This window comes from Roseovarius autotrophicus (genome assembly GCF_018069895.1).
GTDB lineage: Bacteria > Pseudomonadota > Alphaproteobacteria > Rhodobacterales > Rhodobacteraceae > Roseovarius > Roseovarius autotrophicus.
Genome location: NZ_JAGQDH010000008.1, coordinates 56,160 through 147,593, shown reverse-complemented (window position 1 = coordinate 147,593; position 91,434 = coordinate 56,160). Strand labels below are relative to the sequence as shown.

The window sequence follows — 91,434 nt, the reverse complement described above, 5'->3', positions numbered from 1 at the left end:
CATAGGCCCGGAACTCGCCGAAATACTTCGTGATCGCCGCCGTCAGCGTCGTCTTGCCGTGGTCAACGTGACCAATCGTGCCGATGTTCACATGCGGTTTCGAACGGTCAAACTTTTCCTTTGCCATCTCTCAGGGCACCTTGTCAGTTGGGGGGCCGCCGGGCCCGGTTCTTGCTCCGCGCGCCGTTTAGTGCCTTATCCGGGGAAAATCAAGCGCGTCTTGGCGCGCCTGCCTACTCGGCGGGGACCAGAGCGGGCGCGGCCTCGGGGGGCTCCGGCCTGGTCTCGGGGCGCCCGGAAATCAGCCCGATCTTCTCGTTGGCAGGACGCCCGTCATCCTCGAACCAGCCAAATTCGTCATTCTGACGATTGAGCCAGTTCTCGATCAGCCTCGCGGCATTGCGGCTGAGGTTCGCCATCTGCACCTCCTTGCTCTGGGTCAGCCCCGAGCCAAGGATCGTGTTGCCGGAAATCGACTCCATCACCGTGATCATATGCGGCTTGTCATTCAGTTTCCTGCCCGCCGCATCGTCCCAAGCCGTGACATTGAGAATGAGCGCCGATTTGGGCGAGATCAACAATGGCACGCCGGGAATGGCCAGCACATAGCCCTCCACGCTCACCCCCAGATGGTAAAGCCTGGTGCCTTCGTGCCGCCCCAGCCGATCGGAGATGGCCTGCGTCATCGCCTCGACCCATTCTTCCTTCGTGGCCTCGCGCGAGGCGGGACCCTTGGTCAGGTTGGGCGCGACCACCACATTGTGACCAAGATGGAAATTGCCCAGGTAGGGCACGTCCCTGTTGAGGTCATTCGCCCCGGCGCAGGCGGCCAGAACGAAAATTCCCAGAAGGGCAAAGAGGCGGATCATGCGGCGCGTCCCATCACAAACTCGGGCCGCCTTAGCCCAGCCACTCCGCAAGCGCAATGATTTGCCCCCTGCCCCCGCCGGACCTATATTCCGGTCATCCACAGGGAACGCCATGACCGCGACAGAGACAGCCCCGACACCCGTGCGTGTGCCGCTCGTGACCGAACCCCTCGGCATCCTCGGCTCATTGCGCGCGGCGCGCGAGAACGTGCTCTCGATCATCCCCGAGATCGCCACGCGGCAACCCATGGTCTCTGGCCGGACGGGCAAGCGCTGGCATATGGTGATGGACCCCGGCGCGATCCGGCGGATGCTTCTGGAAGAGCTGGACAATTACCCGAAATCGCTGGTGACCAAGAACCTTTTACGCCCCGCTATCGGCGAATCGCTCTTTATCGCCGAGGGCGCGCATTGGCGCTGGCAGCGGCGCGCGGCCGCGCCCGTCTTCTCGCATCGCAACGTGATGAACCTCGCCCCGGTGATGACGGCGGCGGCCGAACGCAGCGCGGAGCGCATAGCTTCTGCGGGGCCGCGCGCCGTCGATATGGCCGCAGAGATGGTGCGCACCACCTTCGACGTCATCGCCGATGTGACATTCTCGGGCGACGGCACCTTTGACGCCGAGGGCGTGCATCGCGGCATCGACGCCTATATCGCCGAGGCGGGTCGCATATCCCTTTTCGACATTCTGGGCCTACCCGACTGGGTGCCGCGTCCGGGGCGGATCATGTCGGGCGGCGCGGTCGCCGGGATGAAGCGTGTGGCCGATGAGGCGGTCGAGGCGCGCCGCGCGCGCGGCGCCGAGGGCGTGCCCGACCTGCTCGATCTGCTGCTTGACGGCGAGGACCCCGAGACCAAACGCCGGATGAGCACGCCCGAATTGCGCGACAACCTGCTGACCTTCATCGTCGCGGGGCATGAGACCACCGCGCTTGCGCTTGGCTGGTCGCTCTACCTTTGCGCCTATGACCAAAGCGTGCAGGACCGCGCCCGCGCCGAGGCCGTGGCCGTGTTGCAGGGCCGTGCCGCCACCGGCGCGGATGTGGCCCGCTTGCCCTATATCCGCCAGATCATCGACGAGGCGCTGCGACTCTACCCGCCTGCGGGGATCGTCTCGCGCACGGCGCTCAGGCCCGATACGCTTTGCGGCCGAGAGATCCGGCCCGGCGATACCGTGATCATCCCGATCTACGCGCTGCACCGCCACCACATGCTCTGGCCAGAACCCGACCGCTTCGACCCCGACCGCTTTGCCGACCGCAAGGCAATCGAGCGTTACGCCTACCTGCCCTTTGGTGACGGGCCGCGCATCTGCATCGGGGCAAGCTTTGCACTTCAGGAGGCGGTGATCATCCTCGCCACGCTTCTGTCACGCTTCCGCTTCACCCCCGTTCCGGGCCGCGATCCCGACCCGGTGATGATCCTCACGCTGCGTCCCAATGGCGGCGTGTGGTTGATGGCCGAGCCGGTCACCCAAAGGCAGGAGATCTCCGAATGACCCCGCACCTCTCGCGCCGCGCCTTCCTTGCCGCGAGCGCTGCCACCGCCCTGCCCCTGCCTGCGCTGGCGCTCTCCGGTCACCGCCTGCGCGCCGCCCCTGCCCGCGTGCGGCTCGTGCCAGAGCCCTGGGGCGAGACCGATGTCTGGTCCTATGGTGGCACCGTTCCCGGCCCGGTCCTGCGCGCGCGGCAGGGCGAACGGCTCAGCGTGACGGTCGAGAACGCGCTTTCGGCCCCCACCACCGTGCACTGGCACGGGCTACGCCTGCCCAATGCCATGGACGGCGTTCCGCACCTGACCCAGGCCCCGATCGCCCCCGGCGCCTCCTTCACCTACGCCTTTGATCTGCCCGACGCCGGCACCTTCTGGTATCATCCGCATATGCAGAGCGCCGAACAGGTGGGACGCGGTCTCTATGGCGCGCTCATCGTCGAGGAAGACACCGCTCCGCGCGTGGATCACGACACCATCTGGGTGCTCGACGATTGGCGGCTGACACCCGAAGCGGCGATTTCCGATGATTTCGGTCAGCGCCATGACCAGAGCCATGCCGGACGGCTCGGCAATACCGTGACGATCAACGGCACCGTGCCCGAGGGTGTGGCCCTCCGCCCCGGCGCACGCATCCGCCTGCGGCTGGTGAACGCCGCCAATGCGCGGATTTTCGGCCTCGATTTCGGGCCGCTCATCCCCCGGATCATCGCGCTTGATGGCCAACCGGTGACGCCCCACGCGCCCGAAGGCGGCATGGTCACGCTCGCGCCCGCACAGCGCGCCGACCTGATCCTCGACATGCCCGCAACCTCCGGCGCGCGGGTAAGCATCACCGACCGGTTCTATCCGCAGGCCGCCTATGCGCTTGTCGATCTTGTCGCGGAAGGTGCCCCCCTGCGCGACAGCCCCCCGAACTGGCCCGTCGCACTTGCCCCAAACCCTCTGCCCGAGCCGGACCTGTCAGGCGCGATCCGCCACGAGGTCACCTTCACCGGAGGGGCCATGGGCGGCATGGTCACGCGGGACATGGGCATAAAGACCGCCCATCACGGCAACGGTTTCTGGTTCCTCAACGGACAGGCTGGCGAAGGCCACGACCACCCGCCGCTCCTTCTGCTGGAGGAGGGCCGCAGCCATGTCATCTCCATGACCAACGCCACCGCCTTTCCCCACCCCATCCACCTTCACGGCCATTCCTTCCGTGTCCTCGGCCGCAATGGCCGGCCAACACAGCACCTCGAATGGCGCGACACGGTGCTGATGGCCCCTCGGGAACGGGTCGAGATCTGCTTTGTCGCCGACAATCCCGGCGACTGGATGTTTCATTGCCACATCCTCGAACACCAGGCGGCCGGGATGATGGCGGTGCTGCGGGTAGGCTGACCGCCTCAGCGCGTCGGCACCGGCTCCTCGCCGCGATAATCGTAGAATCCCCGCCCGGTCTTGCGCCCGAGCCAGCCCGCCTCGACATATTTCGTCAGCAGCGGACAGGGCCGGTATTTGGTATCCGCCAGCCCGTCATGCAGCACGTTCATGATCGCAAGGCAGGTATCCAGCCCGATGAAATCCGCCAGTTCCAACGGGCCCATCGGGTGATTGGCCCCCAGCTTCAAAGACTGGTCGATAGAGCGCACATTCCCTACCCCCTCATAAAGCGTATAGACCGCCTCATTGATCATCGGCATGAGGATGCGATTGACGATGAAGGCGGGAAAATCCTCGGCGCTCGCCGCCGTCTTGCCAAGGCGCTCCACCACGCCGAGGCAGGTATCGAAGGTCGGCTTGTCGGTGGCGATGCCCCGGATCAGTTCGACAAGCTGCATCACCGGCACCGGGTTCATGAAGTGAAACCCCATGAATTTCTCGGGCCGGTCGGTGCGGCTGGCAAGACGGGTGATCGAAATGGACGAGGTGTTCGAGGTCAGGATCGTGTGCGGCCCCAGATGCGGCAAAAGCACATCAAATATCTTCTGCTTGATATCCTCACGCTCGGTGGCCGATTCAATGATCAGATCGGCCTTGCCGAGCGAGGGCAGATCGTCGGTGGTCGTGATCCGCGCCAGCGCCGCCTCCATCTCGTCGGCGGTGATCTTCTGGCGGCCCACCTGCCGGTCAAGGTTCTTGCGGATCGTGGCCATGGCCTTTTCCAGCGCCGGGGCGCTGAGGTCGTTGAGCAGCACGTCATAGCCCGCCAGCGCCATCACATGGGCGATGCCATTGCCCATCTGCCCCGCGCCGACAACCCCGACCTTCCGGATTTCCATGGCCTGCCCTTTCGTCGTGTTTCTCCCGCAGCATAGGCCCCGGCGGGGGCGGGCCGCAAGGGCCGGGTTTCGCGAAAATACATCTCAAATGCGCACTTTAGCGGTTTGGCAAGGCGAATCGCTCAGGCTCTCTTCCGGGTGACTGAAAAAGGGTGGGAACCATGGCATTTGAACGCTTGGGGCGGTGGCCCCTCGACTATCGGCCTGTGCGCTATCCGGGTGTGCGGCTCTCGTTTCGCGGCCCGGCGCTCGATCTGAAACGGGGTTATGTGGCCTGCATGGGAGGGACCGAGACCTATGGCATTTTCGTCGAACGGCCCTGGCCTGCGCTCATTGATGCGGGGGACGGGCTTGCCTGCCTCAATCTCGGCGTGCCCAATGCCGGACCGGATCTCTGGCTTGCTCCCGGCGGGCCGCTGCCACTTGCGCAGAATGCCCGCGCCGTCGTGCTGCAAATCCCCTGCGGGATGAACCTGACCAATCCTTTCTACGCGGTGCATCCGCGCCGTAATGACCGCTTCCTGCGCGCTGCCCCGCCGCTCGCGCGCCTCTACCCCGAGGTGGATTTCACCGAATTCCACTTCACCCGCCACATGATGCATCATCTTCTCGCGCTCTCGCCCGAGCGGTTCGCACACATGCGCGCGGCGGTTCAGAAGGCTTGGATTGCCCGCATGGCGCAGCTTCTGAACCAGATCAAACCGCCGGTCATCCTCCTGTGGCTATCGAACCGCACTCCGGGGGCGGGCACGCAGGGCGGCGGCATAGACACCGACCCGGCCTTTGTCAGCCGCGCCATGCTCCACGCCATCGCGCCGCTGGCACAGGCCACGGTGATCGCAGTCATCTCTGACACCGCCCGCGCGCAGGGAACCTGCGGGATGCGCTTTGATCTGACGGAGAAAGAGGTGGCTGCTGCCCTGCCGGGCCCGCTTGCCCATCGGGAGGTGGCCGAGGCAGTTCGCCCGGCGCTTGTCACGCTCATCAAGCAAAAAGGGCCCGCGCCGCGCGCAGGCCCACCCGATAATCCCTGAGAAATCAGAGTTTTTCGACCAGTTCCGGAACGGCGGTGAACAGGTCCGCCACCAGACCGTAATCGGCCACCTGAAAGATGGGGGCCTCCTCGTCCTTGTTGATCGCGACGATGACCTTGGAATCCTTCATCCCCGCAAGGTGCTGGATCGCGCCCGAGATGCCCACGGCGACATAAAGGGCGGGCGCCACCACCTTTCCGGTCTGCCCCACCTGCCAGTCATTCGGCGCATAGCCCGAATCGACCGCCGCGCGCGAGGCGCCGACCGCCGCGCCCAATTTGTCGGCCAGCTTCTCGATCAGCGCGAAATCGTCTTTGGACCCCACGCCGCGCCCACCCGAGACGACCACGCCCGCCGAGGTCAGCTCTGGTCGGTCCGACGCCGCCACCTTGTCCTCGATCCATTCCGAGAGGCCCGGATTTGCCACTGCCCCGATAGTCTCGATGGGCGCCGCCGCCTGCTCGCCCGCCGCGTCAAAGGTCGATGTGCGGAAGCTGACAACCTTTTTGACGTCACGCGATTTCACCGTCTGAATGGCGTTGCCGGCATAGATCGGGCGCTCGAACGTGTCGGCATCAACCACGCCAGAGACATCCGAAATCACCATCGCATCAAGCAGCGCCGCCACCCGCGGCAGCACGTTCTTGGCATCGGTCGTGGCCGGGGCGACGATGTGGCTGAAATCGCCCGCAAGGCTCACGATCAGTGCCGCCGTGGGTTCCGCCAGACGGTGCCCGAGCGAGACATCCTCGGCCACCAGAACCTTGCTCACCCCGGCGATCTTCGCCGCCGCTTCAGCCGCCGCAGAAGCCGAAGCTCCGGCACAAAGCGCCGTCACATCGCCCAGTTTCGCCGCCGCCGTCACCGCCTTGGCGGTTGCGTCCACGTTCAGTTGACCATCGGTCACTTCGGCCAGAAGAAGAACCGCCATCACACCACCCCCGCTTCCTTGAGTTTCGCCACCAGCTCATCAACCGAACCGACGATCACACCCGCCTTGCGCGCCTCAGGCTCTGAGGTTTGCACGATCTCCAGCCTGGGGCTTACATCGACGCCATAATCCTGGGCCGTCTTTTCATCGAGCGGCTTCTTCTTGGCCTTCATGATATTGGGCAGGCTCGCATAGCGCGGCTCGTTCAATCGCAGATCGACCGTCACGATGGCGGGCATCGCCACCTTGATGGTCTGAAGGCCACCATCGACCTCGCGCGTCACCAGCGCGCTCTCGCCCTCGACATCGAGCTTGGAGGCGAATGTCGCCTGCGACCAGCCCAGAAGCGCCGACAGCATCTGCCCCGTCGCGTTCATGTCGTTGTCGATCGCCTGCTTGCCGCAGAGCACGAGGCCGGGGGCCTCCTCCTCGACGATCTTCGCAAGGATCTTGGCCACGGCCAGCGGCTCGATATCCTGATGCACGTCATCCGCCGCGATCACCAGAATCGCCCGATCCGCCCCCATCGCCAGCGCCGTGCGCAGCGTCTCCTGCGCCTGTTTCACGCCAATCGACACGGCGATGATCTCATCGGCCTTGCCCGCCTCTTTCAGGCGAATCGCCTCTTCAACGGCAATCTCGTCAAAGGGGTTCATCGACATCTTCACATTCGCCAGATCGACCCCGCTGCCGTCCGCCTTCACACGGACTTTCACGTTGTAGTCGATCACGCGCTTGACAGGCACGAGCACCTTCATCGGCACGGTCTCCCTTACAGTGATGAGGGGCAGAAACACCCCCCGGCTTGGCTCTCCCGCGCGTTGATAGCGGCTCGGGCGCGGGGAAAACAGGGCAAAATCGTCACGTCATGATCGGGGGACGCCACGTTTTCGCGTTTTCTGCCCCCGCATCGTTACAAGAATGTGTCAGCGATTGGCACCGGGGATCCAGAGCACATCCGCCTTGCCGTCGTCATTGGCCATGCGCGCGGCCACGAACATCCAGTCGCTCAGCCGGTTCAGATAGCGGATCGCCGCCTCGTTGACCTGCTCCTGCGCCGCAAGCTCCACCACCAGCCGTTCGGCGCGCCGCGCCACGGTGCGGCAAAGATGCAGATGCGCCGCAAGCGGGCTGCCGCCCGGCAGGACAAAGCTGCGCAACGGCTCGAGATGCGCGTTCATCGCGTCGATCTCGGCCTCAAGCCGCTCGACCTGCGCCGCCACCATGCGCAGCGGCGTATAGCCCGCCTCGGTGTCCTTCTCCATATCCGGGCGGCACAGATCCGCCCCCAGATCGAAAAGGTCGTTCTGAATCCGCGCCAGTGCCGCGTCGGTCTCGCCCTCGGCATGAAGCCGCGCCAGCCCCAGCGTCGCGTTCACCTCGTCCACCGTGCCATAGGCGGTGACGCGCGCGGAATGTTTCGCCACCCGCGCGCCATTGCCAAGCGCGGTCTCGCCCGCGTCGCCTGTGCGCGTGTAAATCTTGTTGAGCACCACCATGGCCTCAGCCTCCCTGCCTGCGGACAAATACGAACATCAGGATCAACAGCACCGCCACGAACTGCGCGGCGATCCGCCACCACATCAATCTGTTGGCGCGTTTGGCATTCTCGACCCCCTCCTTGCCAAAGGTCGAGATGCCCCGGATCAGGATGAGCGCGGTGACAATGCACCCCGCCGCCACAAGAAGAAACAATGGATCACTGAGCATGTGGCCTCCTGGTCATCTTCGCGCCCGGACGCCACATCTAGGCCAGTGCGCGGCAAAAGCGAAATGGAAAATCCGCAACCGGCGCGCAGGAACCGGGCGAGGATCACCCCTTGGAAATCACCCAGTCCAGCGCCCGCGTGGGCAAAACCCGCCGCAGCGCGCCCATGAGATATGTGGGCGTCGTGACATAATAGCGCGCCTTGGGGTGCTGCGCCTCAAGCGCGTGGATCAGCCTTGCCGTCACCGCCGCGGGCGGCAATTCGAACCGGTCCTGGCTGTAGTCGCCATAAAGCCGGGGCCGCAGTTTCGTGCGATACTCCTCGGACCGCGCCGCCCGCTCCCAGTCGATCCACCGCTCGAAGGGCGCGCGCGCGTTCTCGCGGATCTTCGTCGTGACCGGTCCCGGCTCGATCAGGCTGACCGAAATGCCGGTGCCGCGCATCTCGATCCGCAGCGCGTCCGAGAGCCCCTCAAGCGCGAATTTCGTGCTCACATAGGCCCCGCGCCAGCCGATCGCCACCAGCCCCAGAACCGAGGAGCACTGCACGATCCTTCCCTGCCCCCGCGCGCGCATCAGCGGGATCACCTGCCGCGTCAGGTCATGCCAGCCAAACACATTGGCCTCGAAGATCTCGCGCAGCGCGCCGCGCGGCAAGTCCTCGACCAGCCCCGGACAGGCAAAGGCCCCGTTGTTGAACAGCGCGTCGATGCGCCCGCCCGTGGCCTCGGCCACCTCTGCCACCGCCTGCGCGATGCTTGCCTCGTCAGCGTAATCGAGACGCGGCGCCTCGAACCCCTCGGCGCGCAGCCGATCACAATCCTCCTCCTTGCGGCAGGTGGCAAAGATCCGCCATCCACGGTCGCGCAAGGTTCGCGCCGCATCATGCCCGATACCCGACGAGCAGCCGGTGATGAGAAGAACCCGTTTGTCCATGCCCACCTTCTGACCCGCCGCGCGGCGCGATGCAAGCGCGCCCGGCTCTCTCGGCGCTTTACGCCCGCTCGCCGCGCCGCTATCACAACATCCATGAGTGATTTGCTGGACGACCCCAACATGCGGCCCGAGGCGCTGGCCGAACCGCTTCGCCGCGCCATCGGCGAGCGTTACCTCACCTATGCGCTTTCGACGATCATGCACCGCGCCCTGCCCGATGCGCGCGACGGGCTCAAGCCCGTGCATCGGCGTATCCTTTACGCCATGCGCGAACTGCGCCTGACCAGCACCGGGGGTTTCCGCAAATCGGCCAAGATCTCGGGCGATGTGATGGGCAACTATCATCCCCATGGCGATGCCGCGATCTATGACGCCATGGCGCGCCTCGCGCAGGATTTCGCGGTGCGCTATCCGCTCGTGGACGGTCAGGGCAATTTCGGCAATATCGACGGCGACAACCCCGCCGCCGCACGCTATACCGAGGCCCGCCTGACCGCCTTTGCCGAGGCGCTGCTTGACGGGCTGGCCGAGGATGCCGTCGATTACCGCGACAATTACGACGGCACGCTGCGCGAACCCGTGGTGCTTCCCGCCGCCTTTCCCAATCTGCTCGCCAATGGCTCTTCGGGGATCGCCGTCGGCATGGCCACCAATATCCCGCCGCACAATATCGCCGAGCTGGTGGATGCCTGCCTGCATCTCATCAAATCCCCAGACGCCCGCGACGAGACCCTGCTCACCCACATCCCCGGCCCCGATTTCCCCACCGGCGGCGTCATCGTCGAGCCGCGCGAGAGCATCAATGAGGCGTATCGCACCGGGCGCGGCAGCTTCCGGCTGCGCGCGCGCTGGCAGGTCGAGGATCTGGGGCGCGGCAGCTGGCAGATCGTGATCACGGAAATCCCATATCAGGTCCAGAAATCACGCCTGATCGAGCGCATCGCCGAACTGATCCAGACCCGCAAGGTGCCGATCCTCGCCGATGTGCGCGACGAAAGCGCCGAGGATATCCGCCTCATCCTCGAACCGCGCACCCGCAATGTCGATCCCGAGATGCTCATGGGGATGATGTTCCGCAATTCCGATCTGGAGGTGCGGTTCTCGCTCAACATGAACGTGCTGATCGACGGGGTGACGCCGCGGGTCTGCTCGCTCAAGGAGGTGCTGCGCGCCTTCCTCGACTTCCGGCAGGAGGTGCTTTTGCGCCGCTCAAGGCACCGGATGGAAAAGATCGACCACCGGCTTGAGGTGCTCGAGGGGCTGATCGTGGCCTTCCTCAATCTCGACCGCGTGATCGACATCATCCGCTACGATGACGAACCCAAGGCCGCGCTCATGCGCGAGGATTGGGGGCGCACCATCGCGCGCGCCACCTCCGAGGCCGATTACGTCTCGCCTCCACCGGGCGAGGCGGGGCTTTCGGAGGTGCAGGCCGAGGCCATCCTCAACATGCGCCTGCGCAGCCTTCGCCGCCTTGAGGAGATGGAGTTGCGCGCCGAGCGTGATGCGCTGATGGCAGAGCGCGCGGGGCTTGAGGATTTGCTCGACGATGCCGCCCTGCAATGGGCCGCCATTGCCGATCAGTTGCGCGAGGTGAAAAAGACCTTCGGCAAGAGCCACCCAATCGGCACTCGCCGCACCACTTTCGCCGAGGCGGGCAGTGTCGAGGAGGTGCCGATCGAGGCGATGATCGAGCGCGAACCGATCACCGTCGTGTGCTCGCGCATGGGTTGGGTCCGCGCCATGACCGGCCATATCGACCTTACCCGCGAGCTGAAATTCAAGGATGGCGACGGGCCGCGCTTCCTTTTCCACGCCGAGACCACGGACCGACTGCTGATCTTCGGCACGAACGGACGGTTCTACACGCTGTCGGCGGCCAACCTGCCCGGCGGGCGCGGCATGGGCGAACCCTTGCGCCTGATGGTCGATCTGCCCAACGAGGCCGAGATCGTGACGCTGTTCATCCACCGTCCGGGCGGCAAGCTTCTGGTGGCCTCCTCCGCCGGCGACGGGTTTGTCGTCCCCGAGGAAGAGGTGCTGGCCCAGACCCGCGCGGGCAAGCAGGTGCTCAACCTGCGCGCCCCTGCCCGCGCACAGGTCTGCTGCGCGGTTACCGGCGATCACGTCGCCTGCGTGGGTGAAAACCGCAAGGTTCTGGTCTTTGCCCTCGACGAATTGCCCGAGCTTGGCCGAGGCAAGGGCGTGCGGCTCCAGAAATTCAAGGATGGGGGCCTGTCGGACGCCACCACCTTCACCCTGGCCCAAGGGCTGAGCTGGCGCGACCCGGCCGGCCGCACCCGCACCGAGACCGACCTCACCGAATGGCTGGCCAAACGCGCGAGCGCGGGCCGCATGGCCCCGCGCGGCTTTCCCCGCGACAACCGGTTTACCTGAGAGCCTGTCACATTGAACCGGACATACCCGTCCCGCGCTTACCCCGGGCGCTTTGCGCGCAATGGACAGGACACAATCTGGCGGGGCATGTCGGCGCCGGGCGTTGACCCACCGCCCCGAGCGCCATCTTCGCGACAGCAGCGACCGCTCAAAGTCCGAGTTTCGCCATCACGATATCGTTGACCGCCTTGGGATTGGCCTTGCCGCCCGTGGCCTTCATCACCTGGCCAACAAACCAGCCTGCCAGCTTGGGATTGGCTTGCGCCTTTTCCACCTGTGCGGGGTTCGCGGCGATGATCCCGTCTACCGCCGCTTCGATCGCGCCGGTATCCGTGACCTGTTTCATGCCGCGCTCTTCGACGATCTTCTCGGGGTCGCCGCCTTCGCTATAGACGATCTCGAACAGGTCCTTGGCGATCTTGCCGGAAATGGCATCGGATTTGATCAGCCGCACGATCGCCCCCAGCTGCGCGGGGCTGACCGGGCTTTCCTCGATGCCGTGATCCTCTTTCTTGAGGCGTCCGAACAACTCGTTGATGACCCAGTTCGCGGCCAGCTTGCCGTCGCCCGCCTCCGCCGCCACGGCCTCGAAATAATCGGCGCTCACCACCTCGGCGGTCAGCACCGAGGCGTCATATTCCGACAGGCCGAATTCCAGCACAAACCGCGCCTTCTTCGCGTCGGGCAGTTCGGGCAAGCTCGCCTTGATGCTGTCCACCCACGCCTGCTCGATCTCCAGCGGCAGAAGGTCGGGATCGGGGAAATAGCGGTAATCATGCGCTTCTTCCTTGGAGCGCATGGAGCGCGTCTCGCCCTTGTCCGGATCATAGAGGCGGGTTTCCTGCACCACCGCGCCGCCCGCCTCGACAATGGCGATCTGTCGGCGGGCCTCGTACTCGATGGCCTGCTGGATAAAGCGCATGGAGTTCATGTTCTTGATCTCGCAGCGCGTGCCGAGATGGGCGAAATCCTGGGTTTCCTGATAGCGCTCATAGGCGCCCGGCAGGCAGATCGAGACGTTCACGTCGGCGCGCAGGTTGCCGTTCTGCATGTTGCCGTCGCAGGTGCCAAGATAGCGCAGGATCTGGCGCAGCTTGGCGATATAGGCGGCGGCCTCTTCGGGGCCGCGAATGTCGGGGCGGCTGACGATCTCCATCAGGCAGACGCCCGTGCGGTTGAGATCGACAAAGGAGAGGGCCGGATCCATGTCGTGAATGGATTTGCCCGCGTCCTGCTCCATGTGGATACGCTCGACACGCACGCGCCGCGCCACGCCCGGCCCCATATCCACAAGGATTTCGCCCTCGCCCACCAGCGGATGATAAAGCTGGCTGATCTGATAGCCTTGCGGCAGGTCGGGGTAGAAATAGTTCTTGCGGTCGAAGGCCGACCAGAGGTTGATCTGTGCGTTCAGACCCAGCCCGGTGCGCACCGCCTGTTCCACGCAGAATTCGTTGATGACCGGCAACATTCCCGGCATCGCCGCATCGACGAAGGCGACGTTGGAATTGGGTTCCGCGCCGAACTCGGTAGAGGCCCCGGAAAAGAGCTTGGCTTTCGAGGCCACCTGCGCGTGCACCTCCATTCCGATCACCAACTCCCAATCATGCCTGGCCCCGGCGATCACCTTGGGTTTGGGGGCTTGATAGGTGAGATCCAGCATGGTGCGGCTCCATTGATTGGCTTGGGGCGCGTTCTACGCGGCAGGCCCTGCGGGGGCAAGAGGGCGCACGCCCAGCCCCATGTCCCAGAACCCCACCTCAAGCCGCGTCGCGGTGGTGAAGCGGTGGACAAGGCGCGCCCATCCGGGGGTGGATTGCGGATCGGGGCCAAGGCGGCGGGTCATGGCCGCGTCGAGAAGCGCGCCCGCCTCCCGGCAAACACCTTGATAATCGGCCCCGCCATAGGTGGCGATCCAGTCGGCATAGGGATGATCCGGGGTCACATCGGGCAAAAGCCGTGCGCCGATCTCGCCATAGCCCATGACGCAGGGGGCAAGTGCTGCGAGCAGGTCAAGGAAATCGCCCGAATGCCCCGCATCCATCACATAGCGCGTATAGGCCAGATTGGCCGGGTGCTCCTCGGCGGCAAAAAGGGCCGCCTCCGACAGCCCCGCCTCGGCGCAGATGCGCACATGCAGCGCGATCTCGCCATTGACCAGCGCATTCACCGTGGCGGCGCAGGCGCGCATCTCCTCGACCGTTTCGGCCTTGGTCACGGCAAGCGCCCAAGCCCGCGAGAAATGGATCAGAAAGATGTAATCCTGCACAAGGTAGCCAAGGAAGGCCGCGCGCGGCAGGGTGCCCGTTCGCAGCCCCTCGACAAAGGCATGGCGGGTATAGTCCCGCCAGACCGCCCCTGCCGCATCGCGCAGGGCGGAAAAGGTCACACCGTAATCGCCGCTCATTGTGCGTTCACATCGAGCGCAAGGCCCGCGACGGGGGTTTCGATCTCGATCAGGCCGGTATCGAGGAGGAACCGCTCGAACCGGGCATAGCGCCCGTGATCGAGCGCGGCAGGCCGCGTGGCAAAGCGGGGATAGGTGTCGGCCCAGGCCATCTCGTTCAGCTGGTCCTGCAATTCGGTCGAGGTGGCGGAGAAAATCTCCCATGATGTCCGGGGATGGTTCATGATGTATTGCGTCGCCCGCTCGGTGGCGTGCAGGAAACGGCGAATCATGTCCATGTCCATCCGCTCGGGATTGGCCACATAGATCAGCTCGTCATAGGCCGGGATGCCTTCATCCTCGACAAAAAAACAGCGCCCCGGCACGCCCTCGATTTCCATCTGGTTCAGTTCGAAATTGCGATAGGCCCCGATCACCGCATCCACCTGCCGCGACATGAGCGCGGGCGAGAGCGACCAGTTGACATTGACCAGCTCCACCTCGGAAAGCGCGATGCCGTGCCGCCCGAGAATCGTGGTCAACAGCGCCTCCTCGACACCCGCCACGGAGAACCCGATCTTGCGCCCACGCAGATCGGCGGTGGATTTGATCGGCCCGTCCTCAAGCACAAGCAGGCAGTTGAGCGGCGTGGCGATGAGCGTTCCGACGCGGACAAGCGGCAGGCCCCCCTCAACCTGAAGGTGCAACTGGGGCTGATAGGACACCGCCAGATCGGCGCGCCCGGCGGCGGCCATCTTGGGCGGATCCGAGGGATCGGCAGGGGCAATCACCTCGACCTGAAGCCCGGCCTCCTTGAAATAACCCAACTCCTCGGCAAGGATGATCGGCCCGTGATCGGGGTTCACGAACCAGTCGAGCATCACTGTCATCTTGTCCTGCGCAAGGGCGGGGCTGGCCATTAGGGCAAGGATAAAGGCGAGATATTTCATTGTGGTGTCTCCTGTTGGTCGTCGCCAAGGGCGATGAGGGCAATCTCTCCGTGCCAGTGCGCGACTAGCCGGGTCGCGGCTTGCCACGACCGCAGGCCCGAACGGCAGGCAAGCACAGCGCGCCGCGCCTCGGGGCACAGCGTGTCGAACTCCGGCACGGCATGGCGGGTGGCGCGCGGCAGGGCGGGGCCGGACTCGCCCGCCGCGCGCAGATCGGCAAGCCAGTCGCCGGGTGCGATCTGCTCGGGTGCGATAAAGCGAAAACCGCCTGCGGGTTCGGGCGCGGTGTCAAAGCGAAAGCCGCCGAACCGGTGCCCCTCGGCGTCGAAACTGACAAGCTGCCCAAGCGGCGAGGGGTCCAGTCCCGCAACCACAGCCATCGCCATTTGCGCCTGAAGCGCGCCGAGGATGCCCACCGACGGCCCCAGAACGCCATCGGCCTCGCAACTGCCCAGCCGGTCGGGCAGGTCCGGGAAGACCGCGCGCAAGGACGGCGCCCCGCCGCAGAACCCGCCGCAATATCCCGAAAGCCCCACGACAGAGGCGCTGATGAGCGGCGTGTTCGCCGCAAGGCAGGTGTCCGACAGCACATAGCTTGCCGCGAAACTGTCGGCGCAGTCGAGCACCAGATCGGCGGTGGTGACCTGTGCCGGGGCATTGAGCGGCGAGAGTGGCGCGCTCACAGGCGCGATGCGGCAGTCGGGGTTGAGCGCGGCCATATGCGCGGCGGCCGCTTCGGCCTTGGGGCGGCCCAGATCGTCCATGCGAAACAGCGTTTGCCGGTGCAGGTTGCTGAGCGACACCCGGTCGCCATCCATCAGCGTGATCCGCCCCACGCCCGCACCGACAAGGTATTGCAGCACAGGTGCTGCCAGCCCGCCCGCACCGACGACCAGCACATGCGCCTGCCCAAGCCGCACCTGCCCTTGCGCACCAAGGAGCGCGGCCTGACGGGCGTAGCGGGTCATCCCGTCACCTCCAGCCAGCGCCGCACCCGTGCCTCGGGGTCGGGGTTGAGGGTGATGTCGGTGACGGCAGAGACCACATCGGCCCCGGCCTCAAACGCGCCGCCCGCCCGCTCGACTGTCATGCCGCCGATGGCGACAAGCGGCGTGTCGCCGATGAGCCGCTTCCATTCGCCAAGCCGCTCCAGCCCCTGTTCATGCCATTTCATCTTCTTGAGAATGGTCGGATAAATCGGCCCGAGCGCCACATAATCCGGGTCGAGTTCCTGCGCGCGGTCAAGTTCCGCGTGATCGTGGGTGCTGAGGCCCAGCTTGATGCCGGCGCGGCGGATCGCGGGGATATCGGCGCTTTCCAGATCCTCTTGCCCCAGATGCACCCAGTCGCAGCCCAGATCCACCGCCAGCCGCCAGTGGTCGTTGACCACCAGCGCCGCACCATGCGCGCGGCAGAGCCCTTGCGCCGCCGCGATCTCGGCGCGCAGGGCGTCGCCTTCCAGATCCTTGATGCGCATTTGCACCAGCCGCACGCCCAGAGGCAGCATCCGGCGCAGCCAGTCCGCGCGCTCGAAAATCGGGTAGAAGCGTGGCAGGCTCACAGCTTCGCCCTTCCGAACACGGGCGTGGAGGGCGCGGCCATGTCGCGCGGCTCCATCGGGTCAGCCTCGAACGCCAGCCGTCCGGCTTCCAGCGCGCGCGCGAACCCCTCGGCCATCGCCGCCGGATCGCCCGCACGCGCCACCGCCGTGTTCAAGAGCACCGCGTCATAGCCAAGCTCCATCGCGTGCGCCGCCTGCGATGGCAGGCCAAGGCCGGCGTCGATCACCAGCGGCAGATCGGGGAAATGCGCGCGCAAAGACCGCAGCCCATAGATGTTGTTGAGCCCCAGCCCGGTGCCGATCGGCGCGCCCCAGGGCATCAGCACGCGACAGCCCGCCGCGACCAGCCGCTCGCAGAGCACCAGATCCTCGGTGCAATAGGGGAACACCTCGAAGCCCTCGTCGGTCAGGATGCGCGCGGCCTCGACCAGCCCGAAGGGATCGGGTTGCAGCGTGTCGGCATGGCCGATCACCTCCAGCTTGATCCAGTTCGTCTCGAACAACTCGCGCGCCATCTGCGCCGTGGTCACCGCCTCGCGCACCGAATGGCACCCGGCGGTGTTGGGCAGGACATGGACGCCAAGCGCGCGGATCATCTCCCAGAACGCCTGCCCCGCGCGCTCTCCCCCCGCCTCGCGGCGCACGGATACCGTGGCGATGCCTGCGCCGGAGCGGCGGAAGGCATCCGCGAGGATCGCGGGCGAGGGGTATTGCGCGGTGCCCAGCATCAGGCGCGATGTCACCTCGGTCTCGTAGAAAACCGGCATCTCAGCCTCCTTGCCGTGGCGCGACGATCTCGACCCGGTCGCCATCGGCAAGCGGGGTTGCGGCGCGTTGCGGGGCGGGCACAAAACCCTCGTTCAGCGCGGTGGCGACCTTGGCCATGCCGAGATCCATCTCGATGAGCAGCGCGGCGAGGGTCGGGGCCGCAGTCTCCCGCGCAGTGCCGTTAACCGTGATCTTCATGCCAGAACTCCGGGGTTTCGTTGCGGCCCGTCACCACATCGGCGGCCATCCCCGCCAGCACGGGCGAAAGCAGAAAGCCATGGCGGAAAAGGCCGTTGACGTAGAGCGCATCGCCCTTGCGGATGACGCGCGGCAGGTTATCGGGAAAGGCGGGGCGGGCATCAACACCGATCTCCATCAGTTCCGCCTCGGCAAAGGCCGGGTGGAGCGCATAGGCCGCCGACAGAAGCTCCATTACCGAGCGCGCGGTGGCGCGGTGGCGCTCGGCGCTCTCGATCTGCGTGGCACCCAGCATGAAAATGCCATCGCCGCGCGGCACGATATAGAGCGGAAAGCGCGGGTGCAGCAGGCGGACGGGGCGGCGGAGCGTCACGTCGCGGGTATGGAGCACCACCATCTCGCCCTTGACGCCGCGCAGATCGGGCAGGCTGTCCTGCGCGGCAAGGCCGCGACAGTCGATGACGGGGCCATCGGGGGCGTCTGAGCCCTCGACAAAGCGCGCGCCGCCCTCACGCAAGCGGCGGTGCAGATGGGCAAGCGCCGCACGCGGGTCGATATGCGCCTCAGCGTCGAAGAAAAGCGCGCGATCGTGGCGTTCGGCAAGGTCCGGCTCCAGCGCCGCGAGCTCCGCTCCGCTCACCATCCGGTGCCCTTTGGTGCGGCGGGCAAAGACATCGAGTTCGCGCCGGTCGCGGTCGAGCGTGACCACGAGCGAGCCGCGCCGCTGCACCGCCACCCCCTGCGCCGCCCACCAGTCGGCGGCCTCCTGCCCGAGGCGGACCACCGGTTCCTCGGCGGTGAACCCTTCGCAGAATGGCGCGAGCATCCCGCCCGCCCACCACGAACAGGCCCCCTCGCCCGGTTCCGGCCACGGGTCGATCAGCGTGACGGCCACGCCGCGTGCCATCAACTCGGAGGCTACGCAAAGCCCGACGACGCCCGCGCCCCGGATGGTGACGGCACGGGTCATGTCCAGACCTCGTGGAAATGATGCACCGGCCCGTGCCCGTGGCCAATGCCAAGACCATCGGCGGCGCGGATCGCCTTGTGGAGCCAGCCATGGGCGCGGGTGACGGCCTCGGTCAGGGTCATCCCCTGCGCCAGCCCCGCCGCAATGGCCGAGGAATAGCTGCACCCGGTGCCATGGGTGTTGCGCGTGGCGATGCGGGGGGCGTCAAGGCGCCGCGCCGCCGCGCTCAGGAGCCAATCGGTGCAGGTCTCGCCCGCACCATGCCCGCCCTTCATCAGCACCGCGCGCGCGCCCATGTCGCGCAGCCGTGCGCCGTGGTCCTGCATGTCGGCATCGCTCACGGCCTCGGGCAGGCCAAGCAGCGCCGCCGCCTCGGGCAGGTTGGGCGTCAGCAGGTCGGCACGCGGCAGCAGATGCGCGACAAGCGCCGCGCGCGCCGCTTCGGGTAGAAGCCGCGCGCCGGATTTGGCGACCATGACAGGATCGAGCACGACCGAGCCTTGATACCCTTTCAGCGCCTCCGCCACCGTCTCGATAACCCGCGCATCGCCCAGCATCCCGATCTTGACGGCATCTACGCGGATATCGTCCAGAACGGCGGCGATCTGTGCCGCCACCACCTCGGGGGGGATCGCGTGCACCGCCGCCACCGCGACGGTGTTCTGCGCCGTTACGGCGGTGATCACACTCGCGCCGTAGACGCCAAGCGCCGAGAAGGTCTTGAGATCGGCCTGAATACCCGCGCCGCCGCCGCTGTCGGAGCCCGCGATCGTCAATGCACACGCCACCATGCCAGCCTCCTCTCTTTCGGGAAAACGGATGCACGGCACCAACTTGGGCTGAGATCCGTTCCCTACGCCGGCATCACCCGGATCAGGTTCGATGGGTTGGCGCATGGCCTCTCAGCCCCCGGACGGGGCACCCCAACGGAACGCACAAAAACCTAGCATCGGGGGCGGGCAGCTGCAAGGGGGGTCAGCCGCGCAGGCGCAGGCCCTCGGGATCAAACGGCGGACGCTCAAGCACCCGCGCATCATGGGGACGACCCAGAAGCGAGACGTGAAGCGCGGTGCCGGGGGCGGCGTGCTCGACCTTGAGATAGGCCAGCGCGAGGGATTTGCCGACAAAGTGGCCATAGCCGCCCGAACTCACCTGACCAGCGGCTGTGCCATCGGGCAGAAAGATCGGCTCTCCGCCAGAGGCGTCGGCCTCGGTCGCGGCGATCTCGAGCAGGACCATGCGGTCACGCGCGGGGCGCTCTGCGATGGCGCGCCAGCCCTCTTTGTTGAGGAAGGATTTGTCGGCCCGGATCAGGTTTGCGAACCCGCATTCCTGCGGCCAGTATTCCGGCGAATAGTCGCGCCCCCAACTGCCATAGCCCTTTTCGAGACGCAGCGACATGAGCGCGCGGCTGCCCACGGGGCCTGCACCGATGGGTTTGCCCGCTTCGATCAGGGCAGAATAAAGCCGCGTCTGATCGGCCTCGGCGATGTGCAATTCCCAGCCCAGATCGCCGGTGAAGCTGACGCGCAGCGCCACCGCCTCGACCCCCGCCACCGTCATGCGTTGCGAGCGGAAGAAGGGGAAGGCGGCGTTGGACAGGTCTGCCCCGGTCAGCCCTTGCAGCAGCGCGCGCGCCTGTGGCCCAGCGACGTTGACCCCGCAGACAGCCCCGGTCAGGCTCTCGAATTGCGTGCCCTCGGGCAGCGGCACCTGCGCGAAGAAGCGTCGGTGATAGCGTTCCGCCGCGCCGCCGCCGAAGATCCAGAATTCCTGCTCGCCCAGCCGCGTGACGGTGAAATCCCCCGCGATTCCGCCGCGCTTGCCGATCAGCGGGGTCAGGCAGGCGCGCCCCGTCTCGCGTGGCATCCGGTTGGCGAAAAGCGCGTTGAGCCAATCCTCGGCCCCCGGCCCGGTGACGCGGTATTTGGCGAAGTTGGAGATGTCGATGATCCCGGCACAATCCCGCAGCATCCGCGCCTCGCGGCCCACGGCATCCCACCACGGTTGACGGATGAAGCCCGCGCTGTCGGGGATGTCGGCGTCGAAATAGAGCGGATGCTCCCACCCGAAGTTGAGGCCGAAGCGCGCGCCCATCTCGGCCTGCATGGCATGGGCGGGGCGGGTGCGCACGGGGCGGCCGGCCTCGCGTTCCTCGCCGGGGAAATGGATCTTGAAGCGGTGCGCATACTGGTCGGCCACGCGCGCGCGGGTGAAATCGCGCCCGGCCCAGTCACCGAAACGTGCCAGATCCCATCCGAACATGTCGAGCGACGGCTCTCCCTCGACCATCCATTCAGCGGCGAGCTTGCCCAGACCGCCCGATTGCGAAAACCCCGGAATGACGCCGCAGCAGCAGAAATAGCCCCGCAGTTCCGGCACCGGGCCAAACAGCGCCGCCGCGTCGGGCGACCAGATCATCGGCCCGTTGATCACCCGCTTGATACCCGCGCGCCCCACCGCCGGGACACGGTCGATGGCGCGCAGCATGTTCTCCTCGATCCGCTCCAGATCGTCGGGGAAAAGTTCGTGGCCAAAGCCCTGCGGCGTGCCGTCCTCGGCCCAGAAGCGCATGTCGCGCTCATAGGCCCCGACAAGCAGGCCCTTGCCCTCCTGCCGCAGGTAATATTCGCCGTCGCGGTCGGCGACCGAGGGCAGGCGGCGGTCAAGCGCGGCAATCTCGGGGATGGTTTCGGTCACGAAATACTGGTGCTCGGTCGGCATGAGCGGCAGCGTGACCCCCGCCATCGCCGCCACCTCGCGCGCCCAGAGACCGGCGGCGTTGACCACCCAATGTGTACGTATCTCGGCGGATTCGGTACGCACGATCCAGCTTCCGTCGGGCTGCGGCTCGGTGGCGATCACCGGCGTGTGGCGGTGGATCTCGGCCCCGCCCGCGCGCGCGCCTGCGGCATAGGCCATGGTCACGCCCGAGGGATCGACATTGCCGCCGTCCGGCTCGAACATGATGCAGCTTATGCCGGTGAAATCGACCAGCGGATGCAGCCGCTCGGCCTCGTCGCGGCTCACCTCGTGGAAATCCATGCCGTAGCGGCGCGCCTTGGCCTCTTGCAGGCGCAGTTGCTGCACCCGCTCCCCGGTCTGCGCGAGATACAGCGAACCGGGCTGAAAGATCCCGCAGCCCTGACCGGTCTCGGCCTCGAGCTGGCGGTAGAGCTGCATCGTGTAATGCTGCATCCGGCTGATATTGGTGCTGTCATGCAGCCCGTGGATATTGGCCGCGGCGTGCCAGGTCGAGCCGGAGGTCAGCTCGGAGCGCTCCAGGAGCACCACATCCGACCAGCCGGCGCGCGCGAGATGGTAGAGGATCGAACAGCCGACAAGGCCGCCACCGATCACAACCGCCTGGGCATGGGTGCGCATGGGAATACCTTTCGCAAGGGGACGCGTGTCACGCGATCCCCATGATGCTAGGGCCGCCCATGCCTACCTTCGCGTATGTTCGCGACAGCCGATAGCCAGGATGCGGCGCGGGCCATGGGGCTATGTTGTCGCGGCAAAAAGCCAGGGCCCGCCGCGATCAACGCGGCGGGCCCTATGCTCTGTGAGCAGACCGTGGGGCCTTAACCGATCACGGCGGCCTTCACGTCTTCGTCGATGAAATCGACATACTGCGCGAAATTCTCGGCAAACATCTGCACCAGTTTCGCCGCCTGCCGGTCATAGGCGTCGGGATCCGACCAGGTGCGACGCGGATCGAGCAGCACCTCGGCCACGCCGGGAACCGACACCGGCACCTCGAAGCCGAAATTCGGATCCTTGCGGAACTTCACCGCGCCCAGAGAGCCGTCAAGCGCGGCGGTCAGCAGCGCGCGAGTGGCCTTGATCGGCATCCGCGCGCCTGTGCCATAGGCCCCGCCCGTCCAGCCGGTATTCACCAACCAGCAGGATGCGCCGTGCCTGGCGATCTTTTCCTTGAGCAGATTGCCATAGACCTCGGGGCGGCGTGGCATGAAGGGGGAGCCAAAGCAGGTCGAAAATACCGGCTGCGGCTCGGTCACGCCACGCTCGGTGCCCGCCATCTTGGCGGTGAAACCCGACAGGAAGTGATACATCGCCTGCGCAGGCGTCAGCCGCGAGATCGGCGGCAGCACGCCAAAGGCATCGCAGGTCAGCATGATGACATTCTTGGGATGCCCGCCAATGGCGGTTTCAGAGGCGTTCGGGATGTAATGCAGCGGGTAGGCGCAGCGCATGTTGGGCGTCAGGCTGTCATCCTCGAAATCAAGCTCCAGTGTTTCGGGGTCGAACACCATGTTCTCGATCACCGTGCCGAACATCGAACAGGTGGCATAGATTTCCGGCTCTGCCTCGGCGCTGAGGTTCACGGTCTTGGCATAGCAGCCGCCCTCGAAATTGAACGTGCCCTTGTCGGACCAGCCATGCTCGTCATCGCCCAGAAGCGTGCGCGCGGGATCGGCCGAAAGCGTGGTCTTGCCGGTGCCCGAGAGGCCAAAGAAGATGGCGGCATCGACCGGATTGCCCGTCGCATGGTTGGCCGAGCAATGCATCGGCATCACGCCCTTTTCCGGCAGCAGGTAGTTGAGCAGGGTGAAGATGGATTTCTTGTTCTCGCCGGCATATTCCGTGTTGCCCACGAGGATCAGCTTGCGGTCGAAATTCATCGCGATCACCGTCTCGGAGCGGCAATCGTGTTTCTCGGGGTCAGCCTTGAAGCCGGGGCAGTTGATCACGGTGAAATCGGCAACAAAGCTGTCGAGCGTGTCACGCTCGGGGCGGCGCAGCATGGTCCGGTTGAACAGGCTGTGCCAGGCCAGTTCCGAAACCATGCGCACATTGATCGACAGCGCAGGATCGGCCCCGCCGACAAGATCCTGCACGAAGACCTCGCCATCCTTCATGTAGGCCAGCATGTCGTCATAGAGCGCGTCGAACCCCTGCGCCGACATGGCGGCATTGTTTTCCCACCAGATCGTATCCTCGACCGAGGGCGTGCGCACGATGTGCTTGTCCTTGGGCGAGCGCCCCGTGAACTTGCCGGTCGACACCAGAAGCGCGCCGCCTCGGCCCAGAGTGCCCTCGCCGCGCTTGAGCGCGGCCTCGACGAGCGCCGGCTCGAGCAGGTTGTAATGCACCTTGCCCAGACCGGTGATGCCCTGATCCTCCAGCCGGAAATCCGGATTGACCCGTCCGATTGTCATCCTGTCATGCTCCTTGCGATCACACCGCGACACGGCGCGGTTGTAAAAGAGGGTGCCACCACGGGCACCGGTCGGGCACTCTGTCCCGGCTGCCGCGGTCTTAACATGATGGTTTCATGAAATAACAGAGCGGCGACACACAGTTAGCGCAACCAGCCTGAACGTTAGCGCAACCACCCCGTGCCGGGCTTTGAGCGGACGGGCCCGAAAGCGGAAAACTGAGTCAATTTAGTCATCAGCAAGAAATTTCTGCCTTACTGGAGGCGGATCACCCCGGCTGATTCGCAGAATTGGATTGCTAAAAGAGACTGAAACTGAGCATAATGATGGCAAAAAACGGATAACACGAGCAGCATAAGGATCACCAAATGTCCAAAATCGCCCTGGTGGACGATGACAGGAATATTCTGACATCTGTCTCGATGACGCTCGAGGCTGAAGGCTTCGAGGTTGAAACCTATAACGATGGCCAGCAGGCGTTTGACGCCTTTTCCAAGAACTTGCCGGACATGGCGGTGCTTGACATCAAGATGCCGCGCATGGACGGGATGGACCTGTTGCAGCGCCTGCGGCAGAAATCGCAGATCCCGGTGATTTTCCTGACCTCGAAGGATGATGAGATCGACGAGGTTCTCGGCCTGCGCATGGGTGCCGATGACTATGTGAAAAAGCCGTTTTCCCAACGGCTTCTGGTCGAGCGCATCCGCGCTCTTCTGCGTCGGCAGGAGGCCGTGGCTGGTAGCATCGTGGCCGAGACCGAAGATCAGAAGGTGATCGAGCGGGGCGAGTTGCGGATGGATCCGCTGCGCCATTCCGTGACATGGAAAGGGCAGGACGTATCCCTGACGGTGACCGAATTCCTTCTGCTTCAGGCCCTCGCGCAGCGGCCCGGCTTCGTCAAGAGCCGCGATCAGCTGATGGATGTGGCCTATGACGATCAGGTCTATGTGGACGATCGCACCATCGACAGCCACATCAAGCGACTGCGCAAGAAACTGCGGATGGTCGATCCCGAATTCTCGGCCATCGAGACGCTTTACGGGATCGGGTATCGTTACAACGAGGAATAATGGCCCTTGCCGAGGGGATGAAGGTGCGCGACATGCCACCGCGAAATGAAGGCGATCTGGTCCTTGGCGACGATTTCGTCGCGCCTGATCGCGTGGAGGACAGCGAAATCACCGCGCGGCGGGCGCGGCGTGGCTGGCTGTCGCTGCGCGGCTCGCCGCTGACGCGCAAGATCGTCACCTTCAACCTGATCGCGCTCAACATTCTCGTGATCGGCATCCTCCATCTCAACGGCACCCAGAGCTCGCTGGTCGATCAGACGATCGACGGGCTGCGTGAACGCGCCTCTCTTACCGCCGATGTGGTGGCCGCGCGCCTGCCGCAGAGCGCGCCGGTCAACCTTGTCACCGGCGACGGGATCGACGTATCGGATACGCTTGAGCGGCTGTCTGTACGCGCGGGGACGGAACTTTTTCTTTTCGATGCCGAGGGCAACCTGGTGGGACGGAAGTCAGGCAACCTGCCGCGCCCCCGCCATGTTGAATCGCTGCCGGACACGCCGCTGACGGACCTGATATCGCGTATCTGGGCGGTGATTTCGCGGCCCTTCGCGACCGAAGCAGCCAAGTCGCCGGAACAGGCCATGACCGACCGCCTGCGCGACATGGCGGCGACGGCGCTCGACGGGGGGGCACAGGCCCGCATCGAGCGGGGCACGTCCGAGGTGATCGTTGCGGCAAGCGCCCCGGTCATGCGGGCAGGCACCCCGGTCGGCGTGATCGCGCTGGCCGATACCTCGGGCGAGATCGCGCGGCTGTCCGCCGTCGAGCGAGAGCGCGTCCTGGAGATGTTCCTCATCGCCACGCTGATATCGGTGGGGCTGAGCCTTGTTCTGGCCTCCACCATCTCGAACCCGCTGGCCGACCTGGCGGCGGCGGCCGAAATCGGGCGCGATCGCAACCGCGCCAAGGGGGCAGGCGGGCGCATCCGCATTCCCGACCTTACCGCGCGCCCCGACGAGATCGGTCGGCTTTCGGCCGCCCTGCGCGGCATGGTGGGCGCGCTTTACAGCCGGATCGAAAGCAACGAGCAGTTCGCCGCCGACGTGGCGCACGAGATCAAGAACCCGCTCGCGAGCCTGCGCTCGGCCGTCGGCACGATGCGCATTGCCAAGCGCGAGGACCAGCGCGAGCGCCTGCTTGAGGTGATCGAGCACGACGTGCGCCGTCTCGACCGGCTGGTCAGTGACATTTCCAACGCCTCGCGGCTTGACAGCGAACTTGTGCGGGAAACCCAGGAGGTTTTCGATCTCGTCACGCTCTTGCGCAATCTCGGCTCGTATCTGGGCGAGGAGGCCGCGAAGAAGGGCATCGAATTCATCACCGATTTCCCCAAGGAGCCGGTCCTTATCACCGGGCTGGAGGCGCGGCTGGCACAGGTCTTTGTCAACCTGATCACCAATGCGATCAGCTTTTGCGACGAGGGCGATGCCATCCGGATCTGGGCGCGCCACCGCGCCAATCGTGTGCTGGTGGTGGTCGAGGATACCGGGCCGGGCATCCCGCCCGAGGCGCTGGAGAAGATATTCCTGCGCTTTTACTCGGAACGGCCAGAGGGTGATTTCGGAAACAATTCCGGTCTGGGCCTGGCGATATCCAAACAGATCGTCGAGGCGCATGAGGGCGTGATCTGGGCAGAGAACATCCGCCCGACCCATGCCGATGCCACATCCGAACCGCTTGGAGCACGGTTTGTCGTGGGCCTGCCGGTCTGATCACGATGAGGGGCACCGATACTGTCGGGTCCGGTGTCGTGCTTCACGCAAGCTGCGTCGCCATCGACGGGCGCGCGGTGCTGATAAGGGGTGCGTCGGGGCGGGGAAAGTCGGGCCTCGCACTGCAACTTCTGGCCCTTGGCGCAGACTTGGTGGCCGATGACCGGACCCGACTCTGGCGAGAGGGAGCACGCGTGATGGCGCAGGCACCCGAAACGATCCATGGCAAGATCGAGGCGCGCGGCATGGGCATTCTGCAGATGCCCGCCACCGGGCCAGTGCAGGTCGCGCTTGTGGTCGATCTCGACACCGAGGCCACAACGCGGCTGCCACCGCCTGAGACCGCGGAACTGGTCGGGATTCGGCTGCCCCTGATCAAAAACGCGCCATTTCCTTATTTTCCGGCCGCGATCCTGCTCTATCTGAGACATGATGGCTATCTGTCGGAAGAAATGTGACCACCAAGATGACCCCTGCCCCGCCCCCCAAGCCCCCCTGCCCGCTGGTTCTGGTCACCGGCCCATCGGGCGCAGGACGCAGCACGGCGATCAACGTGCTTGAGGATCTGGGCTTCGAGGCGATCGACAACCTGCCGATGTCGTTCCTGCCGCGTCTGCTTGACGGGCATGGAGCGGAACGGCCGCTGGCGCTTGGCATCGACGTGCGCAACCGCGATTTCTCGACCCGGGCGCTGATCGAGGTGATCGACAGCGGTGCCTTCGCTCCACCCGGCGTGATGCAGGTTCTTTACCTTGATTGCCAGCCCGAGATCCTGCTTCGCCGCTTCTCCGAGACCCGCAGGCGCCATCCGCTGTCCCCGGCCGACAGCCCCGAAGTCGGCATTGCGCAGGAGATGGACCTGCTCGGCCCGATCCGGGCCCGCTCGGATATCATGGTGGACACCTCGACCATGTCCCCCAACGACCTGCGTGCGGAACTCGCGCGCTGGTTTGCGCCCGAGGGCGCAGGGCGGCTCGCGATCTCTGTGCAGTCGTTTTCATACAAGCGCGGCCTGCCACGCGGCATGGACATGGTGTTCGACTGCCGCTTTCTGAGCAACCCCCACTGGATCGACGCGCTGCGCGGGCTGGACGGGCGCGCACCCGAAGTGCGCGCGCATGTCGAGGCCGATCCGCGCCTTGCCGCGTTCCTTGGGCGGCTTGGCGCGCTGCTCGATCTGGTGCTGCCCGCGCATGAGACCGAGGGCAAGGCCTATCTCGCGATCGGTCTGGGCTGCACCGGCGGGCAACACCGAAGTGTCGCGGTTGCGGAAATGCTGACGGCAAGGCTTGCAGAACAGGGCTGGCCGGTGTCAATAAGGCATCGGGAAATCGAGCGGCGCGAGCCGGGGAGTGACCGGTCATGATCGGCATCGTGATCGTGGCGCATGGCGGGCTGGCCCGCGAGTATCTGAGAGCGGTCGAGCATGTGGTCGGCGCGCAGGGTGGAATCGTGGCCGTAACCGTGGAGGGCGACCACGACCGCGCCGACAAGCAGGCCGAAATCTGCGCCGCCGCCGATGCCGTTGACACGGGCGACGGGGTGGTGGTGGTGACCGATATCTTCGGCGGCTCGCCATCGAACCTGTCGCTGCGCGCCTGCCAACCTGACAACCGGCGAATCCTTTATGGGGCCAACCTGCCGATGCTGATCAAGCTGGCCAAAAGCCGCCACCGCCCGGTGCCCGACGCGGTTAGGGCTGCGCTCGAGGCGGGGCGCAAGTATATCGACAGTCACAATGTGTCAGCGCAGTAAGGGATCGCACCATGACGGAAACGACGCGGCGGCAGCTCGAAATCGTCAACGAAAAAGGGCTGCATGCCCGCGCTGCGGCCAAGTTCGTCGAGGTGGTCGAGGGCTTTGACGCCCAGGCAGAGGTGCTTCACGGCGGACAATCGGCCTCGGGTGACAGCATCATGGGGCTTTTGATGTTGGCAGCGGCGCGGGGAAGCACTATTGACGTCGAGATTACTGGGGCCGATGCCGAACCGCTTGCCGACGCTCTGGCCGCGCTTGTCGCCGACCGGTTTGGCGAGGAGATGTAGGCCGCACGCCCCTGACAGAACGAAACGGAACGGACCGAGTGAGCACCAAGGCGCAGCCACAAACCGGCGACGAGGGGGGGGATGAGGTTCTCTTCACCAAGTATGACCGCCGCAGCCTGACCTATGCCAACAGTTTCGACGATCCGTCGACCGCCAGAATCATCCGCACGATGGAGTGGATGACGGGCAAGCTGACGATCCTGCGCATGATCCGCGCCTTCGAGAAGAGCGGTGCGCCGACGGGACAGGCGTTTTGGCGCGCGGCGCTCGATACGATGGGCATTCCGTTGCTGACGCCTGACGACGAGGTGGCGAACATTCCGCCGGAGGGGCCGGTGGTGGTGGTGGCGAACCATCCCCATGGCCTTGTGGACGGGATGATCCTGGCCGATCTGATCGGAAAGCGGCGCACGGATTACAAGATCCTGACGCGCGCGCTTCTGACTGGCATCGACGAGGTGGCGGCCTCCTACATGATCCCGGTGCCCTTTCCGCATGACCCCGAGGCGCAGCGCAAATCGGTGGAAATGCGGGCCAAGGCGATGGCGCATTTGCGCGACGGCGGCGTGATCAGCGTCTTTCCCTCTGGGGTGGTGGCGTCATCCGATACGCTGTTCGGACCGGTGATCGAGCGCGAATGGGCCGTGTTCACGGCGCAGATGATCCGCCGGTCGGGCGCGCAGGTGGTGCCGATCTACTTTCCCGGTGCGAATTCGCGCTGGTATCAGATGGCCAACCGGATCTCGGCGACGATGCGGCAGGGCCTCCTGCTGCACGAGGTGGTGCGCAGTTGCAAGCGCCCGCAAAAGCCGGTGGTGGGCGCCCCTATTCCCGCCGAACGCATGACGATGCTCGAAAGCGATCCGCGCGGCTTCATGCAGTGGCTGCGCGCGCATACGCTGTCGCTTGGCGAGCGTCAGGCAGCGTCTTAACCGGGCAGCGAGCCCGCCAGCACATAGCGCAGGATCGCCACCACCTGCGCGGGCTCTCGCGCCACGGCGAGGGCGGCGGCATCGACCTCCTTGAGCGCATGGTCGTGCTCGGGCTGTTGCAGGATGATCAACGATTTGCCGAGTGCGGCGGCGTAACCGGCATCAAAGGCCGCGTTCCACTGCTTGTATTTCTCGCCAAAGCGCACCACCACCACATCGGCCTCGGTGATCCCCTTGCGGGTGCGGATCGCGTTGACCATCGCGCCCTTGTGGTCGTGCCAATACTTGTCCGCCTCCGCGCCGAGGATCGCCACCCCGCAATCGTCGCTTGCGGCATGATCGGTGACGGGGCTTGCAAACATCACGTCGAGCCCCTCGGCCCCGGCGATGATCTGCTCGCGCCAATCGGTATGGATTTCGCCCGAGAGATAGACCTTGAGCATCATTGTCTCCTTTCGTCAGCTGCGCAGCGTGCCACCGGTGGCACGGGTCACCTTGTCGATGATCCTGGCAGACACCGCCTCGATATCGGCCTCCTTGAGCGTCGTCTCGCGCGGTTGCAGGCGCACGGTGATGGCCAGAGATTTCTTGCCCTCGCCAAGGTTGCCGCCGATAAACTCGTCAAAGACGCGCACCTCCTCGATGAGGGTCTTGTCGGCCCCGGCGGCGGCGTTGACGAGGCTGAGCGCCTCGACACCCGCATCGACGACAAAAGCGAAATCGCGCTCCACCGCTTGCAGGTCGCTGATGTCAAGTGCGCCGCGCGATGCGCCGGCCTTGCGCGGCAGCGGGATCTCGGCCGGATAGAGCGTGAAGGCCACGGCGGGCCCCTTCACGTCAAGCGCCCGCAGGATGCGCGGGTGCACCTCGCCAAAGACGCCAAGCACCTTTTTCGGACCCAGACAGATGCGCCCGTGCCGCCCCGGATGAAACCATGTCGGCCCGTCGCGCAGGATCTGCACCTTGGTGGGGGCACCGATGGCGGCCAGCACCGCCTCGGCATCGGCCTTGGCGTCAAAGAGATCCACCGCGCGGGTGCCGCCATGCAGGTCGCGCGGCCCGTTGCGCCCGATGAGCACGCCCGCCACCTGCATATGCTGCTCTTCCGGCTCGCCGCCATGAAAGGCGTGCCCCACCTCGAAAAGCGCCAGATCCATGATGCCGCGCGCCTGATTGCGCGCCGCCGCGCGCAAGAGGCCCGGAAGCAGGTCGGGGCGCATGTGGCTCAGGTCGCTGCTGATCGGGTTGGCGAGCATGGTGGCGTCATCGCCGCCGCCAAAAAGCGTAGCGGCTTCGTGGTCGATGAAGCTGTAGGTGACGCATTCGTTATAGCCAAGGCTCGCCATGGTGCGGCGCGCGATCTGCTCGCGCTTCTGCGCGGGGCTGAGGATCGGCTTGGGCACGCCCGGCAGGGAACGCGCCATCGGGCGGCCCATGAGCTTGGTGAGTGACGCAATGCGCGCCACCTCCTCGACAAGATCGGCCTCACCCAGAATGTCGGGTCGCCAGCTTGGCACATGGGCCATGTTGCCCTCAAGCCGGAAGCCGAGCGCCGTCAACGTCTGGCGCTGCTCGCTTTCGGGGATGTCCATGCCGACGAGCGACTGCACCCGCGCCGGATCGAGCCGGTAGGCACGGGTCACATCCGGCACCTTGCCCGCGATGACGCGATTGGACGGCTCGCCGCCGCAGAGATCGAGGATCATCTGCGTGGCCAGATCGAGCGCCTCCATATTGAAGGCCGGGTCGATCCCGCGCTCGTTGCGATAGCGCGCGTCCGAGTTGATCCTGAGTGCGCGCCCCGTTGTCGCGATCTGCACCCGGTCCCACACGGCGGCCTCAAGAAAGACGTTGACCGTCTCTGACGTGCAGCCGGTGGCCAGCCCGCCCATGATGCCGCCGATGCTCTCGATTCCCGCCTCGTCCGAGATCACCACCTGACCGGGGCCAAAGGTGTATTCCTTCTCGTCAAGGCCAAGGAGGGTTTCGCCGCCCGCCGTGCGATGCACCCGCAGATTGCCCGTCACCTTGTCGGCGTCGAAGACATGCAGCGGGCGGTTGCGGTCATAGGTAAAGAAATTGGTGATATCGACCAGCGCCGAGATGGGCCGCAGCCCGATGGCGCGCAGGCGGTCCTGAAGCCAGTCGGGCGAGGGGCCGTTCTGCACCCCGGAAATGAGCCGCCCGGCAAAGACCTCACAACCCTCGGTCGCCGCGTCCTCATCGATGGTCACGGTGATGGGACAGGGAAATTGCCCCTCGATATGGGCCGGGCTATCGGGGCGCAGCGTGCCGAGGCCGCGCGCCGCCAGGTCGCGCGCGATGCCGCGCACGCCAAGCGCATCGGGCCGGTTCGGCGTGATCGCGATCTCGATCACCGGATCGACCTTGGCCGGATGATGGACCGCCAGCCAGTCGGTAAAGCGTTCGCCAACCTCACCCGAGGGCAACTCGATGATACCATCATGCGCGTCGCCAAGCTCCATCTCGCGTTCCGAGCACATCATGCCCGCGCTCTCGATACCCCGGATCTTGCCCACGCCGATGGTCGTGTCGATCCCCGGCACATAGGTGCCGGGTTGCGCGATCACCACGGTGATGCCCGCACGGGCATTGGGCGCGCCACAGACGATCTGCACCTCGCCCGCATCCGTCGCCACCCGGCAGACGCGCAACCGGTCGGCATCGGGATGCTGTTCGGCGCTCAGCACCTTGCCGATGGTAAAGGCCGAGAGCCGCGCCGCCGGGTTGGTGACGCCTTCGACCTCAAGGCCCAGATCGGTCAGCGCCTCGGCGATTTCATCGACCGAGGCCGTGGTGTCGAGATGCTCTTTCAGCCAGGAGAGGGTGAATTTCATGGGTCGTTTCCGCCTGCAATGCCGGGTATCTCCGCGCTTTAGCGGATATGCGCGCAAGGGAAAACCCCGCTTTGCGGCGGGGCTTTCCGGATCAGGGCTGTCGCGGCCGTCTCAGCCCGTCCAGCGGCCCGAGAAATCGAACGCACTGTCATACCCGAACAGGGCGACCGCGCCGCCGGTATGGAGAAACACCACCCGCTCGCCCTTCCGGAAATGGCCCTTGCGGATGAGATCGATGAAGCCTGCCGCGCCCTTGGCCGAATAGACCGGGTCGAGCAGGATCGCCTCAAGCTCGGCGAACATGCGGATCGCTTCCAGCCCGGCTTCGGTAGGGATGCCGTAACCTTCGCCGACGTAATCGGTATTGGCGACCACATCCTCGCGCGCGACCACGCCCGCGCAGCCCAGTTTTTCGGCGGTGGCACACGCGAGGTTGTAGACGTTCTCTTCCTGCTTGGCCTTGGGCGCGCGCACGCCGATGCCCAGAAGCGGGATCTGCGCGTTCATCGCCTTCAGCCCCGTGATGAGACCCGCCTGCGTGCCCGCGCTGCCGGTGGCGTGGACGATATGATCCACTTTCAGCCCCCGGTCGTTGAACTGCCCGAGCATCTCGAAGGCGCAATTGACATAGCCAAGCGCGCCGGTGGGATTCGAGCCGCCGCCGGGAATGGTATAGACGCGGCGGCCCTCTGCGCGCAGACGGTCCGCCACCTTCTCCATCTCGGCGTTCATGTCACCGCCGCCCGGGCGCTTTTCGGTGGTGGCGCCGTGCAGGTGATCCAGCAGCACGTTGCCGTTGTTGTTGTAATTCGCGTTGTTCGAGCCGGTCCGGTCCTCGAGCAGGATGTGGCAATCCATCCCAATCTTGGCGGCGAAGGCGGCGGTCTGGCGCGCGTGGTTCGATTGCGTGGCGCCTTGCGTCATTACCATATCGGCGCCCTGCGCCTCGGCCTCGGCCATCAGGAACTCAAGCTTGCGGGTCTTGTTGCCCCCGGTCGAGAGCCCGGTGCAATCGTCGCGCTTGATCCAGATTTCCGGGCCACCCAACTCGGCGCTGAGCCGGTCGAGACGTTCCAGCGGGGTCGGCAGATGGGCAAGAAAATGGCGGGGAAAGCGGGCGAGATGCATGGGGATCACTCCATCAATATGCGATTTCCGCACGTTAAGGCGCGACAAACACCCTGTCTAATACTAATATCGTTGAAAATCATGCACGGATTGCAAGATGCGACTCGAATGGCTTGACGATATCCTGGCCGTGGCCGATGCCGGATCGCTGGCGCGCGCCGCCGCCTTGCGCCATGTCAGCCAGTCGGCCTTTACCCGGCGGCTGCGGGCGATCGAGGCGGCGCTTGGCGTGGCCCTGTTCGAGAGGCGGCGAAAGCCGCTGACACTTCTGCCCGAACTGGCGCAGCATCTGCCCGCCATGCGCAGCCTTGCCGCGCAACTGCGCCAATTGCGCGAAGGGCTTGCACAGGGCGGCGGGCTGCGCGGCCTCACGCTTGCCTGTCAGCACGCCATCACCACCACCCATTCTCCGGCCATCGTCGCAGCCCTGACCGAAGGCCAGAGCCGCCCGGTGCGCGTGCGCTCGGAGAACCGCGAGGAATGTCTGTTGCGGCTGCTGGCGGGCGAGGCCGATCTGGCGGTGGTCTATGACGTGCCCGGCATCGCACCGCTCTCTATCAGCGGCGCGTTCGAGCGCGTGCCGCTTGGCCCCGAACGCCTCTTGCCGGTGGCCGCGCCGACGCTGGCGGGGCTTCCGGACGAGCTGCCCTATGTTGGCTATCCCGGCGACGTGTTTCTGGGGCAGGTGATGGATCGCGCCCTCCTGCCGCGCATCGCCCCCGGCCTGCGGTTGCGCCGCTGCGCCGAAACGGCGCTGACGCTTGCCGCACATGAATACGCACGCCGTGGTATCGGCGTGGCCTGGCTGCCTCAGGCGATGGCGCGCGCCGATCTGGACGCAGGCCGTCTGGTAAGCCTCGCCCCACGCCTTCCCGCGCTCGACATGGAATTGTGGATGCTGCGCCTCGCAGGCCCCGGCGCGGGCTGGGAGGAGGATTGGCGGCGTCTTGCGGACATGCCCGGCCTTGCGCAGGGCACGGGGCTTTGATTTAACCGCCGCATTGCCCTGCCCGGAGGCCGTGCCATGGTCGATATCGCCACCCGCGTCTACAATCACCGCTGGAAGATGGACCCGATCGTGCGGTCGCTGATCGACACGGATTTCTACAAGTTGCTGATGTGCCAGTCGGTGCTGCGCAACAAGCCAGACACGCAGGTGAGATTCTCGCTGATCAACCGGACCTCGGCGGTGAGGCTTGCCGATCTGGTGGACGAGGGCGAGTTGCGCGAGCAGCTTGACCATATCCGCAAGCTGTCGCTGTCGCGGGGGGAAAGCACCTGGATGCGCGGCAACACGTTTTACGGCAAGCGGCAGATGTTCACGCCCGAATTCATGGACTGGTTCGAGGCGTTGCGCCTGCCGCCTTATCACCTGGAGCGGCGCGACGGGCAATACGAGCTGACCTTCGAGGGCTCATGGCCCGAGGTGATGCTGTGGGAAATCCCCGCGCTTGCCGTGTTGATGGAATTGCGTGCGCGCGCGGTTCTGGGGAGGATGAAGAAATTCGAGCTTCAGGTGCTTTACGCCCGCGCAATGACCAAGCTTTGGGAAAAGGTCGAGCGTCTTCGCCCCTTGCAGGGCCTGCGCATCGCAGATTTCGGCACAAGGCGGCGGCACTCGTTTCTCTGGCAGGACTGGTGTGTGCAGGCCATGCACGAGGGGCTGGGCGACCGGTTCGTCGGCACGTCGAACTGCCTGATCGCCAAGAACCGTGATCTCGAGGCGATCGGCACCAATGCCCATGAACTGCCCATGGTCTATGCCGCCCTCGCCGACAGCGACGAGGATCTGGCCCGCGCGCCCTACAAGGTGCTGGCCGACTGGCACGAAGAACATGACGGCAACCTGCGCATCATCCTGCCCGATACATTCGGCACCAGCGGATTTCTTGAACGGGCACCCGACTGGCTTGCCGGCTGGACTGGGATCCGGATCGATTCCGGCAAGCCCGAGGATGGCGCCGAGACGGCGATCCGCTGGTGGCAATCGCGCGGCGAGGATCCGCGCACCAAGATGGTGATCTTTTCCGACGGGCTGGACGTGGACCGCATCATCGATCTGCATGCCCGCTTTTCCGGGCGGGTGCGCACATCCTTCGGCTGGGGCACCTTGCTGACGAACGATTTTCGCGGCCTCACCCCCGAGGACGCGCTCGCCCCGTTCTCGCTGGTCTGCAAGGCCGTCGCGGCCAACGGGCGCCCCACCGTCAAGCTTTCGGACAACCCGCGCAAGGCGATGGGTCCGGCCGGGGAAATCGCACGCTATCGCCGTGTCTTTGGCGTCGGGGAACAGGCCGAGATCGACGTGCTGGTCTGACGCGCTCATCGCACCACGAATTCGGCATGAAGCGCACCTGCCGCCTTGATGCTCTTGAGAATGTCGATCATGTCGCGCGGGGCCACGCCAAGCGCATTGAGCCCCGCGATCACCTCTGCAAGCGAGGTGCCGTCCGGCACTTCGGCAAGGCCGATCCCTGGCTCCTGATCGAGTTCGGCCCGGGTGCGGGGCACCACCACCGTCTCGCCGCGGGCAAACGGGTTGGGCTGCACCACCAGCGGCGCCTCTTGTATCCGCAGGGTCAGGTTGCCCTGTGACACCGCCACCCGCGAGATTCGCACATCCTGCCCCATCACGATGGTGCCCGATCTCTGATCAACCACGACGCGCGCCTTGCGCTGCGGCTCGACCAGCAGGTTCTCCACCCGGCCAAGCGCATGGGCGGAAGAGCGCGCGCGCATCCCCGCAACGTCGAGCCGCACCGTGCCGGCATCAAGCATGAGCGCCACCGACTGCCCGACCGCCCCGTTGATCGCCTGTTCGATCCGGGCTGCGGTGGTGAAATCGGGCTCGCGCAGCGCCAGGCGGACGACATCGAGCCCGGCGAAGTCGAAATCCACCTCGCGCTCGATCCGCGCGCCCGAAGGAATCGTGCCAGAGGTCGGCACCCCCTGGATGACGCCCCCGGCCTCGCCCTGGGCCGCAGCCCCGCCGGCGATGATCATACCCTGCGCCACCGCGTAGATCTGCCCGTCGGCGGCATTGAGCGGCGTCATGATCAGCGTGCCGCCCAGAAGGCTCTTGGCGTCGCCGATGGCCGAAATGGTCACGTCGATCTGGCTGCCGACGCGCGCGAAGGCCGGCAATTCCGCCGTCACCATCACGGCGGCAACGTTGCGGGGGCGAAACTGCTCTCCGGTGACATTGATCCCGAGCCGTTCCAGAATGTTCGACATAAGCTCTTCGGTGAAGGGGGAATTGCGCAGCCCGTCACCGGTACCGTTCAGGCCGACGACAAGGCCATATCCGAGAAGATCGTTTCCGCGCACCCCGTCAAATTCGACAAGATCCTTGATTCGGATCGGACTTGCCATCGGGGGCGAACCCGTCGCGAATGTGACAGCCCCGAGCGCCAGGATACCGAAGAGAATCCGGACCACCCTGCTCATGACAGGAACGCCGCAAGGTTCAGCCGAGAGGCCCTTACAGTCAGCGTATAGAGTGCCTCGAGCTGGAACTGCACCCCTTCCAGTGCCGTTGCCGAGGCGAAAATGTCCACGGATACAAGGTCGTTACGGGCGATGGAGAGGCTCGTCCGCTCTGCCGCGATGCGGCTTTCAGCCTGGGCGATGCGGGCTTCGGCATCGCCCAGGCGCGCGCGCAGGCCCACCATCCTGCCCTGCCCGGAAAGCAGCCGGCCGCCAAGATCCCGCCCGAGCGCCAGCCGCTCGCCCATGTCGAGCGCGAGAACCCCGTCGTCAAGCAGGGCGACCATGGCCGCATTCCTGATCTGCCCGCGCAGCGCGTCGTCTTCGGCGCGGATGTCGAGCGTGACCGTTTCACCCGCGCCGAGAGCCACGCCCGAGGCCGCATCCGCACCGCCCCTGTAGATGATCGTCTCGAACGGGCCGCCCGGCACGTCGAAAAACGCATCGAGGGCGGCCTCTATCCCGGCGCGGTCGCCCTGCCCGGAAAGCACCAGACGCAACTCCGACAGAAGCGTCCCGGCCGAGGCCAGCGGCACGCTGTCCGAGCGGTCCCCGGCAAACAGGGCCCGCCCGGCGGATGAGACGTTGAGGGCGCCGATCATCGCCTCCAGCGCCATGCGCGCCTCGGCGGCCAGCGGCGCCAGACCGGATGCCCCCGCGACGGTGCTGACTGTCAACGCGGCCTCGGCCAGACCCTGCGCCTCGGACTGGACCCGTTCAAGCGCCGCCTGCATGAGCCCGCCATCCACCGCCGCAAGCCGGGCGGCATCGCCCTGGGCGGTGGCCAGCACCAGCGCGCGCTCGATATCCGCCAGCGGCTGAAGATGCCCCGAGAGGTGCCGTGCCGTGTCGGCGGCCTGCCCGGTTGACACTTCCTGGGTGAGGCGGTTCATCTCGCGCGTCAGCGAGACCACCTGGCGGCGCAGCGCGAATTCCTGCGCCAGATCGCCTATGGATTGTATGGCCATGGTCAGATCCTCAATAGGGTTTGCATCATGTCGTCGATGGTCTGGATCATCCGGGCATTGGCCGCGAATGCCTGTTCGACCAGCAAAAGCCGTTGCAGTTCCGCGTCACTGTCGACGCCGCCCTGCATCTCGAGGGCGCGCAACTCGTTGACCTGGCCGGCGGCGAAACCCACCGCGCGCTCGGCGGCCAGCCGGGTCTGCGCCACCCGACTTTCGAGATCGGCGAGCCCCCCCGCCAACGAGCGGGCCGGAGCAGAGGCATCAAGGGCGCGCGGCGCATTCAGGGCCTCGGCAAGGGCGGCAAGATAGGGAGCATGGGCGGGGGCCGATGGTGTGGCGGCATCCGGCCCGGTCCGAAACCGAAAGAATGCGCCGCCGCGCCCGGGGTCCACGACCGGGTTGAGCGTCACGCGCCCGGCAAGGCCCGTTCCGGACAGCGGATCGAGGCGCGCGCCGGCATCGGTGAACAGCGCGGGCACGGGCGGCGGAGTCAACGTCTCGACCCGCTCGATCAAATCTCGCGCCAGCGCATCCAGCGCCCTTTGTGCCTCTGGCCCGAGCCGGTCGCGGTTGTCGAAGAGCGCCCCCAGCCGCCCGCCGCCGAGAGGCCCCCCACCGGAGACCGGTATCGCGTGACCGTCGATGCTAAGGCCCGAGAGTTGCCCGCCCTCAAGGCTCATGTCGGCAGTCACCAGCCGGGTTGCGTCGAAGGCGACCGTTACCGCGCGGCCGTCAAGCAACAGCGCCCCGCCCGTGGTCACGAGCGCCACGCTCCCGTTCGCGCGCTCGAGCTGGCGCAGTGGCACGAGCGCGGCCAGCGCATCGACCTCCTGCTGGCGCAGATCCTCGAGCGTCGCGGTCTCCTGGCCCGTGCTGCGCGCGGCAATGATCCGCGCGTTGATCTGCCCGACCCGCTCGAGCCCGGAATTGAGGTCGGCCACCGCCCGAGCGATCCCGGCATCCGCCTGCTGGCGCAGGGTATCGATCCGGGCCGAGGCTGTGTTGAGCGCGGAGGCTAGACCGCGCGCCTCGGTCAGCACTGCGGCAAGACGCAGTTCGTCCTCGGGGCGCGCGGAGGCGGCGACAAGCGTCGCCTCGAAACTGCTCAGCCGGTCCGAGAGACTGCCCGGCATGGTCGCGCCCGGAATGATACGCTCCAGCGCGGCGGCAAAGGCCGCGCTTGCATCGGCGCCGGCCATCGCGCCGTCCGCAAGACGCCGGTCCGCCAGCAGCACCGGATCGAGGTTGCGCGTGATCCCGATCACGCGAACACCGGAATCGAGCCGCGCCTGAAGCACGACCTCGCGCGGGGCATAGCCATGCGTCAGCATGTTGGCGAGGTTGCCCGCGATCACATCGGTCATGCGCGCATTGGCCACAAGCCCGGTCAGCGCGTTGCCAAGGGCGGCGGTAAGTGTCATGGCACGCCTCCTTCAAGCTGGTTCGGCCCGCGATCAACGGACCATATTGGTGGTTTCCTGAAGCATTTCATTAACGGTCTGGATCACCCGCGCATTCGAGGAGTAGGCGCGCTGTGTCTGGATCATGTCGGTCAACTCGCGCGCCACGTCGGTCGCCGATTCCTGTAGTGCAAAGGAAATCACGTCGCCGGTCGGCCCGTCGCCCGCATCCCAGAGAAAGAAGGTGCCGCTGTCGATCGAGGGCCGGAAGGTCTGGCTGTCGAGCGAGATCATGCCGTTGGGATTCGGCAGATCCACCAGCGGCACCTGGAAGATGATCCGTGTCACACCGGTGTCGAAGGTCGCGTGGACAAAGCCGTTCGCGTCCACATTGACCGTGGTCATGTTGCCCACGGGCGAGCCGTCCTTCGAGACCGAGAGCGGCGCGAAACTGTTGGACAGCTGGGTCAGCCCCTCGGATGTGTTGGGACGCCCGATGGTGATCTCCATCGGGCCGCCGCCGACCTGCACGATGAGGCGTCCGGTGGCCGGATCGTAGGGCCCGCCGCTAAGCGTGTTCACGTTCAGCAGCGTGCCGCCGGTGCCACGCGCATCGTCGAATGTCAGATCGTATTCACCAATGACGGCACCGCCAAGCGCCGAGTCGGTCACCGTCATCGTCCACTGGTTCGAGGAACCGGAGGCCGGAATCAGCGGGCTGAAGATCACGCCAATCGTTTCGGATCGCCCGAGATTGTCGAAATATTCCACCGAGAGCTGTTGCGGGACGCCCGAAGCGGTCGATTCGGTATCGGTCGCGGGCAGGTTTATCCCGAAATTGACCGAGGTCGTCGGTTCTCCGATCAGGCGGTTGACGTTGAGGCGGACTGGCTCCAGCCCGTCACTGGTGTCGCGCGGAAAAGGCGGGATCGTACCGTCCGGATTGGCCGGCCAGCCCATGAGCACAAGACCGGAGGTCGTCACCAGCCTGCCGTCTGAATCGGTTCGGAAGGAGCCCGTTGAGGTGAGCAGCATCTGCGGCGAACCATTGCCACCATCAACCTCGCTGGCCAGTGCCACCGGGATGAACCCGCGTCCGCGCACCGCGAGGTCGGTCGGGTTCGACGTGGGCGAGAGCGAGCCGCCCTGATCGACCAGACGCTCGGAATCGGCTCGCACGCCACCCGCAACATACTTGCCGCCATTGCCCGATATCACGAGCGATTCGAAGCTGGTTTCGACCCGGCGATAGCCAAAGGTCGAGGAGTTCGCGACATTGTCGGAAATCGCGGCCAGCCGCGAGGCGTTGGCATTGAGCCCCGCGACACTTGCGTTCAGGGAAGAAGAGATCGTCATGGACACGCCTTTCAACTGGTTCGAACATCGTCGACTCTCAGTCATAAGCGCGTTGGCTTAACAGGCCGCTAATGTCTAAACTTGCGCCGATCTGTCGTCTCAGCCCGACCGCAGCAGGATCACCCCGACCCGATTGTTGCGTGCATCCATTGGGTTGGGCACGCTTGGGTTGCGGTCCGCATGGCCCGTCACCCGGCGCATCCGCGCAGGCCGCAGACCCGCCTCTTCCAGAAGGGCGCGCATCCGGTTGGCGCGCGCGGCGGACAGGTCCCAGACCGGATTTCTGGCGAGAACCACCGGACGCGCGTGGGTATGCGCGGCAATCGCCAGCTCATTGCGCGCAAGTTCCACCACCGAGGCGACGAGGGTCACGATTTCGTGCAAGAGGCGTGTCGGCTCGGCCCCCTCGGCCTGAAAGAGCGGCGCGCCGTCGAGGTCTGAAATCTCGATGATCAGCCCCTCGTCGGTCACGCGCGTCACGATATGGCGCAGGATGTCCTCCGAGGCGAGGCTCTCGCCGCTGCGCGCGCGCAGCGCCTCCGAGACCTCGGCGAAGGTTGCCTCGTCTTCTTCGGCCCCCGGATTCGCCACGCCGAGATCACCCCGCGCCTGCCTGCTCTCGGTGCCTTGGAGGCCTGAGGCGCCGGTGCCGCTTTGCGCAAGAGCCTGTTCGGAAAACACCGAATCCCCGCCAAAGGCACCGCTGCCGCCGCCCGACACACGGTTTACCGGCACGGTCGGGTTGAAGTAATCGGCAATGCCCTTGCGTTGTTTCTCGGTCGTCGCGCCCAGAAGCCACATCAGCAGGAAAAACGCCATCATCGCGGTGACAAAATCGGCATAGGCGACCTTCCACGCCCCGCCGTGATGCCCGCCGCCAGCGACGATCTTCTTCCGTTTGATGATGACCGGCGCGGCATTGCTGCGCGCATCCATTCTCACCACCTCTCTCGCCCGGAGAGAGGCTTAGCACGCAGGCCATTAAGGGGGCGTTAACACCTCAAGTTTTCACGATCTCACGCCAGCCCCGGCAACCAGAGCACGATCATCGGAAAGGCCACCAGAAGCGCGATGGTCACCGCATCGGCGACGAAGAAGGGCATCACGCCACGGAACACGTCCTGAACGCTGATATCGGGGCGCACGCCTGCCACCACGAAACAGTTGAGACCGATGGGCGGGGTTATCAGGCAGAACTCGGCCATCTTGACCACCAGGATTCCGAACCAGATCGCGCACATCGGGCCGGACATGCCGAAAGTGCTGTCCGCCGCGCTGACATAGACCCCGCCATTAAGCGCCATCACCGCCGGATAGACCACCGGAAGCGTCAGAAGCAGCATCCCGATCGCGTCCATGAACATCCCCAGAACCGCATAGGCCAGCAGGATGCAGACGAGAATCAGCATGGGCGAGAGCGTGAGCGAGGTGATCCAGTCGGAAAACGCGCTTGGCAGGTCCGCGAAGCCCAGGAAGCGCACATAGACCAGCACCCCCCAAATGATGGTGAAGATCATCACCGAGAGCTTGGCCGTCTCCAGCAGCGCGTCCTTGAGTTCCGGCCAGCGCATCCCCCGGTAGAGCGCCATGAGAAACACGACGAAGGCGCCGATCGCGCCGCCCTCGGTGGGCGTGCCCCAGGCATCGCCGCCAAACGGGTTGTAGACGAAGAAGATGATCGTCACGACGACGAACACGATGGGCAGGGCGGGCGGCAGCGACACGAACCGCTCGCGCCAGGTGAACCCGCCCACCGGCGGGCCGAAGCCCTTGATCGTGAGCGCCATCCCGATGATGAGAAATGCATAGATGAAGGCCGAAAAGACGCCGGGGATGAAGCCCGCGAGCAGGAGTTTCCCCACGTCCTGCTCGACGATGATCGCGTAGATCACCAGAAGTGCCGAGGGTGGAATGAGGCTTGCCAATGTGCCGCCTGCCGCGACCACGCCCGCCGCGAACCGCTTGTCATAGCCGATCTTAAGCATCTCGGGGATGGCGATGCGGGCAAACACCGCCGCCGTCGCCACGCTTGCCCCCGACACCGCCGCAAAGCCCGCCGTGGCGAAGATCGTCGAGACCGCAAGCCCCCCCGGCACCCAGGCGATCCAGCGTTTCGCCGCCTCGAAGAGCGCGCGCGTGAGCCCCGCGTAATAGGCGAGATAGCCGATCAGAATGAAGGTGGGAATGAGGCTGAGCGCCTGAGAGCTTACCTTGGAATGGGGCACCTGCCCGGCCGTCTTGACCGCGACGGTGAGCGCCCAGAGGAACTGATCGCCCGCATAGCCCTTGCGCGCCCAGAATATCCAGATGAGGCCGATCATGCCCGCCAGCGCCGCCGCATAGGCCACGCGCATTCCCAGCACCACCACGACCAGCATGAGGCCGGTTACGACCAGCCCGATTTCAATCGGATCCATGCATCCGCCCCCTCATTCTTCGCGCCCGCTGACATGCGCGGCCTCGCGCGCCGCCTGGGTCGCAACGTCCTCGATCAGCGGCACAGCCACGGGCCGCTCTGCCCCGGTGACAAAGGCGCGCCCGAACCCCCAGGCCTGCAACGCGAGCCGCAGAGACAGGACGGCAAAGGCCACCGGGGCCAGCAGTTTCGCAGGCCAGATCGGCAGGCCGATATCAATGCTGCTGTCACGGCTCCAGAGTGGCGCGTTCCAGTCGAAACTCCGGTCGAAATGCGCCCAACTTCCCCAGACCATCAGCACCATCAGAACCAGCACCGCCAAGGTCGTGATCAGTTCCACAAGCCACAGCACCCGCCCGCGCAACATGCCCACGACGATATCCATGCGGATATGCCCGCCGTCACGCTGCGCATAAGCCACGCCCATGAAGGCGATGAGCGGCATGATCTGCTCGATCCAGTCCACATAACCGCGCAGCGGCTGGCCGAAGAAATTGCGCCCGCCGACAGAGACCACGGCCAGCACCATGAGTGAGAACACCGCAATACCGCTCAGAAGCGCAAGAAACCGTTCAGCACGGTAAAGCGCGCGATCGGCGCGGCTGAGCAGGCTGTTATCGGCAAAGACAGTCGCGGCACCGGCCATGCGCTGCCTCCTTCATATCCGGGGAACGGGAAAGGCCCGCCGCGTCGTGACGGCGGGCCGGGACGGTCTCAGGAGCCTGCCTTGAGATCCGCAAGCGTCGTGGTCACGAAATCATAGATATCCTGCGACGGCAGGCCGCGCGCGGCATTGTCCTTGATCCAGGCCTCGGCCGCAGGTCCGGCCACCGTGCCGGAAAAGCTGTCGAGCGTCGCCTGATCATAGGCGATCACCTCGATCCCCCGCTCCGAGAGCGCCGGGCCCCAGGCCGCCATGGTCTGGTTCTGATAGTAGTCGATATAGTGATCGAGCGCCTCGCCGACCGAGCCAAGCAGCGCCTCGCGATGCGCGTCCGAGAGCGCGTCAAGTGCGTCGGTATTGACCACCACCGGGCAGTTCACCGTGCCGGGGTTGAGGTTCGAGGTCCACCATTTCGCGGTTTCGATGGTGGCAAAGGACATGTGCGCGTGGGGTGCGAAACTGACCGCCTTGACCACGCCGCTATCCATCGCCTGGCGCACCTCGGTCGCCGACATCGAGGTGGGCACAGCGCCCACGGCCTCCATCGCCTTGCCGATGCCGCCAAGCGCGCGCACGGTCAGGCCCTTGTAATCGTCGAGCGTGCGCGGCGCGTCGCCGGTGCCGACAAAATTGTATTGCGGCATGGGCGAGGGCATGATCGCCAGCGCGTTCCAGCGCCCGAGATCGGCCTTGACCGCCGGATGCGCATAGAGCGCCTCGGAAAGCGCGCGCTCCTGCTCCAGCGTCTCGACCCCGAGGAAGGGCAGTTCCAGCACGGTCAGCGAGGGGTTCTTGTCGGGGTGATAGCCCGCGCAGAATTGCGCCATCTCGAAAGCGCCGATGGAAATGCCGTCAAGGTTCTCGCGCTCGTTCGAGAGGCCCCCGTAGCTCAGGTTGAGGGTGAACTCGCCATTCGTCTTTTCGCTCACCAACTCGGCCAGCTTTTCCACATGTTCGGTAAAGGCCCGCCGCTTGCCCCAGACCGAGACATTCCATTCGGTGGCCATCGCTTCGCCGGCAAAGGCCAGACTGATCGCCGCGACGGCGGTATAGCCGAGATATTTCTTCATGGTGTATCCTCCCAGATGTCATCCATTCTTGTGGGCGCTATCTTGGGGCATGTCGGCCATCCTGACTAGGAAGAAAACCGCACGCCCCCCCGGCAGCCGCCCTGCGGATATCCGCAAGGTGACTACAGCAGAGCCTCCTTGTCCAGCCCCAGCTTGACGATCTTCTCGTTGAGCGTGCGGCGCCCTATGCCCAGCGCCTCGGCCACCGCCTCCATCCGGCCCTCATGCGCGGTGATTGCCTTGGCGATCAGCTCGCGCTCGAAGGTCGCCACGGCGGCGCGCAGCGTGTCGGGCACGTCATCGGCCAGCGCGTCGCGGCGCAGCGCCTGCACCATCGAGCCGCCCCCGCGCCGCGCCATGAGCACCCGACGTTCGCAGACGCTGCGCAATTCGCGCACATTGCCGGGCCAGTCATGCGCCAGAAGCGCGGCGCTGTCCTCGGGCATGAGATCCGGCGCGCGGGTCTCGTAGACGCGGGCGAACTCATCCAGAAACCGCGCCGCCAGAAGCATCACGTCATCGCGTCGCTGCCGCAGCGTGGGCAGCGCGATCACCGTGGTATTGAGCCGGTAGAGCAGATCAGCGCGCAGCCGCCCCTCGCGCACCGCCTGCGCGGGGTCTTCGTTGGTGGCGGATATTACCCGAAAGCGCAGCGGCACCGGCGCCTCGGCGCCGAGTGGCAGCACCTGCTTGTCCTCGATCACCCGCAACAGCTTGGCCTGCACCGGGATCGGGCAGGAACAGAATTCATCAAGAAAGAGCGTGCCGCCATCCGCGCCCTGCAACCGTCCCCTGGCCCCGCCCGCCATGCCGAACATCCCGGCCTCGAAACCCTCGACCGCGAGCACGGCGCAATTGAGCGCGAGAAACGGCCCCTCGGGCTGAGCCCCCAGATCGTGCAGGGCGCGCGCCACCAGTTCCTTGCCAGTGCCGGTTTCGCCCTGCAACATCACCGCCGCGCCGCTTTGCGCCAGGTTCAGCACCTCCTCGCGCAGGGCGGCTGACTCGAGCGTCCGCCCAGCGAGCACCCGATCCAGCCCCGAAAGCTGCAACAGCCGCGATTTCAGCCGCTCGGTCGTGCGCCGCATCGCGTGCTGATCGGCGGCATGGCGCAGGATGTTGAGCAGGCGGCGCGGCTCGTAGGGCTTCTCGACGAAACTGTAGGCGCCGCGCTGCATCGCATCCACCGCCATGGCGATATCACCATGCGCCGAAATCAGCACCAGCGGCGGCGACAGATCCCGGTCGAGACTGTCGAGCAGGTCCAGCCCCGACATGCCCGGCATCCGTACATCCGAAAGGATCACATCGGGCTGAAACTCTGCCAGCCGCCCGGCCAGCCGCTCGGCGCGCGGCAGCGCCTCGACCTGCCATCCCGATACCTCCAGCAGGTCGATCAGCGACAGGCGCATGGCCTTGTCATCCTCGACGATCAGGATACGGGGGGTCGTGGGCGGTGTCATGCGGCGCTCAGATCATCTTCCATGTCTTCTTGCGGGATCTCGATCCGAAACAGCGCGCCGCCCCTGGCGGTATTGCGGGCGCTCAACCGACCCTGATGCGCCTTGACGATATTGGCCGAGATCGCAAGGCCCAGCCCCATGCCGCGCCCACTCTCTCGGGTGGTCACGAACGGCTCCTGCAACTCGTCAAGGCTCGCCTGTCCCAGCCCGTGCCCGGTATCGCGCACCTCGATCCAGCCCGCGCCAGCCCCCAGCCCGAGGCGTAGGTCGATCCGCCGCTCGGCGCACTCCTCCACCGCGTCCACGGCGTTGCGCAGCACATTGGTCAGCACCTGTTCAAGCCGCAACTGATTGCCGCGCACGAGCACCGGACGATCCGGCGCATCGAGCGATATCTCGGCCCCGACACGCGCGATATTCGGCTCCACCAGGGCCAGCGCCGCCTGCACCGCCGCGCGCAGATCGACCGGGCCGAACTCCTCGCGGGTGTCGCGGGCAAAGAACTTGAGCTGCCGCGTGATCGCCTCCATCCGGTCAACGATGCCGGTGATCTTCGGCATGATCCGCTCTGGCGGCTGGCCACCGATCTCGGCCGCCGCCAGATGATTGCGCATGGCCGCGATCGGCTGGCCCAATTCATGCGTGACCGAGGCCGCCAGTTGGCCAAGCGCCGCCAGGCGGCTTGCGCGTTCCAGTTCGTCCTGCGTGCGCTCAAGCCGGCGCTCTGCCGCGCGGCGCTCTTCGATTTCGACTGCCAGCCGCTCGTTGGCTTCGCGCAACTGCGCCTCTTCCGCCTCAGACCGGCGCAGCGCCGCCCCGATCCGCCGCGTCCGGCGCACCTGCGCCACAAGGAACCCGGCCCCGGTGAGGATCATGACGAGCCCGGTCGAAAGCAGGCTCCGGGTCACCGCCGCGCTGTCATCGGCGAAATAGTGCAGCACCCAGTCATGCGGCGCGACAAGGGCCGAGAGATGAATGCGCTCGGCCCCGTCGACCACGGCGCGCGCGCCTGCCTTGGGTCGCCAGTCAAGCGGGGTGAGATCCTGCCCCGGAAACTGCCGGTCCTGCGCGATCCGGGCGCGCTGTTCCGGGAGCAGGGCGCGCAAGCTGCGATAGCGCCAGTCCGGGTCCGAGGACAGCATCACCACCCCGTCGCGATTGGCCAGAAACACCTGTTCCCCCGCCCTGCGCCAGGTCTCTTCCAGCCCAGTGAGATCGAGCTTGATGGCGATCACCCCCAACAAGCCGCCATCGTTCGCACGCACCGGATCGGCGATGAAATAACCAGGCAGGCCGGTTGTCGCCCCGATGCCGTAGAACCGCCCCTGTGCACCCGCGAGCGCCGTCTGAAAATAGGGACGAAAGCCGTAATCATGACCGACAAAGCTCTCGGGCGTGCCGGCGTTGGAGGCGGAAATGGTTACGCCGTCGGGCCGCATGAGATAGATCGCGTCAAGCCCGGCGCGCGCGGCAAAGGTGGCAAGCCGGGCATCAAGCACCGAGACCGCCCCGCCCGCCGCCGTTTCGATCACCCGGCTGTCACGGGCCAGAACATAGGTAAGATGCGAGAACCGCTCGACCTCGGAAATCACCGTGCTGCGGTAAAGCGAGAGCCGACCCGCCGCCTTGGCCTCTTCCTCCGAGCGGAAAAAGCCGAGTGAGACGAGAAAAACGGCCAAGGCGACGCCAAGCGCCGCCATCAGCGCCAGAGACCGAAGCGTCAGGCCCATCCCGCCCGGATCATCCGATCACGCCCGGTCACGGGCGCGGCGCGTCTTCGGCGCGTGCCGGCGGGGCGTCGTCGCCGGTTGCGGGCCCGTCCTCGATCACCTCGGCGTCAGGGATTTCCCTGTCTTCCTCGTCTTCCCCGGTCTCCTGCTCCTCCACCGGCCCGATCAGGAGCGGCAGCATCTCGAGCCCCGTCGACGTGCTGAGCACGCCGTCGGCGGGGGCGCGCCAGCTTAGCGTATCAAAGGAATGGCAGCTTTCGCAGACAGGCCGCCATTCGGCATGGACATGCTGGCAATTGTCGCAGCACCATTGCGGGCCGCGCGGCGCGCCGAGCGCGCGCGCCAGCCACCCCCTGACCACCGCATCGGACGATCCCTCTCCGCGCTCGACGGCCGCCATGATCGCCAGCGCGCGCGCATCCGGCGCCACCTCGGCCAGATCGCCGAGCGCGCGCCGCGCCGCCGGGAAATCCTCGGCCGCAAGGTTCAACTCGGCCTCCAGCAGACGCGTTTCGCGGTTGTCAGGATGCACCTTCAGAAGCTTGGAGAACCGCTTGAGCCGCGCCTGCGGTGTCTCGTCAGGCTCGATGGCGGCAAAGGCCGCGGCCAGATCGGGATGGGGGCGCATCAGCCACGCCTTGTTGATCACCCGGACCGCCTTGGCCGGTTTGCCCGCCTCGACATAGCCGCGCGCCGCCAGCACCGCCGCCGGGATCAGATCGGGCGAGAGCCGGTTGGCCTCGATCGCCGCCTCGCGCGCCTCGATGCTCTTGCCCTCGTCGAGCACGTCGCGCGCCTCCGAGAGCGCCAGCACCGCGTCACGCCGCTTGTGCACGTCGCGCGGCAGCGCGCCGTATTTGAGCTTGGCCCCAAGCGTGGCGCGCGCGCCCTTCCAGTCGCCCTTGTCGGCCTGTAGCTGCAACAGTGTGTCTTGCACCTCGGCATGGCGGGGCTTCAGCGTGAAGGCGGTCTTGGCCAGCTTGAGCGCGGTGTCGATATCGCCGGCCTCAAGCTTTTGCCGCAACAGGCCGCGCACGCCGACAAAACGGGTTTTCTCATTGGTAAGCAGACGCTTGAACGCGGCTTCGGCCTCGGCCTTGTCGCCCGCAAGCTCTGCCGCCTGCGCCCTGATGAGATCGGTAAGCGCGGGCTTGCGCAGGTATTTCTCGGCCTTGGCCGCCTGCGCCATCGCCTTGTCGCCCTCACCCGCAGCCAGCGCCAGAACCCCCTCGCCCAGCGCGCGATAGCCCTTTTCCTGACGGTTACGGTCGAAATAGCGCGAAAGCGCGGTTTCGTCACCGTTGATAAAGCGCAGCACCGCGACCAGCATGCCCGCCAGCCTCATCAGCAGCCAGATCACGAGAACAAGGACCGCGAGCGCCAGCACCGCCTTGATCGGGGTGAGGTTGATCTCCACCCCCGCCATGACGATGCGCACCCCGCCATCCAGTTCCAGCAGGTAGGCGGCGCCAAAACTCGCAGCCCCGACGAGGGTGATGAAAACAGCTACCTTAATAATCAACCAAAGCATGGCAAATGCCCTTTCAAGCTCAATTCATCGCCGCCGAAAGCGCCTCGGCCGCGGCCAGGGCATCGCGCCGCATGCTTGCCTGCGCGCCCCAGTCATCCAGCGCGGCGCGTGCACCCTCGGGCAAGGTCTCGATCTCGGCGAGCGCATCGCCAAGCCGCCCTTGCGCCAGCGCCGCCTCGGCGCGCGACAGGATCGCGTCAGGATCGTTGCCCTCGCGTGGGCTGAGCGAACGCACGCCAAGCTGCGCGCGCAGAAAGCCGGTCATCGAAGCGCCCTCGCCCGCCTCGCGGCGGGCGGTGGCCAGTGCCGCGCGGGCCGCCTCGGGGAAACTGTCAACGAGGTCGGCACGGGTCGGCACGCCTGCACCGGCTGCCGCCGTCAGCGCCTCGGGCACCTCGGTGCCGGTGGCGCGCAGATCGGCCAGCGCGGGCGCAAAACCCTCTCCGGTGTCAAGCGCGGTCCGCACCCGCACCAGCGCCGCGCGCCGCAGGGTCGCGCGGGCGCTCTCGCGCGCGGCGGCCTCCTGCGCCTCGGCCTCGGCGGTCAGCGCATCGATGCGGACACGCAGCGCGTCAATCTGATCCGCGCCCTCGGCAAGCTGTGCCTCGAGCTGTGCGCGCAGGGCCGCAACCGCTTCGTCGGGCGACCCGCCCGATTGTGCCTGCGGCACGGGCCGGGCCGCCAGTTCGCTTACGCGCGCCTCCAGATCGGCGACCTGCCCGGTGAGATCGGTGATCGCCAGGCTCAGCCCGTCGATCTCGCCGCCCTGGTCGGCGGGGCCCTCCAGCTTTGCCAGGTCGCCTTCCAGCTTCGCGATGCGCTCGATCAGGTGCGCCTCGTCGGCCCCCTGCGGCCTGAACCAGTCGGGCGGCAGGACATAGGGCGCGGCAAGAAGGCCGATCCCGGCGGCGGCGATCCCGCCGAAAAGCATCGACCAGAACCCGCCCTGGCGCACCGTCACCTGTTCGGTGCGCATAACGGGGGCGGGCACGGTATCGGCCGTCTCGGCTGGCTGAGCGTCATCCGTCCCTTCCGGCGCAGTCCCGTCCGGCGCGGCACCCGGCCCTGTCCCTGTCGTATCGCTTGTGGATGGCGCGCCGTCGTCCTGCGTTCCGGCGTCATTGCCGGCAAGGTCTTCTTGCGGGGCCGGAGGGCTGTCCTCGTGCGTCTCTTTCGCGATGGTCTCGAGGCGGCTGTCCTGCGGTGCATCGTTCGCTGACGGCTCTGTCAGGCGCGCATCCTCGGCGTCGGAGTCGTCGGTCTTTTTCGTCCGGGTCGTCTTTTCTCGTGCCACGGCGCGCCAGCCTTTCGAATCTTGTCACTCCAACCTGTTAGGCAGACCTTACTGCGGGCCTTCCCGCCCCTCAACCCGCTTGGCATGGCTCACCAGATCGTGCAGTCCCGCACAAAGCGACGCCATATCAGGGGTTTTTGCCACGATAAGTCGGGTTGCGGCCCCCGGCAGCACGGTTTCGGCCACATTGCGGCTCATTGCCGCGATGAAGAGTGGCGCGCGGATATCACCCGCTTCGGCGAAGAACAGCCGCCCGCTGCGGGGCGACATCAGTGGCAGGATCACGGGATCATCCCCGTCAAGCGCGGCGCGCGCCGCCTCGGAGAGGGGCACCGCCTCCTGCGCATAGACCACCACATCGACCGCCTCAAAGCCGCGTGCGCGCAGTGCCCCGGCGATATCGGCGGCGACATGCGCACCGCGCGGATGCAGGAACGGGCCTTGCACACCGTCACGCGCGATCAGCGCCAGAAGCGAGGCCGCATCGCCGCCTGCCGGACGCGCGTCGATGCCATGTGCGCGCGCCGCCTTTGCCGTGGCCGCCCCCACGGCAATCGCGCGCAGGTCGCGACGGGGGGACAGGCGGCAGAAGCCCTCGACCCCGTGGCGCGAGCTGAAGATCAGCACTTCCTTGCCGGCAAGGGCAGGCAAAGCTCCGCAATACCCGATGCGCATCAGCGGCGCGACGATCACGCTCACACCCGGCCACGCGGCGCGCATGGCGCGCGCCATGCGGCTGGCCTCGGGTTCGGGCCGGGTGATGAGAAGCGTGGGCATCGGCGCTCGGCGGTTGTTGGGCGGCTCACAAGGTGTTACCTGCCTTGCACCGTTCAGGCAATGCCGGGCCATGATGCACCAGACGCTGACCATCCTTGGGATCGAGAGCAGTTGCGACGACACCGCCGCGGCGGTGCTGCGCATCGGGGTGAACGGCCCGGAGATCCTGTCCTCGGTGGTGATGGGGCAGAGCGCGCTTCATGCGGCCTTTGGCGGGGTCGTGCCCGAGATCGCGGCGCGCGCCCATGCGGAAAAGATCGACTTGGCCGTGCGCGCAGCGCTGAAGCAGGCCGACACCCCCCTTGCGCAGGTGGATGCGGTGGCGGTGACAGCGGGGCCGGGCCTCATCGGCGGCGTGCTGGCGGGTGTCATGTGCGCCAAGGGCATTGCGGCGGGCGCGGGGCTGCCGCTGATCGGGGTCAACCACCTTGCGGGGCACGCGCTGACGCCGCGCCTGACCGATGGCGTGGCTTATCCCTATCTGATGCTTCTGGTTTCGGGCGGGCATTGCCAGTTCCTGACCGTCGCGGGACCGCAGACATTCACCCGCCTTGGCGGCACCATCGACGACGCGCCGGGCGAGGCGTTCGACAAGGTGGCGCGGCTTTTGGGCCTGCCGCAGCCCGGCGGGCCGGAGGTGGAGCGCGCGGCCAGCACGGGTGACGCGGACCGCTTTCGCCTGCCACGCCCGCTGTTGGACCGGCCCGGTTGCGATCTGTCCTTCTCGGGGCTGAAAACGGCAGTGCTGCGGGCGCGCGATGCGCTGGTGACGGAAAAGGGCGGGATCACCCGGCAGGACCGGGCCGACCTTTGCGCGGGATTTCAGGCGGCGGTCTGCGAGGTGCTGGCGGAAAAGACCCGCCGCGCGCTGGCCGCGACCGGCGCGCCGGTGCTTGCCGTGGCCGGGGGCGTGGCGGCCAACGGGGCAATCCGCGCGGCGCTGATGGCGGTGGCCGAGGCGCAGGGCGCGCGCCTTGTCGCGCCGCCTCTGGCGCTCTGCACCGATAACGCCGCGATGATCGCCTATGCGGGGGCGGAGCTTTACCTGTCGGGCCACCGCGATGACATGGGCCTTGCCGCGCGCCCGCGCTGGCCGCTCGATGCGGCAAGCCCGGCGATGCTGGGCCACGGCAAGCGGGGGGCCAAGGCATGACACTGATTTGCGGTGCGGGGGCGTTCGGCACGGCGCTGGCGGTGACGCTGGCACAAAACGGGCCGGTGACGCTCTGGGCGCGGGACGCGGGCCACGCCGCCGCGATGAGGGCGGCGCGCGAGAATGCACGGCGCCTGCCCGGCATCGCCCTGCCCGATGGCGTGACGATCATTTCGGGCGCCCTGCCCGAGGGGGATGGCCCCTGTCTGCTTGCCATGCCGATGCAGACCTTGAACGGGTTTCTGGAGGCACATCGCGCCGCCCTTGCCCGCCCGCTTGTCGCCTGTTGCAAGGGGATGGACCTGACCACGGGGCTTGGCCCCACCGCGCTCATCGCGCGCGCCGTTGCCGAGGCCGTGCCCGCCATTCTCACCGGCCCTAGCTTTGCCGCCGACATCGCGCGCGGCCTGCCGACGGCGCTGACGCTCGCGTGCGCCGACGCGCAGACGGGCCGCGCGCTGCAAGCTGCGCTGACCACGCCCACGCTGAGGCTCTATCGCAGCACCGACACCATCGGCGCGGAACTGGGTGGCGCGCTCAAGAACGTCATCGCCATCGCCTGTGGCGCGGTAATGGGCGCGGGGCTGGGAGAAAGCGCGCGCGCGGCGCTGATGACGCGCGGCTTTGCCGAGATGAACCGGCTGGCGCACGCGCTTGGCGCGCAGCCCGAAACGCTGGCGGGGCTGTCGGGGCTGGGCGATCTGGCGCTGACCTGCACCTCGGCTCTCTCGCGCAACTACCGCTATGGCGAAAGCCTCGGACGCGGCGCGGCCTTCGATCCCGCGATCACCGTCGAAGGTGCTGCCACCGCGCGCGCCGCCCTCGCCCGCGCCTGCGCACTTGACCTCGATCTGCCGGTGACGGCGGCGGTGGCGGCGCTGGTGGCGGGTGAATTGCGCGTGGCGGAGGCGATGGATATGCTGCTTTCAAGACCACTCAAGGAGGAATGATGCTGATTGCCCTTATCGCCCGCGACAAGCCCGGCGCGCTGCAAACCCGTCTCGACAACCGCGAGGCGCATCTGGCCTATCTCAAAGAGACCGGCGTCGTCTCTCAGGCTGGCCCCCTGCTGGACGAGGAAGGCGGCATGACCGGCTCGCTCATCGTGCTCGACGTGGCCGACATGGCCGCCGCGCGCGACTGGGCGGCCAATGACCCCTATGCGAAGGCGGGACTCTTCGCCTCGGTCGATCTCATCGCGTGGAAAAAGGTCATCTGATGCGCTACTGGCTGTTCAAGTCCGAACCCTCCACATGGTCCTGGGCCGATCAGGTGGCAAAGGGGGCGGCGGGCGAGGAATGGGACGGCGTGCGCAATTATCAGGCGCGCAACTTCATGCGCGAGATGGCGGTGGGGGATCGCGGGTTCTTCTACCATTCCCAAAGCGAAAAGGCCGTGGTTGGCACGGTCGAAGTGATCGCCCCGGCCCACCCCGACAGCAAGGCGGATGACCCGCGTTGGGAATGCGTGGATATCAAGGCACTGGAGGCGACGCAACGCCCGGTGACGCTGGAGGAGATCAAGGCCGATCCGCGTCTGGCCGAGATGGTGCTGGTGCGCAGTTCGCGCCTGTCGGTGCAGCCGGTGACGCCCGAGGAGTGGCGAATTGTCTGCGATCTGGCGGGGCTGAGACCGTAACGGAAACGGGGGGCATCCGCGCCATCGCCGACACCCCCCGCCACCCCACGTGCTCCCTACGCACCACACGTGTTCTCTCTGGAAGGCCCCGGCCATACTGACCCGAACACATCATGCATAGCTGAAACCGCGGCCATGGCCAACTCTGCAATGCCTTGAATTCAGTTCAAGGTTTACCGATCCGCGCTCAGGTCTGGAGGAACGATACGTCGTCGGGACGCACGATCGCGGCGGTGAGGCGCGCGGTGGCATAGGCCCCGGTGTCGATGGCAATGCGCCCGCCCGCGACATGCGGTGCCTCGACGATGGTGTGGCCGTGGATCACCCATTGCCCATCCGCGCGTGGCCTTTTGCGAAATCCGGGGTGACCCCAGAGAAGCGTGTCCTCGGCTTGCGCCGCCATCGGCTGCGCGGGATCAGCCCCGGCATGGATTGCCCAGACATTGCCGCTCTGCCAGATCAGCGGGCGCGCACGCAGCCAGCCGATCATCGCCGCGCCCATGGCTTCGGCCAGAGCGTCGCGCATGTCAAGGAGCGCATCAACCTCGTTCTGCCCACCCTGCGGCAGCCTGACGCCAAAGCTGGCAAGCGTCTGCAAACCGCCATTGCGCAGCCAGCGGGCGGTGTATTTCCCCGGCTCGTCCAGAACATCGAGCATCATCCGCTCGTGATTTCCCATGAGGCAGGTCACGCGCCCCGGCCCGCTTTCGGCGGCCTCCATGAGCATCTGAATCACCTCGCGGCTCTGTTCGCCGCGGTCCACATAATCGCCCAGGAACACCACCGGATATCCGCTGGCCTGCGCCTGGATCAAGGAATCGAGTGTCTGGAGAAGGTCGGCACGCCCGTGCACATCGCCAATCGCGACAAAGGGCTGATCGGGGCGGATCGGTATATTGGCCCGGCGGGTGCCAGACAGCCGTCGGCGGGCCAGGAGACTGGACAGGAGCTGTTTCATCGACTCACATGTTACATTGCCGCGCGCGGATATGACATGACTGCATTCAGACAGCGCCACTGGCCGGGTTTGTCAAGCCATGGGCCACGGACCACGCCCGCTCAGCGGCGCGCCTCCCAGGACAGCGAGGCACGGCGCCGGGTGTAGAACTCTCCGATCAGCCCGAGCATGATCAGGGCAATTCCGACATAAACCGGATACATGAGCGAGGTCTTGTGCGGGAAATAGTTTATGAAAACAAAGCCACGCGCCTGGTCGATATTGTGAAATAGCGGGTTCCAGGAAAACAGGTTGTACATGAACGGTGGCAGCACGTTGACCACGAACATCTTGCCCGAAGCGATCATGTTGGCGCGCTGATAGATCGTCGTGAACAACTTGACGAAGGTGGGAAACCACGGGCGGATCGCCAGAAGCACAAGCCCCACACCGCAACCCGTGAACCAGGCCAACAGCACCATGCCGAAGGCGTAGATGGGCTGGTAGATCGAGATCGGCACGAAGATCACATGATAGACGAAGAGCACGATCAGGAGTGACAGCACCTGGATGTAGAGCGCCCCGAGCGCGGCCGAGGCAATCGAGATCGCCGTGTTCATCGGCGCGTGCTGCATCATCGGCGAGGCCGGGCCCTCGGCACCCGCAACCGCGCCCACGGCCTTGATATGGGTGATGTAGAGGAAGATCCCCGACATCATGAACAGCAGGAAATCGCCGCGCAGCTTGGCCGCCTTGAGGCCGAGAACGGTGAACAGCAGGTAGAACGCCAGGACCATGATCACCACAGTAAGAATGTTCATGCCGAGCGCGACAAAGGCGTTGCCATGGCCCTGGCGGATGCTGCGCACGGTCGCGTGATAGATGAGTTCGAGGATGGAGATCGCGGATTGGAGCGAAGATCTGGGACGAGCGGTCTTGAACATGGTCTGGCGCCTCACGCCTCCGGGCTGCGTCCAATGGTTTCTTGCCGTCGCGCCGCTGTCGTATCATAAGGGCGCCCGGATGAGTCATGCAATAGCGCCGCAAGATGGCGGCAAACGGGCGAAGGAGCGGCGATTTGGAGTATCAACGGCTTTCACAGGTGATGCGGCAACTGGCGCTTGAGGCGGGCGAGCGCATCATGGAAATCTATGACGCAAACGATTTCGACGTTAAGGTGAAATCCGACGCAAGCCCCGTGACCGAGGCCGACGAGGCCGCCGACGCCCTGATTTCCGCCGGTCTGCGCGCGGCCTTTCCCGATCTGGCGCTGGTGACCGAGGAACAGGCCGCCTCTCATGGGCAGAGCGTGCGCACCTTCCTGATCGTCGATCCGCTGGACGGAACCAAGGAATTCATCAACCGGCGCGGTGATTTCACCGTCAATATCGCCCTGGTCGAGGATGGACAGCCCACCCGTGGCATCGTCTATGCCCCCGCCAAGGGGCGGATGTTCTACACGCTGCCCGATGGTGGCGCGGTCGAGGAAACTGGCCCGTTCGACGCCGGGACGCCGGGCGCAACCCGCCCGATCCGGGTGGCCGAGCCGGACAATGCCGCGCTTATGGTGGTGGCCTCGAAATCACACCGCGATCAGGCGACAGACGACTATATCGGTAAATACGCCGTCAAGGACATGACGAGCGCGGGATCTTCGCTCAAGTTCTGCCTCGTGGCGACCGGCGAGGCCGATCTCTATCCGCGCCTTGGCCGGACGATGGAATGGGACACCGCCGCGGGCCATGCGGTCCTGCTGGGGGCCGGCGGACGTGTTCTGCGCTTTGATGACCTGACACCGCTTGGCTATGGCAAGCCAGGGTTCGAGAATCCGTTCTTCATCGCCTGCGCGCCGGGTGTCGATCTCAAGGAAGGCTGAGTTCCATGTCCGTCCTCATCGCCATCCCCGCGCGCTATGCCTCGACCCGCTATCCGGGCAAGCCGCTGGTGCCGCTCACCGGCGCGAGCGGGCAGGCGCGCTCACTTGTGGAACGGTCCTGGCGCGCGGCGATGGCGGTGAAAGGCGTGGATCGCGTGGTGATTGCGACCGATGACGCGCGCATCCGCGACGCGGCCGAGGCATTCGGCGCCGAGGTGGTGATGACCTCCGAGACCTGTGCCAACGGCACCGAACGCTGCGCCGAGGCCCATGCCGCGTTTGGCGCTGGCCATGAGATCGTGGTCAACCTTCAGGGCGACGCGCCGCTGACCCCGCCCTGGTTCATCGAGGATCTCATCGCCGGGCTTCGCGCCGATCCCGCCGCCGAGGTGGCCACACCCGTGCTGCGCTGCGAGGGGCGCGCGCTCAATGGCTTTCTTCAGGACCGCACCGAGGGGCGCGTCGGCGGCACCACCGCCGTGTTTGATCGGCGCGGTCACGCGCTCTATTTCTCCAAGGAAGTGATCCCCTATACCGGGCGGCGTTACGATGACGACGCGCCCACGCCGGTTTTTCATCATGTCGGAGTCTATGCCTATCGCCCCGACGCGCTGGCCGCCTATCCGACCTGGACGCCGGGGCCGCTCGAAGGGCTCGAGGGGCTGGAGCAGTTGCGGTTTCTGGAAAACGGGCGCTCGGTTCTCTGCGTCGAGGTCGAGGCACGCGGGCGGCAATTCTGGGAGTTGAACAACCCCGAGGACGTGCCCCGCATCGAGTCGATGATGCGCGAGATGGGACTGGACTGAAAAGCCCGGACAGGAACGGGGCGCGCCTTGCGACCTCTAGCCGCTAGCCGCGTGCCGGGCCTTGATTGAACATAAAGATTACAAGATTTCCCCTTATACGGGTGCAAAGCTTGGCGATGTTGTATATCGTGCGAGCAAACTGATGCGGTCGGAGGCAAAGTATGCGTAAACGAGTGACCAAGGCGATTTTTCCTGTGGCGGGTCTGGGAACACGCTTCTTGCCGGCAACCAAGTCGGTTCCAAAAGAGATCATGACGCTCGTGGACCGGCCCCTGGTGCAATACGCCATCGACGAGGCGCGCGCGGCGGGCATCAAGGAATTCATCTTCATCACCTCGCGCGGCAAAAGCGCGCTTGAGGATTATTTCGACAACGCGCCGCAGCTTGAGGCAGAATTGCGCCGCAAGGGCAAGGATGACCTGCTCGACATCCTCAGGACCACCAACATGGACTCTGGCGAAATCGCCTATATGCGCCAGCACAAGCCGCTCGGCCTTGGGCATGCGGTCTGGTGCGCGCGACGCTTCATCGCCAATGAACCCTTCGCCGTGATCCTGCCCGATGACGTGATCGCCGCCGAAAAACCCTGCCTGCAACAGATGGTCGAGGCGTTCGAGGAAACCGGCGGCAACATGGTTGCGGCGATGGAAGTGCCTGACGCGATGACCAAATCCTACGGCATTCTCGACGTCAAGGACGATATGGGCAGTCTCGTCTCGACCAAGGGGATGGTGGAAAAGCCCGAACCGGGCACGGCGCCGTCGAACCTTGCGGTGATCGGGCGCTACATCCTGACGCCCACGGTGTTGCAGAAACTGAACCGGAAACAGACCGGCGCGGGCGGTGAGATCCAGTTGACCGACGCCATCGACGCGGCGCGCGAGGATGGCGAGGAGGTCTATGGCTACCGCTTTCAGGGCCAGCGTTTCGACTGCGGCTCCAAGGCGGGCTTTCTTCAGGCGACGGTGGCCTTTGCGCTGGCGCGCGACGACCTGCGTGACGACCTGTGGAACTACATCACCGACATGGTGCATGCGGACAAGGCCGCGCAATAAGGCGCGGCACGGGGGCGGGTGTGGGCAATATTCTGGTCACTGGCGGGGCAGGCTATATCGGCAGCCACGCCTGCAAGGCCTTGGCGCGCGCGGGCCATACACCTGTCAGCTATGACAATCTCTGCACCGGTTGGCGCGACGCGGTGAAATTCGGCCCCTTCGAGGAGGGCTGTCTGACCGACCGTGCGCGGCTCGATCAGGTCTTTGCCGCCTACCAGCCACAGGCGGTCATGCATTTCGCCGCGCTGAGCCAGGTGGGCGAGAGCATGAGCGCGCCGGGGCTTTACTGGCATAACAACGTGGCGGGATCGCTGAACCTGATCGAGGCGGCGGTGGCGGCGGGGTGCCTTGATTTCGTGTTCTCATCGACCTGTGCCACCTATGGCGATCAGGACAACGTGCTTCTTGATGAGGGCTGCGCGCAGAACCCGATCAACGCCTATGGCAAGTCGAAACGCGCGATCGAGGACATGCTGCGCGATTTCGGGGCCGCGCACGGGCTGCGCCATGTGATCTTTCGCTATTTCAACGTGGCGGGCGCGGACCCCGAGGCCGAGGTGGGCGAGTTTCACCAACCCGAGACGCATCTCATTCCGCTGGTGCTTGACGCCATCGCCGGGCGGCGCGACGCGGTCACGATCTTCGGCACCGATTACGACACCCCTGACGGCACCTGCATCCGCGACTATGTGCATGTGATGGATCTGGTGGAGGCGCATATCCTTGGCCTGCGCTGGCTGGAAGACGGGCACGGCGTCCGCGTGTTCAACCTCGGCACCGGGCACGGATTCTCCGTGCGCAAGGTGATCGAGACGGCCGAGACGGTGACCGGCACGCCCGTGCCGGTGATCGAGGGGATGCGCCGTCCGGGCGACTGCGCCCGCCTTGTTTCCGGCTCGACGCGAGCGCGGGCAGAGCTTGGCTGGGTGCCCGTGCGCTCGACGCTTCAGGCAATGATCGAGGATGCATGGCGCTGGCACGAGGCTGGACATTACGAAAAATAGCCCCGACGCTGCACCCTGGGGTATGGAGACCGGCAGGGGCGGTATGGAGCGGCTGAACGATCTGGCCATGGCCTATCGTCTTCGCCTGCGGCGACGGCGACTGCTGGCGCGCGCGGTGGCGATGCGGCGGCAGTTGACGGCTGTCAACAACCGCACCGGGCAGATCGCATGCGGCGACATCCTATGTTTCGCCACGATGCGCAACGAGGCGCATCGCCTGCCGCATTTCCTCGAGCATCACCGCCGTCTTGGCGTGGCGCAGTTCCTGATCGTGGAGAATGACAGCAGCGATGGCACGCGCGACTACCTTGCCGCGCAAGGCGATGTGTCGCTCTGGACCACGGCGCACAGTTATAAACGCGCACGCTTCGGCATGGACTGGCTCACCTGGCTGATGATGCGGCACGGGCACGGCCATTGGTGCCTGACGCTCGACGCCGATGAATGCCTGATCTACCCCTATCACGCCACCCGCCCGCTGCCCGCGCTCTGCGGCTGGCTCGAGGCGCAGGGGCGGGCCTCCATGGGGGCGCTGATGCTTGACATGTATCCGCGCGGCCCGCTCTCGACCCATCCCTACCGGGCCGGGGATAACCCGTTCGAGACGCTGTGCTGGTTCGATGCCGGGAATTATTCGATGCGCCCCAAGCCGGACTTGCAGACGCTCTGGATTCAGGGCGGCCCGCGCGCGCGCATGTTCTTTGCCGCCGATCCCCGCCGCGCCCCCACGATGGGCAAGGTGCCGCTGGTCAAATGGCACTGGCGCTATGCCTATGTCAGTTCCACCCATTCGGTCCTGCCGCGACGGCTCAACCATGTCCATGACCGCGACGGGGGGGAGCTTACCTCAGGCGTGCTGTTGCACTCCAAGTTTCTCAATACGGTGGTGGACCGCTCGACCGAGGAGAAACGCCGGCAGGAGCATTTCGCCAACAGCGCGCTTTACGAGGGCTATTACGACGCGCTCGCCGCCGACCCGGACCTGTGGTGCGACCGCTCCACGAGGCTCCGGGGCTGGCGGCAACTGGAGGCTCGGGGGCTGATGTCGCGGGGGGGATGGGTCTGAGTCCCGCGCCAACAAGCCCGAAGGCGGTGCCAAGCGACAAGGCAGGTGCCATGGTGCGGCCTCGGACCTCATGGAGTGGATGAGGCCCCGCGACCTGGACCATCAGGCCGGGCCTTTCGCAAGAGATAGATGTCCATGATCCAGCCATGGCGCGCACGCAGACTTGCGCGTTCAGAGATGATCTGCGCTCCGACACGGGCCAGCGGCCCGGCGATCAGGTGTTCCTGCGGCATGCCCAGATAGGCCCCCCACCAGATTTGCACACCCTCGGGGTCGATCGCCTGAAAGGCGCCACCTGCATCCAGCATCACCGCCACGCTGTCCGCCCCCTCGGGCCAGCCGCCATCACGCAGCCGCCGCCCCGTGGTAATGACAACCGGCGCGCCCGGCGTGTTCAGCGGGATCGCATGGGCGGCGGTCAGCGCCGACAGGCTGGTGATGCCGGGCACGACGCGGACCCTCAGCACCATGCCGCCCGCCCGCACCCGCTCCGCGATGCGCAGGGTGCTGTCGTAAAGCGACGGATCACCCCACACCAGCAGCACCGCCTTGCCGCCCTTCGGAAAATGGCCGGCGAGGGTCTCGGCCCAGATCCGCGCGATGGCGTCGTGCCAGTCGGCGACCGCGGGCAGATAATCGCCATCGGCGGCACGGCGCGGCAGATCGAAGGTGGCGACGGGCGTATCCGGCGCAAGGGACGCGCATAGCTGAAGGCGCAGATCCGCCAGATCGGCCTTGTCTGCGCCTTTCAGCGGCACCATCACCAGATCCGCGGCGCGCATTTCCGCGATGGCCTGCCCGGTCAGATGGTCGGGATTGCCGGTGCCGATCCCGACAAGTGACAGCTGGATCATGCGCCATCCCCCTCGGCCAGCGGACCATAGAGCACCACCGCCGGGTTTGCCCCCGCCGCCAGCGCGCGCGCCAGCGCCCCCAAGGTGCTGCGGCTGAGGCTTTGATCGGGGTGACTGACATTCTCGGCCAGCAATGCGGGGGTGTCCGGCGACAATCCGGCGGCGATAAGCCGGGCGGCAAGCGCGGCAAAGGTGCGGCGCGGCATGAACACCACCGTCGTCGCGCCCGGATCGGCAAGCGCGGCCATATCCAACCCCTCGGGCAGCGCCCCGGTCTGGTCGTGGCCGGTGACGAACTGCACCCGCCGGGCGCTGACGCGGCGCGTGAGCGGGATGCCCGCCGCCGCCGCCGCCGCGCTGGCGACGGTGATGCCAGGCACGATCTCGTAGCCGATGCCGGCGGCGGCAAGGGCGGTGATTTCCTCTTCCAAACGCCCGAAAATCCCCGGATCGCCCGATTTCAGTCGCACCACCCGCGCGCCGGTCGCGGCGTGATCAACCAGCAGGCGGCTGACATGGTCCTGTCTGGGCGAGGCGCGGCCCGCGCGCTTGCCGACCGCCACCATCTCGGCCCCGGACCGGACGCGGGCAAGGACCGGACCGGCGGACAGATCATCGAACAGCACGACATCGGCCGTCTGCAACCGGTCGAGCGCGCGCAGCGTCAGCAGATCGACGGCGCCGGGACCAGAGCCCACAAAGGAGACAAAACCACTCATGTGTCCTCGCTTATCAGATGAAAGAACGTGCCGGTGACAAGACCCCGGCGTGATCCGGTCTCGGGCACGTTCGCGCCCTCGGCATCGGTGACGCGGGCCAGCGGAGGGTCGGGTTGGTCCAGAATGGTGGAATAATGAAACTCGTGCCCGCGCAGCGCAGCGCCCGGACCATGCCCCGGCATCGGCGCCAGAAGATGCGCCCGGCGGTAACCCAGATGCAGCTTGCGGGCGGAAAAGCTGGTCACAAGCCCCAGAAGCCCGGCCATGGGATGGCGCAGCCCGGCCTTGTCGATCAACGCCGCGCCAAGGGCCATGTAGCCGCCGCATTCGCCATGCACGGGCCGGGTTTCGGCATGGCGGCGCAGACCCGCATGAAACCGCCCCGCCCCCGCCAGCGTGGCGGCATGCAACTCGGGATAGCCGCCGGGCAGCCAGACCAGATCGGCGGCCGGGTCAGGGGCCTCATCGGCCAGCGGCGAGAAAGGCAGGATCTGCGCACCCGCCTTACGCCAGCCTTGCAGAAGATGCGGATAGGAAAAGGAAAACGCCGCATCCTGCGCCAGCGCGATGCGTTGCGCGGGCGGGCGCGGCAAGGCGGCGGGCGGCACATCAAAGGGGGTGGCGCGGGCGGCGGCGCGGATCGCCGACAGATCGACATGATCGCGCAGAAAGGCCGCGTAACCGGCTATCGCGCACGCCAGATCGGGGTGTTCGCTGGCCTGCACCAGCCCGAGATGGCGCTCTGGCAGGGCCAGGTCGCCGCGACGGGGCAGCGCACCGAGAACGGGAATCCCGGCTTCTGCCATGCCCAGCCGGACAAGCCGCTCGTGCCGGGGGCTGGCCACGCGGTTCAGGATCACGCCGGCAAAGGGCAGCCCGGCGCGCAAACGGGCAAATCCGAGCGCCGTGGCCGCCGCCGATTGCGCCTGCCCGGACACATCCAGAACCAGCACCACGGGCCAGCCAGTGAGCATCGCCAGCGATGAACTGGCGCCGTTACCGCTCGCACCGTTCCGCGCCACGCCGTCGAAAAGCCCCATCGAGCCTTCGGCCAGCGCCAGGTCCGCGCCCGCCGCCTGCCCGAGGATCGCAGCCAGCATCCCCGGCCCCATCGCCCAACTGTCAAGGTTGACCGACTCCCGTCCGCTGGCGGCGCGGTGAAAGGCGGGGTCGATATAATCCGGGCCGCTCTTGAACGGCTGCACGGCCAGCCCGTCCTCGGACAGGGCGCGCAACAGGCCCAGCATCACGGTTGTCTTGCCGCAGCCCGAGGCCGGGGCAGAGATCAGCAGACCGGGTGTCATGCGTCGCCATCCGCGCGGGCGGGACGAAAGCGGCGGTCGTAATCCGGGGCGTAAAGGCAGCTTTCGGCAAAGCCTTCGGCAGCGAGGGCACGACCCACCAGGATCAGCGCCGTGCGCTCCATGCTCTCGGCCACCTCGGATTCGATCGTGGCAAGCGTGGCGCGCAGGATGCGCTGGTCGGGCCAGCTTGCGCGCCAGACAACCGCGACGGGGCAATCAGGGCCATAGGCCGGGGTCAGGTCCGCCACCACGCGCGGAAGGTTATGGATCGACAGGTGAATCGCCAGCGTCGCACCCGTGGCCCCGAAAGCCGTCAGCGTCTCGCCCGCTGGCATGGCGCTGGCGCGACCCGGTGTGCGCGTCAGCACCACCGATTGCGCCAGCCCCGGCAAGGTCAGTTCCGCGCCCAAGGCGGCGGCGGCGGCGGCAAAGGCGGGCACCCCCGGCGTGACGCTACAGGGAATGTCCAGCGCGCGCAGGCGGCGCAACTGCTCGCCCATGGCCGACCACACCGAAACATCGCCCGAATGCAGCCGTGCGACATCCTGGCCGGCGGCGTGGGCATCAGCGATTTCCGCGATGATCCGATCCAGCGACAAAGGCGCGGTGTTCACGATCCGCGCACCCGGCGGGCAATGGGCCAGCACCGCCTCGGGCACCAGCGACCCGGCAAAAAGACAGACGGGACAGGCCGCGATCAGGTCGCGCCCGCGCAAGGTAAGCAGGTCGGGCGCGCCGGGGCCTGCGCCTATGAAATGAACGGTCATGGGCGGATCCTTTCGGCAATGGCGCAGGTGGCCAGACGGTCAGTGGACAGAACGCGCGTCGCCATCAACCGCGCCGGAGGCCCAAGAGCGGCAAGGGCGCTGGCCTCTGCCACGCTGCCGGTGCCTCGCGTGGCAAGACTGCGGGGCGATCGGGAGGCAGTATCCTGCGAGGTCAGGGCGGCGGCGGAAACAGCGATCAGCGGCAACGCACGGGCCTCGGCCAGAAGGGCCAGCTGCGCGACCTTGTCATCCGGACCGGCCAGGGCGTCCACCGGGCCGGTCAGTGCCTCGGCCCGCGCGAGGGCGTCCTGCAACGAGCGGATCGTCGCGCGGCTGGCATATCCGAACCCCGCAATCTTCATATCTCCACCGACCATTGCATGACCGGCCAGGCCGCGCGCCAGCCCATATGGCGGCCAATCGGGGCGGCGTGAGATATCTCGGCCCGCATCAGCGTACCGCCCCGTCGCGCCTGCGCGTCGCCCAGCAGCGCCTCGGATCCGAGCGTGACCGCATTGGCCACAACCCGCGTGCCGGGGCACAGCACCGACCAGAGATGATCGAGCAGCGCCGCCGACAGCCCGCCGCCGATGAACACCACATCGGGCAGAGGGTGGCCCGCCAGAGCCTCGGGCACGCGGCCAAGGGCAATCTGCAAGCGATCCACACCGAGCGCCAGCGCATTGTCGCGGGCGCGGGCGGCGCGGGTCGGGTCGGCCTCGAACCCGATGGCGCGGTTTGCCGGATGCGCCAGCAGCCATTCGATCCCGATCGAACCCGCCCCGGCGCCAATATCCCACAGCAACTCGCCCGCGCGCGGTGCCAGCGCCGACATCGTCAGCGCCCGGATCGGACGTTTGGTGATCTGCCCGTCATGCGCGAACAGGTCATCGGGCAGACCAGCGGCACAGGGCAGCACAGGCCCAGGGCCCGCGACCTCCAGCCCGACGGCGACGGGATGGGCCACATCGGACAGGCCAAAGCCCTGCGCAGTGGTGCTGCGGTGGCGCTCGTTCGGACCGCCGAGGCGTTCCAGCACATGCAGCACGGTGTTGCCAAAGCCCAGCCCCTCCAGCCAGCCCGCCAGCGCCGCCAGCGCCGCGCCGTCGCGCAGCAGCACCAGCGCACGTGCGCGCGGCGCCAGATGCGGGCGCAACCGTTCAAGGGGCGCCGCGTGCAGGCCAAGGCAAGCGACCGCCTCCAGCGCCCAGCCAAGCCGGGATGCCGCTAACGAGAATGTGCCCGCCACCGGCAGCGCCACCCATTCGCCCCGCTCAAGATGCCGAACCACGGTGCTGCCCGCGCCAAACCAGAACGGATCACCAGAGGCCAGCATCACCACCCGCCGCCCCCGATACGCCAGAAGCTGCGCGATGCCATCGGCGAAGGGCACCGGCCAGACCAGCCGTTCCGCCCCGACATCGGGCAAAAGCGCAAGATGCCGTGGTGCCCCGGCGATGATCTCTGCCCGATCCAGCGCGGCGCGGCTTGCGGATGGCAGGCCATCCGGGCCATCCTCGCCCAGTCCCACGATGGTCAACCAAGGAGTGTCAGCCATGCCGCATATCCTTGTCCTTGGCGGCACGACCGAGGCCAGCCTTCTTGCGCAGCGGTTGGCCGAGGCGCGCCTTCCCGCGACGCTCAGCTATGCGGGCCGGGTGGCACGCCTCCGGTCGCAGCCGGTGCCGGTGCGGGTGGGCGGCTTTGGCGGGGTCGCGGGGCTGACCGATCATCTGCGGCGCGAAAGGGTCACGCATCTGGTCGATGCCACCCATCCCTTTGCCGCGACCATGAGCGGCAATGCCATCGCCGCCTGTGCCGCGACCGGCGTGCCGCTTCTGGCACTGACCCGACCGGCATGGCAACCGGAACAGGGCGACGACTGGCGGCACATGCCGGATATCCCTGCCGCCGTCGCCGCGCTGGCGGGACCGCCGCGCCGGGTGATGCTGGCGATTGGCCGGATGCATCTCGATGCTTTCGCCGCGCAGCCACAGCACAGCTATCTGCTGCGCCTTGTCGATCCGCCCGAAGTGGCGCCGCCCCTGCCCGACTGCCACGTGATCGTGGATCGCGGGCCGTTCACGGTGGCGGGCGATACGGCGCTGATGCGCGCCCACGGGATCGACCTGATCGTGTCGAAGAACGCCGGCGGCAGCGGCGCCGAGGCCAAACTTGCAGCCGCCCGCGCCCTTGGCCTGCCGGTCATGATGATCGGCCGCCCGCCCCTGCCCGACCGGGCCGAGGTGCACAGCGTGGACGAGGTGTTGCGATGGCTTCATGGGGCCGACCTCGGTGTATAGACCCATGGGCCGCGCCCTCGCCCCCGCGCCAGCACCCGCGTCTGGCTGGAACCGACGATGACCATGGTGCGCATGTCGGCCATCTCGGGGCGCGCCTCGGGCAGGGGGACAACGCGCAGCGTCTCGTCGGGGGTAGAGACAGCGCGCGCAAAGATCACCGGGCGGGTATCGGCGCAGACCGCGCGCAACACGTCAAGCGCGCGGGCAAAGCCCTCGGGGCGTGCACGAGAGCGCGGGTTGTAGAACGCCATGGCGAAATCGGCCTGCACCGCGAGCCGCAGCCGGGTTTCGATCAGCGCCCAGGGCTTGAGATTGTCGCTGAGATTGATCGCACAGAAATCATGCCCCAGCGGCGCGCCCGCCCGCGCCGCTGCGGCCAGCATGGCGGTGATGCCGGGCAGCACGCGAATATCAAGATTGCGCCAGCCGCGCGGGCCGGTCTCGACCGCCTCGAACACCGCCGCAGCCATGGCAAAAACGCCGGGATCGCCCGACGAGACAACCACCACCCGCCGCCCCGCCTGCGCGAGGCCGAGCGCATGGGCCGCGCGCTCACGCTCTACCCGGTTGTCGGAGGCGTGCAGATGCAGCCCCTCGCGCGGGGCGATGCGGGCGACATAGGGGATATAGCCCACGACATCCGTCGCATCAGCCAGCGCCAACGAAACTTCGGGCGTCACCAGCGCATCCGCCCCCGGCCCCAGCCCGGCAATGATCAGCCAGCCGCCGCTCATGGCCGTCGCCCCTGACCGTGGATCAGCAGGATCGAGAAATAGGGCGTCACGCTATCCGCCTCGGCCAGTGGTGTCAGGCGTTGTCCCGGCATCTGCGCATGTTCTACCAGCCAGGCCTGATCGTCGCGTCCGGCAGCGTGAACCGCGCGGCGCAGTTTGGGCAGGTTGCGCCCGATCTTCATCACCACCAGCGCATCGGTATCGCGGATACGGCGGGTCAGTTCCTCTTCGGGCAGCGTGGCCATTGCCACCGTCAGCACGTCATCGCCCCAGGTGATCGGCTGGCCCGTCGCCGTCCAGGCCCCCGACATGCCGGTGATGCCCGGCACCACCTCGACCGGCACCTGACCGCAGAGCCGCGCGTGCAGATGCATGAACGAGCCATAGAAGAACGGATCGCCCTCGCAGAGCACCACCACATCGCGCCCCAGCCCGACCAGCGCGGCCAGACGCCCGGTCCAGTCGGCATAGAACCCCGACAAGAGTGCATTGTAGCGTGGGTTCGCAACGGAAATTTCTGTAGTGACCGGATATTCCATCGGGTATTCCACCGCCTGCGGGTGCAGCATTCCCTCAACGATGCGACGTGCCTGGCCGGGCTTGCCAGCCTTGCGGAAATAGGCGACGTGGCGCGCCGCCCGGATCAGCCGGTCGGCGCGCACGCTCATCAGATCCTGCGCCCCGGGGCCAAGCCCGACGCCGATTATACGCCCCACGGTCATTCCTTTCGGCTGGCAAGCGCATTGAGCGCGGCAACGGTGATGGCGCTGCCCCCCAACCGCCCCTCGACGATGCAGCAGGGCGCAGGCGTGGCCTGCCAGAGCGCGGCCTTGGATTCCACCGCGCCGACAAAACCGACGGGACAGCCAATGATTGCCGCCGGGCGCGGGCAATCGGGTGCCTCCATCATGTCGAGCAGATGAAAAAGTGCGGTCGGCGCATTGCCGATGGCAACCACCGCACCCCTCAGATGCGGGCGCCACAATTCCAGCGCGGCGGCCGAGCGGGTATTGCCCATGGCGCGCGCCAGATCGGGCACGGCCGGGTCGTGAAGGGTGCAGATCACCGGATTGTCGGCAGGCAGGCGCGCGCGGGTGATCCCTTCGGACACCATGCGCGCATCGCACAGGATCGGCGCGCCACCCTCCAGCGCCGCGCGGGCGATGGTGGCGAAACCGGGCGAAAAGCGGATATGGCGAGCAAGATCGACCATCCCGGCGGCATGGATCATGCGCACGGCGACGGGTTCCTCCTCGGGGGCGAAACGCCCGAGCGCGGCCTCGGCGCGGATCGTGGCAAAGGACTGGCGATAGATCGCCGCGCCGTCGGTTTCGTAGACATGAGGCATCAGGATGCTCCGAAATGCGCAAGCAGTTGCGCCGGGCTTTGCGCCGGCAGATCAGGGGGCGCACCGGCGCGCGCCCTGCGCGCCAGGTCAAAGCGGTGCGGCGCCGTGGCGGTCAGGGTGACATCGGCGGGGCCGGCACGGGCGCAGCCCTTGGCGCAGCCCGACACATGCAGCCGCCCCGGCACATGGCCCGCAAGACGCAGCGCCAGCGCACGCGTCTCGGCCTGGGCCTGCGGGCAGTAGGGTGCGCCCGCACAGGCATCGACACGCAGGGCCGGGGCCTCTGGGTCGGCCAGAACGCCCGCGGGCAAGGCGGCGGGCAGCCAACGCACCCCTTCCAGAACCGCAATCCGCCACGGAGTGATCCGCACGCCCTGCGCGCCGCTGCGCGCGACCAGGGTGGCCAGCGCAGGCGCTGCGATCTGGCCAAAGGCAAAGCCGACGGCAAGACCTGCGGAGCACGGCCCCGGTTCCAGCGCCGGACGCGGCGGCGCGGGGGCGTCTGGTTCCGGCAAGGGCGCCGCGTGGCGCGCCATGCGCCCCGCCTGCGCGCCGCCCGTGGCCACGAACCAATGCGCAAGTGCTATCAGCGCGTCGATCTCGCCACCCGGCGGCAGCGCCCTGCCCCACGCACGGCCCTCGGCACGCAGGATCAGCCCGCCAGCAGCGCCGCGCTCGATGCGGAAATCGGCCGGGGTGTCGCGCAGAACCGGCGCGGCGCCCGCGTCGATGGCAAAGCCCACCTTTGCAGGCAGGGGCGGCAGGTCTGCCAGCCGCGCCGTCAGTGCAAGAGCAAGCCGGTGCGTATCGTCCCCCGCGCGCCAGTCGGGTGCGACAAGGACGTTGCGGCGCGCCTCGGTGCTCTCGTCGCGATCGAGCAGCCCCAGACCGGCCAGCGCCGTCTGAAGCGCGGGCAACGATGCCTCGGCCACACCGCGCAGTTGCAGGTTGGCGCGGCTGGTCAGGTCGATCAGCCCGGCCCCGTAACGCGTGGCGGCCTGGCACAGGCCCAGCATCTGCGCGCGCGTGAGCCGCGCCAGCATCGGGCGCACCCTCACCACCAGCCCGTCCCCCGACATCATCGGGCGCAACGCACCGGGGCACCAGCCCTTGACCTCGGGCGCGCTCATTTCGTCGCCTCATCGGCCAGGATCGAGTTGCGCCGCGTTATCCAGAGCCCCGCCGCGCGCAGCGCCGAAAAACGCGCGCGCAGCGCCTCGAACGCCTGGGGATTGTGCTCGGCCATGAAGGCGCGCAGATCGTCGCGCCCCAGCGTGGCATCGTAGTAAAGATCGAACAGATGCGACGGCACCGCATCGGCCAGATGCGCGAACCCCGCCAGATGATCGAGCGTCGCCGCGATCTCGGCCGCACCGCGAAAGCCGTGGCGCATCATGCCGCTGGCCCAGTCGGGATTTGCCGCACGGGCGCGGATAACGCGGGCAATTTCCTCGGTCAGGGCGCGGGCACGGGGGGCTTCGGGGCGGGTGCTGTCCAGATGATAGAGCGCGGCCTTGCCCCCTGTCAGCGCCTGAGCAGCGGCAAAGCCTGCCTCATGCGTGGCGTGATCGGCGGCCAGCAGCAGATCGGTTTCGGGCAGATCCTGCGTCTGGACGAATCCTTCGGCCTCAACCAGCCGCGCGCGCAGGCCATCGGGGTCGGCGCGGTGCAGATCCAGCGCGTGATCCGAGGCCGCGAGCCAGGCCGCGCCCGCAGCCGCACGGGCCGCGTGGGAAAAATCGGTTTCGGTCAGCGTGATCCCGGCCCCGTAGCGCCCCGGTGCCGGGCCATAGACCCGCGCGCCGGGATCGCGGCCTGCGAACGGGTTGAAATCCGGGGCCTCGTCGCGCGCCGCCAGCGCCTGCACGGCCTGCGCAAATAACTGCGGCAGGGTCGCGAAGGCATCGCGGAACAGGCCCGAGACGCGCAGCGTCACGTCGATGCGGGGGCGGTCGAGTTCCGCCAGCGGCAGGATCTCGACCCCCGAGACACGCGCCGACCCGTCATCCCACAGGGGTCGTGCGCCGATCAGGTGCAACGCCATGGCAAACTCCTCGCCCGCCGTGCGCATGGTCGCGCTGGCCCAGAGGTTCACCACCAGCGCGCGCGGCCAGTCGCCATGATCCTGCAAATGGCGGCGCAGCACTTCGTCTGCCAGCCGCACGCCCTGCGCGTACGCCACGCGCGAGGGCACGGCGCGCGGGTCGGTGGCAAAGAGGTTCCGCCCCGTCGGCAGCACATCGCCGCGCCCCCGCCAGGGCGAACCGGCAGGCCCCGGCGGCACGAATCCACCCGACAGCGCCTGCAACAACCCCTGCCGTTCGGCCGCGCCATGATCGCCCCGGCCAAAGACATGCAGCCCGTCGCTGAAGCGGCTTTCCTTGACGTCACAGACGAAACGGTCGATGCGGGTGATCGCCTCGGTCGCGCAGGTGGTGACGTCAAGGCCCAGTTCCGCGCCAAGACCAAGCGCACCCGCCTCGTCGCGGATATCGGCCGAAAGACGGTCGCGACGCGCCGGGTCCAGCCCGTCAGCGTTGGAGAACTCGTCCAGCAGCGCCTCGAGCCGGTCGAGACCCGCGCCTGTGCGTGTCTGCACCAGCGGCGGCGGCACATGGCCGAGCGTGATCGCCGACAGCCGCCGCTTGGCCTGTGCCGCCTCGCCCGGATCGTTGACGATGAAGGGATAGATCACCGGCAGATCACCCAGAAGCGCCTCGGGCCAGCAGTCATCCGAAAGCGCCACCGCCTTGCCCGGCAGCCATTCCAGCGTGCCATGCGCGCCGACATGGATCAGAGCATCGGTGCCCCGCGCCCGCAACCAGAGGTAAAAGGCCACATAGGCATGGCGCGGACACAGGGTGATGTCGTGATAGGCGTCCTTGCGCCGATCCGGGTGGCCGCGTTCTGGTTGCAGCGCCAGAAGCGCCTGCCCTGCCTCAAACGCAGCAAAGACAAAGGCGCCGTCCCGCACCGCCGGATCATCCTCGGGCGCGCCCCAGCTTGCCGCGAGATCGTCGCGCAGCGCCTGCGGCAGACGCGCGAACGCCGTGCGATACGCCGCCAACGGCCAGCGCAACCGCGCGCGCCCAAGGCGCCCCGCCAGATCGTCAACCGGCGTCACCCCATAGCCCGCCTGCCCCAGATCGTGCAGCATCGCTTCGGTCGAGGCGGGCGCATCGAGACCAACCGCGTGGGCCATGTTCCACGGCTTGCCCGGATAGGTCGAGAGCACAATCGCCAGCCGCCGGTCGCGGACGGGCCGGCGGCAAAGCCCGACATGGGCGGAAATACGATCAGCGATGGCGGCGATGCGGTCAGGGTCGGCGCGATGTTCGGCGCGCGAGAATTGCAGGTCAGGATCGGGCGGGGCGGTTTCCTTGAAACTCGCCACGCCCAGAAAGACGCGACCATCGACCTCGGGCAGCACGACATGCATCGCCAGATCGGCGGGCGACAGGCCACGCGCAGCCCCCTGCCAGCGGGCGCGGTCATTGGTGGCCAGCGCGATCTGGAACACGGGCACGCCCGCGATATCGAGCACCGCGCAGCCCTGATCGTCACGCGCCGAAAAGGCGGTGGCGTTGACCACCGCCTGCGGTGCCAGCGCGACGATCCAGCGACGGGTCCAGGCGCGCGCCTGCGGCTCTTTCAGCGAGGGCACGGCAAGGCCCAGAACATCGAAGCCCAGGGCGTCAAGCCGTGTCGCCAGCGCCTCGATCGGGTGCAGGTCGGCGGCGGCGAGCCAGCTTCGGTAGAACGCCAGCAGCACGCGCGGGCGGGTGGCGGCAAGGTGCCAGGCGGCGGGGCAGCACAGCCCCGCGCCGACAGTCCAGCCATTGACTGCGGACAGCGCGCGCACCCCGCGAACCGGTGACGCATACAGCCCCGAGGCCAGCGCCAGTTGCTGCAACGCCGCCTGGGCCGCCACCACCCCGCCCTGCGCGCACAGATGTGCCAGTTGGCGCAGGGTGCTGCGCGGCAGCGTCGATATCTCGTCAAGCTGGGGATCGGGGCGGCCATCGCCGGGCAGAACCGCCAGTGCGATGCCGCGTTCCTGCGCCAGGGCCGCGACCGCCTGCAACCCGTACGGCCAGTAAGCCCGCCCCCCGATCAACCGGATCAGGATGCCCTTCGCTCCCGAAAGGGTGGTATCGACATAGGTATCCACCGACAGCGGATGCCGCAGCGCCGCCAGGTTGAGCAGCCGCAGCGACGGCAAGGCCCCGCCCGCCCGATGCCAGCCAGCCGCGAAAGCGCCAAGATCGCTGTCAGAAAAGGACAGCACCACCAGATCGGCGGGGCCTTGTCCCGGATCGATGGGCGTGGCCGTTTCCTCCAGCCCGTGACTTTCGCGAAAGACGACATGCATGGGTAGTCAGCCTTCCAGTGCCGCCCGGATCGTCGCCGGATCGAGCCGCCCATGCTCGGCGATGATCACCAGCCGGGTCAGCCGCGTCTCGCCCGCCTGCCAGGGCCGGTCGAACTGATGGCGCACCCGCGCGCCGACCGCCTGCACCAGCGCGCGCAAGGGCTTGCCCGCCACCGCGACATGGCCCTTGACGCGCAGGATGTCCTCTGTTTGCGCCAGCGCCTCGATCCGCCCGGCCAGTGCAGGCAGGTCCGCCACTTCGCCCAGATCCAGAACGAGCGTTTCGAAATCGTCGTGCTCATGGTCATCGGCGCCATCGTGATGCGAGGGGCGGGCGGCCAGATCGCTCTCGGCCGCCGCGTTCAAACCCAGCAGCAGCGCCGGATCCACCCGGCCTTCGATGGCCTCGATCACCGGTAGTCTGCGCGGCGCTTCAGCGGCGATCACGGCGCGGGCCTTCGCGACACCGCCCGCGCCGGCCAGATCGGGCTTGGTCAGCACCACCAGATCGGCGCAGGCGATCTGATCCTCGAACACCTCGGCCAGCGGCGTGTCGTGGTCAAGACTGTCATCAGCGGCGCGCTGCGCCTCGATCGCCGCCGGATCAGCGGCAAACCGGCCCGCCGCCACCGCTTCGGCATCGGCGAGGGCAATCACCCCATCCACCGTCACGCGCGACCGGATTTCGGGCCAGTCGAAGGCGCGCAGCAGCGGCTTGGGCAGCGCAAGGCCAGATGTCTCGATCAGGATATGGTCGGGGCGCGGCTCGAGCGCCAGCAACCCCGAGATCGTCGGAATGAAATCATCAGCCACGGTGCAGCAGATGCAGCCGTTCGCCAGTTCAACGACATTCTCCGCCGGGCAATCGGGAATGGCGCAGGATTTCAGGATTTCGCCATCCACCCCCAGCGTGCCGAATTCATTGACCACGACCGCCAGCCGCCGACCGGTGCCGGCACGGATCAGATGGGAGATCAGCGTCGTCTTGCCCGCCCCCAGAAAGCCGGTGACGACGGTGACGGGAACCTTGGACAGATCAGTCATGCGGGGCCTCCTGCGGGGGAATGCGGGCAATGCAGTTCTTGCGGAAATGTTCAGGCCGCTCGCGCCAGGGCACCAGCCCGTCAAGGGTGTCGCGATAGCGCGCGACCCCCTTGAGCAGTGCGGACAGATCGGTGCTGTCGGGGGCGATATTGCCATAAACATAGGTCCATCGCCCCGGTCCGCGCAGCGCGATCGTGCAACCGCGCGAACAGTTCGAAAGACACTCCACCCCGCGCAGGCGCACACCATCGGGCATGTCCCGCGCTAACTGGTCCAGCAGCGTGGCGCCCGCGCGCGGGGCGTCATCGGTCGCAGGCACATTGCCCGCCCTGCACGTCGTGCAGACGAGAAGGTCAACGATTGTCATGGGTTTCTCCGGTTAAAAGCGCAGCCCGGCCACTCAGGCCATGATCATCGCCTCAAGCGTTTCCAGCGCGAAGGCGATACCGATCCCACAGCACAGCGCCGCCGCGATCCGCGTCTGCCCCTGCCCACGTTCGGTCGCCAGTGCGCGCGCGGCCAGATGCGCCACGCCCGAGGCAATGGCGAACTGCACCGCCGCGAAACCCGCCAGATAGGCTAGCACCGGCATCGGTTCGGATCCGATTACCGCCTCGCCATAGGCCCAGCCGTGGAACAGGCCGATCGCCGCGAACCCGACAAGCGCCGCTGTCCCGTCCAGCTTGCGCCCCGCGAGAAGAAGCGCGCCGAGGGCGACAACCGATCCCGCGATCACCGGTTCTGCCAGCGGCAGGACGACCCCGCCCAGTTGCAGCAGCGTCCCCGCTACCGTCGCCACGATGAAAGCTGTCGGCGCCGCCAGCATCCGCCCCGACAGGGCCGCCGCCAGACCGACAAGAATGACGAAGGCAAAATGGTCAATGCCGATCACCGGATGCGCCAGCCCGCTCAGCAGACCATGCATCAGCGTCTGTGGTGCCGCGCCCCCCATCGGGTGATGCGCCAGCGCCGGTGTCGCGCCCAGCAGCGCCAGCAAAAGAATGGTTTTCTTCATGTGTCCCTCAATCATTAGGGGACAAGGGTTTGATGGCGGGAAGGCGCAAACGCATCGACCCGTCACCGGAACACCCCGTCCGGTTCACGTCGTTCGCGCTGGCAGGTCTCCCGGCTTGCGGATTTTCGGGGCTGAAGGGCCCCGAGTGCTCACCCTGCCTTCCCGGTGCGGATACACCAGTGGCCTTGGGTGACCTCTCCGGTCACGGTCGCGGGGGCGGCTGTGCTTGGGGGCGCGATGGCCCTTGTCACATTCCCTTTTCACCTGTCATGGACAGGCACCAGCCCTTACTGGATGAATGCTGCCGACGGCCAAGTCAAGCGTGGAGTGCGGCGTATGAAAAACCTTGCTTGCCGCCACGCGACAGCGGAACGGATCAAGCGGGCGGCCATACCAATGACGGCTGCGGATCGTGAAGCAGACCCCAGAGAAGCGCGCCTGCCTTTTGGCGGGGCGCGGCCCCTCGGCCTTCTCGATCCTGGAATGGCGGTGGTCGGCACATTGCGGCCAGAGGACATGCCGCTCATGGTGATCGTGGACATCCCCGGCAATCCGATCCACAAATCCGGTCCGGTAGCCTGGCGCAGCACATGACACAAGAGAGGCACAGCAGATGAGCACACCCGCACTTTTCACCCCCACCCGAATCGGCCCACTTGAGTTGGAGAACCGCATCGTCATCGCGCCCATGTGCCAGTATTCCGCGCAAGACGGCTGCATGACCGACTGGCACCTGATGCATTACGGCCAACTGGCGATGTCGGGGGCGGGGCTCCTGATCTTCGAAGCCTCCGCCGTCGCCCCCGAGGGGCGGATCTCATGGGCCGATGCAGGGCTTTACGATGACGCGACCGAGGCGGCGATGGCCCGCGTCATGCAGGGGGTGCGGCAATGGTCCGCCATGCCGCTGGGGCTGCAACTTGCCCATGCGGGACGCAAGGGCAGTTGCGCGCAGCCCTGGAAGGGCGGCCAGCAACTGCCTTCGGACGATGACCGCAGCTGGCAGACCGTCGCACCCTCGGCGTTGCCCTTCGCCGAAACCGACCGGCCGCCGCTGGCGCTGGATGCGGCGGGCTTGCAAGCCGTGGTTGCCGCATTCGCCGAAGCGGCCCGGCGCGCCGCCCGTCTGGGTTTTGACGCGGTCGAGTTGCACGGCGCGCATGGCTATCTGATGCATCAGTTCCTGTCGCCCCTCTCGAACACCCGCACCGATGGCTATGGCGGTAGCCTTGACAACCGTATGCGCCTGCCGCTCGAGGTGTTTGAGGCGGTGCGTGCCGCGTTTCCGGCCGACCGGCCGGTCACGATGCGGGTTTCCGCGACGGATTGGGTCGAGGGGGGCTGGGATGTCGAACAGACAGCCATACTGGCGCGGGAACTCGCGCGTCTGGGCTGCGCCGCGCTCCATGTCTCGAGTGGCGGGCTGGACCCGAGACAGGCGATTCCCGTCGGTCCGAACTATCAGGTCCCGCTCGCGCGTGCGCTGCGCGCGGCGGTGTCGATGCCCGTCATCGCCGTGGGGCTGATCACCGAGCCGCAGCAGGCCGAGGCGATCATCGGCACAGGCGATGCCGACATGATCGCCCTGGCCCGCGGGATACTCTACAATCCGCGCTGGCCCTGGCACGCCGCCGCGGAACTCGGGGCCGAGATCACCGCGCCGCCGCAATACTGGCGCAGCCAGCCCCATACCCTGAAATCGCTGTTCAGAACCTGAGGGCAGCCATCCGGCGCCGTGTCACGGCAGGGGGCATGTGGTTTGGCAAGATCGCGTCCTGGCGAGGCATATGGCGCGAACACGCGCGCATCAGGCAGCAGCATGGCCCCCCATGCCGGAGCGGGACCCGGGCGCCGCAGCTTGCTGGCAGCGCCGTGGCTGCGACGATATCTTGCCTTGTGTTTGGGGCAGGTTTGCGCGATCATATTCCATAATACGAATATGGAGATGCCATCATGATCCTCACCCGGCGCAGATTGCTTGAACTTGCCGCGGCCACACCTCTTGCCCTTGCCGCGGCACGCGGTCATGCCGGGGCGCTTGACCTCGGTTCGGGGCGCCTTGACACGCTCAGTGACGGGCACCTGCTTTTGCCGCGCGACTTTGTTCTCGGGTCGCTGTCCGAGGCCGAGGCGGGGCCGGTCCTTGCCGCCCACGGGGTGACGGGAGACACGGTGGCGCCGCCCTGCAACCTGACGCTCTGGCAGGACGGGCCGCGCAAGGTGCTGTTCGATGCCGGCTCGGGTGCCGGGTTCATGCCCAGTGCGGGCAAGCTGGCCGAGTCGCTCGACGAGATCGGGGTTGGCGCGGACGAGATCACCCATGTGATCTTTACCCACGCCCATCCCGATCACCTCTGGGGGGTTCTGGACGAGTTCGACGATCCGGTTTTTGTCAATGCCAGCTACATGATCGGGCAGGCAGAGTGGGATTACTGGACCGATCCCGACACCGTCGAGAGCATCGGCGCGGCGCGCGCGGCCTTTGCCGTGGGGGCAGCGCGCAGGCTCTCGGAGATCGAGGACCGAATCGAGTTCATTCGCGGCGGGCAAGAGGTTCTGCCCGGGATCCTCGCCCACGACACGCCCGGCCACACGCCAGGCCACATCGCCTTCGAGATCCGGCAGGGATCAGAGGCGGTGCTGGTGGTGGGCGACGCCATCGGCAACGGCCATCTGGCGCTGGTGCGTCCCGACTGGCCTGCGGGTGCGGATCACGATGCCGACACCGGCATCGCCACGCGCACGCGCCTGCTGGACATGCTGGCGACGGATCGTATGGCGATGGTGGGCTTTCACCTGCCCGAGGGCGGGCTGGGCCGGGTGGAGCGTCATGACGGCGCCTATCGCTTCGTGGCAGAGGTCTGAACCATGCGCGCGCTTCTCACGATCCTCTTTCTCGCCTCCCCTGCCCTTGCCAGTGAGGGGATCGCCGACAAATATCCCGGCTCACCCCTCTACAACAAGCCGGTCGAGGTCATTCCGAACGTCTGGTCCGCCATCGGCGCGACTGCCCCGCCAACCTACGAGAATGCGGGCCATAACAACAACCTGAGCTTCATCGTCACCGGCGAGGGGATCGTGGTGGTTAATTCCGGAGCCTCTTACGCCCTGGCCGAGGCGCTGCACGCGGAGATCCGCGAGGTGACCGATGAGCCGGTGAGGATGGTCCTTGCCGAGAACGGGCAAGGACACGCCATGCTGGGCAATGCCTACTGGGTGGATCAGGGCGTGCCGGTCATCGCGCATGTGGACGCGGCGGCGGAGTTCGCCCATGATGGCGGAAGTTCTCTTGCAACCGCACAACGGATCACCGGCGAGAAGGCCGAGGGCACGCGGGTGGTGCCGCCCACCGAGACCTTCGAGGACGAATATATCGTGGAGCTGGGCGATTTCCGTATCGAGGCGCGCCATCTCGGGCCCGCGCACAGCCCCGGCGATATCGTCGTCTGGCTACCCCGGCAAAGCCTTGTCATCTCGGGCGACATGGCCTTTCACGAGCGCATGTTGCCGATCTTCGAGAACACGATCACCGCCGACTGGCTGGAAACCTGGGACAATGAGTTCGAGCCGCTGAATGCCACCTATGTGATCCCCGGCCACGGCCACCCAACAAACATGGATCAGGTGCGGCGGTATACAAAGGGCTATCTGGAATATCTGCGTGCGCGCATCGCCGAACATATCGATGCGGGCGGCGATCTGGCCGGGGCCTATTACGTCGATCAGTCGCCCTTTGTGCGGCTCGACACGTTCGAGGAACTGGCGACCAAGAACGCGGGCCGCGTCTTCGAGCAGATGGAGTGGGAATAGCCGGGCGCCAGTTCCCCGAACATTTCCCGCCGGAAGACACCGACGGCGGTTCTTCAGCCGAGAGCGGCGTGAGGGCTGCGCGCGGAAAGCGCCAGATGGGTCGCCATCGCGCCCAGCCACATCGCGCCGACCGCAATCCAGGCGGTAAGCGCGAAGATCGCGCCGCCCGACATGCCCGCGCCGACCGCGCAGCCACCCGCGAGCATCGAGCCGAAGCCCATGAGGGCCGCGCCGATCAGATAGCGCTCCATCGGCGTGCCGGAGCCAAAACGCTCGATCTTCCAGTCCCCCGTGACCAGCGCCATGCCGCCCGCCCCCACAAACACCCCCGGCACCAGCCCGACGCCGAAACCGAGCGGCAGCGCGGTTTCGTTGACAAGCCCCATGAGCGTGTCCGTGGACGGGCCGGTGAAAGTGACCGAAGAGATCGGCACAACCTCGAACGAGCTTTGCGCGATGGCATAGGTCGCAAGCCAGCCCAGCCCAACGGCCAGTCCCACCAGCGCGGCGGCAAGCGCATGGGTGGGGCGCACCTTTCGGACATGAGCGAGAGCAAAGGAGCCGAGCAGGATCAGCACGGCGATACCTGCTGCCGCCTCTGACGAGAGGCTGACCGTGTTGAGCAGGTTGCGCGCCGCCCCGCCCGGCACCGTCCAGAGCGTCGCCAGCCCCTCGCGCGCGGGCGAGAGGAACCCGCGCAACGATGCCTGCGCCACCAGCGTCAACACCAGTCCCGCCACCAGCGCGCGCAGGTTGCCCGAGGCCGAAAGCACCAGAAGGCGGCTTGCGCAACCACGCGCGAGGATCATGCCCGCGCCGAACATCAGTCCACCGATGATCGCGCCCGACAGGCTGCCCGTGGCGGCCAGCGGACGGGCGGCACTCACGTCGAGCCAGCCAAGCGCGATGGCGCCCTGCACCGAGAGCACACCGGCAGAAAACGCGATGAGCCAGACGGCAACGCGCGCACCGATCCGGCGTTCGGCCAGCTCCACCGTCGCCGCGCGCAGGCAGAAGCGCGAATGCTGCGCCGCCGCGCCGAAAAGCAGGCCAACAAGCGCGCCCGCCATGGCCAGAACGGCGCCATCGCCATAGGTGTCGAGGAGGATTTCCAGCATTGCGGGTGTCCATCGTGAAGATATGCGGCGAGCATACACATTCACCCACACGAATGTCTTGACCTGTGTCAATCGGGCCGCAGGATCTGCGGCCCGGTCGAGGGCGTTACTTCAGCGCCTCTTGCACGATCTCGTCGAGGAAAGCCTGCACCTTCTGCATCTCGCCCTCGGGCATGTTGCGATAACCGACCATTACCCCGCCCTCGCGCTCGGCCACGAATATGCCGTAGGGGCAATGGGCGATGTTCATGGGATCGGCCTCCATCACCTCTCGCGAGAGGGTGGCGGAACAGAACAGGAAGATGTCTGCCGCCTCGAAGATCTTCACATCGCTGCCCACGTCGGCGCCGGTGCGGTTGAGCATCTCGCCCACATGGCTGCGCAGATCAATGACAAGGCCGCGCCCGACGATGGCGCTTTCGACCGCAAAGGTGGCATCGTCGAACGTGCCCTCGAAGGGATAGGTGGTGGCCTCGCCCGCCAGCGCGGGAAGGGCCACAAGGCCGAACAGCCCTGCCAGAATAGTCTTTCTCATGGGTATTTCTCCTTTGTCTAAATTGCGGGCATCTTCAACTGAACATGTCCGCGGTGATCCCGGCATACCAGCCGACCGATTCCTCATAGGTCGCCCGCCGCGTTACCGCATCCTCGCCGGTGTCGGAGATGAAGCCATCTACCTTGGCGATCCGGTCTTCGGTGGCCTCGTAGGTCGCACCGACCTTGACCCCATCCTCGGGCGCGATCAGCGACCAGCAGGTGTTGGTGAATTTTGCGGGAAAGACCTTGGAACCGGTGAGCGCGCCGCGCACCGCCATGGCGCAGACCTTGGCCTGGGAATTGGCGGCAAAGCCGGATTTGGGCATGTCGCCCTGCGCCGCCGCATCGCCCAGAACATGCACATCCGGGTCCGCCTTGGATGACATGTCAGCGGCGTTGACGGGCGCCCAACGGCCATCGGTCACGCCGGCCAGATGGGCGATGCGGCCCGCCTGCTGCGCCGGAATGACGTTGCAGACATCGACCTTTTCAACCGTGCCGTCGATATCGACGGTCATCGCCGCAGGATCCACGCTGACGGTTTCGCCGCCGAAATCGGGACCGAGTCGCTCGATCATGCCGGGATAGTGGCGGTCCCAGCCTTCCTCGAACAGCGCCTGCTTGGAATATTTCTCTTTGGGGTCGATGAGCAGGATCTTGGCGGTAGGGTTGATCTGTTTCAGCACATGCGCGACCATCGAGATCCGCTCATATGGCCCAGGCGGGCAGCGGAACGGGTTGGGCGGCGCCACCATGGCAAAGCGCCCGCCCTGCGGCATCGCCATGATCTGCGCCTTGAGAAGTTCGCTTTGCGAGCCGGCCTTGTAAGCGTGGGGCATGGCGTTCTGCGCCGCGAGCGACCAACCGGGCACGGCGTCTTCGACGAAATCGATTCCGGGGCTGAGGATCAGTTTGTCATAGGGCAGCACCGCGCCGCCTGCGAGGCTGACGGTCCGGGCCGACCGGTCCACATCGACAGCCCAGTCATGCACGACGTTGATTGCGTATTTCGCGGCCAGTGTGCCGTAGGTATGGCCGATATCGTCAAGCTCGGTAAAACCGCCGATATAGAGATTGGAGAAGAAGCAGGTGAAATAGCTGCGCGTGGGTTCGACCAGCGTGACGTCGATCGCGCCCTTGCTGTCGCGGGCGATATAGCGCGCCGCCGTCGCGCCCCCTGCCCCGCCGCCGATCACGACGACGCGCGGCTTGCCATGGCCATCGGCCAGCACGGCCGGGGCTGACAGGCTCGCCGCCGTTGCGACCGTTGCGGCGAGAAATCCGCGTCTGTCCAATGTCATTGTCTTCTCCTCCCTCGCTTGGCCACGGATCATTCCAGGGCCTTGAAATAAGCGGCCAGGGCTGCAATCTCCTCGTCCGCGAGGCGCCCGGCCATCATCTGCATCACCGGATGCGGGCGCAGCCTGTTCTTGTAGGCGTGCATGGCCACGACGAAATCCTCTTCGGGCCATTGCGTGATCGAGGGGATGCCGTTGGCGCTGCCATCGACCTGATGGCAACTGACGCATTCGCTGCTGAGATATTCGCCATAGTCCGGGTCGCCCTGAATGGCCAGGATCTCGGGCGCGACCGCATGATCGGTGCCGCGCGCCGTAGGCGCGGCCTCGGGTATGTTGGAGGGGTTGTCGGAGAAGCGGCGCAGAAAGGCAATGAGGTCGGCGCGCGCCTGCGCGTCCTTCATGCCGCGATAACTCATACGGGTTTTCGACACGAGCGCGCGGGGATTCTCGATATAGGCATCGAGCGTCCGGAAATCCCAGGTCAGCCCGTCCACGCCCGCACGCGTCATCGACGCGGAATAGGGAAAGCCCTCATGCGCGCCCGCTCGCCGCCCGAAAATGCCGTTAAGATGGGGGCCGATGCCGTCGGCGGCACCGCTCCCGATCTGGTGACAGCCGGAGCAGTCCCGGAAGGCGGTATCGCCGCGCGCGGCGTCGCCGACAGGCTCGGCTTGGGCAAGCCCCGCCGCGAGGATCGCGGCAAGGCCAAGGGTCAATGGCGACCGGCGCGCCATCCGCTACTCGCTGAAACTGGCGAGATAGGCGGCGATCGCCGCGCGTTCGTCGGCGGATTTGAGACCTGCAAAGCCCATCTTCGTGCCCTTCATAAAGCCTTTTGGGCTTTCCAGGAAAGCCGAGAGCGTCTCTTCGGTCCAGACCAGCCCACCCTCGGCCATGGCCTGAAGCGCGCCGGAATACTTGAATCCATCGACGCTGCCCGCCGGATGCCACATGATGCCGTTGAGCGCGGGGCCGGCGCGATTGCTGGCACCCTCGCCCACCTGGTGGCACGCGCTGCATTTCCTGAATGCCTTTTCACCCGCCTCGATCAGCGCCGGATCGACGGCGGCGACGGCGACGGGGGCGGGTTCTGCCGACGCTTCGGCCTTCTGTTCGGGCTCGGCCGCCGGCTCCGGTGTGGCCGTGGAATCTGCATCGTCGGGGGTCACATCGAGCACGCGGGCGCGCATGGTGATCTCGACCGTATCCTTGCAATTCTCCATGCAGGGCTCGCCGTGCCAGATCGCGTATTCGGTCTCGGCCCGGTCATCGACGATGAAGCCACCCGCATTGGGCAGTTCAACATCCATAAAGTTCTCGTGGCTCAGTTCGAAATCATCCTCTACCAGGTTGTTGGAATAGAGGATGTAAGCGACGATGGCATAGACCTCGTCCGGGCTCAGGGTCTGGGCATTGCCGAAGGGCATGGAGCGGTTGACGTAATCCCAAAGCGTCGAAAGATAGGGCCAATAGGAGCCGACGGTCTTGAGCGGGTCGTCATGGTCAAGCGTGCCCCAGCCGCCGGCCAGCTTGGGCCAGTTCCCGACACCTTCGGCGAAATCGCCGTGGCAGACGGCGCACTGGTCGCCAAACACCTCGTCGCCGGTTTCCACGTCGCCGCGCCCCTCGGGCAGGCCGCGCCCGTCGGGCATGACCTTGACATCCCAGGCGGCGATTTCCTCGAGCAGGGCCGGGCGACCGAGGCCAAAGGGAGCAGCCCAGACAGCTGTGGCCGTGGCGCTGATTGCCAGCCCCGTCACAAGGGTGAATTTAAGAAATTTCGACATTCTCGGCCTCCCCGTTCGGACGAACCCACCAGGTCTGGATGCAGTTGTTGTGATAGATCGAGTTCTCGCCCCGCACCTCGCGCAGCTGTGCCTTGGTCGGCTGGATATAGCCGGTCTCGTCCATGGCGCGGCTTTGCAGCAGCATCTCCTCACCGTCCCAGGTGGTATCGAGATAGAACCGCGTCAGCGCCTTGGCCTCGCCCGGTTTGGCCAGACGGGCGGTTTCCCATGTCTTGCCACCGTCCTTGGACACATCCACGCGCGTAATTGCGCCATGGCCGGACCAGGCGAGACCCGTGATCACAAGCGGCCCCGTTCCGTGAGTGATGGGCGCTTGCGGACTGGGCGAGGTGATGATCGATTTGGCATCCATCACCCAGGTCCATTTACGGCTGGTGCCATCGGCCAGCGTATCGGTGTATTTGCTGGTTTCTTCACGGCTTTCGACGGCGGCATCGGTCACTTCGATGCGGCGTAGCCACTTGACCCACATGTTACCTTCCCAGCCCGGCACGACGAGGCGCACGGGATAGCCGTGCTCCTTGCGCAGCGCCTCGCCATTGGCCTTGAACGCGACAAGGCAATCGCCAAGCGCCTTGGCCATCGGGATCGAGCGGCCATTGGACGAGGCGTCAGCCCCCTCGACATAGACCCACTTGTCCTTGAGATCGCCCGCCACGTCCAGCCCGGCCTCTTCCAGCAGGGTGCGCAGCGGCACGCCGGTATATTCCATGTTGTGAATCATGCCATGGGTGAACTGTGCGCCATTGAGTTGCGCGCCAGCCCATTCCATGCCGGTATTGGCGGCACATTCGCAGAAATAAACGTGGTTCTCGCGTGGGAAGCGTTCGAGATCGGCATAGGTAAAGACCAGCGGCGTATCGACAAGGCCGTTGATCATCAGGCGGTAATCTTCCTTGCGCAGGTCGATCGCGCCGGAATGGTGACGTTCAAAGGCGCAACCCTGCGGCGTGATCGTGCCGTCGAGCGCATGAATCGGGGTAAAGTTGATCGAAGATGTCGTGTCGGCGGTCAGCCATTCCACATTGCGGCGGATCACGTCGGATTCATACTGAATCGGCAGGCCGTAGGGGGTGGCATCGACGCCATCGCCAAAACCATTTGCCCAGGGCTGCACCTCTGTGATCAGTGGATCGGGCGTGCCCGCCTGCGCCGTGCCTGCGGCCACGGCGCCCGCTGCCGCTGCCACGCTGCCGCGCAGGAAGGCGCGGCGCGAGGTGGGTTTACCCTTGATGAGTTCAGACATCTCGAATGCCTCCTTTCAACATGCTCTTACGCGCCGATGACCTTGACGCTGTCATTGGGGGCAAGGCGGATGGTGCCCTGCTTGCGGATGTGGTTTTCCACCACGTCCCAGATCTGCGGGCCCTCGGTGCCCTCGTTGACGCTGGCCCAGCCGGCGACGACGTAATTTTTTGACGGAACAATCGCCTCGCCAGTCCGGAGCAGGGTCATCTCGCTGATCCGGCTGCCCTGCGGCTGGTTGATGTCGATCCGGTAGCCAAGCCCGCCGGTGCGCACCATGTCGCCGCCCTGCTGGTAATAGGGGTCGGGGTTGAAGATGTTGTCGGCCACGTCCTCGAGGATCACCTTGATGAACTCGCCGGTCATCTCGGAGCGATAGGCCTGACCATAGGTCATCGAGGTGACGTTGAAGATGTCTTCGCGGGTGATGTCCTGACCGGGGATCAGCGACGGCCCCCAGCGGACGCCGGGCGACATGGCGATGTCAGCATCGCGCTCGGCGATCAGCGCGTCACAGATCAGATCGTCCCAGGTTCCGTTGAAATTGCCGCGCCGGTAAAGCAGGCTGTCGGTTTGGCCGATCACCTCGGTCAACTGGTCGAGATAGGGCGCGCGCTGCTCGTCGATGAGCGCGGCAACCGCCTTGTCCGGCTCGATCACATCCGAGAAGATCGGGATGAGCTTGTGGCGGAAACCCATCATGCGACCGTCGCGCACATCGAGATCGACGCGGCTGACGAATTTGCCGTTGGAGCCGGAGGCGATGATGAGTGTCTCGCCGACAAGCACCGGCTCGGGCAGGGCATCATGGGTGTGCCCCGACAGGAGCACGTCGATGCCCTTGACGCGGCTTGCCATCTTCTTGTCCACGTCAAAGCCGTTGTGGCTGAGGCAGACAACCAGTTCGGCCCCCTGCGCGCGCACCTCGTCCACCATGGCCTGCATGTTCTCGTCCCGGATACCGAACGAGTATTCGGGGAACATCCAGCCGGGGTTGGCGATCGGCATGTAGGGGAAGGCCTGACCGATGACCGCGATCTTGACGCCGCCGCGCTCGAAGAAGGTGTAGGGGGGGAAAACATCGGTCGGCTCGTTCCACTCGGCGTCAAAGATGTTCTGTCCCAGAGCGGCGAAGGGCAGCCCCTCAACAATCTCATGCACGCGGTCAGAACCGAGGGTGAATTCCCAGTGAAAGGTCATCGCGTCGGGCTTGAGCGCGTTCATCACGTTGACCATGTCCTGCCCTGCCGTGTGATAGCAGGTATAGGAGCCGTGCCAGGTGTCGCCGCCATCGAGCAGGATCGCGTCAGGGCGATCGGCGCGGATGGCGTTGATCACGGTGGCCACACGATCAAGCCCGCCGACCCGGCCATAGGCCTGCGCCAGCGCACTGAAATCGCCCGAGGACAGCGCGTAATGCGACGGGCTGCCATCATCAATGCCATAAAGGCGGCGGAAATCGGCGCCGGTGACATGAGGGACTGCGCCCCGGTTGCCGCCCACGCCGAGGTTGATCGACGGTTCACGGAAATAGATCGGCTTGAGCTGCCCGTGAATATCGGTGATGTGAATCAGGCTCACATTGCCGAACGTGTCAAATTGCAGAAGCTGATCCTGCGTCAGCGCCTGCTGTGCTGCAAGTCGCGCCCAGTTGCCAAAGGAGGACGCCCCAAGAATGGCCGAGGCGGCCATGCTCGTCTGAAGAAAATCACGCCGCGAGATCATGTCGGACCCTTCCATGCCCCGCATGGAACCCATGCGGTTTTTTGAATATTTAAGATTGAGGAAAACCCCGCACGGGCGCTGCCCGGCGGGGTAATCCGATCAGTTGCGGACGGACGGCCCCTCGACCGACAGACCATTGCCACGGCTGGCCACATAAAGCTCGAGTGCGATGAACTCGGGGCTTCCGACGGCGAAGGTCTCGGCACGGGTGTCACGGATGCAGCCGCGGAAACGGTGCTGCGCTGCCACCAGCTTGGCGTCCTTGAGACGGTAGGTCGGGAAGCCGTTGATCTGGCCCTGGCTCAGGTGGTCGGCCCGGATCATCCGCCCGTAATTGTCCTCGTGACAATTGGCGCAGCTCAGCTCTAGCTGGCCGAAACGGGTGTAATAGATATCCTTGCCCTTTTCCCAGGTCTCGCGGGCGGGACCGTCAATCGCCACGTTCATCGGCATACCGCGCGAGACCGCGGAAATCAGCGCCGTCATGTTGATCATGTCTTCGCCGGTGTATTTCCAGGGCTCGGCCTGCATCTGCTCGGTGCGGCAGGCGTTGACCTGCATTTCGAGCGTGCGCACCTCGCCCGCCGTCTCGTTCCACTTCGGGTAGACGGCGCGGACGCCCTTCATCGACTCGTCCACGTCGCCGTGACAGCTTGCGCAGGACTTGCCCGCCGCGCCGTCGACCATGTCCCAGGTCTCTCGCGCCTGATCGGCGAACATCATGCCCGGATTGTCGAAATCGTCGGCCTGCATGGCGCGCGTCTCGTCGCCGCGGAAATGCCAGCCCGAAATCACCTCGGTCAGCGCCCCGTCAAGCGCCTCGGAAGGTTCGGTCCATGTGACAAGTTCAATCTCGTCGTTGAGGTTGAGCGTGTCCTCGGCAGGCTCCGCGAGGGCGGGGCCTGTCATCATCGCCGTGGCGCCGAAAAGCGCGGCAAGCATCTTGGTTCGTGTCATTCTCGTCCCTCCCTCGACGATTCCGGCTCAGGCGAGCGCGATCGACTTCACATCCTCGTAGATCGAGCCATCGTCGTCATACCAGGTGAACTTGAACTCCCCCGCCTCGGGCACGATCGCCTCGAATTCGAAATAGGGGTTGGTCGAGATCGCCGGTTCCATCGTCACGTCCACGACCGTCTGGCCGTTGAATTCGGCGGTGAAGCGGTTGATGATCGAGCGGGGGATGGTATTGCCGTCGGCATCCTTGCGCTGGCCGGATTCCATCGTGTGGTTCACGAGGGTCTTGATCGAGATTGTTTCGCCCGCCGCTGCCGATTTCGGAAGCTTGATGCGTGGTTTGACATCTTGTGCCATGGGTGTATCTCCTTGAATTTCCTCAGCCGCCGCAGCCGCCGATGGTGACCTTGACGTTGCGCGAGGCACGCGCGAACGTTCCGTCCTTCATCTTCGCGACCGCGACCACGTCCTGCGTGCCGGCAAGGCGGATCCGGGTCGAAGCGAATTGCGACCCGGCCAGCGGACCGAAGTTGAACTGGGCCACGCCCGGCGTCGGGTTACCCATGGCAAGCACGAGGATCGCCTCGGCCCCGGGCGCAGAGACCTCGATCGGCACGGTGTTGCCGTTCTCGGCGATCTCGGGCGCAGTCAGGGTGATCCCGGTATCGGCCATCGCGGCCCCGCCGGTGAATTCCGCGATCTTATCCTCGGCGGCAGCGCTGGCACGCATCGGCAGACCGAAGGCCACAAAGGCCCCCGCGCCCATGATCATCACGTTGCGTCGTGAAAGTTGCATTTGTCTTTTCTCCTGTATCTTTGGCCCGCCTGCGCGGGACAGGGTCAGTCCTTGAGGGTCACCAGATAGGCGACCACATCTTCGATTTGCTGCGCGGTCAGAAGCGGGCCGAAGGTTTCGTCCGCCGCCTTGCCGGTAAAGGCGTTGCCGGGCCGGGTGTAGCCATCCACACGGTAGAAGCTGGGCATCATCGAGCCGGGGAACATTTCCTTGGCATTGGCGACGATGCCGCGCAGTTCGGCCTCGGTCCAGCGGTCGCCGGTCCCGTCCAGCATCGGGCCAATCTCGCCATGGAATGGGATGTCGGCCATTTCGGAATTGGCGTGGCAGGCCACGCAGTTGCCGAGCGACCGGCTGCCCAGAACCTCGCGGCCGCGCGCCGGATCACCGGGTTGGCCAGTGAGCGAAACCGTGATGGCCCCATCCTCGAACGCGACATCGCCAGGGGCGATCTCAGCCGCCGTGACGCTTGTCGCCATTCCCGCAAGCGACAGGGCAATAATCGTGCGTTTCATGCGTCCTCCCTAACACATTCAGAATTCAGTATATCATAGGACACAATCGCGGGATCACACAACATTAAATTCTTATTCTTGAATTTAATGTATTCGGCGCCTCACCAATGCTGTGGTCAATCGGACTTGCGCGTGGCGCGTTCGGCGATCATGCGCGCATGGTAGCGCTGAAAATCTTCATCCCCGTCAAGCGCATACCGCTTTTCCCGCACCCAGGTCAGCAGGTCCAGCGTGGTGCCCGCCTCGAACGCGCCGGGCATCATCGCAACCGCCGCCTGCGCCGCTGTCTGCCCCTCGTCCACCTCCTCGGGCAGGAACAGAATGGACGGGGTGAACAGCAAGCCCCATTTCCGTGCCGCCTGTTTCTCGGTCAGCGATTCGCCGTCGAAATCGGTCACCTCGGTATCGCCGTGCAGGTTGATCCGCACCACGAAATAGTTGTCCCGGATGTAGTCGGCGATCTCGGGGCGGGGGAATACCTTCTCATGCATCCGCGTGCAGTAGATGCAGCCGCGCTGCTCGACAATCAGCATCAGGCGCTTGCCCTCGGCATTGGCATCGTCCAGATCCTCGCGCAGATCCTTGAACGTGTCGCGGATCCAGTCGACCTTGTGCAGCCCGTCATCGCCAAGCTCCGCCGCGGCGACCGGCAGGGCCAGAACCAGCGCGGCCAGAAGGCGCAGGACCAGCAATCTCAGGAATCGTGTCATGGCATGTCCTCCCTAAATGTTCTGGAATACCGGAAAGGTCTCCAGCATCCATTGTGCGATGTAGTTGACGCTGTCGGTCGCGATGAGCGCAGCAAAGACGATCAGCAGGACACCCATCGCCTTTTCAACTTTGGGCAGATGCCGCCGGAACCGCGCGACAAAGCGCAGGAACGGCCCGATGAAGAGCGCGGCCACCATGAAGGGAATGGTCATGGCAAGGCCAAAGACCAGCATCAGGCCAAGCCCGCGCATCGCCGTCGCCTCGGTGCTGGCGGTAAAGACCACCGCCGTGAGCACACCGCCGACACAAGGCGTCCACCCGGCGGCAAAGGCAAAGCCCACCACATAGGCACCGAGAACCGACATGCCCCTGGTCTCGCCCGCCTCGATCTGGAACACGCGGTTGAGAAAGCCGATGCGCAGAACGCCAAGGAAATGCAGGCCCAGAACCAGCACGATCAGCGCTGCGACAAGACGAAATTCGGTCTGATATGCGCGGAATGCCTGACTAAGGCCAAAGGCCGCCGCGCCAAGAAGCACAAAGACGGTGATGATCCCTGCCGAGAACATGACCGAGGCGGCAAAGGCGCGCGCGCGCACTCCCGGCGCAAGCTGACCCCCTGCCCCCACCGCCGAGACCGAGGCCCCGGCCATGTAGCTGAGGTAGAAGGGCACGATCGGAAGAACACAGGGCGAGAAGAATACGATCAGCCCCCCCAGAAAGGCGCTTAACAGCGAGACATCGAACATGGGCGCCCTCGGGGTTGATTCATTCAAACATTCAAACTATCATATGTTTTTGCACCTCCGTCAATCGGAGCGCCCGATGCGCTTTCTTGCCCTTCTCTGCCTTCTGGTCCTTCCGGTCCCGTTGCACGCGGCCGAACTCCTGATGGTCGAGCGGCATGGCTGCGCCTGGTGTGACCGCTGGAACGCCGAGATCGCCCCGATCTATCCCAAGACCGAGCAAGGCGCGCGCGCGCCGCTGCGCCGCGCACAGATCAACGCCCTGCCCGATGATGTGATCCTTGGCTCGCGGCCGATCTTCACACCCACCTTCATCCTGATCGACAACGGCCGCGAACTGGGCCGGATCGAGGGGTATGGGGGGGATGAATTCTTCTGGTTTCTGCTGACAAATCTGCTTGACGCGCACCCAGACGCGACGGCATTGCCCTGACAATCCGCCAAGGAGCGTGGTCCAAGCCCATGGAAGTTACCCAACAGAGCCTCAACGCCATGCACAGCCACGCCTGTGACGCGGCGGAGTTCCTCAAGGCGATCAGCCACGAGGGTCGGCTCATGATCCTGTGCCACCTCACGACCGGCGAGAAATCGGTGTCGGAACTGGAGGAATTGCTCTCGGCC

93 protein-coding genes and 2 riboswitches (1 of these 95 cut by a window edge) are annotated in these 91,434 nt (G+C 66.2%); of the genes, 29 read left to right on the top strand and 64 right to left on the bottom strand.

The window, feature by feature from the left end:
- Both KAK09_RS10970 and KAK09_RS10965 read right to left on the bottom strand, forming a co-directional pair.
- On the bottom strand, positions 1 to 127 hold a 127-nt coding region (locus KAK09_RS10970; protein ID WP_247651178.1), incomplete at its 3' end, for a GTP-binding protein.
- A 106-nt stretch (positions 128 to 233) separates the two neighbouring features.
- A complete protein-coding gene (locus KAK09_RS10965; RefSeq protein ID WP_210878980.1) occupies positions 234 to 869 on the bottom strand; it encodes a hypothetical protein in 636 nt (211 codons plus the stop codon).
- Between the two features lie 112 nt (positions 870 to 981).
- Here KAK09_RS10965 and KAK09_RS10960 point away from each other — a divergent pair, with 112 nt between their 5' ends.
- Together KAK09_RS10960 and KAK09_RS10955 are read left to right on the top strand one after the other, a co-directional pair.
- Positions 982 to 2,367, top strand: a complete 1,386-nt coding sequence (locus KAK09_RS10960) for a cytochrome P450 (RefSeq protein ID WP_210878979.1) — start codon at positions 982 to 984, stop codon at positions 2,365 to 2,367.
- A complete protein-coding gene (locus KAK09_RS10955) occupies positions 2,364 to 3,746 on the top strand; it encodes a multicopper oxidase family protein (RefSeq protein WP_210878978.1) in 1,383 nt (460 codons plus the stop codon). The genes KAK09_RS10960 and KAK09_RS10955 overlap by 4 nt, the downstream gene beginning before the upstream one ends.
- A gap of 5 nt (positions 3,747 to 3,751) precedes the next feature.
- Here KAK09_RS10955 and KAK09_RS10950 read toward each other — a convergent pair whose 3' ends face one another.
- Complete coding sequence (locus tag KAK09_RS10950) at positions 3,752 to 4,627, bottom strand: 3-hydroxybutyryl-CoA dehydrogenase (RefSeq protein WP_210878977.1); 876 nt, start codon at positions 4,625 to 4,627, stop codon at positions 3,752 to 3,754.
- Positions 4,628 to 4,788: 161 nt separating this feature from the next.
- Here KAK09_RS10950 and KAK09_RS10945 point away from each other — a divergent pair, with 161 nt between their 5' ends.
- On the top strand, positions 4,789 to 5,661 hold the full coding sequence (locus KAK09_RS10945; RefSeq protein WP_210878976.1) for a DUF6473 family protein: 873 nt from the start codon (positions 4,789 to 4,791) through the stop codon (positions 5,659 to 5,661).
- Between the two features lie 4 nt (positions 5,662 to 5,665).
- Here KAK09_RS10945 and KAK09_RS10940 read toward each other — a convergent pair whose 3' ends face one another.
- The 5 genes from KAK09_RS10940 to KAK09_RS10920 all read right to left on the bottom strand — a co-directional run bounded on the left by KAK09_RS10940 (position 5,666) and on the right by KAK09_RS10920 (position 9,236).
- Positions 5,666 to 6,592, bottom strand: a complete 927-nt coding sequence (locus KAK09_RS10940; protein ID WP_210878975.1) for an FAD-binding protein — start codon at positions 6,590 to 6,592, stop codon at positions 5,666 to 5,668.
- Positions 6,592 to 7,350 (bottom strand): electron transfer flavoprotein subunit beta/FixA family protein, encoded by a 759-nt coding sequence (locus tag KAK09_RS10935; RefSeq protein ID WP_210878974.1) that lies wholly within the window; start codon positions 7,348 to 7,350, stop codon positions 6,592 to 6,594. The genes KAK09_RS10940 and KAK09_RS10935 overlap by 1 nt, the downstream gene beginning before the upstream one ends.
- Positions 7,351 to 7,518: 168 nt before the next feature.
- Positions 7,519 to 8,091 carry a cob(I)yrinic acid a,c-diamide adenosyltransferase gene (locus tag KAK09_RS10930; RefSeq protein ID WP_210878973.1) on the bottom strand — a complete coding sequence of 191 codons (573 nt, stop codon included), beginning with the start codon at positions 8,089 to 8,091 and terminating at the stop codon, positions 7,519 to 7,521.
- 4 nt (positions 8,092 to 8,095) lie between these two features.
- Complete coding sequence (locus KAK09_RS10925; RefSeq protein ID WP_210878972.1) at positions 8,096 to 8,302, bottom strand: twin transmembrane helix small protein; 207 nt, start codon at positions 8,300 to 8,302, stop codon at positions 8,096 to 8,098.
- Positions 8,303 to 8,405: 103 nt separating this feature from the next.
- Entirely contained in the window at positions 8,406 to 9,236 is an 831-nt protein-coding gene (locus tag KAK09_RS10920; protein ID WP_210878971.1) for an SDR family NAD(P)-dependent oxidoreductase, read from the bottom strand.
- Between the two features lie 93 nt (positions 9,237 to 9,329).
- On the opposite strand from KAK09_RS10920, the gene KAK09_RS10915 reads away from it, so the two are divergent.
- Positions 9,330 to 11,633 (top strand): DNA topoisomerase IV subunit A, encoded by a 2,304-nt coding sequence (locus KAK09_RS10915; protein ID WP_210878970.1) that lies wholly within the window; start codon positions 9,330 to 9,332, stop codon positions 11,631 to 11,633.
- Positions 11,634 to 11,781: 148 nt separating this feature from the next.
- Here the strand turns inward: KAK09_RS10915 and gatB are convergent, their stop codons facing one another.
- The 11 genes from gatB to KAK09_RS10860 form a co-directional block, all read right to left on the bottom strand.
- On the bottom strand, positions 11,782 to 13,296 hold the full coding sequence (gene gatB, locus KAK09_RS10910; RefSeq protein WP_210878969.1) for an Asp-tRNA(Asn)/Glu-tRNA(Gln) amidotransferase subunit GatB: 1,515 nt from the start codon (positions 13,294 to 13,296) through the stop codon (positions 11,782 to 11,784).
- A gap of 33 nt (positions 13,297 to 13,329) precedes the next feature.
- Entirely contained in the window at positions 13,330 to 14,040 is a 711-nt protein-coding gene (gene tenA / locus KAK09_RS10905; RefSeq protein ID WP_210878968.1) for a thiaminase II, read from the bottom strand.
- Positions 14,037 to 14,969: an ABC transporter substrate-binding protein gene (locus tag KAK09_RS10900; protein ID WP_210878967.1), complete on the bottom strand. Its 933-nt coding sequence runs from the start codon at positions 14,967 to 14,969 to the stop codon at positions 14,037 to 14,039. Before KAK09_RS10900 ends, tenA begins: the two co-directional genes overlap by 4 nt.
- A complete protein-coding gene (locus KAK09_RS10895) occupies positions 14,966 to 15,937 on the bottom strand; it encodes a HesA/MoeB/ThiF family protein (protein ID WP_210878966.1) in 972 nt (323 codons plus the stop codon). Before KAK09_RS10895 ends, KAK09_RS10900 begins: the two co-directional genes overlap by 4 nt.
- Complete coding sequence (locus KAK09_RS10890; protein ID WP_210878965.1) at positions 15,934 to 16,530, bottom strand: thiamine phosphate synthase; 597 nt, start codon at positions 16,528 to 16,530, stop codon at positions 15,934 to 15,936. The genes KAK09_RS10895 and KAK09_RS10890 overlap by 4 nt, the downstream gene beginning before the upstream one ends.
- Complete coding sequence (locus KAK09_RS10885; RefSeq protein WP_210878964.1) at positions 16,527 to 17,297, bottom strand: thiazole synthase; 771 nt, start codon at positions 17,295 to 17,297, stop codon at positions 16,527 to 16,529. Before KAK09_RS10885 ends, KAK09_RS10890 begins: the two co-directional genes overlap by 4 nt.
- Before the next feature lies 1 nt (position 17,298).
- Complete coding sequence (gene thiS / locus KAK09_RS10880; RefSeq protein WP_210878963.1) at positions 17,299 to 17,496, bottom strand: sulfur carrier protein ThiS; 198 nt, start codon at positions 17,494 to 17,496, stop codon at positions 17,299 to 17,301.
- Complete coding sequence (locus tag KAK09_RS10875) at positions 17,480 to 18,466, bottom strand: FAD-dependent oxidoreductase (RefSeq protein WP_210878962.1); 987 nt, start codon at positions 18,464 to 18,466, stop codon at positions 17,480 to 17,482. The genes thiS and KAK09_RS10875 overlap by 17 nt, the downstream gene beginning before the upstream one ends.
- A complete protein-coding gene (thiD, locus tag KAK09_RS10870; RefSeq protein WP_210878961.1) occupies positions 18,463 to 19,257 on the bottom strand; it encodes a bifunctional hydroxymethylpyrimidine kinase/phosphomethylpyrimidine kinase in 795 nt (264 codons plus the stop codon). Before thiD ends, KAK09_RS10875 begins: the two co-directional genes overlap by 4 nt.
- Before the next feature lie 42 nt (positions 19,258 to 19,299).
- Positions 19,300 to 19,402: riboswitch (TPP riboswitch) on the bottom strand.
- A gap of 39 nt (positions 19,403 to 19,441) precedes the next feature.
- Complete coding sequence (locus KAK09_RS10865; protein WP_210878960.1) at positions 19,442 to 21,850, bottom strand: GcvT family protein; 2,409 nt, start codon at positions 21,848 to 21,850, stop codon at positions 19,442 to 19,444.
- A gap of 200 nt (positions 21,851 to 22,050) precedes the next feature.
- On the bottom strand, positions 22,051 to 23,649 hold the full coding sequence (locus KAK09_RS10860) for a phosphoenolpyruvate carboxykinase (protein ID WP_210878959.1): 1,599 nt from the start codon (positions 23,647 to 23,649) through the stop codon (positions 22,051 to 22,053).
- Positions 23,650 to 24,017: 368 nt separating this feature from the next.
- Here KAK09_RS10860 and KAK09_RS10855 point away from each other — a divergent pair, with 368 nt between their 5' ends.
- From KAK09_RS10855 to KAK09_RS10825, 7 genes are read left to right on the top strand one after another with little or no spacing between them, the layout of a single operon-like run.
- Complete coding sequence (locus KAK09_RS10855) at positions 24,018 to 24,719, top strand: response regulator transcription factor (protein ID WP_210878958.1); 702 nt, start codon at positions 24,018 to 24,020, stop codon at positions 24,717 to 24,719.
- Complete coding sequence (locus KAK09_RS10850) at positions 24,719 to 26,431, top strand: ATP-binding protein (protein WP_210878957.1); 1,713 nt, start codon at positions 24,719 to 24,721, stop codon at positions 26,429 to 26,431. Before KAK09_RS10855 ends, KAK09_RS10850 begins: the two co-directional genes overlap by 1 nt.
- A gap of 5 nt (positions 26,432 to 26,436) precedes the next feature.
- On the top strand, positions 26,437 to 26,889 hold the full coding sequence (locus KAK09_RS10845) for an HPr kinase/phosphorylase (protein WP_210878956.1): 453 nt from the start codon (positions 26,437 to 26,439) through the stop codon (positions 26,887 to 26,889).
- An 8-nt stretch (positions 26,890 to 26,897) separates the two neighbouring features.
- Positions 26,898 to 27,797, top strand: a complete 900-nt coding sequence (gene rapZ / locus KAK09_RS10840) for an RNase adapter RapZ (RefSeq protein WP_210878955.1) — start codon at positions 26,898 to 26,900, stop codon at positions 27,795 to 27,797.
- On the top strand, positions 27,794 to 28,186 hold the full coding sequence (locus KAK09_RS10835) for a PTS sugar transporter subunit IIA (protein WP_210878954.1): 393 nt from the start codon (positions 27,794 to 27,796) through the stop codon (positions 28,184 to 28,186). The genes rapZ and KAK09_RS10835 overlap by 4 nt, the downstream gene beginning before the upstream one ends.
- Positions 28,187 to 28,197: 11 nt before the next feature.
- A complete protein-coding gene (locus KAK09_RS10830) occupies positions 28,198 to 28,476 on the top strand; it encodes an HPr family phosphocarrier protein (protein ID WP_210878953.1) in 279 nt (92 codons plus the stop codon).
- 38 nt (positions 28,477 to 28,514) lie between these two features.
- On the top strand, positions 28,515 to 29,408 hold the full coding sequence (locus KAK09_RS10825) for a lysophospholipid acyltransferase family protein (protein ID WP_210878952.1): 894 nt from the start codon (positions 28,515 to 28,517) through the stop codon (positions 29,406 to 29,408).
- Here the strand turns inward: KAK09_RS10825 and KAK09_RS10820 are convergent.
- The 3 genes from KAK09_RS10820 to cuyA all read right to left on the bottom strand — a co-directional run bounded on the left by KAK09_RS10820 (position 29,405) and on the right by cuyA (position 33,394).
- Complete coding sequence (locus tag KAK09_RS10820; RefSeq protein ID WP_210878951.1) at positions 29,405 to 29,851, bottom strand: YtoQ family protein; 447 nt, start codon at positions 29,849 to 29,851, stop codon at positions 29,405 to 29,407. The genes KAK09_RS10825 and KAK09_RS10820 overlap by 4 nt on opposite strands.
- 15 nt (positions 29,852 to 29,866) lie before the next feature.
- The gene (gene pheT / locus KAK09_RS10815; protein ID WP_210878950.1) at positions 29,867 to 32,266 is read right to left on the bottom strand and encodes a phenylalanine--tRNA ligase subunit beta; all 2,400 of its coding nucleotides are present in this window, start codon (positions 32,264 to 32,266) and stop codon (positions 29,867 to 29,869) included.
- A gap of 111 nt (positions 32,267 to 32,377) precedes the next feature.
- Complete coding sequence (cuyA, locus tag KAK09_RS10810) at positions 32,378 to 33,394, bottom strand: D-cysteate sulfo-lyase (protein WP_210878949.1); 1,017 nt, start codon at positions 33,392 to 33,394, stop codon at positions 32,378 to 32,380.
- A 97-nt stretch (positions 33,395 to 33,491) separates the two neighbouring features.
- Here cuyA and KAK09_RS10805 point away from each other — a divergent pair, with 97 nt between their 5' ends.
- Together KAK09_RS10805 and pncB are read left to right on the top strand one after the other, a co-directional pair.
- Complete coding sequence (locus tag KAK09_RS10805; RefSeq protein ID WP_210878948.1) at positions 33,492 to 34,382, top strand: LysR family transcriptional regulator; 891 nt, start codon at positions 33,492 to 33,494, stop codon at positions 34,380 to 34,382.
- A gap of 36 nt (positions 34,383 to 34,418) precedes the next feature.
- Positions 34,419 to 35,711 carry a nicotinate phosphoribosyltransferase gene (gene pncB, locus KAK09_RS10800; RefSeq protein WP_210878947.1) on the top strand — a complete coding sequence of 431 codons (1,293 nt, stop codon included), beginning with the start codon at positions 34,419 to 34,421 and terminating at the stop codon, positions 35,709 to 35,711.
- A gap of 5 nt (positions 35,712 to 35,716) precedes the next feature.
- On the opposite strand, the gene KAK09_RS10795 is transcribed toward pncB, so the two are convergent.
- The 13 genes from KAK09_RS10795 to KAK09_RS10735 form a co-directional block, all read right to left on the bottom strand.
- Complete coding sequence (locus tag KAK09_RS10795; RefSeq protein WP_210878946.1) at positions 35,717 to 36,841, bottom strand: flagellar basal body P-ring protein FlgI; 1,125 nt, start codon at positions 36,839 to 36,841, stop codon at positions 35,717 to 35,719.
- Complete coding sequence (locus KAK09_RS10790; protein ID WP_210878945.1) at positions 36,838 to 37,848, bottom strand: flagellin; 1,011 nt, start codon at positions 37,846 to 37,848, stop codon at positions 36,838 to 36,840. Before KAK09_RS10790 ends, KAK09_RS10795 begins: the two co-directional genes overlap by 4 nt.
- Before the next feature lie 2 nt (positions 37,849 to 37,850).
- On the bottom strand, positions 37,851 to 39,269 hold the full coding sequence (gene flgK, locus KAK09_RS10785; RefSeq protein WP_210878944.1) for a flagellar hook-associated protein FlgK: 1,419 nt from the start codon (positions 39,267 to 39,269) through the stop codon (positions 37,851 to 37,853).
- Positions 39,270 to 39,302: 33 nt separating this feature from the next.
- Positions 39,303 to 40,604 carry a flagellar hook protein FlgE gene (locus tag KAK09_RS10780; protein ID WP_210878943.1) on the bottom strand — a complete coding sequence of 434 codons (1,302 nt, stop codon included), beginning with the start codon at positions 40,602 to 40,604 and terminating at the stop codon, positions 39,303 to 39,305.
- A 99-nt stretch (positions 40,605 to 40,703) separates the two neighbouring features.
- Positions 40,704 to 41,540, bottom strand: coding sequence for a flagellar motor protein MotB (locus KAK09_RS10775; protein WP_210878942.1), 837 nt, complete (start codon positions 41,538 to 41,540; stop codon positions 40,704 to 40,706).
- An 80-nt stretch (positions 41,541 to 41,620) separates the two neighbouring features.
- Entirely contained in the window at positions 41,621 to 43,021 is a 1,401-nt protein-coding gene (locus tag KAK09_RS10770; RefSeq protein WP_210878941.1) for a TRAP transporter large permease, read from the bottom strand.
- Positions 43,022 to 43,033: 12 nt separating this feature from the next.
- Complete coding sequence (locus KAK09_RS10765; protein ID WP_210878940.1) at positions 43,034 to 43,666, bottom strand: TRAP transporter small permease subunit; 633 nt, start codon at positions 43,664 to 43,666, stop codon at positions 43,034 to 43,036.
- Positions 43,667 to 43,734: 68 nt separating this feature from the next.
- Positions 43,735 to 44,754 carry a TRAP transporter substrate-binding protein DctP gene (gene dctP, locus KAK09_RS10760; protein ID WP_210878939.1) on the bottom strand — a complete coding sequence of 340 codons (1,020 nt, stop codon included), beginning with the start codon at positions 44,752 to 44,754 and terminating at the stop codon, positions 43,735 to 43,737.
- Positions 44,755 to 44,876: 122 nt separating this feature from the next.
- Positions 44,877 to 46,217 (bottom strand): sigma-54-dependent transcriptional regulator, encoded by a 1,341-nt coding sequence (locus KAK09_RS10755; RefSeq protein ID WP_210878938.1) that lies wholly within the window; start codon positions 46,215 to 46,217, stop codon positions 44,877 to 44,879.
- A complete protein-coding gene (locus KAK09_RS10750; RefSeq protein WP_210878937.1) occupies positions 46,214 to 47,947 on the bottom strand; it encodes a sensor histidine kinase in 1,734 nt (577 codons plus the stop codon). The genes KAK09_RS10755 and KAK09_RS10750 overlap by 4 nt, the downstream gene beginning before the upstream one ends.
- Before the next feature lie 28 nt (positions 47,948 to 47,975).
- A complete protein-coding gene (locus KAK09_RS10745) occupies positions 47,976 to 49,478 on the bottom strand; it encodes a heme biosynthesis protein HemY (RefSeq protein ID WP_210878936.1) in 1,503 nt (500 codons plus the stop codon).
- Between the two features lie 19 nt (positions 49,479 to 49,497).
- Positions 49,498 to 50,772 carry a COG4223 family protein gene (locus KAK09_RS10740; protein ID WP_210878935.1) on the bottom strand — a complete coding sequence of 425 codons (1,275 nt, stop codon included), beginning with the start codon at positions 50,770 to 50,772 and terminating at the stop codon, positions 49,498 to 49,500.
- A gap of 48 nt (positions 50,773 to 50,820) precedes the next feature.
- On the bottom strand, positions 50,821 to 51,549 hold the full coding sequence (locus KAK09_RS10735) for a uroporphyrinogen-III synthase (RefSeq protein ID WP_210878934.1): 729 nt from the start codon (positions 51,547 to 51,549) through the stop codon (positions 50,821 to 50,823).
- Between the two features lie 73 nt (positions 51,550 to 51,622).
- Between KAK09_RS10735 and tsaD the strand changes: the two genes are divergently transcribed.
- The 4 genes from tsaD to KAK09_RS10715 are packed head-to-tail and all read left to right on the top strand — an operon-like array spanning position 51,623 to position 54,340.
- Positions 51,623 to 52,702, top strand: a complete 1,080-nt coding sequence (tsaD, locus tag KAK09_RS10730) for a tRNA (adenosine(37)-N6)-threonylcarbamoyltransferase complex transferase subunit TsaD (protein WP_210878988.1) — start codon at positions 51,623 to 51,625, stop codon at positions 52,700 to 52,702.
- Positions 52,699 to 53,652 carry an NAD(P)H-dependent glycerol-3-phosphate dehydrogenase gene (locus KAK09_RS10725; protein ID WP_210878933.1) on the top strand — a complete coding sequence of 318 codons (954 nt, stop codon included), beginning with the start codon at positions 52,699 to 52,701 and terminating at the stop codon, positions 53,650 to 53,652. Before tsaD ends, KAK09_RS10725 begins: the two co-directional genes overlap by 4 nt.
- Positions 53,652 to 53,921 (top strand): YciI family protein, encoded by a 270-nt coding sequence (locus tag KAK09_RS10720; protein ID WP_210878932.1) that lies wholly within the window; start codon positions 53,652 to 53,654, stop codon positions 53,919 to 53,921. The genes KAK09_RS10725 and KAK09_RS10720 overlap by 1 nt, the downstream gene beginning before the upstream one ends.
- Complete coding sequence (locus tag KAK09_RS10715; protein WP_210878931.1) at positions 53,921 to 54,340, top strand: EVE domain-containing protein; 420 nt, start codon at positions 53,921 to 53,923, stop codon at positions 54,338 to 54,340. The genes KAK09_RS10720 and KAK09_RS10715 overlap by 1 nt, the downstream gene beginning before the upstream one ends.
- A 187-nt stretch (positions 54,341 to 54,527) precedes the next feature.
- On the opposite strand, the gene KAK09_RS10710 is transcribed toward KAK09_RS10715, so the two are convergent.
- Complete coding sequence (locus tag KAK09_RS10710; RefSeq protein ID WP_210878930.1) at positions 54,528 to 55,298, bottom strand: metallophosphoesterase; 771 nt, start codon at positions 55,296 to 55,298, stop codon at positions 54,528 to 54,530.
- A 101-nt stretch (positions 55,299 to 55,399) separates the two neighbouring features.
- Positions 55,400 to 56,221 (bottom strand): ABC transporter permease, encoded by an 822-nt coding sequence (locus KAK09_RS10705; RefSeq protein ID WP_210878929.1) that lies wholly within the window; start codon positions 56,219 to 56,221, stop codon positions 55,400 to 55,402.
- Positions 56,222 to 56,325: 104 nt separating this feature from the next.
- Here KAK09_RS10705 and cysQ point away from each other — a divergent pair, with 104 nt between their 5' ends.
- The 5 genes from cysQ to KAK09_RS10680 all read left to right on the top strand — a co-directional run bounded on the left by cysQ (position 56,326) and on the right by KAK09_RS10680 (position 61,084).
- The gene (gene cysQ, locus KAK09_RS10700; protein ID WP_418895527.1) at positions 56,326 to 57,153 is read left to right on the top strand and encodes a 3'(2'),5'-bisphosphate nucleotidase CysQ; all 828 of its coding nucleotides are present in this window, start codon (positions 56,326 to 56,328) and stop codon (positions 57,151 to 57,153) included.
- Positions 57,154 to 57,158: 5 nt separating this feature from the next.
- The gene (locus KAK09_RS10695; protein WP_210878927.1) at positions 57,159 to 57,959 is read left to right on the top strand and encodes a 3-deoxy-manno-octulosonate cytidylyltransferase; all 801 of its coding nucleotides are present in this window, start codon (positions 57,159 to 57,161) and stop codon (positions 57,957 to 57,959) included.
- 161 nt (positions 57,960 to 58,120) lie between these two features.
- Complete coding sequence (gene galU / locus KAK09_RS10690; RefSeq protein WP_210878926.1) at positions 58,121 to 59,014, top strand: UTP--glucose-1-phosphate uridylyltransferase GalU; 894 nt, start codon at positions 58,121 to 58,123, stop codon at positions 59,012 to 59,014.
- 20 nt (positions 59,015 to 59,034) lie between these two features.
- Positions 59,035 to 60,018, top strand: a complete 984-nt coding sequence (galE, locus tag KAK09_RS10685; protein WP_210878925.1) for a UDP-glucose 4-epimerase GalE — start codon at positions 59,035 to 59,037, stop codon at positions 60,016 to 60,018.
- A gap of 43 nt (positions 60,019 to 60,061) precedes the next feature.
- A complete protein-coding gene (locus tag KAK09_RS10680) occupies positions 60,062 to 61,084 on the top strand; it encodes a glycosyltransferase family 2 protein (protein ID WP_210878924.1) in 1,023 nt (340 codons plus the stop codon).
- A 68-nt stretch (positions 61,085 to 61,152) separates the two neighbouring features.
- Here KAK09_RS10680 and cobF read toward each other — a convergent pair whose 3' ends face one another.
- Genes cobF through cbiE form a run of 6 tightly spaced genes read right to left on the bottom strand, consistent with a single transcriptional unit; the run spans position 61,153 to position 66,286 of the window.
- Positions 61,153 to 61,938 (bottom strand): precorrin-6A synthase (deacetylating), encoded by a 786-nt coding sequence (gene cobF, locus KAK09_RS10675; protein ID WP_210878923.1) that lies wholly within the window; start codon positions 61,936 to 61,938, stop codon positions 61,153 to 61,155.
- Positions 61,935 to 62,657: a uroporphyrinogen-III C-methyltransferase gene (cobA, locus tag KAK09_RS10670; RefSeq protein ID WP_210878922.1), complete on the bottom strand. Its 723-nt coding sequence runs from the start codon at positions 62,655 to 62,657 to the stop codon at positions 61,935 to 61,937. Before cobA ends, cobF begins: the two co-directional genes overlap by 4 nt.
- Positions 62,654 to 63,961 (bottom strand): cobyrinate a,c-diamide synthase, encoded by a 1,308-nt coding sequence (locus KAK09_RS10665; protein ID WP_210878921.1) that lies wholly within the window; start codon positions 63,959 to 63,961, stop codon positions 62,654 to 62,656. Before KAK09_RS10665 ends, cobA begins: the two co-directional genes overlap by 4 nt.
- A complete protein-coding gene (gene cobM / locus KAK09_RS10660) occupies positions 63,958 to 64,728 on the bottom strand; it encodes a precorrin-4 C(11)-methyltransferase (protein WP_210878920.1) in 771 nt (256 codons plus the stop codon). The genes KAK09_RS10665 and cobM overlap by 4 nt, the downstream gene beginning before the upstream one ends.
- On the bottom strand, positions 64,725 to 65,090 hold the full coding sequence (locus KAK09_RS10655) for a cobalamin biosynthesis protein (RefSeq protein ID WP_210878919.1): 366 nt from the start codon (positions 65,088 to 65,090) through the stop codon (positions 64,725 to 64,727). The genes cobM and KAK09_RS10655 overlap by 4 nt, the downstream gene beginning before the upstream one ends.
- Complete coding sequence (cbiE, locus tag KAK09_RS10650; RefSeq protein ID WP_210878918.1) at positions 65,087 to 66,286, bottom strand: precorrin-6y C5,15-methyltransferase (decarboxylating) subunit CbiE; 1,200 nt, start codon at positions 66,284 to 66,286, stop codon at positions 65,087 to 65,089. The genes KAK09_RS10655 and cbiE overlap by 4 nt, the downstream gene beginning before the upstream one ends.
- Between cbiE and KAK09_RS10645 the strand changes: the two genes are divergently transcribed.
- Positions 66,285 to 67,031: a cobalt-precorrin-6A reductase gene (locus KAK09_RS10645; RefSeq protein ID WP_210878917.1), complete on the top strand. Its 747-nt coding sequence runs from the start codon at positions 66,285 to 66,287 to the stop codon at positions 67,029 to 67,031. The two genes, cbiE and KAK09_RS10645, sit on opposite strands and share 2 nt — an antisense overlap.
- Here the strand turns inward: KAK09_RS10645 and cobJ are convergent.
- From cobJ to KAK09_RS10605, 8 genes are read right to left on the bottom strand one after another with little or no spacing between them, the layout of a single operon-like run.
- Positions 67,007 to 67,765 (bottom strand): precorrin-3B C(17)-methyltransferase, encoded by a 759-nt coding sequence (cobJ, locus tag KAK09_RS10640; protein WP_210878916.1) that lies wholly within the window; start codon positions 67,763 to 67,765, stop codon positions 67,007 to 67,009. The genes KAK09_RS10645 and cobJ overlap by 25 nt on opposite strands.
- On the bottom strand, positions 67,762 to 68,487 hold the full coding sequence (locus tag KAK09_RS10635; RefSeq protein WP_210878915.1) for a precorrin-2 C(20)-methyltransferase: 726 nt from the start codon (positions 68,485 to 68,487) through the stop codon (positions 67,762 to 67,764). Before KAK09_RS10635 ends, cobJ begins: the two co-directional genes overlap by 4 nt.
- Entirely contained in the window at positions 68,484 to 69,113 is a 630-nt protein-coding gene (locus KAK09_RS10630; RefSeq protein ID WP_210878914.1) for a precorrin-8X methylmutase, read from the bottom strand. The genes KAK09_RS10635 and KAK09_RS10630 overlap by 4 nt, the downstream gene beginning before the upstream one ends.
- A complete protein-coding gene (locus KAK09_RS10625; RefSeq protein ID WP_210878913.1) occupies positions 69,113 to 70,243 on the bottom strand; it encodes a cobalamin biosynthesis protein CobG in 1,131 nt (376 codons plus the stop codon). Before KAK09_RS10625 ends, KAK09_RS10630 begins: the two co-directional genes overlap by 1 nt.
- Positions 70,240 to 73,485, bottom strand: coding sequence for a cobaltochelatase subunit CobN (gene cobN, locus KAK09_RS10620; protein ID WP_210878912.1), 3,246 nt, complete (start codon positions 73,483 to 73,485; stop codon positions 70,240 to 70,242). The genes KAK09_RS10625 and cobN overlap by 4 nt, the downstream gene beginning before the upstream one ends.
- 6 nt (positions 73,486 to 73,491) lie before the next feature.
- Positions 73,492 to 74,529, bottom strand: coding sequence for a cobalamin biosynthesis protein CobW (gene cobW, locus KAK09_RS10615; RefSeq protein ID WP_210878911.1), 1,038 nt, complete (start codon positions 74,527 to 74,529; stop codon positions 73,492 to 73,494).
- A complete protein-coding gene (locus tag KAK09_RS10610) occupies positions 74,522 to 74,896 on the bottom strand; it encodes a DUF1636 family protein (protein WP_210878910.1) in 375 nt (124 codons plus the stop codon). The genes cobW and KAK09_RS10610 overlap by 8 nt, the downstream gene beginning before the upstream one ends.
- Positions 74,897 to 74,929: 33 nt before the next feature.
- Positions 74,930 to 75,544 (bottom strand): HupE/UreJ family protein, encoded by a 615-nt coding sequence (locus KAK09_RS10605; protein ID WP_247651170.1) that lies wholly within the window; start codon positions 75,542 to 75,544, stop codon positions 74,930 to 74,932.
- Positions 75,545 to 75,627: 83 nt separating this feature from the next.
- Positions 75,628 to 75,844: riboswitch (cobalamin riboswitch) on the bottom strand.
- A gap of 36 nt (positions 75,845 to 75,880) precedes the next feature.
- Between KAK09_RS10605 and KAK09_RS10600 the strand changes: the two genes are divergently transcribed.
- The 4 genes from KAK09_RS10600 (at position 75,881) to KAK09_RS10585 (ending at position 79,354) form a co-directional block, all read left to right on the top strand.
- Positions 75,881 to 76,138 carry a hypothetical protein gene (locus KAK09_RS10600; protein ID WP_210878908.1) on the top strand — a complete coding sequence of 86 codons (258 nt, stop codon included), beginning with the start codon at positions 75,881 to 75,883 and terminating at the stop codon, positions 76,136 to 76,138.
- Between the two features lie 19 nt (positions 76,139 to 76,157).
- Positions 76,158 to 77,261, top strand: a complete 1,104-nt coding sequence (locus KAK09_RS10595; RefSeq protein WP_210878907.1) for an NADH:flavin oxidoreductase/NADH oxidase — start codon at positions 76,158 to 76,160, stop codon at positions 77,259 to 77,261.
- A gap of 236 nt (positions 77,262 to 77,497) precedes the next feature.
- Complete coding sequence (locus KAK09_RS10590) at positions 77,498 to 78,409, top strand: MBL fold metallo-hydrolase (RefSeq protein ID WP_210878906.1); 912 nt, start codon at positions 77,498 to 77,500, stop codon at positions 78,407 to 78,409.
- 3 nt (positions 78,410 to 78,412) lie between these two features.
- The gene (locus tag KAK09_RS10585; RefSeq protein ID WP_210878905.1) at positions 78,413 to 79,354 is read left to right on the top strand and encodes an MBL fold metallo-hydrolase; all 942 of its coding nucleotides are present in this window, start codon (positions 78,413 to 78,415) and stop codon (positions 79,352 to 79,354) included.
- 53 nt (positions 79,355 to 79,407) lie between these two features.
- On the opposite strand, the gene KAK09_RS10580 is transcribed toward KAK09_RS10585, so the two are convergent.
- From KAK09_RS10580 to KAK09_RS10520, 13 genes are all read right to left on the bottom strand, one after another.
- Positions 79,408 to 80,472 carry a YeeE/YedE family protein gene (locus KAK09_RS10580; protein WP_210878904.1) on the bottom strand — a complete coding sequence of 355 codons (1,065 nt, stop codon included), beginning with the start codon at positions 80,470 to 80,472 and terminating at the stop codon, positions 79,408 to 79,410.
- Between the two features lie 106 nt (positions 80,473 to 80,578).
- Entirely contained in the window at positions 80,579 to 81,007 is a 429-nt protein-coding gene (locus tag KAK09_RS10575; protein WP_210878903.1) for a DUF302 domain-containing protein, read from the bottom strand.
- Between the two features lie 34 nt (positions 81,008 to 81,041).
- Positions 81,042 to 82,310, bottom strand: coding sequence for an FCSD flavin-binding domain-containing protein (locus KAK09_RS10570; protein ID WP_210878902.1), 1,269 nt, complete (start codon positions 82,308 to 82,310; stop codon positions 81,042 to 81,044).
- A gap of 29 nt (positions 82,311 to 82,339) precedes the next feature.
- Complete coding sequence (locus KAK09_RS10565; RefSeq protein ID WP_210878901.1) at positions 82,340 to 83,044, bottom strand: c-type cytochrome; 705 nt, start codon at positions 83,042 to 83,044, stop codon at positions 82,340 to 82,342.
- Positions 83,045 to 83,047: 3 nt separating this feature from the next.
- The gene (locus KAK09_RS10560; protein ID WP_210878900.1) at positions 83,048 to 84,097 is read right to left on the bottom strand and encodes a c-type cytochrome; all 1,050 of its coding nucleotides are present in this window, start codon (positions 84,095 to 84,097) and stop codon (positions 83,048 to 83,050) included.
- Positions 84,081 to 85,364, bottom strand: a complete 1,284-nt coding sequence (gene soxC / locus KAK09_RS10555) for a sulfite dehydrogenase (RefSeq protein WP_210878899.1) — start codon at positions 85,362 to 85,364, stop codon at positions 84,081 to 84,083. The genes KAK09_RS10560 and soxC overlap by 17 nt, the downstream gene beginning before the upstream one ends.
- 26 nt (positions 85,365 to 85,390) lie before the next feature.
- The gene (gene soxB / locus KAK09_RS10550) at positions 85,391 to 87,088 is read right to left on the bottom strand and encodes a thiosulfohydrolase SoxB (RefSeq protein ID WP_210878898.1); all 1,698 of its coding nucleotides are present in this window, start codon (positions 87,086 to 87,088) and stop codon (positions 85,391 to 85,393) included.
- 99 nt (positions 87,089 to 87,187) lie between these two features.
- A complete protein-coding gene (gene soxA / locus KAK09_RS10545; protein ID WP_210878897.1) occupies positions 87,188 to 88,045 on the bottom strand; it encodes a sulfur oxidation c-type cytochrome SoxA in 858 nt (285 codons plus the stop codon).
- A gap of 27 nt (positions 88,046 to 88,072) precedes the next feature.
- Entirely contained in the window at positions 88,073 to 88,402 is a 330-nt protein-coding gene (gene soxZ, locus KAK09_RS10540) for a thiosulfate oxidation carrier complex protein SoxZ (protein WP_210878896.1), read from the bottom strand.
- Between the two features lie 22 nt (positions 88,403 to 88,424).
- A complete protein-coding gene (gene soxY, locus KAK09_RS10535) occupies positions 88,425 to 88,841 on the bottom strand; it encodes a thiosulfate oxidation carrier protein SoxY (protein WP_210878895.1) in 417 nt (138 codons plus the stop codon).
- Positions 88,842 to 88,885: 44 nt separating this feature from the next.
- Entirely contained in the window at positions 88,886 to 89,356 is a 471-nt protein-coding gene (soxX, locus tag KAK09_RS10530; protein ID WP_210878894.1) for a sulfur oxidation c-type cytochrome SoxX, read from the bottom strand.
- Positions 89,357 to 89,472: 116 nt separating this feature from the next.
- Positions 89,473 to 90,066 (bottom strand): thioredoxin family protein, encoded by a 594-nt coding sequence (locus tag KAK09_RS10525; RefSeq protein ID WP_210878893.1) that lies wholly within the window; start codon positions 90,064 to 90,066, stop codon positions 89,473 to 89,475.
- 12 nt (positions 90,067 to 90,078) lie between these two features.
- Complete coding sequence (locus KAK09_RS10520) at positions 90,079 to 90,816, bottom strand: cytochrome c biogenesis CcdA family protein (RefSeq protein WP_210878892.1); 738 nt, start codon at positions 90,814 to 90,816, stop codon at positions 90,079 to 90,081.
- A 76-nt stretch (positions 90,817 to 90,892) separates the two neighbouring features.
- Here KAK09_RS10520 and KAK09_RS10515 point away from each other — a divergent pair, with 76 nt between their 5' ends.
- Positions 90,893 to 91,246 (top strand): hypothetical protein, encoded by a 354-nt coding sequence (locus KAK09_RS10515; protein WP_210878891.1) that lies wholly within the window; start codon positions 90,893 to 90,895, stop codon positions 91,244 to 91,246.
- 29 nt (positions 91,247 to 91,275) lie between these two features.
- A protein-coding gene (locus tag KAK09_RS10510; protein ID WP_210878890.1) for an ArsR/SmtB family transcription factor crosses the window boundary here: on the top strand, positions 91,276 to 91,434 show its 5' portion. It continues 156 nt past the right edge of the window; the window shows 159 of its 315 coding nt (coding positions 1-159); the start codon lies at positions 91,276 to 91,278; the stop codon falls past the right edge of the window.

What these genes read in the sequence shown, in the direction of transcription:
- KAK09_RS10885 (WP_210878964.1), bottom strand. Translation starts at nt 17,297, where the DNA reads ATGCCGGTTTTCTACGAGACCGAGGTGACATCGCGCCTGATGCTGGGC.
- KAK09_RS10630 (WP_210878914.1), bottom strand. Translation starts at nt 69,113, where the DNA reads ATGCCTCATGTCTACGAAACCGACGGCGCGGCGATCTATCGCCAGTCC.
- KAK09_RS10780 (WP_210878943.1), bottom strand. Translation starts at nt 40,604, where the DNA reads ATGACGATCTCTTCTTCCCTGAACGCAAGTGTCGCGGGGCTCAATGCC.
- thiS (WP_210878963.1), bottom strand. Translation starts at nt 17,496, where the DNA reads ATGAAGATCACGGTTAACGGCACTGCGCGGGAGACTGCGGCCCCGACC.
- flgK (WP_210878944.1), bottom strand. Translation starts at nt 39,269, where the DNA reads ATGACACTTACCGCCGCCCTTGGCAACGCGCTGACCGGGCTTGTGGCC.
- KAK09_RS10590 (WP_210878906.1), top strand. Translation starts at nt 77,498, where the DNA reads ATGATCCTCACCCGGCGCAGATTGCTTGAACTTGCCGCGGCCACACCT.
- tsaD (WP_210878988.1), top strand. Translation starts at nt 51,623, where the DNA reads ATGCACCAGACGCTGACCATCCTTGGGATCGAGAGCAGTTGCGACGAC.
- KAK09_RS10565 (WP_210878901.1), bottom strand. Translation starts at nt 83,044, where the DNA reads ATGGCGCGCCGGTCGCCATTGACCCTTGGCCTTGCCGCGATCCTCGCG.
- KAK09_RS10850 (WP_210878957.1), top strand. Translation starts at nt 24,719, where the DNA reads ATGGCCCTTGCCGAGGGGATGAAGGTGCGCGACATGCCACCGCGAAAT.
- KAK09_RS10575 (WP_210878903.1), bottom strand. Translation starts at nt 81,007, where the DNA reads ATGAGAAAGACTATTCTGGCAGGGCTGTTCGGCCTTGTGGCCCTTCCC.
- KAK09_RS10610 (WP_210878910.1), bottom strand. Translation starts at nt 74,896, where the DNA reads ATGACAATCGTTGACCTTCTCGTCTGCACGACGTGCAGGGCGGGCAAT.
- KAK09_RS10940 (WP_210878975.1), bottom strand. Translation starts at nt 6,592, where the DNA reads ATGGCGGTTCTTCTTCTGGCCGAAGTGACCGATGGTCAACTGAACGTG.
- galU (WP_210878926.1), top strand. Translation starts at nt 58,121, where the DNA reads ATGCGTAAACGAGTGACCAAGGCGATTTTTCCTGTGGCGGGTCTGGGA.
- KAK09_RS10680 (WP_210878924.1), top strand. Translation starts at nt 60,062, where the DNA reads ATGGAGCGGCTGAACGATCTGGCCATGGCCTATCGTCTTCGCCTGCGG.
- KAK09_RS10645 (WP_210878917.1), top strand. Translation starts at nt 66,285, where the DNA reads ATGCCGCATATCCTTGTCCTTGGCGGCACGACCGAGGCCAGCCTTCTT.
- KAK09_RS10845 (WP_210878956.1), top strand. Translation starts at nt 26,437, where the DNA reads ATGAGGGGCACCGATACTGTCGGGTCCGGTGTCGTGCTTCACGCAAGC.
- KAK09_RS10765 (WP_210878940.1), bottom strand. Translation starts at nt 43,666, where the DNA reads ATGGCCGGTGCCGCGACTGTCTTTGCCGATAACAGCCTGCTCAGCCGC.
- soxX (WP_210878894.1), bottom strand. Translation starts at nt 89,356, where the DNA reads ATGAAACGCACGATTATTGCCCTGTCGCTTGCGGGAATGGCGACAAGC.
- KAK09_RS10900 (WP_210878967.1), bottom strand. Translation starts at nt 14,969, where the DNA reads ATGAAATATCTCGCCTTTATCCTTGCCCTAATGGCCAGCCCCGCCCTT.
- KAK09_RS10955 (WP_210878978.1), top strand. Translation starts at nt 2,364, where the DNA reads ATGACCCCGCACCTCTCGCGCCGCGCCTTCCTTGCCGCGAGCGCTGCC.
- KAK09_RS10835 (WP_210878954.1), top strand. Translation starts at nt 27,794, where the DNA reads ATGATCGGCATCGTGATCGTGGCGCATGGCGGGCTGGCCCGCGAGTAT.
- KAK09_RS10830 (WP_210878953.1), top strand. Translation starts at nt 28,198, where the DNA reads ATGACGGAAACGACGCGGCGGCAGCTCGAAATCGTCAACGAAAAAGGG.
- KAK09_RS10725 (WP_210878933.1), top strand. Translation starts at nt 52,699, where the DNA reads ATGACACTGATTTGCGGTGCGGGGGCGTTCGGCACGGCGCTGGCGGTG.
- KAK09_RS10930 (WP_210878973.1), bottom strand. Translation starts at nt 8,091, where the DNA reads ATGGTGGTGCTCAACAAGATTTACACGCGCACAGGCGACGCGGGCGAG.
- KAK09_RS10665 (WP_210878921.1), bottom strand. Translation starts at nt 63,961, where the DNA reads ATGACACCCGGTCTGCTGATCTCTGCCCCGGCCTCGGGCTGCGGCAAG.
- soxC (WP_210878899.1), bottom strand. Translation starts at nt 85,364, where the DNA reads ATGTCTGAACTCATCAAGGGTAAACCCACCTCGCGCCGCGCCTTCCTG.
- KAK09_RS10855 (WP_210878958.1), top strand. Translation starts at nt 24,018, where the DNA reads ATGTCCAAAATCGCCCTGGTGGACGATGACAGGAATATTCTGACATCT.
- thiD (WP_210878961.1), bottom strand. Translation starts at nt 19,257, where the DNA reads ATGGTGGCGTGTGCATTGACGATCGCGGGCTCCGACAGCGGCGGCGGC.
- KAK09_RS10950 (WP_210878977.1), bottom strand. Translation starts at nt 4,627, where the DNA reads ATGGAAATCCGGAAGGTCGGGGTTGTCGGCGCGGGGCAGATGGGCAAT.
- KAK09_RS10695 (WP_210878927.1), top strand. Translation starts at nt 57,159, where the DNA reads ATGTCCGTCCTCATCGCCATCCCCGCGCGCTATGCCTCGACCCGCTAT.
- KAK09_RS10875 (WP_210878962.1), bottom strand. Translation starts at nt 18,466, where the DNA reads ATGACCCGTGCCGTCACCATCCGGGGCGCGGGCGTCGTCGGGCTTTGC.
- KAK09_RS10915 (WP_210878970.1), top strand. Translation starts at nt 9,330, where the DNA reads ATGAGTGATTTGCTGGACGACCCCAACATGCGGCCCGAGGCGCTGGCC.
- soxB (WP_210878898.1), bottom strand. Translation starts at nt 87,088, where the DNA reads ATGATCTCGCGGCGTGATTTTCTTCAGACGAGCATGGCCGCCTCGGCC.
- KAK09_RS10720 (WP_210878932.1), top strand. Translation starts at nt 53,652, where the DNA reads ATGCTGATTGCCCTTATCGCCCGCGACAAGCCCGGCGCGCTGCAAACC.
- soxZ (WP_210878896.1), bottom strand. Translation starts at nt 88,402, where the DNA reads ATGGCACAAGATGTCAAACCACGCATCAAGCTTCCGAAATCGGCAGCG.
- KAK09_RS10715 (WP_210878931.1), top strand. Translation starts at nt 53,921, where the DNA reads ATGCGCTACTGGCTGTTCAAGTCCGAACCCTCCACATGGTCCTGGGCC.
- cobF (WP_210878923.1), bottom strand. Translation starts at nt 61,938, where the DNA reads ATGATCCAGCTGTCACTTGTCGGGATCGGCACCGGCAATCCCGACCAT.
- KAK09_RS10745 (WP_210878936.1), bottom strand. Translation starts at nt 49,478, where the DNA reads ATGCTTTGGTTGATTATTAAGGTAGCTGTTTTCATCACCCTCGTCGGG.
- KAK09_RS10920 (WP_210878971.1), bottom strand. Translation starts at nt 9,236, where the DNA reads ATGGACAAACGGGTTCTTCTCATCACCGGCTGCTCGTCGGGTATCGGG.
- KAK09_RS10585 (WP_210878905.1), top strand. Translation starts at nt 78,413, where the DNA reads ATGCGCGCGCTTCTCACGATCCTCTTTCTCGCCTCCCCTGCCCTTGCC.
- KAK09_RS10560 (WP_210878900.1), bottom strand. Translation starts at nt 84,097, where the DNA reads ATGTCGAAATTTCTTAAATTCACCCTTGTGACGGGGCTGGCAATCAGC.
- KAK09_RS10965 (WP_210878980.1), bottom strand. Translation starts at nt 869, where the DNA reads ATGATCCGCCTCTTTGCCCTTCTGGGAATTTTCGTTCTGGCCGCCTGC.
- KAK09_RS10865 (WP_210878960.1), bottom strand. Translation starts at nt 21,850, where the DNA reads ATGCGCACCCATGCCCAGGCGGTTGTGATCGGTGGCGGCCTTGTCGGC.
- cobN (WP_210878912.1), bottom strand. Translation starts at nt 73,485, where the DNA reads ATGCATGTCGTCTTTCGCGAAAGTCACGGGCTGGAGGAAACGGCCACG.
- KAK09_RS10925 (WP_210878972.1), bottom strand. Translation starts at nt 8,302, where the DNA reads ATGCTCAGTGATCCATTGTTTCTTCTTGTGGCGGCGGGGTGCATTGTC.
- KAK09_RS10735 (WP_210878934.1), bottom strand. Translation starts at nt 51,549, where the DNA reads ATGCCCACGCTTCTCATCACCCGGCCCGAACCCGAGGCCAGCCGCATG.
- KAK09_RS10580 (WP_210878904.1), bottom strand. Translation starts at nt 80,472, where the DNA reads ATGCTGGAAATCCTCCTCGACACCTATGGCGATGGCGCCGTTCTGGCC.
- cobJ (WP_210878916.1), bottom strand. Translation starts at nt 67,765, where the DNA reads ATGAGCGGCGGCTGGCTGATCATTGCCGGGCTGGGGCCGGGGGCGGAT.
- KAK09_RS10750 (WP_210878937.1), bottom strand. Translation starts at nt 47,947, where the DNA reads ATGGGCCTGACGCTTCGGTCTCTGGCGCTGATGGCGGCGCTTGGCGTC.
- dctP (WP_210878939.1), bottom strand. Translation starts at nt 44,754, where the DNA reads ATGAAGAAATATCTCGGCTATACCGCCGTCGCGGCGATCAGTCTGGCC.
- soxA (WP_210878897.1), bottom strand. Translation starts at nt 88,045, where the DNA reads ATGACACGAACCAAGATGCTTGCCGCGCTTTTCGGCGCCACGGCGATG.
- KAK09_RS10655 (WP_210878919.1), bottom strand. Translation starts at nt 65,090, where the DNA reads ATGAAGATTGCGGGGTTCGGATATGCCAGCCGCGCGACGATCCGCTCG.
- KAK09_RS10595 (WP_210878907.1), top strand. Translation starts at nt 76,158, where the DNA reads ATGAGCACACCCGCACTTTTCACCCCCACCCGAATCGGCCCACTTGAG.
- KAK09_RS10860 (WP_210878959.1), bottom strand. Translation starts at nt 23,649, where the DNA reads ATGACAATCGGACGGGTCAATCCGGATTTCCGGCTGGAGGATCAGGGC.
- KAK09_RS10805 (WP_210878948.1), top strand. Translation starts at nt 33,492, where the DNA reads ATGCGACTCGAATGGCTTGACGATATCCTGGCCGTGGCCGATGCCGGA.
- tenA (WP_210878968.1), bottom strand. Translation starts at nt 14,040, where the DNA reads ATGAGCGGCGATTACGGTGTGACCTTTTCCGCCCTGCGCGATGCGGCA.
- KAK09_RS10775 (WP_210878942.1), bottom strand. Translation starts at nt 41,540, where the DNA reads ATGGATGCGCGCAGCAATGCCGCGCCGGTCATCATCAAACGGAAGAAG.
- rapZ (WP_210878955.1), top strand. Translation starts at nt 26,898, where the DNA reads ATGACCCCTGCCCCGCCCCCCAAGCCCCCCTGCCCGCTGGTTCTGGTC.
- KAK09_RS10945 (WP_210878976.1), top strand. Translation starts at nt 4,789, where the DNA reads ATGGCATTTGAACGCTTGGGGCGGTGGCCCCTCGACTATCGGCCTGTG.
- KAK09_RS10605 (WP_247651170.1), bottom strand. Translation starts at nt 75,544, where the DNA reads ATGAAGAAAACCATTCTTTTGCTGGCGCTGCTGGGCGCGACACCGGCG.
- KAK09_RS10960 (WP_210878979.1), top strand. Translation starts at nt 982, where the DNA reads ATGACCGCGACAGAGACAGCCCCGACACCCGTGCGTGTGCCGCTCGTG.
- KAK09_RS10600 (WP_210878908.1), top strand. Translation starts at nt 75,881, where the DNA reads ATGAAAAACCTTGCTTGCCGCCACGCGACAGCGGAACGGATCAAGCGG.
- pheT (WP_210878950.1), bottom strand. Translation starts at nt 32,266, where the DNA reads ATGAAATTCACCCTCTCCTGGCTGAAAGAGCATCTCGACACCACGGCC.
- KAK09_RS10770 (WP_210878941.1), bottom strand. Translation starts at nt 43,021, where the DNA reads ATGGATCCGATTGAAATCGGGCTGGTCGTAACCGGCCTCATGCTGGTC.
- KAK09_RS10935 (WP_210878974.1), bottom strand. Translation starts at nt 7,350, where the DNA reads ATGAAGGTGCTCGTGCCTGTCAAGCGCGTGATCGACTACAACGTGAAA.
- KAK09_RS10520 (WP_210878892.1), bottom strand. Translation starts at nt 90,816, where the DNA reads ATGTTCGATGTCTCGCTGTTAAGCGCCTTTCTGGGGGGGCTGATCGTA.
- KAK09_RS10755 (WP_210878938.1), bottom strand. Translation starts at nt 46,217, where the DNA reads ATGACACCGCCCACGACCCCCCGTATCCTGATCGTCGAGGATGACAAG.
- cbiE (WP_210878918.1), bottom strand. Translation starts at nt 66,286, where the DNA reads ATGGCTGACACTCCTTGGTTGACCATCGTGGGACTGGGCGAGGATGGC.
- KAK09_RS10705 (WP_210878929.1), bottom strand. Translation starts at nt 56,221, where the DNA reads ATGTTCAAGACCGCTCGTCCCAGATCTTCGCTCCAATCCGCGATCTCC.
- KAK09_RS10820 (WP_210878951.1), bottom strand. Translation starts at nt 29,851, where the DNA reads ATGCTCAAGGTCTATCTCTCGGGCGAAATCCATACCGATTGGCGCGAG.
- gatB (WP_210878969.1), bottom strand. Translation starts at nt 13,296, where the DNA reads ATGCTGGATCTCACCTATCAAGCCCCCAAACCCAAGGTGATCGCCGGG.
- KAK09_RS10895 (WP_210878966.1), bottom strand. Translation starts at nt 15,937, where the DNA reads ATGACCCGCTACGCCCGTCAGGCCGCGCTCCTTGGTGCGCAAGGGCAG.
- cysQ (WP_418895527.1), top strand. Translation starts at nt 56,326, where the DNA reads ATGGCGGCAAACGGGCGAAGGAGCGGCGATTTGGAGTATCAACGGCTT.
- KAK09_RS10515 (WP_210878891.1), top strand. Translation starts at nt 90,893, where the DNA reads ATGCGCTTTCTTGCCCTTCTCTGCCTTCTGGTCCTTCCGGTCCCGTTG.
- cobA (WP_210878922.1), bottom strand. Translation starts at nt 62,657, where the DNA reads ATGAGTGGTTTTGTCTCCTTTGTGGGCTCTGGTCCCGGCGCCGTCGAT.
- soxY (WP_210878895.1), bottom strand. Translation starts at nt 88,841, where the DNA reads ATGCAACTTTCACGACGCAACGTGATGATCATGGGCGCGGGGGCCTTT.
- cobW (WP_210878911.1), bottom strand. Translation starts at nt 74,529, where the DNA reads ATGACTGATCTGTCCAAGGTTCCCGTCACCGTCGTCACCGGCTTTCTG.
- KAK09_RS10570 (WP_210878902.1), bottom strand. Translation starts at nt 82,310, where the DNA reads ATGACATTGGACAGACGCGGATTTCTCGCCGCAACGGTCGCAACGGCG.
- KAK09_RS10790 (WP_210878945.1), bottom strand. Translation starts at nt 37,848, where the DNA reads ATGGCCATACAATCCATAGGCGATCTGGCGCAGGAATTCGCGCTGCGC.
- pncB (WP_210878947.1), top strand. Translation starts at nt 34,419, where the DNA reads ATGGTCGATATCGCCACCCGCGTCTACAATCACCGCTGGAAGATGGAC.
- KAK09_RS10635 (WP_210878915.1), bottom strand. Translation starts at nt 68,487, where the DNA reads ATGACCGTGGGGCGTATAATCGGCGTCGGGCTTGGCCCCGGGGCGCAG.
- KAK09_RS10710 (WP_210878930.1), bottom strand. Translation starts at nt 55,298, where the DNA reads ATGAAACAGCTCCTGTCCAGTCTCCTGGCCCGCCGACGGCTGTCTGGC.
- cobM (WP_210878920.1), bottom strand. Translation starts at nt 64,728, where the DNA reads ATGACCGTTCATTTCATAGGCGCAGGCCCCGGCGCGCCCGACCTGCTT.
- cuyA (WP_210878949.1), bottom strand. Translation starts at nt 33,394, where the DNA reads ATGCATCTCGCCCGCTTTCCCCGCCATTTTCTTGCCCATCTGCCGACC.
- KAK09_RS10525 (WP_210878893.1), bottom strand. Translation starts at nt 90,066, where the DNA reads ATGACACGATTCCTGAGATTGCTGGTCCTGCGCCTTCTGGCCGCGCTG.
- KAK09_RS10795 (WP_210878946.1), bottom strand. Translation starts at nt 36,841, where the DNA reads ATGAGCAGGGTGGTCCGGATTCTCTTCGGTATCCTGGCGCTCGGGGCT.
- KAK09_RS10625 (WP_210878913.1), bottom strand. Translation starts at nt 70,243, where the DNA reads ATGAGCGCGCCCGAGGTCAAGGGCTGGTGCCCCGGTGCGTTGCGCCCG.